The following is a 102,160-nucleotide window of genomic DNA, read 5'->3' on the forward strand; positions in this document are numbered from 1 at the left end:
CAACAATAACCAATATAATAATTCGTGTACTCGAATTCGCATTTACAGTTGTGATTATCATGTCAGTCCGCTAAGCCTTCTACCTTGCTATACCAATTTATTGCAAGTTATCGCTTTAGTTTTCAGCTGTTTAGGATAAGGAAAAGTCGCTTAGGTTTAGCAATTATCCCCTCACGATGCTCACTATATGGCTAGTGGATTATCGCTCGTATAATCGCGAGTTGAAATTGGGTCTGGTGGCTTAATTTCAAACGAGATCATATTGCAACAAGTAACTTATCAGCGAGGTCAAATTGGGACTCTAAGTTAGCTTTGAATAAAAACCTTCCTAAGGCAGATAAAACATTGTAGAGAACAAAAGATTGGAAACTATGTTTGGAAAGGGTGCGAAACAATAAGCGAAAATTGCGCTAATGGGTTCACCAAGCCATTAACCCAATCCTGTCAATTTATAGTAGAATAGCCAACTTAGTGATGAGGTACTGCGGCTGTATTAAAAGCGTTTAGTACCCTATGTTGTATCCTACACTTATTTCACGCTCCGTATGAACGACGTTATGGTGTGTGAGTTTGGCAAGGTGTTCAACATATGAGCTTTTAAAGTTAATTAATACAGGTGGTTATAATGGCAATACAGTGGTTCCCAGGGCATATGAATAAAGCGCGCAATGAGATCAAAGAGATCATGCCGCAGATGGATGTCATTATTGAAGTGCTGGATGCTCGTATTCCATACAGTAGCGAAAACCCGATGGTAGGGCAGTTACGTGGCGACAAGCCTGTTATCAAAATCATGAACAAAGCGGACCTTGCCGATCCTGAACTGACCAAGCAGTGGATGGAGTATTTTGAACGTGAGAGCGGTGTAAAAGCGCTGGCGTTTGGTCATGATAAGGCGAATGAAGTACAGCGTATTAATGCGCTTTGCAAAAAGCTTGCACCTCATAAAGTGGGTCAAGATAAGCAGCTAAAAGCCATGATCATGGGTATTCCAAATGTGGGTAAATCGACACTTATCAATACACTTGCTGGCAGAATTGTTGCAAAAACAGGTAATGAACCAGCGGTAACTAAAGCGCAACAGCGTATTAAGCTTGAAGACGGCATTATGCTTTACGATACGCCGGGTATGTTGTGGCCAAAGGTTGAGAACGAAAACTCGGGCTATCGTTTGGCGGCAACGGGTGCTATTCGCGATACTGCTATCAATTATGAAGAAGTGGCGAGTTACACCGCTGAATATCTGCTAGGTGCATATCCAGAGCTTTTAAAAGCACGTTACAAGCTCGACGAATTACCGGACTGTGATTGGACATTTATCGAGATGGCTGGCCGCAAGCGTGGTTGTGTAAAAGGTGGCAATCAGGTCGATACGCACAAGATGTCGGAGATTTTAATCAACGAGCTGCGTGATGCTGTTATCGGGCAGATCACGATGGAAACGCCGGAAATGCGTGAGTCGGAAGAAGAAATGGTTGCTGAGTTACGAGCACAAGCTGAGGCTAAAAAGGCTGCGCGTGAAGACGAAAAACGTCAACGCCGTGCAAGAGCGCGTAAGAATCGCCGCTAAGTAGCAAATTTTGTTTGGTTCCGACCTTGTTTAGCACGATAGAGCGCGGCATCGGCGCGCTTTATAAAACCATCTTCTGATTCATCAATATGGTATTGTGCAACGCCAATACTGACGGTCACTTTGACCTCACACTCCGCCTGCTTTAGTGCAACATGGATCTTCTCAGCAATCGCAATTCCTTGCTCTAACGTTGCTTTGGGTAGCAATACCATAAATTCTTCGCCCCCCCAGCGGCACAGCAAACCATTGTTTTCTATCTGGCGTTTACATACGTTTGAAAAGCATTGCAGCACTCTGTCGCCTACCACATGACCATGTTGATCGTTCACTTGTTTAAAGTGGTCAATGTCCATCATCAACATCACTACAGGGGTTGATTGGGTACGCGCTTTCGCTAAATGGTGCTGAAGCTGTGGCTCGAAGGCTTGACGATTAAAGGTATCGGTGAGTTTGTCGTACTTCGCCATTTTTTCTAAGCGTTTTTGATAATGATTAAACGTCAGCTGCGCCACGGCTAATATTAATAGGGTGACGAGGCTCCCTACCCATAAATTGGTTGTGAGGATGTCGCTTATTCCACTGGATTTATCTATTGTTTGCTCAACAATTAGGTACCAGCCTATAGAGTCCAAATAGCGCGAATGAACAAACTCGGCATGGTCGTCGGTTTCCAATCGAAATTGATATTCAGATTGATTGAGCAGCGCCGTTGCTTGGGTTGGAAAACGATCATGAATACTGGTGCCAGATAGAGTCTGATCGTTAAAAAATAATAGCCTGCCTTTGTGGTCAATAAAGTACAGTTTGCGCGCGTAACTGGCTTCGTATTGTTCAATTAAATTGTGTAAATCAGCCAATAAGATACCCACCCCAACAACGGCAATTACATCATTGTTTTGCTTTATTTTATGATTGACGTAAACAATGGCTTCGTTGTTGTCTCTTGGGTCTATATCAACATTGAGCGCATAGTCAGCATCGCTATGCAGGCTTTCTCGGTACCAGTCGTTTTGTTTGGCGCGGATGTCTAACTGCTGGGTGTTACCATCAAAGTGGTAATAAGTGAGGCTCTTGTCATCCACTAAAAAGCTCGTTTTTGCGCGATATAGTGCTCGAGTATCTTCTAAGTAGGTGAAAATAAGTGCAGGGTCTTGCTGTGAAGACGTTAGCCAACGTTTAATAAAGACGTTATTTGCCATTTGCTGAGACACAATGATTGGAGCTTGGAGCCGTTTTTGGATGTCTAAGTCAATAAGATGGCTGGTGAGTGGCAGAGCATCATCGCTCACTCCTTTATACAAAGATTGTTTAGCGTGCTCTATACTTATCCAGCTGGTGAAAATAAACCCTACCAACAATAGCAGGCTTAACAACATGTTATAAAGGTAGCGTCGAGCGTTCATATTATTGTTATTTTTGGAAAAATAGAATGATACGGATTCTAGTAAAAGAAAACGATTACACGACATTACAGCTGAACAAACACTGATCGAAAATGTAGGCATAAAAAAAGCCCTGAGCAGGGCTTTTTGATTCATATCTACCGTCACCGATATGAGCAATGTAGCAAGTAAAAAGTGGTTGCCAGTGATACACATCAAGGGGCGTTGTAGCATATCACCGACAACACGATTCAGGGTCGAATCAGCAAGAGCATGTCCTCTTGTTGATATTGATTATCAATTAGATTTGCCGTTAGGTCAACATCTTTTTGAAAATAATTCTCATTAATGTTTGTGTGGCTGATTTTCTAGCGAATACCGTAGTAGAAATAAATTTTGGGCATAAAAAAAGCCCTGAGCAGGGCTTTTTAAGTTCATATCTACCGTCACCGATATGAGCAATGTAGCAAGTAAATTGTGAGAATAAACTTAGTCAGGTTTAGGGGCGACTGAGTTAAGTTCATTCAAGCCATTAACGTTGGCCAGCCGTGTTTCAGGGTCGAGAAACAAACTAGAGTACTAATGCCAATCTCAATGTAGTGAGTACATCAGGTAGACAGGGCTTTACAACTATCAACCTTACTAACTGAGTTGGCGAAACAACACGTTGCCGTCTTGTTGATAGTGATTATCAGTTAGATTTGATAATGAGTCAATACTTTTTTGAAAATAATTCTCATTAATATTAGTGTGGCTGTTTTTCTAGTAAATACCGTAGTAAAAATAAATTTTGGGCATAAAAAAAGCCCTGAGCAGGGCTTTTTGATTTCATATCTACCGTCACCGATATGAGCAATGTAGCAAGTAAAAAGTGGAGTTAGCGTCTAAATACGAGGAGCAATGCAAGTGCCTGCTAACGTCCTAGGTAGTTGTGGATACCAGCCTCGTTTCGGGTCAAGAAACTATTGTGATAACAAGTTGAGCCGTCACTCTCGTCTTGTTGATATTGATTATCAATTAGATCTGCAAAGCTGTCAATGGTCTTTTTGAAAATAATTCTTATTTAGATCTAAGTGGTTGGAACTACGCCAAATTTAAATTTATTGAGTGCATTGTTTTATTCATGTGATGATTTTTGGTGTGTTGCATGTCTTATTTCTGCTTATTCTAGGTGCCAAAGTATTATTCTATATTGAGCTTTGTAGACTCACCGTTTCCAGAGCTTCAGAGAAAAGCTAGGTTAATTCATCATCCACATCTTAGGTTATTTGATTAACGCAGCAGTCATACTTTCGCTTCACTCGTTATTTATTTCCAGGCTACTCTGCATTTTGTGCATATTGCTCATGATTTTTATGCGCAAAACGCGTTTTACTCAACTTAATCAACTTATCTCCGCAATCTATGGTTAATTGAGGGTTAACAATAAGCTCGTACTTGATAGCAGGTTGTAGTCGCTAGTCACAATACGTTTAAGACAAATGAGTACAGAGCAATGAGAACAACAATAATGAAGCCAGTTGCTGCGATGTCATTAATTGCAGTAACTGCTTGCCCCGTTTTGGCACAACAAGATGAAGCACTAGCCAGCAAGGTTGCAAAGCTAGAAGCGCAATTAAATGAATTGCAGTCCAATAAATCACTGAACCTTGAGTTTGGCGGGCGTGTACAACTCGATTTTAACCATTTTAGTGGTGCATACAGCGCCGATAATGAGGGTAATGCCGCCAGCGACTTTTTTCCGCGTCGGATCCGCACCTATGTAGAGAGTGAGCAAGGCGACTGGGAACACAAGTTACTACTCGATTTTGCCGAAGGCGATGCCGAGATAGTCACAGTAAGAGTGCGCTATACCGGTTGGAACAACGGCCCGCGCTTTCAGTTTGGTAAATTAAGAGAAGATATCACCCTGAATGCGCTCACTAGCAGCAAACACATCAATACCATAGAGCGCGGTTCCATCGCTGATACGTTTTCTCCTTACTTTCGGTGGGGCGCATCAGCTTATCAATATTTTAAAGATTCCGGTTTTCGCTATGCGTTAGGGGTATATAAAAACGACGCATTTGGTGCATCTGGGCGTGACCAAGATGACCGTCTGGCACTTGCCTATTCGGGGCGTTTGACTTGGTCGCAACACACTCCCGGTAAAACCCTGCATTTAGGTGGTTGGGGTTCGTACCGTGATATGGGCGGTGCTACGCTGGGTAATCGCCTTGCTCGCGGTGAAGTACGCGAAGCCAAAGTGCGCCTTGTAGATTATGCTGCAGGCGGTGATGTAGTTGCCCTTGATAGCATGTCACAAGCCGGGTTAGAGCTCGCTTATCAACATAATGCCTTTATGCTTGAGGCCGAATATGCCACACGCAACTTAGATACCCTCGACCCTACTTCTGCTTTAGATGGGGGAGATATTTCGGGTTATCACTTGTCCTTGAGTTATTTCCTGACCGGTGAACACAAACAATATTCCGCAGGCTCTGCGGTATTTAAGCAGCCTAAAGGGGTAAAAAATGCGTGGGAGTTGGTTGCGCGTATTTCCAGTATTGATGCTGAAAACGCCAACCAAGGCACGCAAGTCGACGCCTACACACTGGGCGGTACCTATTACCATTCCAGCAGCTTAAAGTTCATGGCTAACCTTGTCTATGCGGATGTTTCAGGCGCTGGAAGTACTGCGTTGGTTGGTGACGAAGATTCAGGATTTGGCTTTGCTGCACGCTTGCAGTATCTATTTTAACGGGAGCAGGTTATGAAGTTTGCATTAAAGCATCTCAAGTTAGCAATGGCTGGCGTGGCGATGATGTCTACTCAGGTATTAGCGGATACCCACTTTTTAATTCCCGGTGGTCCAGGTGGTGGCTGGGATACCACGGCTCGAGCTGTGGGCGAGGCGTTAGTGAAATCAGGGCTTGAGTCCAATGCGTCGTTTCAGAATATGTCAGGCGGCGGTGGCGGCCGTGCTATTGCTTATTTGATTGAATCGGGCAATAAAAAAGGCGATATGTTGATGGTTAATTCAACGCCAATCGTGCTGCGTGCGTTGTCGGGTAAGATCCCCTACAGTTATCGTGATTTAACGCCCGTTGCCAGCGTAATTGCCGATTATGGTGCATTCGTGGTGCGTGATGATTCGCCTTTTAAGAGCTGGAAGGAGGTGATTGCTCGTCTAGAAGTAAACCCGGGCTCTGTGACAGTCGCGGGAGGTTCTGCTCGCGGCAGTATGGATCATCTTGTTGCAGCACAAGCAGTAAAAGCGGCAGGCGTTGACGGTCGCAAGCTGCGTTACATTCCTTACGATGCCGGTGGCAAAGCCAAGGCCGGTTTATTGTCTGGTGAGGTGAAGATGCTCTCGACCGGATTAAGTGAAGCGCTCGACATGGCAAAAAGTGGTCAGGCGCGCATTCTTGTTGTTACTGCGCCAGAGCCTATCGCGGACTATCCAGAGATCCCAACCCTGAAGTCTTTAGGCTATGACATGGAATTTGTTAACTGGCGTGGTTTTTTTGCGGCTCCGGATCTTCCTCAAGCAAAACTCGACGAATATACCGTGAGATTACAAAAGCTGGTGCAAAGCAAAGAATGGGAAGCAGTGCGTGCACGCAACGGTTGGTTGAATCTATTCAAGCCACAGCACGAGTTTATTGAGGCGCTAGAGGCACAAGAAGCGCAGCTGAAAGTGGTGATGGAAGAATTGGGTTTTGTTAGACGCTGATTAAATTAAATAGGTGGCTGCAGTGAGGTTACTGCACCACCTAAAAGTGGGTAATTCACTATGTTAAACCGAGAATTGTTAGGCCCAGTGCTGTTTTTAATTCTGTTTTCACTCTATGCGGTATCTGCTTGGCAAATCCCGATTATGCCTTTTGAAGAATACGAGGCGGTAAACTCAGCAACTTTGCCTAAGGTATACGCGCTGATTGGCATTGTTGTTTGTCTTTTGTCGATCGCCGCAACACTGTTTAAAGGCGTCCCTGCACCTGATACACATGAAGGAGCGGAGACTATCTCCAAGGCAACCATAGCCCAATGTGCAGCACTGATTGTATTGATGCTGATCTACAGCAGTGTACTTGAAGAACTCGGATTTATTGTCTCGACCATTTTGTTTTTAGGCTGTGGCTTTTTAATTATGGGTGAGCGACGTAAGCAAATTTTGTTATTGGCGTCGGTACCTGTGGTTATCGTATTTTGGGCCATTATGACGCAGCTACTTGGGATCTATCTGGTTCCAGGTGAGTTTTGGAGTTAAGCCATGTTAGACGGTATTTTAGTTGGCCTGTCCACGGCCTTTATGTGGCAAAACTTACTGTACGTAATTGTTGGTTGCTTTGTCGGTACTTTTATCGGCATGTTGCCCGGCTTAGGGCCAATCACGGCGATTGCGTTGATGATCCCTATCACTTACAACATCGGTGCCGACTCCGGTATGATCTTAATGGCGGGCGTATATTACGGCGCTATTTTTGGTGGCTCGACTTCCTCTATTTTGATTAACGCTCCCGGTGTAGCTGGGACTGTGGCATCGTCATTTGACGGCTATCCAATGGCAAAACAAGGACATGCGGGCAAAGCTTTGGCTATTGCCGCTTATGCTTCATTTACTGGCGGAACGATTGGTGCGTTGATGCTTATGATAGCCGCACCACTACTTGCAAAAGTGAGCTTAAGCTTTCAGTCTCCAGACTATGTGATGTTGATGTTTTTGGGCTTGACTGCGATTGCTGCTTTTTCTGCAAAAGGGCAATTTTTAAAAGCCATGATGATGACCGTATTTGGCTTGATGCTGTCGACGGTGGGAATAGACCCTTCATCTGGTACTGAGCGTTTTACCTTTGGTCAGGCAGACTTGCTAGACGGCGTAAGCTTTCTGTTGGTCGCAATGGCAACCTTTGCATTGTCTGAGGCGCTGATCAACGTGATCCGCCCTGAAAAAGCTAATCAAGGTTCGAATGATGATGACACTCCCGTTATTGGCTCAACAAAATTATCTGGCGCTGAAGTAAAAGAAATGGCGCCAGTTGTGGGGCGCTCTTCGATTTTAGGATTTATCATTGGCGTATTGCCGGGGGCTGGCGCAACGATTGCAAGTTTTATGGCTTATGCGACAGAGCGAAATTTGGCACCAAAAGCCATTCGTGAGCGTTTTGGGCGTGGTGAAATCCGCGGCTTAGCGGCACCTGAGTCGGCAAACAATGCTGCTTGTACTGGGTCGTTTGTACCCTTGTTAACGCTTGGGATCCCGGGGTCTGGCACCACTGCGATTATGTTAGGGGCGCTGATTGCCTATGGTATTCAGCCGGGTCCTACGTTAATGCAGGACAATCCTACGGTGTTTTGGTCGGTAATTGTAAGCATGTATTTTGGCAACATTGTGCTGCTGATTTTAAATTTGCCACTGATCCCTTATTTTGCAAAGGCTTTGACTCTGCCACGCTCAGTTCTCACGGTGATGATTTTATTCTTTAGCTTGATTGGCGTGTATCTGGTGTCATTTAATACCTTTGATTTGTTTATGATGGTAGGTTTTGCCTTGGTGGCGGTGGTGCTGAGATTATTGAGTTTCCCGATGGCACCTTTGCTCCTTGGGTTTATTCTCGGCGATATGATCGAACGCAATTACCGCCGCGCCATGATGATTTCGGATGGCTCTATTAGCTTTATTTGGGAGAGGCCACTAACTTTAGGCATATTTGCGCTTGCCATGTTAGTGTTGTTGATCCCATTAAAAGAGTACTTCCAGCAACGAAAAGTTGCGCAGTAACCCAGCAGTGAGGAAATACGTGTGTCGCAATCACAAAAATTAGCACGCAGACCAAAACGCTTAGAAACGCGACTGATCACTTGGGTTGTGGGCTTGTGTGTGATCCAAGCATGCTTATTTACCGCGCTGGTGTATCAGGTTATTACGCAAAGCTTACACCAGGAAGTGGGAGAAAAAGCCTTAGCTTTGGCTAAGGCGGTGGCGGTTCGTGAAGATGTTATGACGGCACTCATAGCAGATAGGGATAGCTCACAGAGCCAACGCCTCAATACTAATGTTGAGCTGCTGCGCCAGGCAACTGGCGCAGATTTTATCGTCATTGGTGACACCGAAACGCGACGTATCGCCCACCCAGATGAGCAAAAAATTGGTCGCACTATGGTCGGAAGGGATAGTCAAGCCGCACTGTCAGGAGAGAGTTATATCTCGACGGCACAGGGCAGTTTAGGTGAGTCTATTCGGGGAAAAGTGCCTGTGTATTCTCCCGCTGGTGAGGTGATTGGTTTAGTCTCGGTAGGCTTTTTAGTGCAATCCGTCGAGTCGTTGGTGTTGCAGCGCAGCATTGCCGTTTTTGTTGGAGCTGCAGCGGTGTTACTGCTCAGTGTCATTGCCGCAATTTGGATTGGTCGACGTGTCCGCCAAGCCATTTTTGGCCTGCAACCAGATGAAATCGGGCGCTTATTTGCAGAGCAAGAGGCCATACTGAATACCGTACGGACGGGGATTATTGCGCTTGACCCTGATGGCAGCGTGCGTCGTTTGAATCAACGTGCGTGCGAAATTCTCGAAAAGCCTCGCGGCTTGAGTAAGCAAGGTTTGCACCTGAGCGATCTGTTGCCAGAGCATAGCGACTTCTTGTTGCATAATCCCAATCGCCCTTTGGTTGGTTTCGAGCTATTTGTTGCTGACAAGCGTTTGGTGTTATCGCGGTTTGCGCTGCAAGTGCAAGGTCAACACGAAGGTATTTTACTGAGTATGCGACCCTCCGATGAACTAGAGTATGTGTCAAAGCAGCTCACTAAAGTACAGGCTTTTGCAGAGCTATTGAGAGTGCAAACGCATGACTATTCAAACAAGTTAAATACCATTGGTACGCTTATCCAAATGGCGCAATATGACAAAGCGATTGAGCTGATAGGTCAAGAAAGCCAAGGCTCACAAGCGCAAATTGAAAACCTCCTCACCTATATACAAGAGCCTGTGATCGCGGGCCTATTACTCGGTAAATACCATAAAGCGCGAGAGCACAATGTGGCACTCGAGGTGAGTTCCGACAGTGCGCTGTGCGCTATCCATCAAAAAGAGATGTTGGAACGAATAGTTTCAATATTGGGTAATCTCATCGATAATGCCATCGAAGCGGCAAGAACGACGGCACAGTTGCGGCCTGCCAAAGTGGTCGTAACAGTGGATGAAACGGTTCAGGATATTATCTTTGATGTTGAAGATAGCGGCACTGGACTGATTGGTAACGTCGAAGAGGCGTTTACGCCGCAGTTTAGTACTAAGTCCGGCGACCAACATGGTGTTGGCTTATATCTCGTAAAAACAAATCTTGATTCCTGCCACGGAACCTTAGAGGTTGGGGAGTCTGAATTACTTGGTGCAAGGATCACGGTCTTTATTCCCAAGCAAGTAAAAGAGCAATAACAATGACTTATTCTGTGGTGATTATCGAAGATGAAGTAGCTGTGGCACAATTATTAGCGCAATACCTTGTGACACCGGCAACACCAAGTAGCGCAAGGCAAGGGCAATACCGGGTAGTGGCCAGTAGCGACAATGTTTCTACCGCGACGGTACTGTTGAGTGCGATACAAGCCGACTTAATTTTATTGGATATTTATCTACCCGATGGTAACGGTCTTGAGTTTTTAAAGATGCTACGCGAGCAAGGCTGTAAAAGCGAAGTGATGCTGATCACCGCAGCTAAAGAAGTGGCGACGCTAGAAAAAGCGATCCGTCTGGGAGTCTGCGATTTTTTAGTCAAACCGCTGATCTTGGAACGGCTCGACCTCGCACTCGCTCGCTTTGAGGCGCGTCAGCAGTGTTTGGATGGTGCCAATGAAGTGACGCAATCTATGGTCGACACCTTATTTGGTAGTGAACAGGCGAGCGTACAAAGTACAGCTAGACTACCTAAAGGCGTTGACCCACTTACTTTGGAAAAAATTCGTACGGCATTTCAAAGTCAACCCAAGCAGGTGTTTACAGCAACTCAAATGGGAGAATTGGTGGGGGTGAGCCGCTCAACCGCTCGGCGCTATTTAGAGTTTTTGGTTAGTATAGAAGAAGTAAAAGCCGACCAAAGCTACGGTAGCATTGGCCGACCAGAGAGAAGCTATCATTTAAATTAAGGGTGTGCCTGTAGTGACTGCCATGGGATCACCGGCGCATCATTGCTGCTAGGGCGAGTGAATTCGCTGAGATAAGGTGTGGGTCCCGTGAAGAAACCGGTGTTACGTAAGTAAAAACGGTTTTGCTCTTCACCACCTTGATAATCCAAACGCGACCCTTTTCTGGCGGTGGCGTCATAAGTGAATTTAGCTTGATTTAACTCAACCCAGTTACCTTGGGTGTCACGCAAAAACTGGCGATTATAAAATGCCTTACGCTCAAACTGTCCAGCTTCGGGTAAAAAGTTTTCCAAAAAGCTATGCGGTCTTGCAACATAGGTATTGGTTTCAGGGCGGCTAAAGGCTGCGATCAGCTTCCATTGGCCGGTTTCCGGCGCATAAAAATAGCCGCGATATTCAGTATGGCCTTCATAAGTTGTACTGGGCTCGATATTGACTAAAAAGCGATATGTCGTATCTGGCTGCCAGTTATAACGTAAATAGCTTTGTCCTCCAGAACCTTCATTGCCAAATTCACCGACGTAAACGCCGTCGCCTTTAGCGAGTAATTTGATTTTAAGATTGTCAGGAATCGTGCTCGGATCATCCGTTTGATATGGGCTCCAAACCGAAAACAGCACGCGGCGCTCGCTGGGTGAGTTTACCTGAATACCAAAGTACCCTTCGCCAAAACCATTCGCCATAAAATACGAACCTTGTGGATCATAGCCAGATGGCACCGTCACTTCGTTGTAAAACCAGTTATAGTCCTTTTTGTCAGGTACGGTATAGGAAAGGTGTACCGAAGGGCCGCGACGACCCCAGTAAAAGTCTTCTTTGACATAGTTAGGTGCGGGGGTCATGGCCTCGCCATCGAGACTAAATCCGGTAATGGCGGGGAAGGTACTGTTTCGCCCTTTGGCTAATGTGTCACCGGCTATTTGGACGGCTTGATAGCCAACTTGCGTCACGATAAAGTCACCGACTTTAATCTTAGTCGGGCTTTGTCTATCGAGGTTAAGCGTCACTTGTTTGTTGTTATGTGTTACCAGTAATGTGCTTGGTGCACTTGGTTTCTCAAGGTGTAAATAGAGGGTATAGGTGCCAACGTTATTGGCATAAAAATAGTGATTAAACCTAAGCTGCTTATCTTGCCATGGGGCAATTCCGGCTTGAGTTATATATTGCCTGCTGGCGTCAATATCGTTGTTGACCCAAGCGTTGCCGTAACTGCTGATATAAGCCTCTTGTGCTGAGACAAATAGCGAGGCGCACAGCAGTATCGGTGTCATTATTGTATTCTTCATCTTAAGTTCCTTGAATGGGGCGCGTTGCCCCATGTTGATTAGAAAGAAGTGTTAATGCCTAAACTGATACTGCGGCCGTAACGGCTCAAGTGGCTCACTTGCTCTTGGGTTTTAATGTATGACCATTGACGCTCATTGGTGAGGTTGGTCACGTTTAGGTCAATTCGTGTCTTTGCCGTAAGATTATAGCTGGCACTGAAATCAAATTGACCGTAATCCGCTGCCCATTCTGGGCCGCCCCACGCATCTGGATACTTCAGGTAATCATCTCGCCAGTTGTAAGCGATACGCGCTTGGTAGTCATCCTTCTCATAATAGATAACCGCATTGTAAGAATGCTCAGACATACCAGCGAACGGTAGCTCGTCTTTTTCGGGGTCGTCGTATTTACTATCCGTAAATGTGTAGTTGATTTGCATACCTAGGCCGTCAAATGGTGCTGGTAGTAATTCCTCAAACGACTGTTGATAAGCAATTTCGAAACCTTTGATCTCTGCTCCGGCTTCTGAACGTGGAGATACTTGGGTAAATTCCGGACCGTCAACTTCAACGCCATCTTTTATGAATTTACCCACTTTTATCGTACCGATACGTCCTTGAGCGATAACCGATTTAATGTCTTTGTAATAGGTTGCAAAGGTGAGCGCACCATAATCAGAGAAGTACCACTCTAGTCCCAAATCAAGTTGGTCTGCTCTAAGTGGTTTGATCCCAGGGTTGGCAAGATTAAGCTCAAACTTACTGAAATTAATTGAGCTATATGGGGTTAGAAAATCGATGCTAGGTCTGGTGATAACTTTAGCCGCGCTGGTTCTAAATAACAGTGAGTCTGTTATTTCTAACTTAAAGTTCATGCTAGGCAGTACATCAGTGTAGTCATCTTCTACGTAAGAATCGGAGTAATAATCGGCAATATCCCCTTCTATACGATAGATAATGTCGCCATCTTCGTCTTCTTCTACGTTATATACCAGACTTGGGTAATCAAAAATGTAGCCATCAGAGGTGATCTCGGTTTTGATTGCTCTTACGCCTAGGTTTAAGTTGTAAGGCATTTCCGACAGCTCGCCGACTAGATTGGTCTCTAAATAAAGTGCAAACGTTGACTCAGAAAGCTCGTATGAATCTTTAGGGCTCTTGGAAGCTCTAATTTTTTCATCTGCGGCTTGGGCATTAATGGATTGATAAAAAGCATAGAGTTTGTCGTAGTCGAAGCTGGCCCACGGTGCAGGGTGCATGCCCGGCTCACCATCTAGGAAGTTATCAAAGTTGGCGGGTACAAGTACATCTGCGGGTAACCTAAATAAGTTAAGACCACCGAGCTTTTCTACGCTTGAGTTATCAAAGCTGTCGTAATCTGAGTTTTTAAAATAAGCCCCACCATTACTAAACATTGACGGATCATCTGATTTACTTACGTCTCTGCCTTTAGTTTGCTTTCCGTAATGAAAACCAAACTTGATGTCTTTGACAAATTCCCATTCAGGAATAAATGTCCCTTCAAGCCTTAACTCTTCAACATCGCTTATCACTTCCGTGCCATAGTTGTAGCTGTAGTGAGCTCCAAAGGGTTGATCGGCATTAAGTGCTGGTGACATGGTCACATCTGGCAGGAGATTGTCGCCTGTTTGATCTATAGTGATAGTATCAACGAAGCCACGTGCCACGATGTAGCGGTTGTCGCCATCATTGATCCGCTCGGCACGGGACTTAGACACGTCAAATTCAAGCGTTAGATCGCTGGTAGCATACCACTTGAAGTTAAGACCGGCCTGCCAAGTGTCGGTATTGCGAGGCTCAGAGACATTTAGTAGCTCAGCCATCGCGCCGTCAACTAACTCAATGTAGTTGACGTTGCCATCTTCATTGAATTTTAACTCACCTACTGCTGGGATCCCCGGCGTCCAAGGCTCATCATAGGTGACGAAAGAGATTTGATATTTTTCACCGTCGGTTTTGTAGCTTGAGTATAAGCTATCAAAGGTGACATCAATATCATTCGTTGGACGCCATTGTAAGGCGAGGCTTGCACCAATGCGCTCACGTTTATCTTGCCAGTTCGAGTAGCGTACATATCCTGGGATCATTGAGGGGTGTACTTTCTCGCCCTCATCTAGCTCGCCATTTCGGTTACTGTCAACTGGGACTCGCACGTCAGTATTTTCTTCTGGATCGTAAAACCCTTGTCCCTCATAGGAGTCTTCGCGTTGTGTCCGCTCGGAATAAACGGCGGTAAATAGGGCGCCAAAGGTATTGTCAAAAAAGGTATCACTAATGAGGAAGGAGGCTTGAGGGTTGGTATCGCCGGTACGTTCTTCGTAAATGGCTTTGGCACTTCCGGCGAGAGTAAAGCCATCCATATCTAACGGTCGGCGGGTTTTTATATTGATGACGGAACCAATCCCCCCCTCTTGCGTTTGTGCTTGCGGTGACTTATACACTTCTAATGCTTGAACCATCTCAGGCGCAATTAAATCGAAGTTAAAGTCACGGCTAGTGTGTTCAGACGCCATTCTACGACCATTGATGGTGGTAACGTTAAAGTCCCCGCCAAGACCCCGCACCGTGACGTTTTGTCCTTCACCTGCGTTACGGGTAATGGCGATACCCGTCATTCGTTGTAGCGCTTCAGCAAGGTTTTGATCTGGGAACTTACCAATGTCTTCGGCAACGATAGCATCCATTACGCCGACGGCGTTTTTCTTGAGAAAGAGTGACTCTTTGATACTCGAACGTACGCCACGTACTTCAATTTTCTCGACTTGTTGCTTGGCTTTATCTTGCTTGTCGGATCCGCTGTTTTGTTCTGTTTCCTGTGCGTGCGCGTATTGGGACAGGGCACAGCTCACGGCCAATCCCACAGCACACAGTTTTAGAGTGTGTTTCATCTTGTTGTCCTGTTGAGTGTTGTTATTATTGCGCCCGCTTTACAGGCGCTTATTCAGGCATTGTTAGTACTTGCTATAGATAGCGTATTTAACCTCTGGTTAGTTATGTGACAATGCCTAGTGGTGCTGCAGTGCGCCATGTGCCCCTGGTGAAATCCGGGAAGTCCTTGCTATTACTTCTGTCTGCAACTGAGTCCATTGAAAGAGGGAAGACCGCTGACCAAGCAGCTGCGTCGTAAACATCCTGATCTAGCGGCTCGCCATTACGAAGGCAGTAAATAATGCGCCAGAACATTAAGAAATCCATGCCACCATGGCCGCCGTTGCGCTCTGCTTCAGCCCCCATTTTTTGCCAAAGTGGATGGTCGTATTTACCGTACCAATCATTCATGTCGTAATCCCACTCGTGAAAGCTCTTACTCCCGCCGTTTTCAAGCGCGATGCGGTTGGGGAATCCTGCAAATACGCCGTTAGTACCTTGAATTAAATTATGGCGGGAGTAAGGGCGTGGGGTAGTGGTATCGTGCTGTACCATAATCGAACGGCCTTTGATGGTTTTAATGATGCTAGTGTTCATATCTCCAGCAATATAGTTCAGTTGGTTACGCTCATGATTTGCTGGGAACTCTCGTTTGGCATAGGCTGCACGACCAAGTGCTGGTGAACTCATGGAGGAGATATAGTCGAAGCGATCACCACGGTTGATATTCATATATTGAGAAACCGGGCCTAGACCATGGGTTGGGTAGAGGTTACCGTTACGTTTGGCATGCCAATGTGTGCGCCATGAGCCTGTTTTATGCTCAATTTCTTTCATTTGCCAACGAAGTTCATGGATATAAGCTGCTTCACCGTGCAGTAACTCACCGAATAGCCCTTGGCGAACCATGTTTAATACCATCAGCTCGTCGCGACCATAGCAAACGTTTTCCAGCATCATGCAGTTCTTTTGCGTGCGCTCTGCGGTATTTACCAATTGCCACGCTTCTTCTATGGTTACTGCTGCTGGCACTTCGACCAAAGCGTGTTTGCCACTTTCCATTGTGTCTACCGCCATAGNTGCCATTTCCAAGGCGTAGAGATGATCACAATATCAATGTCATCGCGCGCCAACATGCGGCGATAGTCCATATCACTCTTGCCGTAAGTCGCAGGTTTTGGTAAACCCTTGTCGACAACAATTTTAACGGCTCTATCGACGACTGCTTGGTGCGTATCGCAGATGGCCTTGATCTCGACACCGTCAAGATGGCAAAAGTGCTTTACCGCGCCAACACCACGTTGACCTACACCAATAAAGCCCACTCGCACGACATCCAGTTTCGGTACGACTAGACCTTGAACTGAATTTCCTTGTGGCTTTGGTGTAAGCGGCGTCTTATTATTGTTACTCGCGCAGCCAACCACTGCGCTTGTTGCTGCGATAGCAGCCATTGATTGAAGAAATCGCCGGCGGGTTNAATAACCTCTTAGTTGTTCACTCTTGTTGTTAAAAACGAAATGTTATTTTTTGGTTATTATTACGGCAGTTTTATTTTGAATGCAAGAAAAATATCTTTCATATTCTTTCGTTTGTGTTTCGGTTTATTTCTAAGTTAACTTTAAATCATTATAAAACAGATGTTTGCATTTGTTTTTGTTTAAAGTTAAAAAAATAAATTGAAAGCAAGTGAAAGCTGTGTAGACTAAATTTAACCAAAACGAAAGGAGGTGTCATGCTGAACACCATCGAAAGACGCCACGAAATCGTTCAACTCGTTGGTCAAACGGAACGAGTAGAAGTATCTGAGCTGGCAGAACAATTTGGTGTATCAACCGTGACGATCAGAAATGATCTCAATGCCTTACATGATAAAGGATTGTTGGTTCGCTCTCATGGCGGTGCCGTTGCGAGTTCTAGGTTAACCAAAGAGCTCACCATAACGGAAAAGCATGATCATCATCACCAAGTGAAAGTCGAGCTTGCAAAGTTAGTGGCGGGTCTTATAGGCAATGATGAGTCTATTATTCTGGATTCAGGTACCACCACTGAAGAGGTCGCGAAGCAACTTACCGAGCATCAACAGTTAGTGGTAATGACCAATGGGCTTAACGTGGCGCAAGCGCTCGTTGCAGCTGATGACGTTGAAGTGTTGATGACCGGTGGTTCACTGCGTAAAAAGTCACTGTCGTTTTATGGCAGCCATGCAGAAGATCAGCTAAAGCAATATCACTTTGACCGTCTGGTGCTCGGTGTTGATGGGTTCTCTGTTGATGTTGGTGTAACAACACACTTTGAACCGGAAGCTGCGCTTAACCGCGAGATGTGTAAGGTTGCAAAGCAAGTCATAGTGGTGACGGACTCCAGTAAATTCGATCGTAAAGGTGTACACCGTATTATCGCCTGCGAAGAAATTGACGTTTTGGTAACGGACAGTGGTATTCCAGCTGATGTTCATCAGCAATTGGTTGCCGCCGGAATTGAGGTACATTTAATAACGTCTTAAGAGGTGATCATATGCGGCGTTTTCAAGCCCTAATCGAAGCCAATAAATCAGGGAAAAACTCAGGCATTTATGCCATTTGCTCAGCTCACCCTTGGGTGCTAGAAGCGTCGATAAGATATGCCAAGCAGGAAAATACGCTGCTATTAATTGAGGCTACGGCCAATCAGGTTAACCAATTTGGCGGTTACACCGGGATGCGTCCCGCGGATTTTATTGCCAAAGTCGAAGAGATGGCCGACGAGCTCGGTTTTGATAAGCAGTTACTGATTTTTGGCGGTGATCATTTGGGACCAGTCTGTTGGACGAGTGAAAATAGCCAAGCCGCAATGGCCAAAGCGTGCGACTTAGTCGCTGAATACGTGAAGGCCGGTTTTAAGAAAATTCACTTAGATGCCAGCATGCCCTGTGCTGACGACCCTGACGTGTTAAGCGATGATATTGTAGCTAATCGCGCTGCTTTATTATGTCAAACAGCGGAAGCAGCCGCGATTGCGACGTTTGGTCGTAGTGATATTGTTTATGTGATTGGTACTGAAGTTCCTCCTCCAGGAGGCGCTGATGAGCAGATTGACAGTCTACAACCGACCAGCCAAGTTGCTGCGCAAGAAACCCTAGCTTGCCATCGTGAACTCTTTGCAAATAAAGGGTTAGTGGATGCTTGGCAACGCGTGGTTGCAATGGTGGTGCAGCCGGGTGTTGAGTTTGATAACACCCAAGTTTTTGACTACAAACCGAATGAAGCAAGCGCACTAAAAGATTTTATTCGTACCGTTGACCGTATTGCTTTCGAAGCGCATTCAACAGATTATCAAACTGCAGGCGCTTATCGGTCGTTGGTTGCTGATCACTTTGCCATTTTGAAAGTCGGGCCTGAATTGACCTTTGCGCTGCGCGAGGGATTATTCGCGCTTCACCATATTGAAAAGCAATTACTACCCTATGTTCATAGTCAGTTTGTTGAGGTGGTGGACGAGGTCATGCTGGCAGAGCCTACGAGTTGGCAGCGTTTTTATCACGGCGAATCACAGCAACTCCGTTTCTTGCGTCAATTTAGCTTTAGCGACCGTATTCGCTATTACTGGCATCAAGACGCGGTGCAAAAGGCGTTAGCAACTATGCTCGAAAACCTAGCGCAGCAGACTTTATCATTGCCGCTTATCAGCCAATATTTTCCGGAGCTATATCAACAAGTACGCCGTGGTGAAATAGAAAGGGACGCCAAAGCGTTAGTTATTGCCAAAATTCAACGTGTTGTGGCTCGCTATTCAAATGCGTGTTTTGCCATGGAGAAAGCGTCATGAACACTTTGCTAGGACACGAAATTGCGCAATTAAAAACACGAAATGCCTATTGGACAGCAAAAGAGATCACCCAGCAGCCACAGATGTGGCAAGAGACCGCCCAATTAGTCGCGAGCATAAAGCCTAGGCTTTTGGTGGAGTTAGCTCCTTTTCTAGATGACCCTGATACTCAGGTTATTTTGACAGGAGCGGGTACATCCGCTTATATCGGTGACGCCATCGCCACTCATCTTAATGCACACATGCGCCAAAGTGTGCGGGCAGTGAGCACAACTGATTTAGTTGCCGCACCAAGGCAATACCTAGCGACTAATAAACCTTGTTTATTAGTATCCTTTGCTCGCTCTGGTAATAGTCCAGAAAGTGTTGCGGCCGTAGAGCTGGTAACACAGCTGGTTAGTAACAGCCAGCACCTTTTTATCACCTGCAACCGTGATGGAAAGTTGCATCAAGCAGCGCAGCAGGCAAGCAATGCAACAAGTATATTGCTACCGGAACCTACGCTTGACCAAAGTTTTGCAATGACGAGTAGCTATTCGTCAATGATGGTTGCAGCGCTACAACTTTTCGCTGCGGATGACGGCTCCGTGGATAAGTTGATCAATGCAGCGCAAAGCATGTTAGCTGCCGTAGAGCAGCAAAATATTCGTGCATTTGCACAACAACCATTTGAGCGTTTGGTGTATCTAGGCTCTGGCTGTTTGTTGGGATTTGCAAAGGAAGCTGCGCTAAAAATGCTTGAGTTATCGGCAGGCCAAGTAATGAGCGTGAGCGAGTCACCGCTTGGGTTTCGTCATGGTCCAAAATCACTTATCAATAGCAAAACTGCCGTGGTATGTTTTATCTCAAGCGATGGTTATACCAATTTATACGATCAGGACTTAGTTGCTGAGCTGCAGCGTGATGGAGCAGCCATGACGGTACATTCACTTTGCCCTAAAGTGCCACCACTAGAAGACGTGTGGCAAGGATTACTGTATATGTTGTTTGCACAGCAGTTAAGTTTCTATAAAGCGCTGAATCTCGGTATTTCACCGGACAATCCTTGCCCGTCGGGGGAAGTGAATAGAGTCGTGCAGGGCGTAGTCATTCATCCATTTGGGAGTGAAGTATGATTTATGGAGTGGATGTTGGCGGGAGCAAAATTGAAATTGCGGTGTTTGATGAAAAGCTACAACGCTTAGAGTCTTGGCGTGTGGCGACACCAAAGCACAGTTATGAGGCGTTTTTGGCGCAAATCGTCACTTTGGTGCAGCAAGCCGATGACAAATATGGTTGTAAAGGACAGGTTGGTATTGGTATGCCGGGGATAGTAAATGCGCAGCAGCGCGTGCTATCAGCAAATGTCCCTTGCGCCAATGGTAAAGAAGTTAAGGCTGATCTCGTTGCAAAACTGGAACGGCCCATCGCGGTTGAAAATGACTGCCGTTGCTTTGCGTTATCAGAGGCCAGTCTTGGAGCCGGTAAGCAATATCAAAAGGTCTTTGGGGCAATAATAGGCACCGGTGCTGGAGGCGGGTTTTGCATTGATGGTGCGTTGTATAAAAGTGCCCAAGGGATCGCCGGTGAATATGGCCACCATCCGCTTTCTGCGGTGTTACAGCAAAAATATCACCTGCCTATTTTAGCGTGTGGCTGTGGGGTGNTGCAAGGGTGTTTAGAGCGCTATGTCGCAGGTCCAGGGCTTGCCGGTTTGTATCAACATTTCACTACGCGGAAGCGTTCCTCAGAACAAGTTATCACAGCGATGCGGGCTGGAGAAAGTGAAGCAATCCATGCGTTTAATTGCTATATGGATCTGTTGGGCTCGGCGTTTGCAAATTTAATCAAAGCATATGACCCTGAAGTTATCGTGCTTGGCGGTGGCATGTCGCTTATCGATGAACTTGTAGAGGCGCTCCCAAAAGCCATCGAACCTCATGTATTTTCAGCGGTGTCAGTACCAGATATTGTTAGAGCCAAGCATGGTGATGCAAGTGGTGCATTGGGCGCGGCCCTATTAGGGAGCAAAGTGCATGCTTGAACAGCTTCGTTATATTCGGCCCCGTCGTATCTATACCCCTACCAGCGTCTTTGAAGCGCACGTTGTGGTAATAAAAGGTGAGCGTTTTCACGCGATTATTCCAGCGGCGGAAGCGCCTGATAATACCGAATGTTATTCTAATTTAGATATGTGGCCTGGGTTAATTGATTTGCATATTCATGGCCGCGAGGGCTGTGATGTTATTGATGGCAAACTCTCCAGTATAGAAACTATTAGCACGTCGTTGCTCAAACATGGCGTCACTGGCTTTTTGGCTACCACGGTGACGACTACGTGGCCACAAACTATTGCAGCGATGAAGGTTATTGGAGCTGCCTATAAGCAAAAGATGCCGGGTGCTCAGGTGCTAGGCGGGTATAGTGAGGGCTTGTTTTTTAGCGAGAAACACAAAGGTGCCCATAACGAAGCTTTCTTTAAGCCGCTAGATGAAGCCTTAATTGATGAAATGATTAGCGCGGCTGATGGTGCGCTTAAAGCAGTGGCGCTTGCGCCAGAAAAGGCTAATGGCGTAAAGATGACACAGTACCTAAGTAAACATGGGGTGCGGGTGATGTTAGGTCATTGTGATGCGGATTTTGCGCAAACCAATGTCGCTTTGGCACATGGTGCCTGCGGCGGGGTCCACGTGTTTAACGGCATGCGCGGCATTCATCACCGTGAACCGGGCTGTGCTGGTGCGTTGTTACTTGATAGCCAAGCCTTGGTGGAAGTGATTGCCGACGGTATTCATTTGCACCCTGCGATTTTACAGTTGATCTACCGCCTAAAAGGTCAGCATAAGGTGGCCTTGATCAGTGATTGTATTAATGCTGGTGGCCTTAAAGATGGTGAATATCAATTGGGTGAAATGCCAGTTGTGGTCAAGGATGGCGTGGCGAAAACTCACAGCGGCAGTTTGGCCGGCAGTACACTAACACTTGAAAAAGCAGTGAAGAATTTAGCAGAATTGGCCAATATTCCGCTTCTAGAAGCCATCAATATGGCAAGTTTAGTACCCGCAACTTATTTAAATATGGACAATGAACTTGGTAGCATTGAAGTGGGTAAAATAGCGCATTTTTCTTTGCTAGATGATGCCTTCCAAGTCCAGCATGCCAACTTGTTCGGAAAGCAGATATTTTAAACAAAAACCCAAGCTCACCGCCCTGAAATTGACAAAATACAACGGAATTTTCTTAAATACAGCGGCCTAGCAGTAAGCGATACGGTAAAAATAGGTCACAAAGTTTCGCATTAGAAACTTTTTCGCGAATTGATTGCATTTTAGACGACTTCAAGGATGATGTTCGCTACAAGAGGTGATATACTCCCGCCGAATAATTTTTCTACTTTAAATAGAGTAAAACAATGGCAGATTTATCGAAATACAGAAACATTGGTATTTTCGCGCACGTTGATGCGGGTAAAACTACCACCACTGAGCGTATTCTAAAGCTTACTGGTAAAATCCACAAAACTGGTGAAGTACACGACGGTGAGTCAACAACTGACTTCATGGAGCAGGAAGCTGAGCGTGGTATTACAATCCAATCAGCGGCGGTAACTTGTGAGTGGAAAGGCCACCGTTTAAACGTTATCGATACTCCTGGACACGTTGACTTCACAGTAGAAGTATACCGTTCACTAAAAGTACTTGATGGTGGTATCGGTGTATTCTGTGGTTCTGGTGGTGTTGAACCACAATCAGAAACTAACTGGCGTTATGCGAACGAATCAGAAGTTGCTCGTTGTATCTTCGTAAACAAACTAGACCGTATGGGTGCAGACTTCTACCGCGTAGTTGATCAAGTTGAGAAAGTACTTGGTGCTAACCCACTAGTGATGACGCTTCCAATTGGTATCGAAGACCAATTCTGTGGTGTTGTAGACGTACTTGAGAAGAAAGCATACGTTTGGGATGACACAGGTCTTCCTGAAAACTACGAAGTACAAGACGTTCCTGCAGACATGGTAGACAAAGTTGAAGAATACCATGAAATGCTAGTTGAGTCTGCTGTTGAGCAAGACGACGACCTAATGGAAGCATATATGGAAGGTGAAGTACCTTCTATCGAACAAATCAAAGCGTGTATCCGTAAAGGTACTCGTGATCTTGCGTTCTTCCCAACTTTCTGTGGTTCAGCGTTCAAAAACAAAGGTATGCAACTTGTACTAGACGCTGTTGTAGATTACCTACCTTCTCCTACAGAAGTTGAGCCTCAGCCACTAACAGATCCTGAAACAGGTGAGCCTACTGGTGAAGTAGCAACTGTTGACGCTGATGCGCCACTTAAAGCGCTTGCGTTCAAAATCATGGACGACCGTTTCGGTGCGCTTACGTTCATCCGTATCTACGCTGGTCGCATGAAGAAAGGTGACACTATCCTTAACTCTGCAACTGGTAAAACAGAGCGTATCGGCCGTATGGTTGAGATGCAAGCGGACGAGCGTACTGAACTTACTGAAGCACAAGCGGGTGACATCATCGCTGTTGTTGGTATGAAGAACGTTCAAACAGGTCACACGCTATGTGATCCTAAGCACGAGTGTACACTTGAAGCGATGATCTTCCCTGATCCAGTAATCTCAATCGCTGTTGCACCTAAAGATAAAGGTGGTAACGAGAAGATGGGTATCGCGATTGGTAAGATGGTTGCAGAAGATCCTTCATTCCAAGTTGAGACTGATGAAGATTCAGGTGAAACTATCCTTAAAGGTATGGGTGAGCTTCACCTAGACATTAAGGTAGATATCCTTAAGCGTACATACGGTGTAGACCTAATCGTTGGTCAGCCTCAGGTTGCTTACCGTGAAACTATCACACAAGAAGTTGAAGATAGCTACACGCATAAGAAACAGTCTGGTGGTTCTGGTCAGTTCGGTAAGATTGACTACCGTATCAAGCCTGGTGAAGTTGGTTCTGGCTTTACGTTCAAGTCTACAGTTGTTGGTGGTAACGTTCCTAAGGAATTCTGGCCAGCAGTTGAGAAAGGCTTCAAGTCAATGATGGACGAAGGTGTACTAGCGGGCTTCCCAGTACTAGACGTTGAAGTTGAGCTATTCGACGGTGGTTTCCACGCAGTTGACTCGTCAGCAATCGCGTTCGAAATCGCTGCTAAAGGCGCATTCCGTCAGTCTATCCCTAAAGCGGGTGCACAACTTCTTGAGCCAATCATGAAAGTTGACGTGTTCACGCCAGAAGACAACGTAGGTGACGTAATCGGTGACCTTAACCGTCGTCGCGGTATGATCAAAGACCAAGAAGCTGGCGCAATGGGCGTTCGTATCAAGGGTGAAGTACCACTATCTGAAATGTTCGGATACATCGGTCACCTACGTACTATCACGTCTGGTCGTGGTCAGTTCTCAATGGAATTCTCACACTATGCACCATGTCCAGCAAACGTTGCTGACGCGGTAATCGCAGCTGAGAAAGAGAAAAAAGCAGCTAAGTAATTAACTACTTATTTTGCATAAAAAGGTCGCCTTTGGCGGCCTTTTTTATTTTTAAATTCAATGCGTTACTGCGTTAATGCCCTGTCTAAAAGTCGTCACGATTATTTCATGTTTTATTAATTTTAAAGTTCTTGCTTTAGGAACATTGGCACTTTATCATTAGCTTTTCTTCAATAAATTGGGTCACGTTATTGCGTCGAGGGCTCAAATTTGATTGTGGTTGGGTAAATAAAGGAGATACTCAATGAGAACCCTAGAGTTGGAAATAAACTGGCTTTTCTATGTTTTTACACTTGCGTTGATTTTGCTTAGCAACATAGTGCTTTCGATCCTAGACATTCCCCCTCTATTATTGCAATTAGTTACATTGATACCTTTGCTATTGATCCTAGCTACATTGGGATTATCACTAACCGGCAAACGTTTTTTACATATAGACAAAGCTGGGGTGAGTTATAACTTTTTTGATAAAACGCGCTATCTCCATGCAGAGCACATTCAAGCAATTAGGTTACGCTCTTGGAGTATTTTAAGTGTTCCTGAAGTACAGCTCGATGATGGCCGCGTCATTCGTTTCTTTAGTTGGAAGATGAATGCTGATGAGCTTGTAAAAGCAGAAAGCTTGATAAGATAAGTTGCAAGCAATGCAGGTGAAAATCTCACCTGCTCAAAATGATGACGCTTACTTCTCGTTTAGCCAAATAGCAGCTTGCTTTGCAAAGTAGGTCAAAATACCATCCGCGCCAGCACGCTTAAATGCGAGTAAAGACTCCAGTACCACAGGCTTCTCGGCCAACCAGCCATTATCAATCGCAGCTTTATGCATGGCATATTCACCACTGACTTGGTAAGCAAATGTTGGTACCCCAAACTCATCTTTAACACGTCTGACGACATCTAGATATGGCATACCCGGTTTTACCATCACCATATCTGCACCTTCTTGTAAGTCCAAGGCGACTTCACGTAGTGCTTCGTCAGAATTAGCAGGATCCATCTGGTAGGTTTTCTTGTCAGCTCCCTTAAGGTTGCCCGCAGAACCAATCGCGTCGCGGAAAGGGCCATAATAACTCGATGCATACTTGGCAGAGTAAGCCATTATACGAGTATGGATGAAACCGCATTCTTCAAGTGCTTCACGTACAGCGCCAATTCGGCCATCCATCATATCGGAAGGGGCGACAATATCAGCCCCCGCCTCTGCATGTGAAAGGGCTTGTTTGACTAGTACTTCCACGGTTTCTTCATTCATGACATAACCATCTTCATCTAAGATACCGTCTTGACCGTGGACTGTGAATGGGTCTAATGCAACATCGGTGATCACACCAAGCTCAGGACATGCCGCTTTAATAGCACGTACCGCTCTTTGTGCAATCCCTTCAGGGTTATATGCTTCCTCAGCTAGTAGTGATTTTTGCTCTGCCGGTGTTACTGGGAATAAGGCGATGGCAGGAATCCCTAGCTCTACTAGTTGCTTGGCTTCCTCAACTAATAGATCAATAGATAAACGCTCAATACCTGGCATTGATGGGATAGCTTCACGCTTAGATTCACCATCTAATACAAATACTGGATAGATTAAGTCATTAACCGTTAGCGTACTTTCGCTCATTAGACGTCTTGAAAAGTCATCGCGACGCATTCTGCGCATGCGAGTTAGGGGGAAAAGATCGAGTCCTGATTGAGCCACGTTAGTTCTCCTGATTGGGTTTGAAAGTAACAACACGATTACGACCTTGCTGTTTTGCTTGATACAAGGCTTTGTCCGCATTGTCAGTGTAAAGCTGTGGGTTATGTGGATCGCTAACCACTGCACTATAAACGCCTGCGCTGGTGGTCAACTTAAGCGTATCTTCACCAAATTTGATATTGAGATCTGCTGTAGCTACTCTCAGGCGTTCAGCTACTCCGACAGCACCTTCTTCTGGAGTGTTTGGAAGTAGCAGAATAAACTCTTCACCACCATAGCGGAACACTTCATCGTGTGGTCGCCGCAAATGTGATTTTATTAAGTTGGCAAATTCACAAATTGCTTGATCACCAGCCAAGTGGCCATATTTATCGTTAATTTTTTTGAAGTGATCGATATCAAAGATAACAAGGCTCAATACTGTCTGCTCTCGTCTTGAACGACGTGCTTCCATCTGTAAGCGTTTGTCGAAATAGCGCCGGTTCTTCACTTTTGTGAGTGGATCTTCCATGTTCATGCGCTCTAGCTCTTGATTTTTATCTTCAAGTTCCCTTAATGTGACTTGAAGCTCAAAAGTGCGTTCCTCAATGCTGGACTCTAAGTCGTACTGGGCCTGTTCTTGTAGTTTAAGCTTTTCTTTTAATAGGGCATCTTCAGCTTGAGTATGAGCTAGCCGTTGCTGTTGCTTGGCCAACTTTTCATCTCTTTGAAATATATATAAACGTATGAGCAGGTAACTCAGCAACGTGGCTTCAACGGCAAAAATACCAAAGTAACCCAAATGGTTCAAAAAGCTGCCGGACTGAACCCCCAACTCGACCGTAAATGGGTAGCTAATTACGATAAAGTGACAGAGCGCAATGGCGATTAAGATATTTCGACTCTTGTGGTTAACACGAGCGAGCGTATAGATAATCAATACAGAGACAATAAAGCTGATGCTAAGCGCTAGCAGGAGAGACTGAGAAACAGGTAAAAAAGCAACGAGCAGAAATAAGCACAATATCGCTAGAATAGCCTTTCTTTTCGTCAGCTGAGGGTGTGCAAGCAATGGCTTCCCTGAGCAATAACTCAAAGCGGGCAACAGCAGTGCACTGAGTAATAACGTCATCATGCCTTGACCATACTGTTGAAACCACTGCCAGGAAGAGTAAAAGTAGCGATAACCAAAGCCATAGATATGTGCATTGAAAAGCCATACTGTAGCGATAAACAAAGTGGCACATAAAAAGTAACCTTTTTTTGTAACACAATAGAGCGTGGCATTGGTTAAGGCGAGTGCTAGTACAAAGCCTGCTAAAATTCCAAAAATAAGATTAAATTTACCCTTAAATTGGAGGTATTCGTTCGGTTCCCAAATTGCAAGAGGAGCCGTGATAACCCCCTCATCACTGATCTGTAAGTATAAATGGCTTTGCGTTTGTGGCTGCAGCTCAAGCGGAACAACTAGAGATTCATACTTTAGTGGCCGCTTAATCAGTGGCAAGGCATCGCCCATATCTAAGCTGAATATTGGATGGTTCGGTCTGACATGATAGGCAGTTACTGCATCGATAAGATTATTGTTTATACTTACCAATACTGGTGTGAGTGAGTTTTTAGTATTGTGCAGTACTATTTTTAACCATAAGTACTTTGCTACAGGTCGAAGGCCTGTGGGGACTTGGGTGCTGCTATGCCACTCGACAGGAGCCGCAAGCAGTTCGTTTAGTGATGCATATTTACTCAGTGTGTAGCTTAGCTTTACTTGGTGTTCTACCTTAAATGACTGCGAAATAGTGACGGCAGAAAATACAGCAGAGCTGTATATTAATATAAGTAAAGATAACACAATGCGCATTACAGGCTTTACCTCACAAACAGCTGTTTAAAATTAGCCGAAGTCGTGTTTATTACTTCCGTGACAGGACATTGTTTTAGGTGTGCAATTTGTTCAGCTACATAAGGTAAATACATTGGCTCATTGCGGCGAGACTTAGGTTTTGGGCTAATTGTTCTAGGTAGTAGGTAGGGGGCGTCTGTTTCTAAAAGTAAACGGTCGAGGGGGATGTATTGGATAAGATCTTGTAGTGCTTGGCCTCTACGTTCATCGCAAACCCAACCTGTAATGCCTATCATTAATCCGTAATCTAAGTAATGTCGCAGTGCGGTACGGTCGCCAGTAAAACAGTGTAGCACTCCTTGAACTGTAACTTCTTGCAGCAGCGAAAATAGCACGTCGTGCGCATCTCTTTCATGTAGATACACTGGATAGTTAATAGCTTCTGCTAGCTGCAGTTGCGTCAAGCACACGTTTTGTTGTATTGGCCTTGGTGAAAAGTCGCGATTAAAGTCCAAGCCACATTCACCAACAGCAATAGCCTTGTTGCTACTTTTTAAAAGAGTGAGGAGGTCATCGTAGAGCGTGTCAGGTGCATCTTTGGCATCGTGTGGGTGGACACCTGCTGTACAATAAAGTTGGTATTGCTCAGCGAGTGAAATACTTTGCTCGCTGCTTGTTAAATCGCAGCCAATTGCTAGCATAGATTCTATGCCTGCTTCTTTGGCTCTAGTAATTACCTCGGCCAAGTCGGATGAAAATTGCGAGCTGGTGAGGTTTACACCAGCATCGATCATCTTGTCCATTAGTTAACTCGTTTAACTCGCGTTGTGCGGTTTGAACCCGCTTTTTTCATCAAAAATGAGCCGAAAGAAGCACGCTCAATAATTAATGTGTCGCCCTCGTTAGCAAAAAAGGTCTCTGATGAAACTTGTCGCCATACTTGGCCATTGTCTAGAGTGAAGACCATTTTATTACGGCCTTGGGTAGAGGTTTTAACGAGTTTAGCCGTAATCTCTTCGATTTCTTCGCTTGCTGCTTTAACTTTATACTCTAAGCCAAAACCACCTTCTTTTGACTCTATTTTTTCTGCGCTTCGCGCTTCACTTACCTTATTTTTACTTGTGATTGCTTTGCCAGACTGCGCTTCAGTGATTGGTTTATTTGCAATCACATTGTCATAGCACATGAGCCGCTTAAAATCATTCTCAATCAGGGTACAAGCTTGTAGAGCCTGTGTATTGATCGGCTTTGCAGCACAAAGAGAGGTAAAGCCAACTGCAAACAGTATCATGGTTTTTTTCATTCTTCTGACTCCTGTTGTTGTGGTTTAGTGCTATAAAATCTGGCTAGAATGAGCCCCAACTCAAACAAGAGTAGCATAGGTAGTGCCAATAAAGTTTGAGATAGAACATCAGGGGGGGTTAAAAACATTGCGATGACAAAAGCACCAACGACAACATAAGGCCGTTTCTCTTTTAAACTCGCAGGGGTTGTCATACCACTCCAACATATAAGCATAATGGCAACGGGAATTTCAAAGGCGATGCCAAAAGCAAAAAATAGCTTCAGGATAAAGCCAAGATAACTGCTAATATCTGGTGATAATGTCATCATCTCCGGTCCCACACTGGTAAAAAAACCGAGAATGATAGGCATGACAACAAAGTAACAAAAGGCAATCCCGCTATAAAATAGTAGTACACTGGAAAGTAATATCGGTATAAGCATCCGCTTTTCATGCTTATATAAGCCAGGTGCGATGAAGCCCCACACTTGATGTAAAATAAATGGTACTGCAGCGAATAACGACACGAATAATGTTAGTTTAAAGGGGGCAAAAAACGGTGCTGTAACATCTGTTGCGATCATTGTTGTATTGTTAGGCAAGCTATTTACTAGCGGCGCTGCAACAAACGCATAGATATCATTGGCGAAATACACCAAGGAAACAAAGATAACGAAAACGCTCATTAACGCTCTCATTAAGCGGTTTCTTAACTCAACAAGGTGAGCTATAAATCCACTCTGGGCTGATTCTGTCATGTAACTTGACTCGTACGAATATAATTCCAGTTAGATGTAAGTAAAAGGAGCGTCTTGGGTGTCTTATTACCCAAAGCTGGCCTTTAACTGAACTATCTAGCTGCTAGATTAATTAGTCTTTGTTTTTATTATTTTCGGTTGATTTATAAGAATGTCTGACTGATTCAGCCGCATCTTGTAACTCTTGAACGGATTGCTTAAGTTCGGGGGCCAAATCTTGCATTCCTTGTTGTTCCGCTTTCTTCAAATTATTATGTAGCTCGTGAACACGTAATTCTTCACTGACTTCAGCTTTGACTGAATTAGCGACAGACTTTACCGTTTTTGTCCATCTTGCTACGGTGCGGATTGCAACGGGAAGACGTTCGGGGCCAAGTACAATTAGGCCAACGATAAGAACGACCACTAACTCCCACATACCCATGTTGAATTACACCTTATCTTTTTCTTTCTCTGATACAGGTTGTGCTTGCTCAGTTGTTGTATTTTTTAACTTTTCTGGCTCAGAGTCGGTCGCAGCTTGCTCATCCGATACCGCCTTTTTAAAGCCTTTAACTGCACCACCCAAATCACTACCAATACCGCGTAGTTTTTTAGTTCCAAATAACAAAACAATGATGGCTAAAATAATAAGTAATTGCCAAATACTGATCCCACCGAATCCCATAGTAACTCCATTGATACTTACTGCTTATGAATAATGATTATACGCCTAGCGAGCAAAAAATCACCCTGTTTTACGCCATGCGCCAATAAATACTAGCACGGCAATAATCGCAAGTAGGCTACTTGCGACGGGCTTGTCAAAAATAAAGCTCAATCCCGATATTATTGCAAAACTGCTCGCAGCTAAGCCCAGCAATAAAGGCTTAGTCGCAGTATCTGCTTTTCGTGTGACAGTTGGAGGGGGGCGGCGCTTGAGATTTTGGTAAATCAAATCTGGCAGTTCAGGCATTTTTTCAGCCCAAAATGGTAAGTTTGCATATAGCTTTTTCGCCACCGCGAAAGGACCTACTTGCTCTTGTACCCAATGCTCTAAAAATGGTTTTGCTGTTTTCCACAGATCTAACTGCGGATAAAGCTGACGCCCTAGACCTTCTACATACAGCAGGGTTTTTTGCAATAATACTAGCTGTGGTTGCACTTCCATGTTGAAGCGCCTTGCCGTGTTAAACAAGTTCACTAGCACATGGCCAAAAGAGATTTCTGCAAGCGGCTTGTTAAAAATAGGTTCACATACAGTGCGAATGGCAAATTCAAACTCTTCTACGCAGGTATCTGCAGGAACCCAGCCAGAATCCACATGAAGCTGTGCCACCTGACGATAATCACGATTAAAAAAGGCGATAAAGTTTTCGGCCAAATACCTTTTATCTTCACGGTTTAAGGTGCCGACTATGCCGCAATCTATGCCAATGTACTTAGGGTTATGAGGGTTTTCACGAGCGACAAAAATATTGCCAGGATGCATATCTGCATGGAAAAAACTGTCACGGAAGACCTGTGTAAAAAAGACTTCTACGCCGCGCTCGGCCAGCAATTTCATATTGGTGCCTTGCGCTAGCAAGGCTTCGGTGTCTGAAACCGGAATACCGTAGATGCGTTCCATCACCAGCACGTTTTTACGTGAATAATCACTATAAACTTCAGGGATATATAGTGAATCAGAGTCTTCAAAATTACGTCTGAGTTGAATTGCGTTAGCGCCTTCTCGCATTAAGTCTAGCTCGTCGAGTAAGGTTTTTTTGTATTCCCTAACAACTTCCACTGGGCGCAGACGTTTTCCTTCGCTGAGTAAATTGACAACGATTTTAGCGAAACGCTCCATTAAAGAGAGATCGGCATGGATTTGTTTTTCGATATCGGGACGAATAACTTTGATCACGACATCTTTTAACTCATCTTTGTGTTGTAGCTTGGCAGCATGCACTTGCGCTATCGAGGCTGAAGCCAGTGGTTTTGATTCAAATTCAGCAAAGTATTCATGAATATCGTCGATTTCTAGTGCTTGCTCAATGAGCTTTTGTGCCATCGCGGGGTCAAATGGTTGAACTTGATCCTGCAAAAATGCAAGTTCTTCGGCAATATCTGGTGGTAGTAAATCTCGACGGGTCGAAAGCATCTGGCCGAACTTGATCCACACCGGCCCCAAAGTTTGTAGCGCCAGACGTAGGCGTGTGCCTACTGGTTTGTCTTTATGTTTGTTGCGCAACCAAAACAAACTCGCTCGAGCGAGTTTACCGTACCAAGGCTGCTTATGCGCAGGGACGATTTCGTCTAAACCATAGGTTAAAAATGTTTTGGTGATCTGATGCAAGCGAAGTAAAGACAACCTAATTTCCTTTGTTTTGCTGAAGTAATGCGCTGAGGCGTTGATTTAAGCTTTCGACTTGATTGTTTAGGGTTCTCACTTGTTGCTTAAACTGTTGAAATTCGAGCGGATGGGGTGCAACTTTCAACTCATCTTGAAATAACCCAGTTAGGGTTGCCTTGGCTACCTGCCCATCTTGCTTTGCGCGATGCGCTAACTTATGAAAAGCATCTACGGCAACTTGTGCGGGTGCATCACCGACATATTTGGCGAGGTGCTCCGCCCAATCAATATCAAGTGTTGCCAACGCACTACTATATAGTTGTGCTAGTGCCAAATCCCCTTCAAGATCGAGCTTATCTTGACGGATAAGCGCAGTAAGTTGGCTTGGATCTTTGAGCTCAAGCAAGGTTGGTAAATCGGCACTAATAGAACAATCGGCTTCGCCATCAAAAGGGCATAGAACGTGAATGTTAATACCTGTGTAAGTAATGGCTAAACAAGTATTTTGATCTCGAATATCAACACTGAGTACTTTGTGTTGGCCTTTACTTAGCACATGTTTTAGCTCAGGTGAGAGTTTAAGGCCTTTGTTTAAAGCCGTCTCAAGTACGGCGCCAAGTAATGAAGCTAACACAGCAACTCCTAGAATTTAAAGCCGCGATGAAGGGCGACGATGCCTCCGGTCATGTTTTGGTAGTCAGTTTGTTCAAAACCGGCTTCATCCATCATGGACTTTAGCGTTTCTTGATCTGGGTGCATGCGAATAGACTCTGCAAGGTAGCGATAAGACTCACTGTCATTTGCAACTAATTTGCCCATGGCTGGGAGTAGTGTAAATGAATACATATCATACAACTTTGCCAGCGCCTCGTTATCTGTCTTTGAAAATTCAAGTACCAGTAAACGTCCACCTGGTTTTAGCACTCTGTACATTGAGCGCAATGCTTTATCTTTATCAGTTACGTTGCGTAAACCAAAGGCAATAGTAATGACATCAAAAGTATTATCGTCAAAAGGCAGCATTTCTGCGTTCATTTGAACGTATTCAATATTGCCAACAAGTCCCGAGTCGCGTAATTTTTCGCGGCCGACTTTAAGCATTGAGTCGTTAATATCGCCTAAAACAACTTGTCCTTTATCACCAACTAATTCGCTAAATCTTGCGGTTAAATCACCTGTACCGCCAGCAAGATCAAGTACTTTGTGACCAGCGCGTACACCTGAGCAGGCAATAGTTTGACGCTTCCACAAGCGATGGATACCGAATGACATCAGATCATTCATGATGTCGTATTTTGTAGCTACAGAATGAAATACGTCTGCAACCATAGAGGCTTTTTCGTCAGTCTCGACTGTTTTGTATCCAAAGTGAGTGGTATTGTCTTGTGACTCTTTCATGTGGGTTCCATCATTACTCTGCAACTATGCTTGCTAGTGTACTTGATTGGTAGCCGTAGGTGCAATTTCTTATCCGTGTTGTGCTGTTGAAAATGCAAACAAAAAGAGGGTTTTGTGGATCAGTGACTAATATAACAGTGTTGGCCGAGAATTTGTGCCTTCTGTGCCGCATAAGCGGCGCGTTTTGCTAACACATCAAAGTCTTGCTCTGGTGCAAGTTGGGCTATCCCGAGCGCCAGAGACACATTGGGTAATGGAATTTTCCCTTTCGCGCTGACAAACTTTAATCGTTCAACACCTTTACGCACTTTTTCTGCGATAACACTCGCGGTATCAAAGTCTACATCGGCAAGGATAACCGTGAATTCTTTTTTACCTGTGCGACCAGGTAGGCCGCTTTCAACGACATAACGTTTGATATTATTGGCGATACGATTAAGCACAACCTCACCCACAACATCACCAAACCGCGTTGAAAACTCGTCAAGGTTATCAACTTGGATCGAAAGCGCACAGACGGATTTTTGCTGCGATTGCCATAGAGACACTTTTTGATGAAGATAGTGACGCTTATAAAGACCTGTTTGTGGGTCTAATAAGTGTTGTTTACGCAAGTCGAGTAGTAACTTTTGATTACGTTCATAATCTAAACGCGATTTTATTAACGCTTGTTTAAATTGTTTGTGCTGTTTTAGCAATTGCTCAGTTTGCTTGGTGAGTGTTGATAGTGCGCGCTTACTCTTTTGAATGTTGTGTTCATCTAAATTATGCACGCATTGACTGACTTGTTGGGCAAAGCGAATAACCTGCTTTTGTGAGTTTTCTGCATTGTCGTGTAATTCAGTTACTAAGGAGTCAACCCCCTCAAGTAATTCAGATTGTGTTTTTTGACCTTGATCTAAAAATTGGTAGTAGAGTTGTTCAATGAATACGCAGTCTATTTTTGTTTGCGCTTTGATGGCTTTGCTGATGGCACAGTCGAGATCTTTGTTCGCGGCGCTAATATGGGTATAAGCGACCTGATAATTTAAAGGCGTAGGCGGCAAATGATGTTGCTCTAAAAACAGGCACACCTGTGTCATTTTTTCTTGGGCAACAGCCATGGGATCATGGAACATCATTTCATTTACCACAACAATTAATTATCAAACGTTAATGAACTACCACCAATTCCTTCGGTGTAACTCTTGTCCTAATTGCACTAGACCTACATTAATCTGTCTCGTCCGAATTTAAAAGTAAAAAATTTGTCTTTGAAATAGAAAATTTACATTTTTTTGTTGAATTGCTGATTTTCTCATCAATTTTTACTAGGTTGAGTAAATTGTATTCGATCTGAGATATTCGTGATTCTATCGAATTAAGTTGCATCTGTTACGGGACTCTCCTACTTTGACTAGCAGAAAGTTCATTTCACCATAACAAAAGCTCAGAGCGACGGATAATTATTTCTTTTGGCTATTTTATCGCGAGCTGAGCAACAACAAAGTATCGAGGAAGTCAGCGTGTTATCACCAAAATTAAAGCTGTGGACTAAGCGTTCAAGCGTCGCCGTTTATTTAACCGTCGCCTTATCAGGTTGTGCTATTACCGGAAGTGACAATAACGCTGAGTTTACTCAAATAGCTGGCAGCGTTATGAAATTCAGAAGTGATAACAATGCCTATGGTCGCAGTGATACAAAAGCAGAGTTTCTGCTACCAAACCTCAGTGCAGAAAAGTTGGCGACCACAAATCAGCAGCGTCTACAGTTCTTGGCTCAGCTCGACAATATCGACACTTCAGCACTAAGTGAGGAAAATCAAATCAATCTCACTATTTTGCGTGCACAAGTGCAGAATAGCGTCGATGAATATCGTTTTCATAGTCACTATATGCCGCTCACCTCAGAATATGGTTTTCATTCCGGTCTGTCTTTTATGATCTCGAGTCATGATTTTAAAAAACGTGCTGGTTACGAGCTATATTTAGCACGTTTGCAGCAAGTTCCTCGTTATTTCAACCAAAATATCGACTGGATGAAAGAAGGTATGGCGATTGGTCTGACTCAGCCGAAAGCAGTGCTTGAAGGTTATGAAAGTTCTATCGAAGCTTATATCGTTGATGATGTGACAAAATCTGAGTTTTATGGCCCGTTTACACAAAACCAAGCGGGTTTACCTGATGCCGAATTTAAAGCACTGCAACAGCGTGCCAAAAAGATTATTCAAGGTGATGTGATCGCTGCATATCAAAATTACCTTAATTTCTTTGTCAATGAGTATCGTCCTGCGGCTAGAACTGAAATTGGAATTTCTTCGACACCAAATGGTGAGGCGTTTTATGCGAATCGAGCGAAATACTACACCACCACGAATATGACGCCAAAAGAGATCCACGAGCTTGGTCTTAAAGAAGTGGCTCGGATCCGTGCAGAAATGGAAAAAATCATTAAAAAAGTAGGCTTTAAGGGATCTTTTGCCGACTTTGTGCAGTTCTTAAGAACCGATCCACAGTTTTATGCTAAAACCCCCGAAGCGTTGCTTAAAGAAGCTGCATATATAGCAAAGAAGATGGATGCCCAGCTACCTAAGCTATTCCATACATTACCAAGAAAGCCATACGGTGTTGCTCCAGTGCCTGCGAGCATTGCACCGAAGTATACAACCGGGCGATACTCTGGTGCGCGTAGCGATACCGATGCTGGCTATTATTGGGTAAATACCTACGCGCTGGATAAGCGCCCGTTATATGTATTAGAAGCATTGACTCTACATGAAGCTGTGCCTGGACACCACTTACAGATCTCCCTTAATGCTGAGCTTGACTATCTACCGGAATATCGTCGTAACGAATATATTTCAGCTTTTGGTGAAGGGTGGGGGTTATATTCTGAATTTTTGGGTATCGAAGCGGGGTTCTATCAAGACCCTTACAGTGATTTTGGTCGTTTAACGTACGAGATGTGGCGAGCGGCTCGTTTGGTTGTAGACACCGGCATGCATATGTTTGGTTGGAGCCGTGAGCGAGCGATGAACTTTATGAAAGACAACACAGCCTTGTCGTTACACAACGTGAAAACGGAAACTGACCGTTATATTTCGTGGCCGGCTCAAGCACTGTCATACAAAATTGGTGAGCTAACCATTAAGCGCCTACGTCGCAAAGCGGAAAAAGCACTGGGCGATCAGTTTGATATCCGTGAATTCCACCACCAAATCTTACGTCATGGCTCTGTACCATTATTTGTGCTTGAAGACCAAATCGACAAATATATTGAAACCACGATGAATCAAGCGCGTAACTAATCGAGATTATCCATTTAATAAAAAAGCCCAAAGTAAAGACGTTGGGCTTTTTTAGTTTATGATTCTAAGCTGAGTTTAGTTTACAAAACTAATGATTAGCTGATACACATCATCAGTCGTTCGGCATGTATTGGCATTAATGATGAGCTGTTCACCTAAGTGTAGCGCTCGCTGTTGCACCGCTAAGCGTGCATCTTCATCTTCAATCGCATCTATGTCTGCAACATGTGCGAGACCAATGGTGCGGCGGATCAATTCACACCCACAATAACCAACCGCGTCTTGTAATACCTTAGTGAGGAAGTATTCCGCGTAGCCATCTGCTTGCAATGACAGGTCGCGTGTTTGTGTTTTTGCCAGTTCAAGCCAAGTTACATAGAAGTTAGATAGGGTGGTGGCGATACTATCGAGTAAATAGACTTGCATATTTCGACGTTTTGGCAGAGCGTTAATGCGAGCATGTTGGGCACAGTAGTTGAGCAATAAATTGCCGATAAATGAGCCTAAATCGAAGCCAATGGGGCCAAAAAAGCCAAACTCTGGATCGATTAGCTTAGTGTGCTCTGCGTCGACGAAAATACTGCCCGTATGGACATCACCGTGAAGTAAGCTTTCTGGTGCATTGAGAAATTGGGCTTTGAGTTTTGCCACTTCAGCTAATAACGTCTTATTTTTTCTCAGCATTTCCACAGATGATTGCAATGCAGCTGGAAAGTTGTTTCTTTCAGCATCGCGGTATGGGTCATCAAAGAACAAATCTTCTGTGATTGAGCATAGTTCTGGGTTAGTGAACTCGGTGACTAGGGCTTTCTTTTCACTCGGTGTTAAGTAAAAGCTTGAGTGGTAAAAGCTGGTTTTTGCTAGATAATTTGCGACGTCTTTGCTGAGTCTTGCAAAGGTGTTCGCTTGGTTTAATTCACCGCGCAAAATGCGTAGATCACCAAGATCTTCCAACACAGTTACCGCAAGCGCTGTATTGTGGTGCAGCACTTTTGCTGTGGTATCTGGGCAGATCTCACCATGGCGTTGTAACACACTAGCTTCAATTCTGGCTCTGTCTAATGTCAGTGGCCAGCTCTCACCAACACATCGAGCGTAAGGCAAAGCTTGCTTGACGATGATGCTATTTTCTTGCGTATCTTGCACGCGGAAAACCAAATTCAGATTGCCATCACCAAACTCATAACAAGATAAGGTTGCATCTTTATCAAAGAAGCTTCCTAAATTAGTAATGTAATCAATAACTTTTTCTGCATCAAATGCAATGTAGCTCGACATGTTTCTGCACCTTGTGGATATTTGCTATTAGCATTCTATATTTTTAAATGTTTAGATGTCTATACTTCTTTAGATCTTGATGTAAAATATCATTAGTACACTTTGAAAGAGCGGGATGTCATGAAAACCCTAATTGCACGTAGTCTTAAATTCGAATCGGGCGTGGTACAGGTATTGGATCAATACTTACTGCCACATCAACAGGTGTGGCATGAATGCCGCGACGTTGCGACGATGAGCGAGCTAATTCTGACACTTAAGGTTCGCGGCGCTCCGCTTATTGGTTTAGCGGCAAGTTTGTTAATTGGTTATCTTGCCGAACAGGGAGAAGGTAAAGACACAATTACCCGTTCAATAGATGAACTTGAAGCCACGCGCCCTACTGCGGTGAATTTAATGCACTGCATGGCGAGATTACGTGAAGCGTTACACGTGAATGATTGGCAACAACAAGTGATCACAACCGCTGAACAATTATTTGAAGAAGACACTGCGCTATGCGACCGTATGGCAAACATAGGTGCGGAGCTTGTGAATGCGGGAGACAATATTCTTACTCACTGTAATACTGGCGCGCTGGCAACAGCAGGTGTAGGCACCGCACTTGGCGTAATTCATCATGCTGCAAAACAACATGGTGATATTCATGTTTGGGTTGATGAGACTAGGCCACTGTTACAAGGTGGTAGGCTTACCGCGTTTGAGCTAGACGCATGGCAAATCCCATACACGCTAATCTGTGACAATATGGCTGCGAGTTTAATGGCGGCGGGTAAAGTCGATAAAATCTTTGTGGGGGCAGATAGGATTGCGGCAAACGGTGATTTTGCGAATAAAGTCGGCACTTATAATCTCGCGGTGTTAGCCCATTTCCATAATATTCCTTTTTATGTGGTTGCCCCGATCACAACATTAGATAGCAGCTGTCCAAATGGCGCAGCCATTCCAATTGAACAACGCGCCAAAAGCGAAGTAACAGGTGTCAGTGGTAGTTTTGGTGATTGCCAATGGGCACCCAACAATGCTGAAGTATACAACCCAGCATTCGATGTTACACCAGCGAGTTTGATCACCGGATGGGTGTTAGATACGGGGTTGTTTACGGGTGATGAGGTTGCCCTAGGTGTATTTTCACAAAGTTAAACATTTGTAATTACTTTAACTACTCGTAAATCCAAAATCTTGTTAAAATGTACCCATTTTGTGCTTCTATATAAATGGAGAAAGTAAAACAGGATGAAGAAGTTTATTGCTTTGATGTTGCTGCCCTTAGCCGCTAAGGCATTCGCTAAACAGGAAATACCACTAGAGTCGTTTAGTAAAGGTAGTGAGTTTTCTGATGTAAAGATATCACCTAACGGAGAATATCTTAGCTTTATCACAAAAAGGGAAGGTAAAAACACATTAGGTTTTTTACAACTTGATAAATTCAAATTCATTCACGCCGTGCGATTCAATGACAATGCTCAAATTGGCCGCTATGAATGGGTGAATGATGACCGTGTAGTATTAGAAAAGGAATATATTAGAGGCTGGAAAGATCACCCTGAGTTTCATGGTGAGTTATTCGGCGTAAATGTAGATGGAAGCCGTGGTAAGTATTTGGTGGGTTACCAAGGTGAGGGACAAACGGGGTCTCGTTTGCGCAAAGCTACCCCGTTGTATGGTACATCTTATATTCTTGACCCTTTGGTCAATGACGAAAACAAGATGTTGATTGTGACCTATCCTTGGACTGGCTCAAAAGAACCTACTACACGAGTTTATGAGGTTAACGTTCATACTGGTGTCAGGCGCAAAGTGACAAATTCTCCAAGAAAAATGGGGCGCTTTTTGACTGATCACCAAGGAGGCGTTCGCGCCGTTGCGTCTGAGGATGATGATGGCAATTCATTAGTGTTCATCCGTGAAGAAGCAGACTCAGAATGGGCAGCGCTCACATTAGAAAACAACTTAGATGATTTCTGGATGCATGGATTCGATAAAACTGGAACGTCAGTTTATCTTTCAGCATCTACGGCTGGTGAGCCTATGGCCTTCTATAAATTAGGCTTAGAAAGCAAAAAACTCACTCATGTTTTTCAAGATAAAGAGGTTGATCCAACAAAAGTATGGATAGATCCGATTGATAAATCCCCTTTCGCTATTGAACTAGACCCCGGATATCCTACCTATGCATTTATTGATGAAAGTGCTGATTGGAGTCAACGCCTAAAGTCTCTGATAGCCTCAATCCCTGGAAATCAAATACGTATTGTAAGCAGCACAAGAGATGGTGGACAAGTTGTTGTATTCGCAAGCAGCGATACCAACCCTGGGGACTATTACCTTTATGATAGTAAAGCCAACAAGATGAGATATCTTGCGTCTGCAAGAGGCTGGATTAAACCAAATCAAATGTCTACAGTCGAGCCTGTTAAATTCACAAGCCGTGATGGACTCACTATTCATGGATATCTAACAACACCAATAAACGCAGAAAAGAAAAACCTTCCTCTGATTGTTATGCCTCATGGTGGACCTCATGGGCCAAGAGATTATTGGCAGTTTGACCCTGAGGTACAAATGCTAGCGAGCAGAGGAATGGCCGTATTACAAGTTAACTTCCGAGGCTCTGGTGGTTATGGAGATGCATTTGAAGTACTTGGCTACCAAAAGTGGGGCAAGGAAATTCAATATGACATCATCGATGGAACCCGTGACTTAATCTCCAAAGGTATCGTCGATAAAAAGCGGATCTGTATTATGGGGGCAAGTTTTGGCGGTTATTCTGCATTGCAAAGCGCAATATTAGAACCCGACTTATTCCAATGCGCAGTCGGTGTTGTAGGTGTATACGATTTACCACTGATGTTTGAAGAAGGTGATGTTGCTCAGCGTAGCTCAGGGGTCGCATATTTAGAACGTGTACTTGGTACCGATGAGAAACAGTTAAAGGCATTTTCTCCAAGCTATAATGTCGATAAGCTTAAGGTTCCTGTCCTTATCGTACATGGTGGTGAGGACCAAAGAGCGCCAATTGAACAAGCGGAATCTTTAATTGATGCGCTGAAAAAGGCTGATAAGTCTTATCAGTATTACTTACTTGAAGATGAAGGGCATGGTTTCTATAAACCTGAACATCGTCTGAAATACTTTAAGAAAGTGCTCGCGTTCTTAGAAAAGCCTATGCAGTTATAGTTTTTAAATACAACAATAGCCAGTAATTGATGCTGGCTATTTTACTTCATTACAAACACCTTCAATATTACAAATACCTTCAATATTACAAATACCTTCAATACTTCCTGACTCAAACAGAGCAAGTCGGCCATCAAGTTCTGTTGCCGTTAAATTTTTATCTAAAGCTCAGCAATTGACTCGTATTGTCGTGACCAAGCGTATAAAACGCTATACCAACGCTCTTATCGCTACCTAGCATTTCACTCTTTGTAGCTCGAAAAACTAAAAAAATAATTCCATTATGTTTCTAATTCATTGATTTTAATGCTAATAAAAATAAATAAATTCATGATGACTCGATAAGCGACTTAAATTTCTTTGGCTTGTAATCTTGTCGCCAACAACAGGGAACACTGAACGCTTCTAGCTTTGTTCCATACGAGATAAACGCCAAATTATAAAATAAATGTAAGGATTTTTTATGCTTTTAAACAAAGTTGCAATCGCAGTCATCATGGCCGCAACATTGAACGGTTGTAGTCAATTTCAATCTTCTGATGCATCAAAGTACGCTGGTGCAACATTAGTGGAACAAAAAAACATTGAGGGCGGTGATATTGGGATTGCTTATCAAAAGTTTGAACTCGATAACGGTTTGACAGTTATTCTTCATGAAGATCATTCAGACCCATTAGTTCATGTAGATGTAACTTACCATGTTGGATCTGCACGTGAAGAAATGGGCAAATCAGGATTTGCACATTTATTTGAGCATATGATGTTCCAAGGATCAAAGCATGTAGCTGACGAAGAGCACTTTAAAATAGTGACGGAAGCAGGTGGTAAGTTAAATGCAACAACCAGTACAGACAGAACAAATTACTTCCAAACAGTGCCAGTGAATCAATTGGAGAAGATGCTTTGGTTAGAAGCGGACCGTATGGGATTCTTTGCTCAAGGTATTACTCAAGAAAAGTTTGAGATACAACGCGCCGCGGTAAAAAATGAGCGCATGATGCGATACGACAACGTCCCTTATGGGCAAGCTTTAGAAAAGCTGCACCAAGCGCTATATGACTATGGTCACCCCTATTCATGGATGCCGATTGGCTATATGTCTGATTTAAATCGTGCGAATTCAAATGATTTGAAAGCTTTTTTTAAACGTTGGTATGGGCCTAATAATGCGACGTTGACTATTGGTGGTGCTGTAACTCCAGATGAGGTTTTACCACTTGTACAGAAGTACTTTGGCTCTATTCCAAAGGGGGAAGCGATTTCGGATGTGGCAAAGCAACCCGGTACATTAGCTGAGTCTCGTTATGTCTCGTATGAAGATAATGTATCACTGCCGATGCTTAGAAAAGTCTACCCAACGGTTTATATGGGGCATAAAGACGAAGCTGCATTAGATGCGATTGGTTATTTTGCTGGGCAAGGTGAAAGCTCAGTGTTATATCGCGAATTGGTTGATACACAAAAAGCGGTAGCGGCATTTGCATGGCATCAATGCTTTGAACTATCTTGTCAAATGGCTTTTGGTGCACTTCCTCATCCGGTGAGTGGCGAGACACTGACTAGCTTAGATAAGCGCATTGATGAGTTAGTTGCAGATTATATTCAAAATAAAATTACCCAAGAAGATGTTGATCTTTTTATCACTAAAAGAGAAGCAGAGATTGTGAGAGCGCTGCAGAGCGTGGAGGGTAAAGTTTCTATGCTGGCTAAATTTGAGACTTTCCATGAGAATCCAGGTTTCCTAACTCAACAGCTTAAAAATGTTAAGACATTGAAAGTTGGAGATATAAAACGTGTATTTGAGCAATATATTGCTAATAAAACGAATGTTGTATTGAGTGTTGTACCAAAAGGAAAGCCAGAACTTATCGCGCAGCAAGACAACTATACGCCGAAATTTTATGAGCCTAAAGGAACTGAGGAAGTACGAGACGAAGTACAGCTTCCTTCGATTACTGATAGTTTTGACCGCAGCATTAAACCGCAGGCAGGTGTTGCAAAAGCAATTACATTGCCAGACTTATGGCAAGTTAAAACTGATAATGGCATAGACGTATTAGGAGCGTTTGATACCGAAACGCCAACCACAACATTGTTACTTCAGATCCCTGCTGGTCGTTTATATGACCCTGAAAATAAAGCAGGGGTCGCACTTTTAACGGTGGAAATGTTGGGTCAAGCTACAACACAGAGTACGCCGTCAGAGCTAGCGCAGCAATTGGCAAAGTTAGGTGCTGAGATCGCATTCGAAGCGAAGTCTGAGTATATTGAGATTAAGCTATCCACATTAAGTAAGAACTTAACCGCGACACTAGATATCTTGTCAGAAAAGTTGTTACAACCAAAGTTTTCGGAGTCGGACTTCGCGCGAGTTAAAAGCATGGTTTCAGAATATAGTAAATCTGAACGCGATAGCGCAAAATTTCTGGCAGATAGCGCATTATCTCAGGTGATGTATCAAGAAGGAAACTACAGTAAACCTTGGTTGCCGTCTCAAGCAGAGCTTGCAACTATTGAACTTGCAGATGTTAAATCATTTTATGCGCAGCAGATACGTCCACAAGGTAGTAAATTATCAATTGTATCCGATGTTGCACAGTCGAAATTGATGTCGGCATTAACTAGTGCGTTATCACAGTGGCAAGGAAAAGGTGAGCTGGACATGGCGCTTCCTAAATTTGCTCCCCTCGATAGTAATATCGTGTATTTGGTACATAAAGAGAATGCACCTCAGGTCCAGATCCGTGTTGCACGTCATGCCGCTGCGGAAGATTTAGCTGCGGAGCACTTTAAAAGTCAAATCATGAACTTTGCCTTCTCCGGCAGCTTTAACAGTCGAGTGAATCAAAATCTGCGTGAAAGCAAAGGATATACATATGGTATCGGAGGACACTTCTCTGGATATGGTGATGCCGGTCAGTTTGTCCTCGCTTCAGGCATTAATGCAGCAAACGTTGCTGATGCGCTGACAGAAATCCAACAAGAGCTTAGCAAGATTAGTGAGCACGGATTAACTGATGAAGAAATTCAATTCACAAGAAATTCGATCGCGCAAAGAGATGCGCTGAAATACGAAACACCAGCGGCAAAATTAAACTTCTTTGCGATGATGCATGCCCATAATGTTGATGCCGATATTGTTGATGTCCGAGCTAAAATAATTGAAACAGTTGGCAAAAAAGAGCTTAATCAGCTGGCGAGCAAGTACTTTACTCCAGCCGAGATGACTTATGTTGTAGTTGGTGACACCAACACGCTAAGCAAGCAGCTTGAGGGTAAAGGCTTCACTGTAAAGCAACTGACTATTCAGTAGGTTAGTATAATAGAAAGGATCCCAACCGTGGCGAGCTTATGGAGCTCGCCATTTTTCGTTATAAGCCTATCGGTCGGTAAGCTTTACCTGTTTAGCGGTGATATAACTTTATCTCATTGTGATATCTCGTGAGGTAAGAAATCAGTAACTTGTCAGCATGAGCATCGAGGTAGTAAATGCTAGATTCGGCATTCACGCTAGCTTTGATATCTAAGATAGTCGTTATTTGTTGGTTTGCGTCAAGCTTATATACGTATTGTCGATTATAAAGGTAGATTGCACCATTTGCGGCGGTGATCGTTGGTCTTACTTTTACATTATCGATGCGTGTTGCAAGTTCGGCTCCATTAATCAAAGGGGTTACCTGATTAGTTTCTGTATTCAGTAATGAAATATCCCTGTTACTGGATAAGGTAACTAGATGATTGTCGTCGTACCAATCAATACTCACGATATCGTCAACCGTAATGGCTTTGCTATTTTTGTCATTCAGAAAAGTAACCTCAATAATTTTGTCATCAGTTACCTTGTGAGCCCGCAGTTGCGCAACCTTATTTCCGCCAAGCCGAGTACCACCATTCTGTTCGTTATCGGGTAGAGTTATTAGCACATCAAGAGACTTCCAATCTCTCACTTCAGTTTGTTTGTTGGCGACATGTTTGACGAGAATCTGGCGATTGTTTGGATCTGAGTCGATGATGGAGTAGCCCGAGCTTAATGCTGCTATGGGCGAATATCGATGGCGTGAGTCGATATGCATGACCCCGTAAGATTCAACATTTTTGAAAATGGAATCATTGTAGGCGAATTCATTATCTCCAAGGTAAGCCATGATCACTTCGTAAATATTTGGTTTGGCAAAGAGAGTTGATTTACCCGTATTAAGATCGATGACATAACTGTCATGGTCGTAGCCGTAGGTCGTCATGAGCAATTGGTTTTCTGACATTGGCAAAATGTACGAGGTGGGCTCGACCGCAACTTTTACGGCGGGCAGCTCCGTTAAATTTTGCATGGAATAGCGTTTGATCTCACTGGTGTTGTGATCAAACCACAGCACACTTTTTTGCTTGGCATTCCAGTTCGCAGCCCATAGCAAATGCGGGAACTCTGCCAATTTTAGGGTCTTTTGACCTGTTGAAGTGGTCACTAGTAGCTCGACTTTATCACCGATATTACGAGTAAAAATCAGCTGGTGCGATTCAGGGATAATTGCTAGTAGATGATCACCAAACCCATGATTACTTGGTGTTGTTACCCTGGTTTCTTTTTTCTTTTCAATATCATAACTATAAATTGCGCCTAGGTTTGGTACATCTAAATAGCCCCTGCGGCTATATATTAGGCGGTCTTTTCCAAAATCAAACAGTGCGCTAATTAGACCGCCAGAACAGTCAAAGAGTAACTGATCATGAGCGCCTGTTTTTAGAGATAACTGGTGGCGGCGGTATTCGCAGATAGGGTTTTCCCCCTCAGTTTCGGAGTGATGTAAGTAATAAATCCATGTACTGTCAGCCGACCAACCTAAAATGCTACTACCGCTCGGCAAGCTGAGTGCTCTTTCATGTTGGGTGGTAAGATCCATTAGTCTTACCTCTCCTAAAGCCCCAACTTCATTGGTGTCGGCTTTAAAATTATAGGCTAGGTAGCGTTGATCCGGTGAGTTATACAGTTTGCCATGATGGCCTCGATACCAAGAGAGTATTTGGTTATGAAAAACCTCAGCGGATGGTTGTGGTTGAGTCGTATTTTCCGCCTGAAAAGTTTGTTTTGTTGCAAAATATAGTGCGCTGATCAAAGTGATGAGTACAATTAAGGTGCCACAGAATATTCGCACTCGGTAAGACTTGCTCGCTTCACTGGTTATTGCGGTGTCAGATATTTCACCAGGTAACTCAATCGGTTCAGGGGCTGGTATCGCAAAGCTGTAGCCTTTGCGATAATGGGTTTTTATCGTTGGCTGAGGTTGCAGGTCACAAGCTAACTGTTTCCTTAGCTCGAAAATGACTCGGTTAATTGTATTGTCGTCGACAAAATTTAGTTGCCAAACATGCTCAGCAAGTTCCTGCCGCGTTATGATCCGCTCTTGGTTATTAATAAGGTACATCAGTGTTTTAAACAGTAGAGGCTCAAGTTCTTTGCGCTCGTGTTTGTTGTTGATGGTTTGTGTTGCCGTATTAAGTTGCCAACATCCTATATCAATATACTTTGAGTGTGTTGCTTCAAGAACCATGAAAATACCAAATTAGTAATCAGAAAGGCGGATATACAAATTTCGATATTATCAAAGATTTCAAAATAATATTCAGCTGTTATTACTTATATCCTTAGAAATTAACAGTTTTCTGTTATTACATGGTCACAAAATCTTCATTTTATTTTTGGGGACAAGCTGTACTACTATGGGGATTTTGAAGTAAGGAAAGCCGCTAATGAAGGGATGGTTCATTATTGGTGTGGTTGTACTGGCCTTATGCAGTTGCCACTCTATTCAGCCGCAAAAAACCTATATCCATATAGTTGCAAGTTGCCCCCCTCAGGTGTTTGAACAATTGTTTATCGATGCGACAGATAGCTTAGTTATATCGCCCTCTGAGGCCGAAATTCCAGAGGGCATGCACACAAATACTTTGCTTTTTTCACCGCTAACAATGTCGTGGGATGTGGTGGATAAACTTTTGATTGAGTTGGATAACGCTGGATTTAAGTTTCAAGCAGATTTTTTCGGTAAATATAATCACGCTTATCGTGATAACCATATCGGTGTGTATTTTGTTGAAGGTTGCGAGCCTAACATGAGTAAGCAAGTACTCACAGCGCTTCGTTAGCACTGTGAGTATTTAGACTTGTATTAATCAAGTAATGGAAACTGCTTTGCAATTTCAGAGTCCGTGCTTTTTGCAACCCAACCCTCTTGATTATTGAATAGGCGAATGGCGGTAAATTCTGGATCGCTACCCATATCGAACCAATGAGGCGTATTTTCTGGTACTGAGATTAGGTCACCTTGCTGACATAAAACTTGGTAAACCTTATCGTTTAAGTGTAAGCAGAATAGCCCTTGTCCTTTAACAAAAAAACGTACTTCATCTTCGCTATGAGTATGTTCAAAAAGAAATTTTTGTCGCAACTCCGAGGCACTAGGGTTGCCCTTTGCGAGTGAAATCACGTCGACAGTTTGATAACCACCTTGCGTCTTTATTCTTTCAATATCGCTCTGGTAGGCATTAATAATGTCATCTTGTGACATTTCAGCTGTGATATCGGTGTTAGCCTGCCATTGTTCAAAGCGTACGCCTTGCTCAGCGAGCAAAGATGCGATGATATTTGCGTCTTGCTCTTGTTGTAAAGCTTGGCTTGGATTCTGTACCTGATATATAGTCAGTTGACTCATGAAAATACCCCTTCATCAAAATGGTCAAAGCTTGATATCACTGGATGTTCAGGTGAGGTTGCTTGTGCATCTCTAAACAGCTGTAATGTGTGCATGCCGGCGGCTTTTGCTGCGTCTAGCTCGGCAACGATATCGCTTAAAAAGAGGATTTGCTCCGCTTCGTAAGGTAGGGCTGCAATAATATTCTGATACGCCGAAATTTCCTGCTTGGCACCCACTTTAGTATCAAAGTAGTCACTAAATAGCGGGCGAATATCACCATAGTCTGAGTGCGCAAACAGTAGCTGCTGCGCTTTCACTGAGCCCGACGAATACACGTAGAGGTCGCGGCCGCTCGCTTTTTGTTGTGTTAAAAACTGGTAGGCATCTTCATACAAATGTCCGGTAAAATCGCCATTTGTGTAGCCAAACTGCCAAACGAGACCCTGCAGCTGTTTTAATGGCGTGATTTTTTTATCCGCGGCGATCCACTCAAGTAGCGAGGCAATCACGGTATCAATGTCTGCATCAGCATTATCCAATTCTGCTCTGACGGCACTAATTTGCCCGGCAACGGCGGCGTCATGCTGATGGTCGCGAATAAACTGCGGTAAATGCGCAGCGGCATACGGGAATAGTATCTCTTTAACAAATGAGATACGGGTAATTGTCCCTTCAATATCTGTTAAAATGGCTTTGATCATTGGTGCCCCTCCAATTTGATGCGTTCTAATTCGCAGGCAAATAAAAACTCTAAGCCCTCAATATGACGACGAGTTTCTTGCACTGTACGGCCCACTGCGTATAACCCGTGACCTCGGATCAATACACCATGTATAACCGGTGTAATTTGATGAGATTGCGCCACGTGCTGTGCTAGTCGTTCTATATCCTGATCGTTATCAAAAATGGCAATGGATAAGGTTTCTTCATGCGATTGAATGCCAGACAGTGACTTTTGCATTTCATAACCACTGATCTGAAATTGACCGCCTTGAATAAATCGCGATAACACAGTCGCAGCAACGGAATGCGTGTGTAATATACACTGTGCACCCACGCATAATTCATATAGTTTTAGGTGCAATGCGGTTTCGGCTGAAGGCTTGCCACTACCAGCAATGATGGTGCCGGTGGCGTCTAATTCCAGAAATTGCTCTGGTGTTAATTTACCTTTATCAAAGCCGCTGGCCGTGACAACAAAGCCAGAGTCTGTTTTGATAGAGAAATTACCACCAGTCGCGGGAACCCAGCCTTGCTGAGCAACCCAAGCTCCTGCGTCGATAAGCGCGAGTTTTGCGGCTTGTGTGTGCATAGTTAACACCTATAAATTAAATGCGTTTGGACGGCTATACATCTATTTTGAGCAATGATAGCATCCACTCACGATTAGCACCATAAGAAAGAGAGTGTTGCAGTGAAAAGTAAGTTACCTCAGGTTGGAATTAGTATATTTAGCCAAATGACGGCATTAGCGAACGAGCATGGTGCGATCAACTTATCGCAAGGCTTTCCGGAGTTTGATGCGCCTGATTATCTCAAATCACAACTGAGCCACTATGTTGGCGAAGGTCAAAACCAGTATTCGCCTTCTGCCGGCGTACCGAGCTTGCAAGCACAAGTTGCGGCATTAATTGAACGTCGTTATCAGGTGAGTGTTTCAGGACAAGAACAGATCACGGTGACCTCGGGTGCAACGGAAGCACTCTTCGTGGCAATTCAGGCAATAGTATCTGAAGGGGACGAAGTTATTGTATTCGATCCGGCTTATGACTCCTATGAGCCTGCAATTGAACTTGCTGGCGGAAAAGCCGTACATATTGCATTGACTGCGCCGCATTACCAAATTGATTGGCAGCAAGTCGCAGCGAGTATCAACCCAAATACCCGTGCTATTATCATCAATACACCGCATAATCCGTCAGCTAAAACGCTGAAGCCGTCAGATTTAGAGCAGCTAAAACAGCTGCTAAATCAGCATGACTTGTTATTGATCAGTGATGAAGTATACGAGCATATTACCTTTGATGGTTTGCCCCATCTGAGCGTATTAACTGATCCAGCATTGTTTGAGCGTGCGTTTGTGATCTCTAGCTTTGGTAAAACCTTTCATAGTACTGGCTGGAAAATGGGTTACTGTGTGGCACCAAAGCAAATGACTGTTGAGTTTAGAAAGATCCATCAGTATGTAACGTTCTCAAGCTTCACTCCGGCACAACTTGCATTGACAGATATGCTTGCTGAACATCCTGAGCACGTTGATGAACTGAGTGGATTTTATCAACAAAAACGCGATGTACTGGTTAAGGCTTTAGCGTCAAGCCGATTTACGCTATTACCAACTGAAGGGACTTATTTTTTGCTTTTGGATTACAGTGAAATTTCTGATCTTGATGATGTTGTCTTTTGTCGCTATCTGGCGGAAGAGGTTGGAGTGGCGGCAGTGCCACTCAGCGTTTTTTACCAACAAGCACCTGAAGACAAGGTCATTCGATTGTGCTTTGCTAAGGAAAACCAGACATTAGAAGAGGCTGCAAAACGCTTATGTCAACTTTAACTGTTACCCTTGTTCAAACGGATATCCAGTGGCTTTCACCTGAGGCCAACTTTACCCATATTGAACGTTTGCTAGAAAATGTCGAGCCAAGCGATTTAATTTTGCTACCAGAAACATTTGCGACCGGCTTCGCCGTAAAAGAGCTGGGTGTTGAGCGTTATGCTGATGCAGCCATCGAGTTTTTACAGCAATGTGCTCAGCACTTTCAAGCTGTTGTTGCGGGCAGCATACTGGTTTCGCAAGGAGATAAAAAGGCCAACCGTATGGTGTGGTGCCAGCCGGATGGAAAGATACTTCATTATGACAAAAGACACTTATTCTGTTTGGGTAATGAGGGGGATTTTGTGGTTGCTGGTGAGCACCGTGAAGTCTTCGAATTAAAAGGCATAAAATTCTTACCGCAGATCTGCTATGACTTACGTTTCCCAGTATTTCAGCGTAATCAGAATGATTATGAGGTTATGATTAATATTGCAAACTGGCCAGCGGCACGCCGAAATCATTGGGATACTTTACTGGCTGCTCGTGCAATCGAGAATCAGTGCTTTGTGCTCGCAGTAAATCGCGTAGGTGAAGACGGGTATGGCACTGCGCATAATGGTGGTACTAAAGCGATTGACTTCAATGGTAATAGCCTTGTTTCGGCAGTAGATGAACAAGCAGAGGTTATTACCGTAAAGCTAAAACTGAGCGACTTGCAGCAGTATAAAGCTAAATTTCCAGCTCATCTCGATGCGGATAAATTTACGCTGGTATAATACACATTGATACATGTATAAAATGCCCAACTAAAAGGCTTAGTTGGGCATGATCTAACTATCAAAGCTCAACAGGCCCTAAGATGCATTATATTGATGCACAAGCAATTCACCTTCTCTGTCAGTGGCGCTGTAATCATTTTTTGATAAACGGAAATAGCTCAACTGGGTGCGCATTTCATGGGCTTGCTCAGCCATTTGTCTCGCTGCTGCCATTGTTTCTTCAGTAATTGCAGAGTTTTCTTGAATAAGATCCGTTAGCCTTTGCACCACCAAATCCACTTCTTTAATGGCTTGTTGCTGCATTGAAGTCGATTCATTGATTTTAATGATGTTGTTACTGACATCACTTACGGCACCAACGATTTGTTGCAATTTTTCACCAGAATTATTGGCAAGTTCAGTCCCTTGTTCTACCTTCTGGTTACTATTAGAGATAATTTCTTTAATTTGCTTTGCAGAAGCCGCGCTACGCCCTGCCAGCTCTCGCACTTCGTTTGCAACGACTGCAAAGCCGCGGCCGTTTTCTCCCGCCCGTGCCGCTTCAACCGCGGCATTTAGGGCCAATAGGTTGGTTTGAAACGCAAGTCCATCAATCACCGATACAATCTCATTAATGTCTTTACTGGCTTTGTTCACCTCAATTATCGCAGCTACGGTTTGGGTAGATAAACTACCTCCTTCTTTGGCTATGTTTTCTGCGTTTGTTGCCAGCCCTACGGCATCACCAGATTGGTTTGAAACCTTAGTGAGTTCATCTAGCATATTGCCGGTGCTGGCACTGGCTTCTTCTAAGTTTGCTGCTTGCTCTTCTGTACGTTGGCTGATTTCGGTGTTACTCGCCGCTATTTCACCGGCACTTTGAGCAACATAGTTTGCTGCGGCTTGGATCCCTTCGATTACACTGGTGAGTTTTTTAATTGTGGTATTGGTGTCATTTTGCAAAGACTTAAACACGCCAAAATATTCACCATTTACTTGGTTACTTAAGTCACCTTGAGCAACATTGGCCAACACGCTGCTCACTTCGGAGATTGCCCCAGAGACCTGTAAGGTCGATTCATTTACATTCACTTTAAGCTGTTGCAGCTGACCTTGTAGTGGCAACTCTATTTTTTGACTAAAGTCTCCTTCGGCCATGGCACCCATTACGCTGCCGAGTTCTTCAATGACTTGATTGAGGTTCTCGACCGAACGGTTGATATCACCTTTGAGATTATCGAGTTGGCCAGACATCGCAGATTGAATGGTGCGGTCAAATCGACCATGGCTAATAGCCATCATCACCGTAGAGATTTCCGAGATAGCAACATCAACGGCGGTCACAGAAGCATTGATATTATCTTTAAGTTGCGCGAGCTGACCCGTTGCTGCAACGTCCACTTGTTGTTTGAAGTCGCCGTTGCTGACGCCAGACATTACAGTGCCTATTTCTTTCATTACTCTGTCTAGGTTTGCCATGCTGGAGTTGATATCTTGTTTTAAGGTATCTAATTGGCCTGCGAGTGGAGCATCAAGTTGCGCAGAAAAGTCACCTTGGCGCAGTGCAGACATAATCGTACTGATACCGTCAATCGCACCACTAAGGCTGCGTACGGAATTATTTACCGAATCCTTGAGCTGCGCTAGTTTTCCTTTTGCGGGTACGGTTACTTGTTCCTTAAAGTTACCTTGCTCAATATTGGTCATCACATGAACAATACCGTTCATAGTCGAGTTAATCGATGCTAAAGAATCGTTAATATTATTTTTGAGCTTGTCTAAATCGCCAGACATAGGGGCATTAAGTTTTGTATCGAAGCGACCATTTGCCATATCAATGGAAATTTCATTCAGCTCAGAAATAGCTCGACTTAACGTATTGGCACAGTGGTTAGTGGCTGCTTTTAAGGTTTCTAGCTCGCCCCGACACGGTACTTTGATGCGGTCGTCAAACTTGCCCGAGGCCATTTGATTCATGACGCGATTCGCCTCTGTGATAGAAAGCTGCAAGGCATCCAGTAGTGAATTAAATGCCTGTGCACTGTTGCCGATTTCATCGTGGCTACGAATGGGCGCTCGTAATGAAAAGTTGCCTTCCTGTTCAACTGATTTCATGGTTTCTACCAACTCGTGAACAGGTTTAGTAAGCGTTTTTGAGAACCAATAAGCGACGATCAGTACTAACACTATGGTGACCGCTAAAATAATCATTAGGTACTGAGAAAGTGAGGTGACGGAAGCAAACGCTTCCGCTTCGTCAATTTCGGCAAGCAGTGCCCAGCGGGTATTAAAAACTTCCACTGGTGTATAGGCAGATAGCACGGCCTCGCCGTTATAGTCCTCAATAACCTGTTGTCCAGATTGATTATTTAATGCTTGAGAGACAGCAAATGTGGCTACTTTACCGCGTTCAGGGTATCGAAATGAATTCACCACGGAATGATGTTGTGGATCTAAGAAAGAGTCAGAACGCATCAGACCCTCAGGGCCGACTAGGTAGGTTTCACCACTTTCTCCTAAGCCTTCTCGCTCGGTCATAATGGTATTAATGGCATCAATAGATAGCTGCGCAGCAACAATTGCAACAGTTTGACCATTCACCACAATAGGTTTGGCGATAAAACTAGCGGGTGCATTATAGGAGGGGAGGTATTGTTTGTAGTCTGCGAAAGCGCTGATTGTTGGATCCGCTGAGTCCTTCAGTTCTTGATAAAGAGAAGCTAGATTACTATTGGCATAAGGACCCGTTTCTAGTGAGGTAGCAAAATCAACCTCTTTAAATACAGAATAGACAATATTTCCATTACTTGGGTCAATGATAAAGATATCGTAAAACTCATAAATGTCGGCGATGTTAAGCATATATGGATGGTAACTGCGGTGAGCAAGGTCATAACTATCTAAGTGACCGGTTTCAATAAATTTGTATTTTTCGCCAACTGGGTAGGGGTTGCTGGCTAAGTAGCGGGCTTGCAGCGCAAGCCCAGACTCTGAAATGTTACCAATTAGCCTTGCTGTGCTCGTATCTTCGGGGTTTTCTTGATTGAATTTAGGTACGAACACTTCATCATAAAATCGAGATAATTTGGCATAGTTAATATCGGCCTGAGCGCTAGGAAAGCTGGTAATAAACTCTTGTGCAATCACAGGAAGTAATGGGTTTGCTGTAAAGGCATTGAGTTTATTCTCAACAGTCTTAAAGTAGCGATTAACCGCGCTTTTTTTGATCTCACTAACGGCACCAAGTTGTGAATATACTTGCGCTGTCATGGCATTCGATGCGGTATTAAGTGCGATGGAAATAATTACTATCAATGGCACGAGCGCGACGATTAGAAATGCAAAAATCAGCTTTTTAGTTAAATTAAGAGAGTTAAAAAATTGCGAAAACCCGGACATAACCTAATTCCCTGTTGCTATGGAAGTACCTATAACAGCATAGAACAGTATTGATTAAGATCTAGACAAAAAATAAAAAACCCGGCTATCTAGATAGCCAGGCTTGTAAACTTAACGTTTCACGCTTCAATCGTGCTACGTCGTATTAGTGTTTCCAATGATAGGTATGGGCCTTTTCTTCCATGTACTCAGCAGTTGCTGGGTGCATTTGGGTTTGCGCGCCATTTTCAAAGAAGAAAGGCTGACGTTTATTGTCATAGTTGCCGATTTCATTCATGGTTGCCGCATCGTAGACACGGCCATTGATCACGGTGTACGCAACTTTCTCTGAATCACGGATGTTAGACAGCACATCACCATCTATGATGGCAAGATCGGCGAGTTTTCCTTGCTCTATCGTACCAAGGTCACGGTCCATACCTAAATATCTAGCACCGTCGATTGTACCGCTGCGAAGCGCCTGCCAAGGTGTAAAGCCGCCTTGTGCCATAGACCATAATTCCCAATGTGCAGCTAGACCTTCACGCTGGCCGTGAGCACCAATGTGTACAGTCACACCCTTATCGCGAAGCTGTTTTGCGGTTTTGGCGACATTGATATGGTTATAGTGACGTTCTGGTGCTTTGCTTGGACGAATTGATCTTGGTTTTACCACATACTCAGGAACGAAGCTCATTAAGCGCTCGTTTTCCCACACATTAGTGTGTTGATACCAGTATTCTTCGCCAGAGATGCCGCCATAGGCAACAACAAAAGTCGGCGTAAAGCCAACGTTTGTTTGTCCCCACATTTGTTCGATATCAGAGTAAATATTCGGGATCGGTAGGGCATGTTCAACACCGGTATGACCATCGACTATCATGTTCATGTTGTGTTGGAATTTTGAACCACCTTCAGGCACAACCATGATTTCCATGTTCTTCGCCGCTTCCAATACTTGCTGACGTGTCTCACGGCGAGGGTGGTTGTAACTCTTCACTGAAATAGCGCCAGCGTCTTTTAGGCGTTTAACGTGGAACTCTGCGTCTTCAAGGTTACTGATTGGTGTTTTATAACCTGGCGCGTGGCCAGCATATAAAATACGTCCAACAGAATAGGTACGTGGCGCGACCGTTAAACCCGTTCTTTGTAGTTCTGCCATAGAAAATACCTCGGCAGAGTTATTTGATGGATCATGGATAGTCGTTACACCAAAGCTAAGATTAGAATACTGATTCCAGTTTTGCTGTGGCTGTAGGTTATAGCTACCGTAACTGCCATGTGCGTGGGCATCAATAAGGCCTGGGATCACGGTTTTACCGCTAATATCCATTACTTTAGCTGTGCTAGGAACATCTAGCTCACCTTGCTTACCGACTGCAACGATGCGATTCTCTTTGATTAGGATCACACCATTGTCGATGATTTCTTGTTCGTTCTCAGCGTTACGCATAGTCACTACTTTACCGCCGACTAACGCAATCATACCTTCAGGCTTATCTGCTTTTTGCTCAAAACTCAAGTCGATACCTTCAGCGGTTAGCTCGTCGGTGTTGTCAGATGCACCATCGACGAAAGCGAAAGTATCAGTCAGTTTGCGCTGATAAAGTGTGGGACCAAATGCCCAAGTTAGCGCGCTGCTGTCTGCTTTCCAATTTAGGAAATCACCAGAGTACTTTGACACCTGCTTAACTGGGAAAGCTTTCTCACCCTTGTTAATGGATAAGGTTTTACCTGTACTGGTAAAAGGTGCAACAAACGTATTGAAATGCTCGATAAATGCAACATATTGGCCATTTGGAGAGACCTTAAAGTCAAAGACGTAATCACCTTTGAAGTGGCTACGTTCTTCTTGACCATTGAGGTTAACACTTTTTAGTTCGCGATGTGTTTCATCACTCATGGTGGAGAAGTAAATGCGCTCAGAGTCGGCTCCAAAGTGCGGATTGTCGCCGCGTTTAATGATGCGTTTTGCTTCACCGCCGTTGGCATTAACTAGATAAATCCCTGGATGCATTGACCAGTCACCGCTTAGCAAGTAGCCACCAGTTACCTTTTTAAATAGCACGTTTTTGCCATTTGGTGAAAAGCTAGGTGAGATATAGTGACCAGGTTCTTGGGTGATCACTTTACCTTTACCACCGTTTGCAGACACAACACGTATTGCGCCTAAGTCTTTATCACTCCAAGTTGTGTAAACGATAGACTTACCATCGCGAGAGTAGCTTGGGTAGAACTCAAAGTGGTCAGTTTGCTTAGTGAGGCGTTTTACTTTGCCTGACGCAATGTCTTTTACGTAAAGGTAGCCAAGCGCTTGGAATAGTGCAGTTTCACCATCAGGAGAAATTTGCGACCAGCGCGCAAGTTTGACTTTAAAAGTGTCAGGCGCGACATCTACTGCAAAGCGTAGCGCCGGTGTGATTTGTTTTTCAGCGACAACGCGAGTAGGGATGACGTTGACCTCGTGCGATGCGATATTGACGCGGTTGAATACCCCTTTCGCCCAAAAAACGAGGGATTTACCATCCGGCGTGTAAGCAAAAGAAGGTGTGTTACCATGTGCGCCATTGGCTTCTTGTAAATCGCGATCAAGGCCGGCATAAACACGAGTTTCGACGCCAGAGTGTAAATCTTTAATATATAAGGAACCGATCATTTCGTTGCCGTTATCTTCGCGTTTAACAAACGCAATAGATTTACCATCAGGACTGACGGTCGGACGAATAGCACCGCCAGCACCACGGATCACTGTCTCTTCTTCACCGGTTGCTAAATCCCAACTACGAATTTCGAATACAGCGTCGAGCGAGTTTTTGTTGTATTCCCAGCGCACGCCAGAGGTCGCATCAACTGAGTAATAGATTTTCTTGCCATCGTGAGAAAAAGCGGGCTCTGCAACGTTCTTTTGCGATTTTGCACCATGTAGACGCTCGCGAACCAACACGCCTTTACCGCCGCTGATGTGATACATACGAATAGAGCCACCTGGAATGGTACGCCCCGTTACTTGACCTTGCTTAACTGCAATGTATTGACCATCAGGCGACCATGCAGGGTTGTGAACAATATTATTCACTTCTTTTGATACCTGACGCAGGTTTTTGCCATCTACGTCCATCACCCACAGGTTATCGCCACCTGCGCGATCGGAGATAAATGCGATGTGCTTGCCATCAGGCGAAAACTTAGGTTGAATGTTCCAGCCCATGTCGGATGTTAAGGCTGTTGCTTTACCACCGCCAATTGGCATGATGTAAAGGTCGCCAAGCATATCAAAGACGATGTTTTTACCATCAGGGCTAACATCTAAGTTACTCCATGTGGTTTCGTTGGTATCGATGGTGATGGTTTGCTTTTCACCTGGCGGGTTGAGCACATCCCAGCCTTTGGTTGATTTTTCTTCTGTTTGCGTGGCTGTAACGGCATCATCAGCGATGGCTGGCTGAGCCAAACCAATCACAGCAGCACCAATAGCAATGGCTAATGGTGATTTAAAAAATGACATAGATGTTCCCTTAATTTTATAGTTATTGCCCAAGGCGAGCGGTTTGCCTCGGTTAAATTAGCGTTAATGTAAATGCTCACTAAGCATGAACAAGTTTTATTATGATGTCGAATAACATGCGTTTAATGGCGCTTAACCTATCGCCTCTTTACGAACAAAGTGGAGATATGCTGCGAGACTCTCTTGCCATAGCGTCATGGCTTCTGTGAGTTCATCGTGACAAGATTTGCCATCTAATAAGCGGCGCTCTGCTTTTTTCAAGTTTGAGCCATAGCGATTAAATCCGAGTTGTAAGGCGGTGCTGGCTTGACGATGAAGCTGTCTGATACATTGATCTTCGTCTTGCTCTAATAACTGCTGAATATGGATGAGTTTATTGCGGGCAGACAATACAAACTCGTTGTAAATCGAAGAGACTTCATCTTCACTAAATCCAGACTTTAGGGCGTTTACAGCCGTTTCATCGTATAGGATATCGGGCAACTCAACGCTGACATTGGCTTTTTTGGGAGACTGAGACTCGCTAAGCGCTTGGCGTAATTTTTCTTGTTTTATCGGTTTGCCAACAATATCGCGAATGCCGAGTGCTAAGTATTCTTTAACCTCATCAGGACTGAGGCTGGCAGTAAAGGCTAGAAAAGGGGTTCGTTTGTTTTTATGCTCACAATTTTGTAGCTGCTTTAATACTTCTTGCCCGGAAAGATCGGGTAAGTTCATGTCTAACAACACTACATCGAAATGGTGCTGTATTAGCATCTCGATGGCGCTTTTACCATTGGTTGCCAATTTAACCTTATGCTCATCTTCTGCCATAAACTCAATAGCGATTTTTTGGTTGAGATCTAGGTCTTCTACCAACAGTACTTTTAGACCGGTGATACAGTTATCGTGCTGCGGGCGCTGCTCCACTAAGCTCAGTTCACCAATGTTTAGCAGTAAATCAAAACTAAATGTACTGCCTTTGTTAAGCTCACTTTGAATATCAAGTTGTGAATTCAGACGGTTGAGTAGGCGACTGGTGATGGCAAGACCAAGGCCTGTGCCACCCTTAACTTTACCTGCACTGCTTTGTACGTACGGCTCGGTCAGCTTATTAATATCTTCACTATCAATACCTGGCCCTGAGTCCGTGATACTAAAGCGCACTTTATGCTCAATTTGTTGATCTTTTAAAATCTCAACTTTGAGTTTTACTTCCCCTTTATCAGTGAACTTAATGGCATTACCAACGAGGTTGATAAGAATTTGTCTCAGCTTTTGTTGGTCAAAGTAATAGCACACCTGATCGGGCAGCTCGTACACCAATTCAAAGTGCAGCTTCTTTTGCTCTGCAAGCGGACTTAGCAATAAGCAAAGGTTCTGTAGCCAACTTCTAAGCTCAACGTCCTCTTCGTACAAGGCTTCATCACTTTGCTCCAAACTGGCGTAGTCTAGCACTTTATCAATCAGTAAGTTTAGTGATTCAGCAGAGTTTACGATGGCCTCACAGTAGGCCTTGTTGCGACTATCCCTGGTGCGTCCCAGTACGAGCTGGGCGCTGCCCAAGATACCGTTAAGCGGAGTTCGTATCTCATGACTGATCGTTGATAAAAACATACCGCGCAGCTCTAGGTCCTGTTGTGCCTTCAATGCTAATTTATTAAGGTTTTGTTCTCTTTGCTCGTTACATAACAGCGCCATGCCTGTTGCATAAAAAATGGGTGCAAGGACACCATTGAAGAAAACAGTGATGGTAAACCAGTTTTCTTTGAAAAGCGTGAAATGCGTTACTTCTCCCATTAATAGGGTTCTGCCGGTAAATATCACCAATATAATAAGTAAAATGGTGATATAGACGATGCTGCCGTTAGGGTACTTATTTCGTGCAAAGCGGCTAAAGAAATAGAGTAGCAGCGTAGCTTCTGCTAAATGCTGTAAGTCCGAGATAAGGATCCTATCTCTCAAATTTGGAGAGAAAATACTGCTGTACATCAACAAAATGAAAAGCCCAGCAGTAACGCCGAGAAACACTTTAAAGGATGGATCTTTAACCCCTAAAAATTGCCTTATCGCCATGCAGTGGATGATGGAAGCCGCGAACAGCAAGGTATTAGCAATGGGAATAGTTTCCCAGTTTTCAAAATAGCCGTGTAATGCAAAGGAAGAAATCGCACAGAGCAAAACCAGAGGGTAAAAAATATAGAGCAGCGTTCCGGGTGTGCTTTTATTCGCTCGCCACGTTAAAAAGGTAAGGAGCGACATCATTGCTGTCATGACGAGACTGGTTAGGTAGAGGGTTTTTGGGTCGAGCATGTACCTAAGGCTGCTTTCAGTTGCGAAAAAACCTAGCATAGAGGTATTCGCTAGGGCAGTAAAGCTCGTAAGAAACAGAAGCCTCGATATCGCGATGTCAGCGGTGTCTTTCCCCCGCTGACTTGCGTCAGCAGGTTAAAGACATCTGAAGCTTAGCGAATTTCGTCAGGAATATTCTGCTGAGCCCACGAAAGGAGTTCGATACGGTTGCGGCATTTGGTTTTACGAAATGCACTGTACAGATGGGTTTTCACCGTATGTGGACTGATATTTAGCTCTTCAGCGATCTCTTTGTTTTTTGCACCTTTACTCATTAGCGCGATAATTGCTTTTTCTCGCTTAGTGAGTTTAACAGGTTCGATATCACCTTCGGTTAGTTTATGTAATGCATCTTTATTAAATTGCAGCATGCGATTTAACACATTACACATCACGTCACGGCGATACCACAGTTGATCTTCAAGCAACAAACGGATCCCTTTCATTAGCACGTCGGCGTTGTCTGTCGTGTAAAATACACCACGAATACCGCTTAGCAGCGCACGATTGGCAAGCTCCGGGTTTTCATCTAAGTTGAATAGCACGATATCGCATTTGACTTTGAGGTTGACTAGTTGTTCTTTTAATTGACCCCAAGAATCGTTTACTGCGGTTTCGATGAAAAGTAATCGAGTGCCTTCAGGCACATCTGAGATATCAGTTCCAGTCGTAACATCCAACCCTTGGGTTTTTAACAAAGGTTGTAACACATTGATACCAATGGTGTTAACCGGTTCTTTATCTAATAACAAAAAAGCACTACTGCTCATTTTTGGACACACTCTAATTTTTCCGATTTCTCAATGCTAACATGGGATTCAGACCTTTTGTATTAGAATTTTTAGTACAAGATAGAGAAACCCGCTATATAACAAAGTGAAATAATAAATCGAAATTATGTACAGAATATGTATTGAAATGTAATTTGTTGAAATAAGTAAGCTTTTAACAATTTTTGTTAATAACTTACTTATTTACATTGCTTAACAGAGAATAATCTAAAGTGGTACTTTTTTCGTATTTTGGTAAGGCGGCCAGCCCATTTCTTTTCCTGCTAATACATGTAGGTGAAGGTGGTAGACAGTTTGACCACCATGATCATTACAGTTCATCACTACACGATAACCATCTTCTGCAAAGCCGTGCTCTTTCGCTAATTTGGCTGCAACAACATACAAATGACCAACAAGATGAGCATTTTCTTCCGTTACGTCGTTGATGGTCGCAATTGCTGTTTTAGGAATAACCAAGACGTGAAATGGCGCTTGTGGATTAATGTCTCTAAACGCGAGTGCTTGTTCATCTTCGTAAACGATGTCTGCTGGGATCTCTCGATTAATAATTTTGGTAAAAATAGTTTCTGAACTCATGGTCCTTCCTTATCTGCATATTGAATTGCTCTAGCATAGCTAACTCTCAAGGAGACTCAATAGATTTGATGTGTTATCCCGCTGCGCATCAATTAAAAGGGTAGAGATATACGCAGGTATGCAGTAATCTCATCAAGGTATAATGATTTGGTACTCACGAAGGAGTGAATAGATGCGCTTAAAATATACGCTTGCGACCGCTGTTTTACTGTTGTCACCGCTTTCACAGGCTGCGTTGCTAAGTTTTCCTGAGGAAATTATTCCCTTGCAAGTTGATGATAAAACCATTGAACACTCATTCTTCTCCAAAGTGCGAGAGTTGGACTTAGCAAAAGGGGAGTATGCGGTCAAAATGCGTTACACCGACTTGTATGAAGTGGGCTATGACGACCACGAAACCATAGAGTCGAAGCCATTTTGGGCAAAAGTAAGTATCGATCAAGATGGCGAGTATCAGGTTGAATTTAATCGACCTGACAATGTGGTTGCGGCAAAGGCATTTGCAGATCAGCCGTTGATTATGTTGCAAGCACCCAATGAATCGTTAGCGACAACATTGGTGGTGACACAAGAAAGACCAAGAGTAACGACAGCGATAGCAAGTGAGCCATCAACACCCACTGCACCACGTTATTCAACGCCAAGCACTGCCACAAGAGCTGTAACGCCAGCGGCGCCTAAATCAGCACACCCAGATGTGGTTGGCATGTTGGACTATTGGTGGCAACAGGCAACCCCTGAACAAAAGCGGTTGTTTTTGGAAAAAATAAAGGGCAATTAAGCCCTTTATCAATGCGTTGTTAGGTTTTGTTTCATCGTTATAATTTTGCTACGGCAAAAGTTCTTATGGTCAAGCAACCATGACGTGGGTGAATCATCTAAGATTACTTCGGGAGTTAATATAACAAACTCTTTGTGGTGGGAGTTTTCTACCATATTAAGAACGGCTTTGCTCTCCCCTTGCAATGCTTCGATATACATACGACTTTTAAACGTTTCTAAGCGTTCGAATTTGGAGAAAAACGCATAAACTGCAGCGCGCGTATCGGAAATGTCATAGTCGATGAGGTCTTGACATATCTTGATGGATTCTTCTGCTATCTTTTTCTCAGTCAATGAGACTTTTTCAGAGAGCCTAATCAGTTCCTCAGTTTTAGAAATGTTTGGGTTGACGATGAGTTGCTTTGCTAATTTATATGTGATTTTGGCGTGATTAGGGCTCATCTGATCCACTGAAGTTATATGGCCTGAATTGAATATGCGCTCTTCTTTGGTTGGCGCTGGGCTTTCCACTTGAGGTTTGCTGTGAGCGGCTGGCGTGATCAAGGCAAACGAAAATATGAATGTTCTTAGTCCTATCTGCATATTAAATCTCCTTTTTTAAATTAGAAGATAAATATAGCTTTGCGGAGCAAGGAAATAAAATTATTGAGGAGCAAAATATGCTCCTCGGCAGTGCGTTACTTTTCGAAAGCACGCTTCATAAAGTTAGGTGTTGCTAATGCTCCTTTATGAATACCTGTGTTGTAGTGATGAAAACAAGAAAAACAGCAAGAAAAACAAGTGACACCTATCATTATTAACACCAAAGCTGAGGAGGTGAAGTAAAAATGTATGAAAGCACTTCCATTGCAAATTAGTGGTGGATGTCAGCGATTTACATTTTTTTTGCTTATACAGAAAAGATAATGCATTTAACGCTGTCGCTTGTGTTTTAGGCGACACATTACGTTTAAGCACAAGGTAGTCGAGATATTCGACAACCTTGTTATCGTCCATTGAAGCTGGGTTACGCTTATCATGAAAACGAATATAGGAAGAAATCCACTTAAGATATGTATCAACGATTCTGAGCGAATATTGCTTAGTCAGCATCAACTCGGCGATGTGATTTAGAAATGGTGAACGAGTTCCCATTGAGCTAGTCCTAACTTGGCTGTATTTATATACAGTGTTATTGTGTTTCTTCTATAGTCAACACTGGGTCGTTTTTATCCTTTTTATAGTTTCTATAATGATTAAAAATATATCTGTAGCAACAAGTTAGTTATTGTGATAAAGCTGGTACAATGAGAATAATGACCCATGACTCGGTAGAAAAACGACCCATTGGGTCGATATTAAATTGTTATACGATTAGGAGAGAATTTTGGGAAATATACCAGTGTCCACTCAGTGGACTTTGGACGCAGCAGGTGAGACAGGAAGAAGCTCTGTTGAATCTGTTTATATGATAGTTTGTCCCGCAACTAGCTCAAAAGGCTCGGGTTTCTTAATCGAAGGCGGTTTAATAGTCACAAATGAGCACGTAGTATCCAATTGTAATGCTCATCAGATAACAGCAGTATCAGCTTTTGGTGAGCAGATCACTATCGCTCGAGTGTGGATTGATAAAGCTAGAGACCTAGCAATCTTAAAACCTTCAAAGCATTTAGCTGGCGGTTTAGAGTTAGCTACTTCCACAGAACTGTCAGTTGGAGAGTCAGTGGTTACTTGGGGTTACCCACTGGGGTATAACGGACCCGCTCCTTTGTTGTCTGTGGGATATTTAGCAGGCTTTCAGAACTATCAGTTGCCTAGAGGCAATAAGAAGCATCTTGTTGTTAACGGGGCACTTAATTCTGGAAACTCAGGTGGGGCTCTTTTCAGGGCATCTGATAATAAGGTAATCGGTATCGTTGTAAGCAAGCATGCTCCAATTAGCCAATATCACCAAAATGCCATAGACGTCCTAGCTGAAAACTCTAGCGGTGTGTGTTTCACCTACACTGATGAACATGGGAATCAAAAAGATTTTGTTGAGTCTCAAATTGTCGCAGATTTACTGGTTCATATGAGAAGCTTAACTCAAGTGATGATTGGTGAAGCCATCGCGGTCGAAGAATTAGCTGCATTGCTTAGTGAAATAGATACATCGGAAGTCGATTCGAAGTCTTTACCTTCAAGAAATGCCCCTTGTATTTGTGGTAGCGGTCAAAGGTACAAAAACTGCTGTGGAAAAATCGTATAACAAAGCGTTTAAGACAGATTCCCAACGCTTGGCACTTTTGCTTCTACTTCAAATTTAGTGTTTATGGCACAATGCTTTAGGTTGGGTGGAGGCGTTGTTCACCCCTTAATTGGGCGTTATATGCCCATCAGGTTTTGGAGTGTTGAATGGATATAGATGAAAATAAAATAGATGAAGCAGCTTTAGCTTTATTACATCTCACCTTGCATGATTATGGCCGAGCTTGGAAACAAATTGACTGGGAAGTTATGAATAGGCTTCATGAAAAAGGTCTAATTTGTGATCCGGTTGGTAAGGCAAAGTCAGTGCAATTGACCGATGAAGGTATTAAGCAATCAGAAGAGTTATTCAAAAAGCTTTTTTCAAAATAGAAGCTATTGGTCATATAACAAAGCAAATTAAAAGCTCGGAAAAAAACAGCTGGCTTTGTTCGTGCCCGACACATTTTAGCCAACTAATTTTTGCCGTTTATTTGCGGCGCTAGCCCATAGAAATTTTTATGCGAAATTCGTCTAATCTAGCCGGCGACCGAAAACGCTTTTGTCCAAAAACGAGCTAGAGCGAACGTCTGTAGTTCGCTCATAACTTCAGGGTAGGTGAAATATCAACCTAATTATCAAGGCTGTAGGATCAGATATGAGCCTCTACACTTTAACAATTAAGTTTATGTTTTGATTCGACCTACTTTTCGAAAGCACGCTTCATAAAGTTAGGTGTCGCTAATGCTCCTTTATGAATACCTGTGTTGTAGTACTCAGTATCAAATGTCGCGTTATCAACGTCTTGCTCGCGGAATCCGGCAAACTTTTCATCTTTACGCGCCATTGTTGCTGACCACAGGCCGCTTGGGTAGATTGGCTGTGGGAAAGGCAGGGTTTGCAGATCAACAAAACCTATTTCCAACATTGCATCGCGCATTTCTAGTAGTAATGGCATGTGCATCAGTGGTGATTCACTTTGCTGGATCATGATGCCACCAGTGCGAAGCGCTGCTAAACAGCTCTTGTAGAATGCGTGGTTGAATAAACCTTCACCAGGGCCAACAGGATCGGTGCCATCAACGATGATAACGTCGATAGACTCTGCTTCGGCTTCACGCATATATTTGATGCCATCATCAAACATCACAGTTGCGCGAGGATCGTTATTAGACTCACAAAGCTCAGGGAAGTATTTCAAAGACATTTGCGTCACAACTTCGTCGATATCAATCTGAGTTACTTTTTCAACGCCAGGGTGCTTTAGTACTTCACGCAAGGTGCCACAGTCGCCGCCGCCAATGATCACAACATTTTTAGGTGCAGGGTGCGAGAATAGCGCCGGGTGACTCATCATTTCGTGATAGAAAAAGTTTTCACGCGTGCTCACCATAGTGCAACCGTCAATGATCATCAAGTTACCAAAATCCGTCGTTTCAAACATTTCTACTTTTTGAAATGGTGATTGGATTTCGTCTAATTTTTTGTTGACTCTAAGTGAAAAAGCGCTGCCATCGCGGTCGCTAATTTCTGTAAACCAACGGTTTGCTTCTAAGTTTGCCATGATTGTGTTCACACTTGATAAAAATTGAGGCAATTTTGCCAGTGCTTGCGTCTTTGCTCAATCAATTTTAGTCAATATTTTGTACTTTGCCTCATATTAGTCCTAATCAAGCATGGCCGATTTATAAGGTTTGTAAGCTAATGAAAACGCAACTTTAGGTCGCATTGACTTGCCTCGCGTATTAGAATGAAGCTTTATAAAGAATTAATTGAGAGCAGCAATGACTTGGGGTCTGCAAACAGCACGTTCTATCTATAACGTTACTCACTGGAGTGACGGCTATTTTGATATCAATGAACAGGGCCAGTTAGTGGCGTTTCCTGATGGTGATCGCACTAAGCCACCAATTCTTCTTCCAGAGTTAACTGAGCAATTTAAAGCACAGGGACTAACTTTGCCGGTTTTGGTGCGTTTTACCGACATTTTAAAACATCGTGTCGATACCTTGACTCAAGCATTTACTGCTGCACGAACTCAACGTGATTACCAAGGCCAGTACACTTGTGTTTACCCAATAAAAGTGAATCAGCAGCGCTCGGTTGTCAGTAAGTTATTGGCTCACCCAAGCGGTCTTGTTGGTCTTGAAGCTGGTTCTAAGCCTGAGTTGATGGCAATTTTGGGTGTGGCACACCAACCTATCACCATTGTCTGTAACGGTTACAAAGACAGTGAGTTCTTGCGCTTAGCTTGCATCGGTCAAGCGATGGGTCATCAAGTAAACATAGTCGTTGAAAAGCTCTCTGAACTGGATACCTTATTACAAGAAATCGACGATTTAGGCATTGAACCGTCGATTGGTATTCGTATTCGTCTTAATTCAGTTGGTAAAGGCAAGTGGCAAAATACTGGTGGTGAAAAAGGTAAGTTTGGTCTTACTGCCAGTCAAGTGCTGCAAGCGGTTGAGTTACTTAAGTCGCATAATCGTTTGCACTTAATGCAGTTGGTACACTTCCATATCGGCTCGCAAGTTGCCAATATTCGTGATATTCAACGTGCGCTTAAAGAGTGTGCGCGTCACTATGCTGAGCTATATCAACTAGGAGTTCCGCTGCGTATCGTTGATGTTGGCGGTGGCCTCGGAGTGGACTACGAAGGCTCAGGTTCTCGTAGTTCATGTTCAATGAATTATACAGTGGCGGAATACGCGAAGAATGTGGTGCATGCTTTTCATGATATAGCGGAGCTCAATAGCATTCCGCACCCGGATATTATTACTGAATCTGGCCGAGCATTAACTGCCCATCACGCGATGCTTATCACGGATGTGATCGACGTAGAAAAAGCGCCAAATCAAGTCGAACCGGTGCAACCACAAGATACCAGCCCATTGGTGTTGCAAGAGTTATGGCATTCGTTGTCACAATTAACCCCTCGCATGGCCTTAGAAACTTATCATGACGCTATGCACTTGTTCAGCGATGCACACGACCAATACGTGCATGGTTTGATCAGCATGCAAGAGTGGGCGCAGCTTGAACAGCTTTACTTCACGACACTTCATAAAGTGCGTGAGTGCTTAAATGAGAATGCGAGAGCACACCGAGAAGTACTAGACGACCTCAATGAAAAGCTAGCTGATAAACTGTTTGTAAACTTCTCGTTGTTCCAATCACTGCCGGATATTTGGGGTATTGACCAGCTATTTCCGGTGATGCCTATCGACAAGCTCAATCAGCCGTTGACGCAAAGAGCGATTATTCAGGACATTACCTGTGATTCTGATGGTCAAATCAACAGTTATGTTGAGGGCGCGGGTATCGAGTCAAGTTTACCCATTCCTGAGTATGTGCCGGGAGAGCAATATCACGTTGCGATGTTCTTGGTGGGAGCCTATCAAGAAATATTGGGTGATTTACATAACTTATTTGGTGACACAGATTCAGTACACGTTGAGCTTTGTGATGAGGGTTATAAACTCACTAATGCCATCAAGGGCGACAGTGTTGAAGATGTACTGCGCTTTGTTCATTATGACAAAGCGGTGTTATCTGAGAACTACGCACAGCAGGTCGCGGCGTTGTCGTTGCCAGAGTCAATTAAAGCTCAGTATTTACAAGAGTTAAACGCCGGACTTGAAGGTTATACTTACTTCGAAGATTGATTTCTAGATAGTGAAATGGAATAAATTATAGCCGACCAACTGGTCGGCTTAATTGTGTGTGATTTTCAAGGTATGATACAGCTCTGCCGTAAAACACGATGAGGGAATGAATGTCGTTTATTCGTAAAGTGATCAGCATCTTGCTGTACGCCGTTAACACTATATTTTGGTTTATACCGATCTTTATTTGTGGCTTGATTAAGCTACTGCCCATCCCACCGGTGCAAAAAGCCATGAGCTATATTGCTAAAGCGTGCGCAAGTAACTGGGTCGCGTGTAATTCAGTGAGCCAAAACCTCATTGCGCCGTATACGCTCAATGTTAGCGGATTGGATGAGCTAAAACGCAAAGACTGGTACTTGGTTATTGCCAATCACCAAAGTTGGGTGGATATCTTAGTGTTGCAGCGAGTGCTCCATGGCAAAATCCCGTTTTTGAATTTCTTTTTGAAAAAAGAGCTGCTTTACGTACCCGTGCTAGGTCTTGCTTGGTGGGCGCTAGATTTTCCTTTTATGACGCGAACCAGCAAGTCGCAATTAAAGAAAAACCCTAAATTGCGTGGTAAAGACATAGAAACGACGCGAAAAGCATGCGAAAAGTTTAAAACAATGCCAGTGAGTATTGTAAACTTCGTTGAGGGTACGCGTTACACCGAGTCCAAGCATAGTAAGCAGAAAAGCCCATTCACACACCTGCTTAAACCAAAAGCGGGAGGCATCGCGTTTGTGATGCAAGCCATGGGTGAGCAAATCAGCAAAGTGGTGAATGTCACCATCCATTATCCCGGTGGTGTACCAACTTTTGCAGACTTTATCGCTGGTAAAGTGAAGTCAGTAGATGTTCAGGTGGAAGTAATGCCGGTCAGTGCAAACTTGGTCGGCGACTACACGAATGATCCCGAATTTAGAGTGCGTTTCCAATCCGAATTAAACGCCTTGTGGCAAGCCAAAGACGCACAACTTGTGGAGCTTGCCGATAAAAAGTAGTAGAAGGATGTGGTGATGTTAAAACAAATACTACCTAAGTGGTTTCTCGGGCTATCGGCCAGTGTGTGGCTGCTGGTGAATACCTTTGTGTGTGGTTTATTGGTGCTATTGTTTGGCATCATAAAATTGCTTGTGCCAGTTAAGTTTATCTCTACAGCGCTGCACTTTTTTTACGGTATGTGGTGCAAAGGCAATTACCTTGGTTTGCGCATCGCGTGCGACAAAATACAAGTGAGCTTGCCAAAAGAATTACACGCTCAAGGATGGTATTTATTAATTTCCAATCATCTTAGCTGGCTTGATATCGTTGTGCTTAGCGCCATGGAGGTACTACCTGCACCTAAATTTTTCCTAAAAGATGAATTAAAGTACGTGCCTTTCATTGGTACTGGTGCATGGGCTATGGGCATGCCATTTATGAAACGTGCGAGTAAAGCGCAGATCGCCAAAAACCCTAAGCTTAAAGGGATGGATGTAGAGCGTACCAAAGCCAGTTGTCGCAATTTTCGTGATCATCCCACAACGGTAATTAATTTTGTGGAAGGTACTCGTCATACTAAAGCCAAACATGCGCATCAAAATAGTCCGTTTAAGCATCTGCTCAAACCAAAGGCGGGTGGTGTAGCGTTTGCCCTAGAAGTGCTATCTGAGCAACTTGACGGCATGCTCAACGCGACTTTGGCTTATGAGTTAGAGGGTGAACATATTTGCCGTGCATTTACGCTTGGACGCTTGGATGCAATTGATGTAAAAATAGACTATATCGCGATGGAGAAAGTGCCACTTGGTAATTATCAAGCCGATAAAGCTTATCGTGTACAGTTTCAATCTTTTATGAATGAAGTTTGGCAACGCAAAGATTGCCAACTCGAAGCGCATTGGCTGCATTCGACTGAGCCAAATGACACGCTCAATGAGGAGCTAAAACAGCTATGAAGTTTGATCACCTTCATGATGTCGTTCAACCGTGGTTAAAAGAGTTACCGCAAGGTACTGTGATCAGTGCTTTATTCACCAATGGTGTCGCGGTTGTTGGGTTATTGTTTTTATATTGGGTGATCCGCCGCCTAGTACTGCCTAATGTAGAAAACCTCGCGCGCCATATTTCGCCGCGTAAAATAGGCCACCTTGCCCCTCAGTTAAGTAAATTTAGCGGTCGCTTTGCCTTTGTATTGTGTTTACTGGTCTTTTCCGCCTACCACGAGCGTTTATTTGTCGCGCCTGCTTGGGTATTTGTAGTGATGGAAACACTGGTGTACGTTATGTTGGTGGTGGCATCTGGGTTTTTATTTAGCAGTTTAGTCAATTTAGGTAATGGCGTTTATAACCTCTTTCCATTCGCCAAAGAAGTGCCGATCCAAGGGATTATTCAAGTAATTAAGCTACTGATATTTATAGTTTGTTCTATATTGGTGGTCAGTATCTTGGTGGATAAATCACCGACCTATATTCTTTCCGGTTTTGGTGCGATTGCGGCAGTCATTATTTTGGTATTTAAAGATACGATCTTGGGATTGGTTGCGAGTATTCAAATAGCAGCCAATCGACTGGTAACTACTGGCGACTGGATCCAAGTTGACGCATTTGGTGCAGACGGCGAGGNTGATCTGGGTTTAAATACCGTTAGGGTACGTAACTGGGATAACACCGTCACCACCATACCAACTTATATGTTGATCTCTGATTCATTTAAAAACTGGCGTGCCATGCAAGAGTCAGCAGGACGCCGCATCAAACGCGCCATCCATATTGATTTTACTAGCATTGAGCCGTTGCCTGAGCAAAAGCGAGCGTCGCTAACCGAGCAATATCCACTGCTGGAAAAGCTTGACGATGTACCCAGTGATATCACCAATTTAGGCTTATTTAGACGCTATGCAGAGGCCTACTTGAAGCAGCATGATGCCATCAATCAAGATTGTTTATGTATGGTCAGGGAGCTTGCCCCCACGCAACATGGTTTGCCTCTAGAGTTTTACTGTTTTAGTCGCGATAAACGCTGGGTGTTTTATGAGCATCTACAAGCCGATATTTTGGACTACATGCTAAGCGTAATGCCAGCATTTGGATTACGTCCATATCAAAGTGTGAGTGATTACTTTGGCGCACACCGCGTGAAAGTACGCGCCGGTAGCAAACCTGACGCAACTTCAGAATAATCATCAAGGCCACTCAAACGTGGCCTACACACTTCCAGCGATAACCCCAAAAACCATAAAGGCGATAAGCAGCTGCCATATCGCGGGCTTTAGCCATTTTAGTGCTGCAAAGCCTAATACCACCGCGGTGATATCGAGCAAACTATGCACCGCAGAAAGCGAAATTGGTTGATAAAGCGCAGCGGCTAAAATTCCCACCACACCGGCATTTAAGGCCGCGCTAATGCTTGCGAACCTTGGCAATGCAATAAGTGATTGCCACTGTTGGTTAAACGCCCACATTAACAGTAGGCCCGGCAAGAAAATAGCGAGCGTCGCAATCGCTGCGCCCAAAATGGGATGCATATTGTCGACAACGGTGCCTAAAAAGCTTGCGATGGTAAACATCGGCCCTGGAATGGCTTGCGCGGCAGCATAAGCCGTTAAGAAGGTTTCTTGCGCGACTCCCTCAACATTGGTTTGTAGTAGCGGCAGCACGACATGACCGCCGCCAAAAACTAAAGCACCTGCTTGATAAAACTCGGCAAATAGTTGATTTGGTAGCGCGGCAAAGGTTAACGCAAATAGGCCAATAAATAGCGCAAATACAGACCAGTTGATTTGGCTTTTTGATTGACTCGGTTTACTTGGCGCATTGCTGAATGAGTAAAAGCAACCCGCGATGACAAGCGTCATAAGCACACCCAATTGCGCGCTTAAGTTCGGCAGCATCAACAGCGTGAATGTGGCGAAAAATGCGACGAATTTGAGTGCCGTGGTTTTACAAAAACTTTTCGCCATACTCAGTACCGCATCGGTAACGATAACAACAGCAAACAATTTCAACCCATCAATGACATTCAACGCAGTGCCCGAAAGCTGCTCAGCGGTTAATGCCAACATGATCATGAGCAAAAAAGACGGTAGCGTAAAACCTACAAAGGCGGCGATCCCTCCTAGTATTCCTGCTTTTTCTAAACCAATCGCGAATCCGACTTGGCTGGACCCCGGCCCTGGCAGTATTTGTGACAGACTGATCATACTGGCATAGCGCTCGTTACTCAGCCATTTTAAGTTATCGACAAAGTGTTTCTTAAAGAACCCTAGGTGGGCTGCAGGTCCCCCAAAGCTCGTACATCCTAATAAAAAAAACTGATAAAAAATTGTCAGAAACATAACGTACCTTGTGATATTGTTAACCTTATATCTTCACACTTTTATATGACATATTTATGACTTTTGGTGTTGGCGCACCTTAGTTGGATAAGTATTATGCGAATGACTCTTTTATCGCCGTGTTTACTTTTTTTGTTGGCGAACTTCTCTTGTTTTGCTCAGCAAATCAATGTCGCTGTTGATCACGCGCCACCTTATAGCATCATTGAAGACAGTGGTGAAATGCAAGGTTTAATCTTAGATATATTGGCAACGGTGCAGGCTCAGGCTGGCGTTGATTATCAAATAAATGCTGTTCCCTGTCCTTTCTCACGCTGTATGCGGATGATAGCGCAAGGTGAGGTAGACGTCATGGGTGGCTTGATCCGTACACCTCAACGAGAAAAGTTAATCGACTTTGTAGAACCCGCCTACATGGCGCTGACATCTTCGTTTGTGTTCTATGCTAAGCAAGACAGCGATATTCGGGTGGAACAATATACGGATCTTTATACCAAGCGGATTGCGGTGATGCGTGGCGGCGTTTTTTACCCTCGCTTTGATGAAGACCGTCAACTCAATAAAGTCCCTGTATTTAGTGAGCAAGTGGCGTTTGATTTATTGCTTAAAGGACGTGTTGACCTAGTGATCGCAGTGGAAGACACCGCTGAGGTGGCGATGGAAGTGCTTGGTCAGCCCATTGAAAAGCTAAAAAAAGTCTCCTATCATCACGCTCAGCCGATTTATGGCCATATGGCGATGAGCAAACGGTTCAGCGGCACCGAGCTTGCGCAAATCATTCGTTTAACGATGAAGCAATTGGCTAAGAGAAAGCAGCTTGATGCTGTGGTTGCAAAATATAAACTGCCACCAGTTTCTGAGCATATAAGCGACTTAGTCCCTGCTCATCCTTAAAAAAACCAACAAGGCTTCAGCCAGAGTTAATTGTTTATTGCAACAATATAGACAATCAAGTTGAAATGAACTCAGGTGGGAAGATGATTGCAAGAAATATGTTAATTGGTGCAGCTGTTGTGGTTGCTTTGTCTGGATGTGAAATGAATAACACAGGTAAAGGTGCGGCGATTGGTGCTGCAACCGGTGCGGTGTTAGGTAAAGCTACAGGTAACCACAAAGATAAGCGTCTTGCCATTGGTGCTGCGGTTGGGGCAATTGCAGGTGCCGCGATTGGTAACTATATGGACAAGCAGGAAGCCGCTTTTAACCAAGAGCTTGCTGGTACGGGTGTTGAGGTTGTTCGTGAAGGCGATCAAATGCGCTTAGTGTTGCCATCAAACATAACCTTTGCGACAGGTAAGTCAGCTATCAGCCCTGGTTTTTACAATACACTTCAAGGCATTGCACGCGTGATGCAGCAGTACGATAAGACATTCTTAACCATTGTCGGACATACAGACTCCAGTGGCTCAGCGAGCTTCAATCAGACTTTGTCTGAACAGCGCGCAAATAGCGTAAAGCAGTATTTATTATCACAGCAAGTACTACCTGCGCGTTTGTACGCGGAGGGCATGGGTGAGTCTCAGCCAATTGCGAGCAATGATACCGAGCAAGGTAAGGCACAAAACCGCCGAGTAGAAATAAAAATTATTCCAAACCGCGCATAAGAAAAGTGCAAGGAGTGCTGCACAGCACTCCTTTTTATAAGGTGTCACACACCACTTCAGCTTTGCAGGTAATTACGCTGACATTGGTGTAACCGATACGAGTTAGTTGCTCTGCGGCAAAAATAGCACGGCCACCAGCGGCACAGTGTAAATAAATTGGTCTGTCTGCGTCTTTTTCCAGCTCTGGAAGCTTAAATTCTAGCAATCCTCTTGGGATATTTACCGTGCCGTTGGCTGCCTTTTGACTGTGTTCAGCCGGCTCTCTCACGTCGATAACCAGACCATTGTTTTGTGCAATCTCTGATTTTGCTTGTACCGCGTCAATGCAGCGTTGATTAGGCTTGACTGTCTTTAATACATCTTGGGCAGATATCAGCATATATAGCTCCTTATTGGGTTATCGGTTTCATTATGACTCACCTTTCCTGAATGCCAAGTTTCTTCAATATAACGATCATGGGCACCAGTTTGTAAAAGCAGACTGCACTAAATTGACACAAATAAACACACTAAACCAAACCCAATGTGGGTTGACAAAATGTGTGAGCAGTAAAGAAATGGCAAACATAACACCAGCGATTAATCTAAATAACCTGAGCTGCGGATAATTAATGCCTTTCTAGCAGCCAGTTTTAGCGCTAACTGCGTTGAATTCACTTCCAATAGCCAGCTATTGGTGCGTAAATTCGCCTTGCCTACAGGATGTAGGTACCTTAGCGAGAGCAGGACGCGGAAGCGGTGCTTTCCCTAAAACTCTCTGGCTAGACAAGGAAAAAACTAAGTTTGCTTTAGAAACAATGAATTAGCCATTTCTTATCCAAACCTCAGGTTAACGAGGATGTAAGGTCATAATGAGTGTCATCTTTAATATTAGACATCTCTAATATTAGACATTGCTAATATTAGACATTGCTAATATTAGACATTGCTAATATTTGTGTCTATACTTTAAGCGCATTTATTTTTTGGGAGTCAACATGGATCTTCAGCAAATGGCGCAAAATGCCGAACAAGCAGAAGCCTTGTTAAAGCTTATGGCGAATAAAAATCGCTTGATGATTTTGTGTGCATTGCAAAAGCAAGAGCTCAGTGTTAGCCAGCTTAATGAAATGGTGCCGTTAGCGCAGTCTGCCTTATCACAACATTTAGCCAGCATGAGAAAGGCACAAATCGTGGCGACTAGGCGTGAGGGGGCGACGATCTATTATCATGTTAAAGATAGCCGAGTCGCTGTACTACTCGAGAGTTTATATCAGCTGTTCTGCGCCTCAAGTGCAGAGTAACTAGGAACGACTGAGATGCAAAAGTTAGATGGTGTCATTCGGTATGCTCTACAAGGCAGTTTGCCAACGATTATCTTCTTGTGCGCAGTGGTACTTGGATTATTTGCATTGCAAATGACACCACGAGAGGAAGAACCACAAATAGTGGTGCCTATGCTGGATATTCATGTGTCGGTACCAAATACCGCCTCACCAGAAGTGGCACGATTGGTCACCACTCCACTTGAAAAGTTACTGCTACAAATTCCAGGCGTTGAACACGTCTATTCTACGACCCAAACCAGCGGTACGGTTGTTACTTTAAGATTTCATGTGGGTGAAGACAGAGAGAAAGCCATTCTCAACACCTACACTAAGCTGTATGCCAACCAGCATACTATGCCGGGCATTGTCACTCAGTGGCAGATCCGTCCGGTAGAAGTCGATGACGTTCCGATTCTTATGCTCGGACTGACAAGTTCCAAGCCGCAACTATATGATGACTACGCGCTAACGCGTTTTGCACAAGAGCTAGCTATCCAGTTACAGAGCATTGCAGATACCAGCGAGGTTTCAGTTATTACCGGGCGCACGAGAGCACTTAGGGTTGAGTTGAACTTAGCTGCGCTTGCTGCACATCAAACAACACCAATGGATGTTTTAGGTGCTATCCAAAGTAGTAATCTAGTGACACGAGTCGGGCAAGTGACGGCAGGTAGTAACACGATTGCCTTTGAATCTGGAGATGTCCTTCGTAATAAGTTGGCACTTGAAGGTCTCACGGTGAATGTAATTAATGGCCGTGCCATTGTTTTAAAAGAAGTTGCTCGGGTTATTGATGGTCCTAGTGAGCCCGATAGCTATCAGTGGTTAGCAAGCAGCGACAGCCAGGCTGATGCACCAATAGTGACGATTGGCGTGGCGAAGCAAAAGGGAAGTAATGCGGTAACGGTTGCAGAGCAAAGTTTAGCGCTTGTGGCCCAGCTACAACAGGAGCTCCTTCCTGCTGAGGTATCGGTAAAAGTATTAAGAAACTATGGCGAGACGGCCAATGACAAAGTCAATAATCTTACCTCTAGCTTGGCCTTTGCGGTATTTACCGTTGTGATATTTGTCGGCGTATTTTTAGGTTGGCGGCCTGCCATCGTTGTTGGTCTTGCAGTGCCAATTTGCTATGGCATTACACTTGGGTTGGACTTTGCGTTTGGTTACACCATTAATCGGGTCACCTTGTTTGCGCTTATTTTGTCGCTGGGATTGTTAGTCGATGACCCAATCACTGGGATTGATAATATTAGTCGCTTTATTCATCGCGGCGCGGCGGCTGACACAGATCATAACATTGTCGCTGCTATGGTCGAGATCAAATCTGCGCTTTTGATGTCAACGTTAACTATCATCATGGCGTTTATTCCATTGGCGTTTATTACTGGCATGATGGGCCCATATATGGCACCCATGGCATTTAACGTCCCTGTTAGTGTCATTGCCTCGACGTTAGTGGCTTTTTTAGTAACGCCTTGGCTATCTAAAAAGCTACTCAAAGCGGATTCAAAAACAAGTGAAGTCGCGCCTCAAGACTCGTACTACAGCAAAATCATGCTGCCAATTTTACAAAACCCCCGCAAAGCCAAGTGGTTATTATGGGGCGTGTTAGGGTTATTTGTTGCGAGTGTGAGCCTCCCTATTTTTAGAGCCGTACCACTGAAATTGCTGCCGTTTGACAATAAAAGTGAAATCCAAGTACTGATAGATATGCCTGAGGGAACCAGCCTTGAGCAAACGGCCGCAATGGCGAGGCAAGTACAGCAAATCGTTTGGTCAGAAGCTGAAGTGACCGACATCGCCGCTTTTGTCGGTAAGCCTTCCAGTATGGATTTTAATGGTATGGTGCGAGGCTATTATCGTCGTAGTGGTACTCATCTTGCCGAACTTAGAGTCTTACTGGTGGATAAGCGTGAACGCGAACATCAATCTCACGCCATCGTCATGCGACTGCGTGAAAAGCTTCAGCCTTTTAACCAAACTTTGACGCAAGTAAAAGTGGTGGAAGTGCCGCCGGGACCTCCGGTATTAAGTACACTCGTTGCTGAGGTTTATGCAGATCCGTTTGTTGCTCGTGAAACGCAAGAGCAAGCAGCCCAGAGGTTAGCACATCGTTTAAGGCAGGAGCCACATGTGGTTGAGGTTGACACCTCAATGGCTTCGCCAACATGGCTAAAGCGGTTTGTGGTTGATAAACAAAAGGCTGCGTTATCAGGTGTGGCCACAGAGGATATTAATCAATCTTTAGTGGTTGCAAGCAGCGGCATGTCAGCAGGCTTTTTATATACTCAAGGTGAGGTCGCAACGGTGCCCATCGAGTTAGGTGTGAGTTACGCGCAGCGTAATCAATGGCAAAACGTATTAGCGATGCAAGTTCGTGGTCGTCAGGAGTTGGCTAAAACCACTCAAGAATACGGCTTAGAGCAGGCTGCGAGACCCCTTGTGGCGATTGGTGAACTGGGCGAATTAACATCTATTCCTACGGCTCCCGTGATCCTTCGAAAAGACCTACAAGAGGTGATTTATGTGTTTGCGGAGCTAAATGGCCGCACGCCAGCTGAGGTGATTGCCGATGTGGTTGCGGATGAAAACCAACAGATAACACCGAGCAATTGGGCATCTCGCACCTTTTTACACAGTGGCGGAGGAGTCACTTGGTCAATGTTTGAGGGAACCCATTATACCTTTAAAGGCGAAGGTGAATGGCGCATTACCATAGATGTGTTTAGAGATATGGGGATCGCATTTGCATTTGCACTGGTGGCGATATTTATCATCCTGCGGGTACAAACGGCATCTAGTAGCTTATCACTTATCATTATGTCGGCTATTCCCCTCACTATGATAGGGATTATGCCGGGTTTTTGGTTACTCAACCAGTTTGGTGAGCGTGTGGTTGCAGGTGCGCCTGAGCCCGTGTTATTTACAGCGACCGCGATGATAGGGATGATAGCGCTGGCCGGAATAGTGGTGAGAAATTCCCTGATTTTGGTGGAGTTTATTAATCAGTCTCGAGCGGCTGGTATGGCACTTATCGATGCATTGATTGCGGCGGGAAGTGTAAGAATGCGACCGGTATTACTTACAGCAGGTACGACGTTATTAGGCAATTTAGTGATTATCTTAGATCCCGTTTTTAGTGGCCTCGCCCTTGCTATTATTTTCGGGATCATTGCTTCAACGTTATTTTCACTGTTGGTCGTGCCTATCGTTTACTATTTAGTATTCAAATCATCATCGACACCTAATCAACCCCTTAATACCTCATCAGTTCAGGAGTCTTCTCATGTCTCGTAATAAAATCTTTATTCCTGTTCTTGCTATTTTTTGCCTATTATTGATGGTCGTATGGCTCGCTGGTGGATTCCAAAATAAGCTAGCTCCGGGCAATAAGTCCGAACTTCCCGCCTATCAAGGAACACGTTATACAGTACAAAAGTCGCTGATTGCGATGATTGAACAAGTTCCCGCGAGTGTGGTCGCAAAAGAAAATACGTTAGTGTCCAGTCGGTTATTGGCGGAGCTTAAAACGCTTAACGTCAGAGCCGGTGATAAAGTCACTGCGGGACAGCTGATAGCAACACTCGATGATGCAGAGCTTAAAGCAGAGCTGCAAAGAGTGGCAGCGCAGCAAGCGGCAAATTCAGCCAAGCTAGAGCAAGCAACTAAGCAGTTAGTACGCAATAAATCTCTTAATGAAAAAGGGCTTATCGCGATTAACCAAGTGGATGAGTGGCAAGCCACTGTGAACGAGTTACAAGCGCAAGATAAGGCATTGCAAGAAGCGTATCGTAGCGCTGAAGTCGCGCTGGGTTATACGCAAATCACAGCCCCTATTTCGGGTAAAGTGGTGGCGCGCTTACAAGAGCCGGGCAGCATGGTTAGCCCCGGTGGCGCCATTATTTCGTTATTCAACCCATTACAATTGCAGATTGAAGCGCCAATTCGCGAGAGCCAAGTTAAGCATATTCAGCTAGGAAGCGAGATTAAGGTACGCATACCTGCGCTAGATATAAGCCAAACCGCGCGAGTGTCGGAAATGGTGCCAATTGCCGACAGCCAAGCGCGCAGCTTTATTATTAAACTGGATATGCCTTTGCTGCAAAATGTGGTGCCTGGCATGTACGCGCTGGTTAAACTTGTGCTTGGCGAGCAGGCGGTTATCCAAATTCCAACTAATATGATCAGCAAGTATGGTCAATTGGCGATGGTTGAGGTAATAGAAAGTGGCCAGCTTCACAAACGCTACCTCAGGTTGGGCGAAGAGACAGGTAATAAAACGATTGTTATTAGTGGCCTAAACGAAGGTGATCAGCTAGCTGTGCAGCGATAGTTAGCTGATCCGAACTTTTAAATAAACGAAGCGATTTCGGCGAGTGATTTTTTCACTGTTGCGTGCTCTGGAATAGTTGCATCATCACTTGGATAACCCGCAATCAATAACATATAAGGACGTTCGTTATCTTTATCTCTGCCGCACAACTCGCTTAAAAAGCTCATAGGTTTAGGTGTATGGGTCAGTGTGGCAAGTCCTGCATTATGCAGAGCTTGGATAAGAAACCCAGTAGCGATCCCAACCGATTCATGGACATAGTAGTTGGTATTTTTGTCTTCCGCGTGGATCCCACCTTTTTTCTGACTAAAAATAGCGATAAGCCAAGGTGCATGTTCTAAGTAGGGTTTTTGTGCATCTGTGCCCAAAGGCTTTAGCGCGTCCAGCCACTCATCTCCCGCACGGCCTTGGTAAAACGAACGCTCGAGGTCTTCGGCTGCAGCTCGGATTTGTTTTTTCTTTTCTGCGCTGCCAATCGCCACGAAATGCCATGGCTGGTGATTTGCACCACTAGGGGCAGTGCCAGCTGCTTTGATACAAGTTTCGATGATTTCTTGCGGTACTGGGCGGTCGCTAAAAGCACGGATGCTATGACGTCTCTTACTGTTCTCCAAGAATGCTTCCGCACGACTTAGCATTTCCTCGTGAGGGTATTCAATAAAATCCGTCAATGGGTGGTTGGCGTGATCTTGCATTTAAAAATTCCTTACCTGTTGTTCATTATCGTTGTAATAGTTAGTCTTTCAGTGTTTAGTTTTATTTGCAATTGACAATATCATGTTAACGGTGGGGCTGTGGGTAATTTTCTTTACAGCTGATATTATAAGTCGTTTAAATTATGGAGTTTCAGAGGGAATAATGTATAGGCATCAGTGGCAAAATAAGCAATTTACCAATCTACCAACGGGAAAAGTTGTTTGTATCGGTAGAAACTATGTAGAGCACGCCAAAGAACTAGATAACCCCATTCCAAGCAGTCCGCTGTTGTTTATCAAACCCGCGACGAGCTTGGTTGCATTTGACAACGAAGTGACATTGAATGCTGCGCTGGGTGAACATCATTATGAGGCCGAACTCGCACTGTTGATCGGCTCGAAAATTGATGCTGGTACCTCAGCACCACTAATGCATATTGCAGGGATAGGACTGGCACTCGATCTCACTCTACGAGACTTACAAAGTGAGCTAAAAGCCCAAGGGCACCCTTGGGAGCGGGCCAAAGCCTATGATAATAGCTGCCCAATAACGCCTTTTGTTCCGTGCGATGAAAACACCTTTGCTAAAAATATCGAATATCGTTTTTGGCAAAATGGTGAGCTGAAACAGCATGGCGATTCTAGCCTAATGATTTTTCCAATAACTGAGCTGCTAAAAGAAGTTTCTCGTTACTTTACGCTTCAGCCTGGAGATATTGTGCTGACAGGCACACCCAAAGGGGTTGGCAGTCTGGCTCAAGGCGATAAATTGAAATTACGAATGGAGCAGCATCCTGCTTGGCATAGTGAAGTTATCTTGAAGTAAGTAGCTACAGGCGCTGCGTCTGTTGATAGAGCTGAGTGATAAAGCTTGTAAAGGGATTTGAATTTTTAGTTGAATTGCCGTCTTCTCAGCTTTTGCATATGACAAAAAGTCGCTACCATGGGGCATCAAACCAACCAAGGAATCATCATGAAAATCAAACCTCTGGGCACGCCCTTTTCGGTAACTGCTTGCAAAGTATTACTCTGCGGTGGTGGCGAGTTAGGAAAAGAAGTCGTTATCGAATTTAAGCGCTTAGGTGCAGAAGTGATTGTCTTGGATCGCTACGACAATGCGCCAGCGATGCAAGTGGCAGATCGCAGCTATACCTTGTCTATGTTGAATGGTGAAAAACTCAAAGCGATTATTGAACAAGAGCAACCTGATTATATCGTGCCGGAAATCGAAGCCATTGCGACGGATAAGCTGGTGGAATTAGAGTCTGAAGGTTACACGGTTGTGCCAACCGCCAAAGCGACTCAACTGACCATGAACCGAGAAGGGATCCGCCGTCTTGCCGCTGAAACGCTTGGGCTTGCCACTTCACCCTATCAATTCGTTGACACCTTGGCAGACTTTAATGCTGCTGTCGCGCGCATTGGCATGCCATGTGTAGTTAAGCCTATCATGAGCTCGTCGGGTAAAGGGCAAAGCGTGATTAGAAGCGCCGAAGATATGGAAGCCGCTTGGCACTACGCACAAGAGGGCGGTCGCGCAGGTCAAGGCAGAGTGATTGTGGAAGGTTTTGTTGATTTTGATTACGAAATTACGCTTTTGACGATACGCCACATTGATGGCACAAGTTTTTGTGAGCCAATTGGGCATGTGCAACAAGACGGTGATTATCAGCAAAGCTGGCAGCCGCAGCAGATGTCTGAGTTGGCACTAGAGCGCAGCAAAGCCATGGCTGAAAAAGTCACGGCAGCACTGGGCGGTCGGGGTCTGTTTGGCGTTGAACTCTTTATTAAGGGTGATGAAGTGTACTTCAGCGAAGTGTCACCAAGGCCGCATGATACCGGCATGGTTACGCTTATCTCGCAAGACTTAAGTGAGTTTGCACTGCATGCACGCGCGATTTTAGGCTTGCCTATTCCCACCATTCACTTCCATGGACCATCGGCATCTAGCGTGATCCTTGTCGAAGGTCAGTCAACACAATTACAGTTCAACAATCTTGCACAAGCGCTTGCTGAGCCACTAACGGATATTCGTTTGTTTGGTAAACCAGAGGTGAGTGGCAAGCGCAGAATGGGTGTGGCGCTAGCGCGTTCAGACTCGGCTGAAAGTGCTGTCGAGAAAGCCAAGCAAGTGGTTGCAAAAGTAGGAATTACGTTATGAACGCAAACACCCGCGTACTTGAGCCATTAGTATTGGGGTTTTGGCGGCTGTTAGATTGGCAAGTTACGCCGCAAGAAAATTTACGCTTTTTAAAGCAAGCGATTGAGCTTGGAATACGCGATACTGATCATGCTGATATTTACGGTGAATATCAGTGTGAGGCGGAGTTTGGTAAAGCCTTAGCGCTTGAGCCTAGCATTCGAGAGCACATTCGGATCATCACCAAATGTGGCATTAAGCCCGCACTTCCGAGCTTGGGATTAGCGGGAAAGGCAAACCATTATGATTCAAGCAAGGCGCATATCATTGCCCAAGCGCAGCAGTCACTAAAGCACTTCGGCACGGATAGGTTAGATGTGCTGTTGATCCATCGTCCGGATTATCTGATGGATGCCGATGAAGTTGCCGATGCGTTTAATATCCTTAAACAAAACGGCGATGTACTGCATTTTGGGGTCTCGAACTTTACACCCAGCCAGCTTGCCTTATTGCAATCGAGGCTCGATTTCGCTTTAGTGACCAACCAAATTGAGTTTTCACCTTATGAGATGAAAGCGCTTGACGATGGCACGCTTGATCAGTGCCAGCAACTAGGTATGAACCCTATGCTGTGGTCGCCGCTGGCAGGGGGCAGAATATTCTCTAGCGAAGACGAAAAAGCCAAACGCCTGCGAGCGGTGCTAAAGCAAGTGGGTGAAGAGGTTGGTAGCACTGAAATTGATCAAGTTATCTACGCATGGCTTGCCATGCATCCATCAAAACCCGCCACTGTGCTTGGAACGGGAAATATCACTCGAGTTGCCAGCGCGTTTGCTTCACAGTCACTTAGCATGAGTCGCGAGCAGTGGTATCGCATTTGGACAGCGTCTACTGGGCATAGCGTACCATAAAACGTTACATACGTGGATTGAAGCCAATTTACGCGACAGCCTTATAAATTCAGCCACAAAAAAGGGCCTTTCGGCCCTACGTGTTGCAGCAAGTAAAAAATAAGGTGATGCGGTTGTCACAGGACCGCTCACCTTTGGTCATCACAGATTAAAATCTAATCCATAACTTACGTAAGCTTTAATATCGTCGCTACTGTCTAAGTCGGTTTTTACTAATCCAAAGGTAAAGCCTTGCGTAGATAAGCTCACTCCGTAATCCATATAAGCGTCGTCTTCTCCTGTCCACTCAAGCACTGTGTCTCCGCTGGAGCGACCAATATGTAGAGTTAATTCACTGTCTTTAAAAATGGGGAAGCTGGCCGACACTTCGGCATATAGCATGTCTTCTTCTGTGGTTGAGTCGCTTTGCGCTGTGGCTAGGTGGCTGAGTTTAAAAGTAAAGTATTGCCAGCCAAGCGCAGCGTAAATCTCGCCAAAATCAATATCTCCACTGGCATCGGGATAGGCGTAGTGGATATAACCGAAATCAAAACTCATGCCCTTGATTTCGCCAGCGTAACCCGCGTACAGATCCATTTCGTAACTGGCGGAGTCGCCAAAGTCGATGTTAGAGACCCAAGTGCCCGCATAAAACCCCGACTCATTGCTATAATCCAAGCCGCCAGACACTGCTGCGCCATCATCAGTCTGGGTGATACCACGCCAGTAATAATTTGAGCTTGCCGCAATATTCGCTGTCACTTCCGCCTGAACAGAGACACAAAAGCACGCAGTCAGGCCGCCGAGTAGCATAAGTAAAGGTTTGTTTTTCATTCTGTTTTCCCCATTGAACGCAGAGTTATTATTCGGTTGTTGTCATTGCATTTTCTGCAAAGAGTAAGTGCAAGGGGGAGGCCAATGTCAGGAAATGGCGGAGAATTTATTTTATGTTATTAAAAATATTGGAATTTAATTTCTGTGTTTCGAAAGTAGGGCAGAGTGATTTGCATAAATGTTGCACATGGCTGGTGCAAAGTACCATAGCTTGCACAGTATTAATGCAAGCTATAGATTGCGCTAGCCGTTATTGAAGTTTAGGTTAGTTATCCAAAGATGGTGCGCATTAGGCTGATGGTTTCATCAACACTGCGGCCTTTTTCTACTTCAGCGACTATCGAGTCACGTTTGGCGCGAATATGCTCTGGAATAGACTCATCCGCAAGGGCGCGGTCGACTAACACTTCTGCAGATTCTTTACCGCGGCGTACGGTCTTTTTGCCACCACTGGTGCCGCTGCGCTTAGGCTTATGCAGTAGCTTAAAGTAATTGGAGTTAGTGGCGGTGTCTTTATCCGCGTAATAAAACAGGCATGGTAGCAGCGCTTTAATTTCAGCAAGTTGTGTTTCAAATTCATCAACAGGTGCAGCCATCATATACCATGGCATTGCTTTAATGGTGCTGACGACATCGGTCCAGTAACGCTCAAAATCGCGATTGTTAAGTTTAGCAACACCAAGTGCTTGGCACAAAGCGTCAAGCTTGCTCGAGGTTATTGGAGTGAACACATCAGGGCGACGCATTGCTAATAGGCGAGTAGCTGGCGCAAGCGTTGGCTTTTCCTCGCTGCCAGCAAAAGCGCTTAAATACCCTACCATAAATGACTGATAATGTTCGAGCGTCACGTCACCTTCTGCCGGGATTGCGGCTAGCGCTTCATCAAAAGCACCCGGAAGGTCATCTAATAACTGGTGAAAGCCTTTTGCACTTTTGGTGGAGGCAAACCACTCCACGTCAAACTGATACACGCTGGTATCTAAATTTGCAGCATGCTTACCGCTAAAGGCGAGGCGATCTTCTTTGATCATGTCTTTAAGTGGAGTGCTGCGCATTGGTTTAAGGTATTCAATCAGTTTTAATTGCTCATCTAGTGCAATCACTTCTTTGTGACTGGCAATAAATGCAGCCACCATAGGCCAAGGCGCAATGCGTAACGTTTTGAGTTGTAAAAAGCTAATCGCTGCGATGAGCAGATCTTGTAGCTTTTTCACTGTGGGTAATTGATGGTCATCCAGTAAATCAAAATTGATACGATTTTTCGCCACATCAAGCAGTTCATAACACCAACCAAGAAAATCTTCAGGGTGATTTTCCACCTTAACCGCCATCAGATTAAGGCTGATCTCCGTGGCCTGTTTGAGGATATTTTGATAAATCTGACTTTCTTGTTCGCCCAAGGCCATGTTTGACGGTGATATGAGCAGTTTCTTCATGCGGGTTAGATACTCCAAGTTTGATTAATAAACCAACCAGTAAAATATAGCTAATGACGCTAAAAACTGGCAAGGGCGAGGATCATACCGATTAGTCAAAAGGTTGCAATCGCTCAGTACAAATTATTTGCCTTTATTCATGGTATATTCGACTACAGCCGTTATCATAAAGAGAACCAAGCCTTACGAAGGAAAAGCAATGAACCGGCTAGTTAAAANCGCCATTGTCGCGCTTATTATTATTCTTGTTATCGCAGCCCCGTTTTTAATCCCTAAACAGGCAATTATTGACCAAGTCACGTCACAGGTTGAGTCAGTGACAGGTAGAAAACTGTCGATCGATGGCGACTCTGACATCGGTATTTTCCCAACGTTGCACATTGAGCTAAACCAAGTGCGATTTGCCAACATGGCAACGGGCAGTCGCCCAGATATGTTTGCCATGGAGCAACTTGCCGTCCATATTCCGTGGTTAAGTGCGCTGTCTGGTGAAGCTAAGCTTGAGCGCTTTGTGATCAATAATCCTAAAATTATTCTAGAAACCGACAAACAAGGTAATGCTAACTGGCAGTTGCTACCCACCAGTGCAGAAAACACGACAACGGCGCAAACCAGCTCAAAAGGTAATATGCAGTTACCAGAAGGCTTAGATGTTAGCCTTGGCGAAGTGGCGATTTATGGTGGCTCGGTGACTTATCTTGACGGTGTGACAGGCGCTGAATATCAGGTAACTGATTTAGACATTAGCGTGATGCTATCGTCACTGTACCAACCATTAGAAGTCGACGGCAAGCTGACTTTTCAAGGTCAAACTTTTAACCTAGTTACTACACTCGATAATCCAGCAAAGGCGATCGAAGGTGAAACCTTTAATGTTGAACAACAAGTAAAATCAGCGCTGTTCAACCTTGACTATAAAGGTGAAATTGCAGAGCAAGGTAAAACCATTCGCGGTCAATTAGCCTTGTCTGGCGACTCGGTAAAAGCGCTAGCTAAGTGGCAGGGCGTTGATCTAAAAGCCAAAGAAAATGCGTTCAATGACTTTGGCCTAAACGCTAAAATGACGACGCAAGGGCAAGTTTTTACTCTCAATGCCTTAGAAGCGACCTTGGACGAATTGGTAATAAAGGGTCAAAGTAAAGTCACTCTCTCTGGTAAGCCTGATATTACCGCGAGCGTTGACCTTGGCATGTTAGATCTTAATCCTTATTTGCCAGAACCTGTGGAAAAGCCACAAACGCAACCTGAGCCCGAAGGCGCACCAGCACAGCCTATCGTGTGGGATGACACTGCAATTGATTTGTCAGTACTTAATAGCCTCAGTGCGAATGTGAAGATCACCTCAACAGGGCTACGTGCGAGAGAAATTAAGCTTGGCGAAAACCAAATCAGCTTAGTACTTAACTCAGGTAAGGCGACACTGAGCCTAGATAAATTCCAAGCCTATGAAGGTCAGGGTAAAGGTAAGGTTGTTGTAAATGCGGCAACAAAACCTTATGCCATCAGTACTGACTTTGCGTTAACGGCAATTAATGCCGAGCCACTACTGACTGATGCCATTGGCTTTGACAAAGTATTGGGCAAAGGTAGTCTTAATTGGACGTTAAACACACAAGGCGTTAGTCAAAAGCAATTTGTGAATGCTCTAGGTGGTAAATTAGGTTTTGAGTTCAAAGATGGTGGCGTAAAAGGCGCAAACCTTGCTGAGATGATCCGTAAGGGCAAAGAGATGCTCAAAGGTGACTTCTCTTCGGTATCGCAAGGACTCAATGCTAATTTCGACCCAGATCAAAAAACCGACTTCTCAGCCATGACTGGCACCTTTGTCTTTACCAAAGGCGTAGGTCAAAACGATGACTTCTCGTTGGCAAGCCCGTTGCTACGAGTGACAGGCAAGGGCACCGTTGATTTACCACAAACTTTAGTTGATTATCGTGTGGTGACTGGAATTGTTGATACCATTGAAGGGCAAGCCAGCAGCGATGACAGTACCGGTTTTAAAATTCCAGTGCGGATCAAAGGTCCATTCCACAAAGTTGAAACTAACCTAGACCTAAAAGAAGCGGCCAAAGACAAAGCCAAAGACAAGGTTAAGGATAAGGTAAAAGACAAACTTAAAGGTTTGTTTGGTGGATAGATCTTTATGACGCTTCAATAAACAGCTCATCTGTTTGTTTTAAATCAATTTCAGCTTAACAAGGGCTTGCCGATGGTAGCCCTTGTTCTATATTTATCGCGAGTGAATTATCTATATGCAGTTATAGTGAGCTTATGATGACTTATGCCTATAAGTTGTAACCAGCTGTAATAGAATTACTGCTATTCATGTGCTTAGATAGATGCGAATAGCTCTATAAACAAACGAAGGATAAAAGAATGAGTACACCTATTTTACTCGAATACACGGTGACGCCAAAAACTGAGGGTAACTGGATATTTTCAAATGACGATAAACCAGTTAAACTTAAATTAGCTCAGGGTGAAAGCGCTGTTCTAACTTATAAGCTCGTTACTGATGAAGCCGGCTGGAGCTTTGCTGAAAACGGTACTTTTTTTACCGAAGCGCAAGACAATTTCAATTATAACCTTATAAGCACATTAAAAGATGAGTTTACGGTTGAGGTGAAGATTGAAGCATTGAATGTTGCGAATACGCTAAGTGAAGATGATATCAAAGCGCTTTCAGCTAATCCTGATGCGAGGGTTGTTACACTCGTAGAGAATAACAACTCGAATATTGAGTTCAGACTTGTTGCTCAATGCAATTCCGCAAATGGTGTCGTGCGTTATTTCTCTCAAGATCCAAGGGTGATAATTGACAACCCAGATGGTCCAGGTTAATTCGTAATTTGCACTTGGCACAGATAGGTAAAATGTTCTGTGCCAATTCTTAATTCAAGTGATGGTGAGTGACATAATGTCCTGAACCATGACAGGCGATAAAAAGACGGGCTCCAGCCTAAATCAATGCTTTTTTTCAGTGAAGCCATCGCGGAATACTTTTCTTCTATTAGTGTTTGAATTAACGATTTTACGTAAAAAGCCTCGGCTGAATCGGGATACTCAGCCAAATATTCATCAATTGCTATTAATGCCTCTTGGTTCCGACCTAGGTGTGCCAAAGCTTGAATGCGCACGACTTCAACTTGGCTTGCTGGATCACTGGCTAAAATTTGCAGATACACTTCACTGGCTTTCGCCTTCTCACCCATTAGTGAGTATATGTCTGCGTAGTTAAGTAAGATTTCTACATTGCTGGGCGCCAACTGAGAGGCTCGTTCAGCAAACTCTAGTGCCCCTTCTAAATCACCTAATAGCATCAATACAATGGCATAATTATTAAAGGTAGCCGTACTTGTATATGAGCGCTCAACTAGAGCTTGATAAGATTTTTCTGCGTCATGGAGCTTACCAAGTAGAAGAGAGATATCGGCAATGGCCTTCAGTGTTTTCAGGTTATCAGGGCCGTAATGGCTGGCTGCTCGTAAGTAAGGCAAGGCCTCTCCATACTGGCCAAGCTTCATGTTGAACAGAGCTGCATTACGGATGACTTTTAAGGTCGGTCTAAGTTCATAGGCAAGCTCAGTGTGATGAAGTGCCGAAGTGTAATCGTTTATTAAATGATAGTAGATGCTGATCAGAGCGTGCTTTTGATACTCGTCCTTGGCTGAATTCTGAATTGCTAAAAAGGTTCCTTTGGCGCGGATTTTGTCTTTTGCAAACGCATAAAAATCGAGATAGGAACCTTGAATAATTGTACTTGCTTTTAATCTCTTGGGGGCTTGCTGTAATACTTGTTCCCAGTTTAGAAGTATTTGATCATTTGAACTATCTTCATACAACTGAGTCGCGAGTTCAGAGTAAAGTGAATACAGCGGCAGGAAGTCCGGCGCAGTATCAATCAGCGTTGTTAACTCTTTTAATATCGCAGCGCGGTCCGCCTCTTTTACTAAACTAGCATCATGCAGTGTGGCGTAGCTATTCAGTAATGTTTTATTGCTTGTGGCTAAATCAGTTGAGCCTCCGGTTAATGAACTGAGGGCCGAGGCTGTAATAGCAAAAACACGGCTGTAGTTTTCACTCGAGGTCATTGTTCGCGCACTATTAATTAAGGCTCCATTAGACGCATCAACTAAGTCGATAACGATGTCACAGCTTTGAATATTACAGTCTAGTTTTATCGTAATAAGCTCATTACTATTTAACGCTCGCCCCAATGCCTTTAATGGTGCTTCAACACCAATAAATTTTTGTGTTTGCTCTACTTCACTGTCTGAAATGAAGACGTAATCACTGTTACTTAAAAAATGTTGTTTAAGTGCGTCGTTAATTGCTAACTCGATGTTTTGTTGATGCGCTTCAAGTAGTTGAAAAGAGTTAGTGAATTTTATCGGTAGCGCTGCAATATAAACCTTGGGTTTGGTTTCCTGCCAATACCAGTATCCACCAACGGCTAAGCACACTAAAAAGGTGAAAAGTGCTGCAATACCTAGTTGCTTTTTACGTGCTTTGGCTTTCTCTCTGGCTCTATCTCGTAGCTCTATTTGTTCAAGTGACACTGTCGCTTCGCTGTTATCGTAGCTAAAGGCGTGTAAAATTTGCTTTAGCTGCTGACTGACTTCATTCGCGCTGCTTGGACGAGCGTTTTTGTCGTATTGCAATAAGCGATCAATAAGCTGTGCCAGCGCAGGGGGAATATCTAAAATACGTTTAGCACTGGCTTTTAACGGCTGGAACTTGATCTGTTCAGCAATAGACTTGTCACTGCCATCGTCAGCTTGTTCGAAATAAGGATGATGTCCTGCTAACAATTGATAAGCTATTAGCCCAAATGAGAATAAGTCACTGCGACTGTCTAGCGTTTCATCACGCAGTTGCTCTGGTGACATTGCTGTGAGACTACCGTAACTGGTATGTGGGCGAGAGGCTTGGTTGTCTTCTAATTGTGAAATACCAAAGTCGGCAATTTTGGCTATGCTCTGTTCATTCACCAGTATATTGCCAGGTTTTAAGTCTAAATGAAGAATGTTCTGGCCATGAGCTGAGGCTAGGCCATCGGCAACATGGCTTAGTAGCTCTACTTTTTGCTCGGTAGTTAATACGTGTGTTTTTGTGTAGTGCTGTAAAGTTGCACCTTGCACATATTCCATTTCCAAAGCCATTTGACCATCGCTTTCAAAGACATCATAAATTTGTACTATGTTTGGATGGTTAAAACGCGCTAACAGGCGGGCTTCGTTGAGTGCATCTGATTGCGTGTGCTGAGTTAGTGACATCACCTTTACCGCCACTCGGCGGCCTAATTTTTTGTCGGTAGCAAGGTACACTTTGCTCATTCCGCCTTCGGCGAGCAAGATCACGTCCTGATAGTATTCTTCTAACTTCAACACAGCGCTGTCTTTCTCTTTTATTATTGGGGTTAGTGTATCGCTAAAAATACTAAATTAGTACCATTTGCGTTGGGCTTAGTCGCAAATAACAAGTTGAAAATTTAACACTTTGTCATACTCACAGCCGCATGTAGGTTATAAGGATAAACAACAATAAGGAAAAGCAAATGGCAAAGTTATCTTCTAATTTAGTTTCTCACTTCAGTTTGGCCGCCTTAATGGCAAGCGCTCTGCTCGTGAATACGTCTAGTATAGCGGCAGATAACAAACAAACCTTTAGTTACCCCAATAACGCTCGTAACGCAATAAGCCTTACGTTTGATGATGCAAGACCAAGTCAAGTTGATGTGGGAGTGCCGCTACTCAATCGCCACAAGGTGAAAGGCACATTTTATGTTATGCCACCACAGGTGAAGGAAAAGCTCGCATTGTGGCAAGCCGCTGTGAAGCAGGGGCATGAAATAGGTAATCACACCAGTGAACACTTATGTACGGGTAACTTTGCCTGGCTAAGGGAAAAGAATAAAGGACTCGAACAGGTTGATTTGGCCTACATAGAACGCGATGTAGTAAGCACTACAAAATATATTGAAAAGCATTTAGGCGTAACCCCCAGAAGCTTTGCATATCCTTGTGGTAATACCTTTGTTGGTCGCGGCGCTGAAGTAAAAAGTTATGTGCCTGTGATTGCGAAGCATTTTGACAGTGGCCGCACGTGGTTAGATGAAACCGCTAACAACCCAACTTATACTGACTTTGCGCAGCTCACAGGAGTGAGAATGGACGGTGTTAGTTTTGAAGAGCTAAAAGGGTTACTGGAGCACCTTAGGGCAAATAACAGTTGGATAATTCTTGCTGGACATGAAGTGGGCGAAAAAGGCATGTACACCGTAGATACCAAAACGCTAGATCAGCTTATTCCTTACTTACAGGACCCTAAAAACGGTTATTGGTTAGACACCGTAAGCAATGTGGGTGATTACATCAAAAGTAAAAGAGAGCCGTAGGTCGAGATTTATCTCGACTTGACGGTTTCTAAAATTCTCTCGTCGCTCTATATGGTTGCTTGCTCAAAGCTTGAGCTTGTTTGTGAGAAAAGGATGAGAAATTCTTGTTCACAGCCTACTAAGCGATATGCCTAAACAGTAATCGAAATAAAATTTCCGCTGTAAACTTTGCTTAATATTTGCGCAAGTGGTTGAATTCTCGATTGCTTGCCGCCATATCCTCAAACTGTAATCGGTACGTCATGTTAACGCGTTAAATTAATTAAAAATTGAACTATCTTTGATGCGACATTGCTGATACAATTGCCCGCCCTTGAAAGACATAATCACAGTTTTTTGAGTGGAATTTAACCTAAATGCCTTGATTTTGAACGAAATCTAGGCGAGTTGTAACTACACCGGAGGTCATTAAGATGATCCAAATGCAAACTCAGCTGGACGTTGCTGATAACAGCGGCGCTCGCAAAGTGCAGTGTATAAAAGTCCTTGGTGGTTCGCACCGTCGCTACGCAGCGGTTGGCGACATCATTAAAGTTTCTGTTAAAGAAGCGATTCCTCGCGGCAAAGTGAAGAAAGGTGATGTTAAAAACGCAGTAGTAGTGCGTACTAAAAAAGGCGTACGTCGTCCAGACGGCTCTTTAATCCGTTTCGATAGCAATGCGGCTGTTATCTTAAATGATAACTTACAGCCTATTGGTACTCGTATCTTCGGCCCTGTGACTCGTGAACTTCGTACTGAAAAGTTCATGAAGATCGTTTCACTAGCACCAGAAGTACTATAAGGAGTCGATCATGGCAGCAAAAATCCGTCGTGATGACGAAGTAATCGTACTAGCCGGTAAAGACAAAGGTAAGCGCGGTAAAGTGCTTTCAGTTGTTACTGAAACTGGCCGAGTATTTGTTGAAGGCGTTAACATCATCAAGAAACACCAGAAGCCTGTACCACAACTACAGCAAGCTGGCGGTGTTGTTGAGAAAGAAGCGTCAGTCGACGTATCAAACGTAGCGATTTTCAATGCCGAAACTGGCAAAGCGGATCGTGTAGGTTTTAGATTTGAAGACGGTAAAAAAGTCCGTTTCTTCAAGTCTACCGGTAAAACTATTTAATAGTTGGAGTAGACGATGGCGAAACTGCATGAAGTGTACAAAGACAAAGTGGTAAAAGAGCTTCAAGAGAAGTTCGGTTACAGCTCTGTCATGCAAGTCCCTCAGATCGAAAAGATCACACTTAACATGGGTGTGGGCGAAGCCCTAGCTGACAAGAAAATTCTAGAAAACGCAGTAGCAGACCTAGAATCAATCTCTGGTCAGAAGCCTCTAGTGACTAAAGCACGCAAATCAGTTGCTGGCTTTAAGATCCGTGAAGGTTACCCAATTGGCTGTAAAGTAACCCTACGCGGCGAGCGTATGTGGGATTTCCTAGAGCGTTTAGTCTCTATCGCGATGCCACGTATTCGTGACTTCCGCGGTGTTAGCGCAAAGTCTTTTGACGGTCGCGGTAACTACTCTATGGGCGTACGTGAACAAATCATCTTCCCAGAAATTGATTATGATAAAGTAGACCGCGTTCGCGGTATGGATATCACAATCACTACTTCTGCGAAAACAGATGACGAAGGCCGTGCGTTGTTAGAAGCGTTCAACTTCCCATTCAAAAAGTAAGGGTAGGGTTATGGCAAAGAATTCAATGAAAGCACGTGACGTAAAACGTGCTAAATTAGTTGCTCAGTATGCTGAAAAGCGTGCTGCGTTAAAAGCTATCATCAGCGATGTTAATGCATCTGATGATGAGCGTTGGGATGCAGTGTTAAAGCTACAGTCTTTACCACGCGATTCTAGCCCTTCACGTCAACGTAATCGTTGTAACATCACGGGCCGCCCTCATGGTTATCTTCGCAAGTTCGGCTTAAGCCGTATCAAAGTTCGCGAAGCAGCGATGCGCGGTGAAATTCCTGGCCTTAAAAAGGCTAGCTGGTAATAGAATCACGGGAGTAAGACATGAGCTTGCAAGATCCAATTGCGGATTTGTTCACACGTATCCGTAACGGTCAGTCTGCGAAGAAGGTATCTGTTTCAATGCCAACTTCAAAGCTGAAAGTAGCTGTAGCTAAGGTACTTAAAGACGAAGGTTATATCACTGACTTCGCAGTATCTGGTGACGTAAAAGCAGAATTGACTATCGAACTTAAGTACTTCGAAGGCAAAGCTGTAATCGAAAACATCCAGCGTGTTAGCCGCCCTGGTTTACGTATCTATAAGAGACGTGACGAATTACCTAAGGTAATGGGTGGTCTAGGTATCGCTATCGTATCAACTTCTAAAGGCCTGATGACAGACCGCGCTGCGCGTACCGCTGGCGTTGGTGGTGAAATCATTGGCTTTGTAGCTTAATCGGAGGGGAACTATGTCTCGTATAGCGAAGGCTCCAATCAATGTTCCTGCCGGTGTTGAAGTTACAATTAACGGCCAGGACATCAAAGTTAAAGGCAAGAACGGTGAATTAACTCGCACAATCAACGATGCGGTTGAAGTTTCACTAAACGACAACGTTATCACTACAGCTCCTCGTGAAGTTGCTAATGCTTGGGCTCAAGCTGGTACTGCACGCGCGCTAATCAACAACATGATTGTTGGTGTTAACGATGGTTATGAGAAGAAACTACAGCTAGTAGGTGTTGGTTACCGTGCGGCAGTTAAGGGTAATTCATTAGATTTAACCCTTGGCTTTTCTCACCCAGTGAACTTCGAGATCCCAACAGGTATCACTATCGAAGCTCCAAGCCAGACTGAAATTGTTGTTAAAGGCGCAGACAAGCAGTTAGTTGGTCAAACAGCTGCTAACATCCGCTCATACCGTGAACCAGAGCCTTATAAAGGTAAAGGTGTACGTTATGCTGATGAGCACGTGCGTCGTAAAGAGGCTAAGAAGAAGTAAGGTAAGACGATGGATAAGAAAACAGCTCGTCTACGTCGTGCTAAGCGCACTCGTAGAAATATTATCGAACAAGGCACAACACGTCTTGTTATCCACCGCACGCCACGTCACATTTACGCTCAAGTAATCAATGCTGAGGGTAATGTACTGGCTGCTGCTTCTACTGTTGAAAAAGCAATTGTTGAAACAGTTAAAGGCACAGGCAACATCGAAGCGGCTCAAGCAGTTGGTAAAGCAATCGCTGAGCGCGTAGCTGACAAAGGCGTTGAAAAAATCGCTTTTGATCGCAGTGGCTTTAAATATCACGGCCGTGTGAAGGCGCTAGCTGATGCTGCGCGCGAAGCCGGTCTGCAATTCTAGGAGTAGACAATGGCTAACGTAGAAGCAAAAGCACAACAGCCTGAATTGGCTGAAAAGCTAATCGCGGTAAACCGTGTGTCTAAAGTGGTTAAAGGTGGTCGTATCTTTAGCTTCACTGCACTAACAGTAGTTGGTGATGGCGCTGGTAAAGTAGGTTTTGGTTATGGTAAAGCACGTGAAGTTCCTGCTGCTATTCAAAAAGCAATGGAAAAAGCACGTCGCAACATGATCACTGTTGAACTAAAAGGTAACACGCTACAGCACCCAATCAAGGGTCGCCACGCGGGTTCTAAAGTATACATGCAGCCAGCATCTGAAGGTACAGGTATCATCGCAGGTGGTGCGATGCGTGCAGTACTAGAAGTAACTGGTGTACAGAACGTACTATCTAAAGCATACGGTTCAACTAACCCGATCAACATCGTTCGCGCAACTATCGCAGCGCTAGAGAATATGAATTCTCCAGAAGGTATTGCTGCGAAGCGTGGTCTTAGCGTTGACGAAATCTTGGGGTAAGACACCATGGCAAACACAGTAAAAGTAACTCAAGTACGTAGCTCAATCGGTCGTTTACCGAAGCATAAAGCTACATTACGTGGCCTTGGTTTACGTCGTATCAATCACACTGTTGAGCTAGAAGATACGCCAGCAGTTCGCGGTATGATCAACCAAGTTTCTTACATGGTTAAGGTTGAGGGGTAATTCGATGAACTTGAATACACTTTCACCTGCTGCAGGTTCAAAAACAGCTGGTAAGCGTGTTGGCCGTGGTATCGGCTCTGGTCTTGGTAAGACTGGTGGTCGTGGTCATAAAGGTCAAAAGTCACGCTCTGGCGGTAAAGTACGCGTTGGTTTCGAAGGCGGTCAAATGCCTATGCAACGTCGTCTACCTAAGTTTGGTTTCACTTCACGCAAGTCTCTTGTGTCTAAAGAAGTGAATCTATTCGAAATCGCTAAAGTTGAAGGCGATGTGGTAGATCTAAACGCGTTACAGGCAGCTGGTATCGTTAAAAAGAACATCCAGTTCGTAAAAGTTGTAAAATCTGGCGAAGTTTCACGCGCTGTTACTGTTAAAGGCATGAAAGTGTCTAAAGGTGCACGCGAAGCTATCGAAGCTGCCGGAGGCAAGGTAGAAGACTAAGGAAGTACGCTATGGCTAAACCAGGTCAAGATATGCAAAGTGCACAAAGTGGGCTTGCGGAACTGAAGCGCCGATTACTATTCGTATTGGGTGCTATCATTATTTACCGTCTGGGCTCTTTTGTGCCAATCCCTGGGATTGACGCCGCTGTACTTGCCGAATTCTTCGAGCAACAAAAGGGCACCATTGTTGAGATGTTCAACATGTTTAGCGGTGGTGCGCTTGAGCGTGCATCGGTATTGGCGCTAGGTATTATGCCGTACATCTCGGCTTCGATTATTATGCAGCTATTAACGCACATACACCCTGCGATGATAGAGCTTAAGAAAGAAGGTGAGCAAGGGCGTAAGAAAATCAGCCAGTATACGCGTTATGGTACGCTTGTGCTTGCTACATTCCAATCGATAGGTATCGCTACTGGTCTACCTAATATGATGGAAGGCTTAGTTGTGAATCCAGGCTTCGGCTTTTATTTCACAGCGGTAGTGAGCTTAGTCACAGGAACGATGTTCCTTATGTGGTTGGGCGAACAAATCACTGAGCGTGGTATCGGTAACGGTATTTCAGTTCTAATATTTGTTGGTATTGTAGCTAACCTGCCGTCTGCAATTGGTTCGACAGCAGAAATGGCGCGCCAAGGTGATCTGCATATTTTAGCATTGTTATTGATTGCGGTAATCGTATTCGCTGTAACTTATCTGGTTGTGTTCTTCGAGCGTGGTCAACGTCGTATCGTTGTAAACTATGCGAAGCGTCAACAAGGTCGTCAGGTATTTGCTGCTCAAAGCACGCACTTACCACTAAAAGTTAACATGGCGGGTGTTATTCCACCAATCTTTGCTAGCAGTATCATTTTGTTCCCTGGTACAATAGCAAGCTGGTTTGGCCAAGGTGAAGGTCCGGTCGCTGATGTGCTACAAGCTATCTCAGCAGTATTGACTCCAGGTCAACCACTGTATGCGATGGTATTAGCTGCGGCTATCATCTTCTTCTGCTTCTTCTACACTGCGTTGGTGTTTAACCCGCGTGAGACAGCAGATAACCTGAAAAAATCTGGCGCTTTTATTCCAGGCATTCGTCCAGGTGAGCAGACATCTAAATACATTGATAAAGTGATGACACGCCTGACATTGGCAGGTGCTTTGTATATAACCTTTATCTGTCTGGTGCCCGAGTTTATGACTATGGCATGGCAAACGCCATTCTACTTCGGCGGTACATCGATTCTGATTATCGTTGTTGTCATCATGGACTTTATGGCACAAGTACAGACTCATATGATGTCACATCAATATGATTCTGTGCTGAAAAAAGCGAACCTTAAAGGCTACGGCCGTTAAGGTCAGTTTACGGAGTTGAGTAATGAAAGTACGTGCTTCCGTTAAGAAAATTTGCCGTAACTGCAAAGTAATCAAGCGTGCAGGTGTTGTACGTGTGATCTGCAGTGAGCCAAAGCACAAGCAAAGGCAAGGCTAAGCAAATTAAGTCGTGCAGGCTGAGTAACTTTACTTAGCCTGTTTCTTTGGTAAAACTTGAATGTCGGTTGGGTATCCTATACGGGCTTTCCAGCAAGATGATAATCAAGTTTATTTATAGGAGATATGTTAGTGGCCCGTATCGCAGGCATTAACGTTCCTGATCATAAGCATGCTGTTATCGGTTTAACAAGCATCTATGGTGTAGGTAAAACTCGCGCTAAGGCGATCTTAGCTGCGACAGGTATCGCTGAAACTACTAAAATCGGCGAGTTAAATGACGAAACACTTGACATCCTTCGTGAAGAAGTTGGCAAGTACACTGTTGAAGGTGATCTTCGTCGTGAAGTTACACTAAACATCAAGCGTCTTATGGACCTTGGCTGTTTCCGTGGCTTACGTCACCGTCGTTCGCTACCACTACGTGGTCAGCGTACTAAGACTAACGCGCGTACTCGTAAGGGTCCTCGCAAGCCTATCAAGAAATAAGGTGGGGTAAGTTATGGCAAAAGCACCAATTCGTCGTAAAAAGGTCAAAAAGCAGGTTGTTGACGGCATGGCTCACGTTCATGCATCTTTCAACAACACGATTGTGACCATCACTGACCGTCAAGGCAATGCTCTTTCTTGGGCGACTGCGGGTGGTTCAGGTTTCCGTGGTTCTCGTAAGTCTACTCCATTCGCTGCACAGGTTGCTGCGGAGCGTGCAGGTGTTGCTGCACAAGAGTACGGTCTTAAGAACCTAGAAGTATTCATCAAAGGTCCAGGTCCAGGCCGTGAGTCTGCTGTTCGTGCATTGAATGCTGCTGGTTACCGTATCACTAACATCACTGACGTGACGCCAATTCCACACAATGGTTGTCGTCCACCGAAGAAACGTCGCGTATAACAATAGGTTAGGAGAAAGAACATGGCAAGATATTTGGGCCCTAAGCTCAAGCTGAGTCGTCGTGAAGGTACTGACCTGTTCCTTAAAAGCGGCGTAAGAGCAATTGACTCTAAGTGTAAACTAGAAACAGCACCTGGTCAGCACGGCGCGCGTAAAGGTCGTCTATCTGATTACGGTTTACAGCTACGTGAAAAGCAAAAAGTTCGTCGTATCTACGGTGTACTAGAAAAGCAATTCCGTAACTACTACAAAGAAGCTGCTCGCCTTAAAGGTAACACAGGTGAAAACTTGTTACAGCTTCTAGAGCAACGTCTAGACAATGTTGTATATCGCATGGGTTTTGCAAGCACACGTGCTGAAGCACGTCAGCTAGTAAGCCACAAAGCGATTATGGTTAATGGTCGTGTTGTTAATATCCCTTCTTTCGTAGTTACTCCTGAAGATGTAGTAGTAATTCGCGAGAAGTCTAAAAAGCAAGCGCGTATCATCGCTGCTCTAGAGTTGGCTGAGCAACGTGAAAAGCCAACTTGGATTGAAGTTGACGGTAAGAAAATGGAAGGCACTTTCAAGCGTCTACCAGAGCGTTCTGATCTGTCTGCGGACATTAACGAACAACTAATCGTCGAACTTTACTCGAAGTAAAGTTAAGAGTTAAGAGAGGATAAAATGCAGGGTTCTGTAACCGAATTCCTAAAACCAAGATTAGTCGATATCGACGCTGTAAGCTCAACGCGTTCTAAAGTAGTTTTAGAGCCTCTAGAGCGTGGTTTTGGCCACACACTAGGTAATGCTCTACGTCGTATACTTCTTTCATCTATGCCTGGTTGTGCTGTGACAGAAGTTGAAATTGACGGTGTATTGCACGAGTACAGCGCGAAAGAAGGCGTACAAGAAGACATCATTGAAATTCTGTTAAACCTTAAAGGTCTAGCGGTATCTCTAGAAGGTAAAGATGAAGTTTTCCTTACCCTGGCTAAGTCTGGTGTAGGCCCTGTGACTGCGGCTGATATCCAGCACGACGGAGATGTGACTATCGCCAACCCTGAGCATGTCATTTGTCACTTAACTGCTGACAATAGCGAAATCAGCATGCGCATTCGTGTTGAGCGTGGTCGCGGTTATGTACCGGCGTCTAGTCGTTTATCCTCTGATGACGATGAGCGTCCAATCGGCCGTTTGTTGCTAGATGCATCATTCAGCCCGGTTGAGCGTATTGCGTACTCGGTTGAGTCAGCTCGTGTTGAGCAGCGTACAGACTTAGATAAACTAATCATCGATATGGAAACGAACGGCACTTTAGATCCTGAAGAAGCGATCCGCCGTGCGTCAACTATCCTTGCTGAGCAGTTAGATGCATTCGTAGACCTACGTGATGTTTCTGAGCCAGAAGAGAAAGAAGAGAAGCCGGAGTTCGATCCGATTCTACTTCGTCCAGTTGATGACTTAGAACTAACTGTACGTTCTGCAAACTGTCTGAAAGCCGAGCAAATTCAATATATCGGTGACTTAGTACAGCGTACTGAAGTTGAGCTTCTGAAAACACCAAACCTTGGTAAGAAGTCTCTAACTGAAATTAAAGACGTGCTAGCTTCACGTGGTCTATCTCTAGGTATGCGCCTAGAAAACTGGCCGCCTGCAAGTCTAGCTGAGTAATCTAAGTTACTATATTAGTTTAGTTAGAAGGATAGGGTCATGCGCCATCGTAAGAGTGGTCGTCAATTAAACCGTAACAGCAGCCATCGCAAAGCGATGTTTAGCAACATGGCTGGTTCTTTGGTGAAGCACGAAATCATCAAAACTACTTTGCCTAAAGCAAAAGAGCTGCGCCGTGTAATTGAACCTTTAATCACACTGGCTAAGACTGACAGTGTAGCAAACCGTCGTTTAGCGTTTGCTCGCACGCGTGATAAAGAAGTAGTTGGTAAATTGTTCACTGAGATTGGTCCACGTTTCGCGGATCGTCCAGGTGGTTACACTCGTATTCTTAAGTGTGGCTTCCGTACTGGTGACAATGCGCCAATGGCTTACATTGAACTACTAGATCGTCCAGCGACAGAAGAAGTTCAAGAAGACGCGCAGTCTGCAGAGTAATTAGTCTTTTTAAAGACACAAAAAAGCCGAGCATAGCTCGGCTTTTTCTTTTTATATCCCTTAAGACTTTTGCGCCTGTTTATAATAACTAAACGCTCTCTCATATCTTTTGGTCACTATTCTTATTAGCTTCATTTATAAAATTAGCAATTGAAGAACCTGCAACTGCTAACTCATACATTACCGACAATGTATTCTGCTCTAATCAACATAAAAATTGAACCTGGTCCAGTTGATAAAATAAAAGAGGGCTTACAGCTATTCATCTTCTACAACAGTAGTTTTTAGGAGTTATCTCAATTCCCTCAGCCTAAACTGAATAGATTCAGTTTAGGCCGGTTTGTTTTATAGGTAGTGTTTACCAAGTCCATACTAAAAAGTGCTATCTATAGTAGACACACCTCTCTTACATATTTGTAGATTCGAAAATTGTGTTAATTAAACTAGAAAAGTCGCCTTTAGAACGTCTAATATGCCTTATTAACGTTTTAAAAATGAACGTTTCGGCTTTTTTTTGCTCGAACAAACGTTTTTTCGCAATTTTCTTTAAAAAAAGGGTTGCACTAAAATCGGATCGCCCTA

89 protein-coding genes and 2 pseudogenes are annotated in these 102,160 nt (G+C 44.1%); 56 read left to right on the forward strand and 35 right to left on the reverse strand.

Features of this window, described 5'->3' with window-relative positions:
- Window positions 1-625: 625 nt before the first annotated feature.
- Complete coding sequence (gene ylqF / locus CKO50_RS14880) at window positions 626-1,570, forward strand: ribosome biogenesis GTPase YlqF (RefSeq protein ID WP_039493363.1); 945 nt, start codon at window positions 626-628, stop codon at window positions 1,568-1,570.
- Here the strand turns inward: ylqF and CKO50_RS14885 are convergent.
- A complete protein-coding gene (locus tag CKO50_RS14885; RefSeq protein WP_095728798.1) occupies window positions 1,567-2,976 on the reverse strand; it encodes a sensor domain-containing diguanylate cyclase in 1,410 nt (469 codons plus the stop codon). The two genes, ylqF and CKO50_RS14885, sit on opposite strands and share 4 nt — an antisense overlap.
- A 1,489-nt stretch (window positions 2,977-4,465) precedes the next feature.
- On the opposite strand from CKO50_RS14885, the gene CKO50_RS14890 reads away from it, so the two are divergent.
- Genes CKO50_RS14890 through CKO50_RS14915 form a run of 6 tightly spaced genes read left to right on the forward strand, consistent with a single transcriptional unit; the run spans window position 4,466 to window position 11,076 of the window.
- Window positions 4,466-5,695: an OprO/OprP family phosphate-selective porin gene (locus tag CKO50_RS14890; protein ID WP_095728799.1), complete on the forward strand. Its 1,230-nt coding sequence runs from the start codon at window positions 4,466-4,468 to the stop codon at window positions 5,693-5,695.
- A 12-nt stretch (window positions 5,696-5,707) separates the two neighbouring features.
- The gene (locus tag CKO50_RS14895) at window positions 5,708-6,670 is read left to right on the forward strand and encodes a tripartite tricarboxylate transporter substrate binding protein (protein WP_095728800.1); all 963 of its coding nucleotides are present in this window, start codon (window positions 5,708-5,710) and stop codon (window positions 6,668-6,670) included.
- A gap of 60 nt (window positions 6,671-6,730) precedes the next feature.
- On the forward strand, window positions 6,731-7,207 hold the full coding sequence (locus tag CKO50_RS14900) for a tripartite tricarboxylate transporter TctB family protein (RefSeq protein ID WP_095728801.1): 477 nt from the start codon (window positions 6,731-6,733) through the stop codon (window positions 7,205-7,207).
- A gap of 3 nt (window positions 7,208-7,210) precedes the next feature.
- Complete coding sequence (locus tag CKO50_RS14905; RefSeq protein WP_010606897.1) at window positions 7,211-8,719, forward strand: tripartite tricarboxylate transporter permease; 1,509 nt, start codon at window positions 7,211-7,213, stop codon at window positions 8,717-8,719.
- Between the two features lie 21 nt (window positions 8,720-8,740).
- Window positions 8,741-10,369, forward strand: a complete 1,629-nt coding sequence (locus CKO50_RS14910) for a sensor histidine kinase (RefSeq protein ID WP_095728802.1) — start codon at window positions 8,741-8,743, stop codon at window positions 10,367-10,369.
- Window positions 10,370-10,371: 2 nt separating this feature from the next.
- Window positions 10,372-11,076 (forward strand): response regulator, encoded by a 705-nt coding sequence (locus tag CKO50_RS14915; RefSeq protein ID WP_069021687.1) that lies wholly within the window; start codon window positions 10,372-10,374, stop codon window positions 11,074-11,076.
- Here CKO50_RS14915 and CKO50_RS14920 read toward each other — a convergent pair.
- The 3 genes and pseudogenes from CKO50_RS14920 to CKO50_RS14930 form a co-directional block, all read right to left on the reverse strand.
- Entirely contained in the window at window positions 11,073-12,362 is a 1,290-nt protein-coding gene (locus tag CKO50_RS14920; protein WP_095728803.1) for a DUF3472 domain-containing protein, read from the reverse strand. The two genes, CKO50_RS14915 and CKO50_RS14920, sit on opposite strands and share 4 nt — an antisense overlap.
- 38 nt (window positions 12,363-12,400) lie before the next feature.
- A complete protein-coding gene (locus CKO50_RS14925; RefSeq protein WP_095728804.1) occupies window positions 12,401-15,250 on the reverse strand; it encodes a TonB-dependent receptor in 2,850 nt (949 codons plus the stop codon).
- Between the two features lie 103 nt (window positions 15,251-15,353).
- Window positions 15,354-16,684, reverse strand: a pseudogene (locus CKO50_RS14930) (Gfo/Idh/MocA family protein).
- Window positions 16,685-16,965: 281 nt separating this feature from the next.
- Between CKO50_RS14930 and agaR the strand changes: the two are divergent.
- From agaR to CKO50_RS14965, 7 genes are all read left to right on the forward strand, one after another.
- Window positions 16,966-17,736 (forward strand): transcriptional repressor AgaR, encoded by a 771-nt coding sequence (agaR, locus tag CKO50_RS14935; protein WP_095728805.1) that lies wholly within the window; start codon window positions 16,966-16,968, stop codon window positions 17,734-17,736.
- Between the two features lie 11 nt (window positions 17,737-17,747).
- Window positions 17,748-19,037, forward strand: a complete 1,290-nt coding sequence (locus CKO50_RS14940) for a D-tagatose-bisphosphate aldolase, class II, non-catalytic subunit (RefSeq protein WP_095728806.1) — start codon at window positions 17,748-17,750, stop codon at window positions 19,035-19,037.
- Window positions 19,034-20,152, forward strand: coding sequence for an SIS domain-containing protein (locus CKO50_RS14945; RefSeq protein ID WP_095728807.1), 1,119 nt, complete (start codon window positions 19,034-19,036; stop codon window positions 20,150-20,152). The genes CKO50_RS14940 and CKO50_RS14945 overlap by 4 nt, the downstream gene beginning before the upstream one ends.
- On the forward strand, window positions 20,149-21,060 hold the full coding sequence (locus CKO50_RS14950) for an ROK family protein (RefSeq protein ID WP_095728808.1): 912 nt from the start codon (window positions 20,149-20,151) through the stop codon (window positions 21,058-21,060). The genes CKO50_RS14945 and CKO50_RS14950 overlap by 4 nt, the downstream gene beginning before the upstream one ends.
- On the forward strand, window positions 21,053-22,204 hold the full coding sequence (gene nagA / locus CKO50_RS14955) for an N-acetylglucosamine-6-phosphate deacetylase (RefSeq protein ID WP_095728809.1): 1,152 nt from the start codon (window positions 21,053-21,055) through the stop codon (window positions 22,202-22,204). The genes CKO50_RS14950 and nagA overlap by 8 nt, the downstream gene beginning before the upstream one ends.
- Before the next feature lie 224 nt (window positions 22,205-22,428).
- Window positions 22,429-24,516, forward strand: a complete 2,088-nt coding sequence (fusA, locus tag CKO50_RS14960) for an elongation factor G (RefSeq protein ID WP_095728810.1) — start codon at window positions 22,429-22,431, stop codon at window positions 24,514-24,516.
- A 244-nt stretch (window positions 24,517-24,760) separates the two neighbouring features.
- The gene (locus tag CKO50_RS14965; protein WP_095728811.1) at window positions 24,761-25,150 is read left to right on the forward strand and encodes a hypothetical protein; all 390 of its coding nucleotides are present in this window, start codon (window positions 24,761-24,763) and stop codon (window positions 25,148-25,150) included.
- A 48-nt stretch (window positions 25,151-25,198) separates the two neighbouring features.
- Here CKO50_RS14965 and hemB read toward each other — a convergent pair whose 3' ends face one another.
- The 11 genes from hemB to CKO50_RS15020 all read right to left on the reverse strand — a co-directional run bounded on the left by hemB (window position 25,199) and on the right by CKO50_RS15020 (window position 34,907).
- Complete coding sequence (gene hemB / locus CKO50_RS14970; protein ID WP_095728812.1) at window positions 25,199-26,209, reverse strand: porphobilinogen synthase; 1,011 nt, start codon at window positions 26,207-26,209, stop codon at window positions 25,199-25,201.
- A gap of 1 nt (window position 26,210) precedes the next feature.
- Entirely contained in the window at window positions 26,211-28,049 is a 1,839-nt protein-coding gene (locus CKO50_RS14975; protein WP_095728813.1) for a diguanylate cyclase, read from the reverse strand.
- An 8-nt stretch (window positions 28,050-28,057) separates the two neighbouring features.
- Entirely contained in the window at window positions 28,058-28,834 is a 777-nt protein-coding gene (locus CKO50_RS14980) for a TatD family hydrolase (protein ID WP_095728814.1), read from the reverse strand.
- Entirely contained in the window at window positions 28,834-29,334 is a 501-nt protein-coding gene (locus CKO50_RS14985; RefSeq protein ID WP_095728815.1) for a hypothetical protein, read from the reverse strand. The genes CKO50_RS14980 and CKO50_RS14985 overlap by 1 nt, the downstream gene beginning before the upstream one ends.
- Window positions 29,331-30,074: a twin-arginine translocase subunit TatC gene (tatC, locus tag CKO50_RS14990; RefSeq protein ID WP_095728816.1), complete on the reverse strand. Its 744-nt coding sequence runs from the start codon at window positions 30,072-30,074 to the stop codon at window positions 29,331-29,333. Before tatC ends, CKO50_RS14985 begins: the two co-directional genes overlap by 4 nt.
- A 112-nt stretch (window positions 30,075-30,186) precedes the next feature.
- Window positions 30,187-30,498, reverse strand: a complete 312-nt coding sequence (tatB, locus tag CKO50_RS14995) for a Sec-independent protein translocase protein TatB (RefSeq protein ID WP_095728817.1) — start codon at window positions 30,496-30,498, stop codon at window positions 30,187-30,189.
- Between the two features lie 6 nt (window positions 30,499-30,504).
- Entirely contained in the window at window positions 30,505-30,741 is a 237-nt protein-coding gene (tatA, locus tag CKO50_RS15000) for a Sec-independent protein translocase subunit TatA (RefSeq protein WP_095728818.1), read from the reverse strand.
- Between the two features lie 60 nt (window positions 30,742-30,801).
- Window positions 30,802-32,406: a ubiquinone biosynthesis regulatory protein kinase UbiB gene (gene ubiB / locus CKO50_RS15005; RefSeq protein WP_095728819.1), complete on the reverse strand. Its 1,605-nt coding sequence runs from the start codon at window positions 32,404-32,406 to the stop codon at window positions 30,802-30,804.
- Between the two features lies 1 nt (window position 32,407).
- Window positions 32,408-33,022, reverse strand: coding sequence for an SCP2 domain-containing protein (locus CKO50_RS15010; RefSeq protein WP_095728820.1), 615 nt, complete (start codon window positions 33,020-33,022; stop codon window positions 32,408-32,410).
- Between the two features lie 8 nt (window positions 33,023-33,030).
- On the reverse strand, window positions 33,031-33,786 hold the full coding sequence (gene ubiE / locus CKO50_RS15015) for a bifunctional demethylmenaquinone methyltransferase/2-methoxy-6-polyprenyl-1,4-benzoquinol methylase UbiE (protein ID WP_095728821.1): 756 nt from the start codon (window positions 33,784-33,786) through the stop codon (window positions 33,031-33,033).
- A 119-nt stretch (window positions 33,787-33,905) separates the two neighbouring features.
- Window positions 33,906-34,907, reverse strand: coding sequence for a diguanylate cyclase (locus CKO50_RS15020; protein ID WP_095728822.1), 1,002 nt, complete (start codon window positions 34,905-34,907; stop codon window positions 33,906-33,908).
- Window positions 34,908-35,291: 384 nt separating this feature from the next.
- Here CKO50_RS15020 and CKO50_RS15025 point away from each other — a divergent pair, with 384 nt between their 5' ends.
- The gene (locus CKO50_RS15025) at window positions 35,292-37,073 is read left to right on the forward strand and encodes a DUF885 family protein (RefSeq protein ID WP_095728823.1); all 1,782 of its coding nucleotides are present in this window, start codon (window positions 35,292-35,294) and stop codon (window positions 37,071-37,073) included.
- Between the two features lie 75 nt (window positions 37,074-37,148).
- Here the strand turns inward: CKO50_RS15025 and mtnK are convergent, their stop codons facing one another.
- The gene (gene mtnK / locus CKO50_RS15030; protein WP_095728824.1) at window positions 37,149-38,351 is read right to left on the reverse strand and encodes an S-methyl-5-thioribose kinase; all 1,203 of its coding nucleotides are present in this window, start codon (window positions 38,349-38,351) and stop codon (window positions 37,149-37,151) included.
- Window positions 38,352-38,471: 120 nt separating this feature from the next.
- Between mtnK and mtnA the strand changes: the two genes are divergently transcribed.
- The 3 genes from mtnA to CKO50_RS15045 all read left to right on the forward strand — a co-directional run bounded on the left by mtnA (window position 38,472) and on the right by CKO50_RS15045 (window position 44,844).
- Entirely contained in the window at window positions 38,472-39,494 is a 1,023-nt protein-coding gene (gene mtnA, locus CKO50_RS15035) for an S-methyl-5-thioribose-1-phosphate isomerase (RefSeq protein WP_095728825.1), read from the forward strand.
- Between the two features lie 93 nt (window positions 39,495-39,587).
- On the forward strand, window positions 39,588-41,531 hold the full coding sequence (locus CKO50_RS15040) for a S9 family peptidase (RefSeq protein WP_095728826.1): 1,944 nt from the start codon (window positions 39,588-39,590) through the stop codon (window positions 41,529-41,531).
- A 463-nt stretch (window positions 41,532-41,994) separates the two neighbouring features.
- Window positions 41,995-44,844, forward strand: coding sequence for a pitrilysin family protein (locus CKO50_RS15045; RefSeq protein ID WP_095728827.1), 2,850 nt, complete (start codon window positions 41,995-41,997; stop codon window positions 44,842-44,844).
- Between the two features lie 91 nt (window positions 44,845-44,935).
- Here the strand turns inward: CKO50_RS15045 and CKO50_RS15050 are convergent, their stop codons facing one another.
- Entirely contained in the window at window positions 44,936-47,077 is a 2,142-nt protein-coding gene (locus CKO50_RS15050) for a winged helix-turn-helix domain-containing protein (RefSeq protein WP_095728828.1), read from the reverse strand.
- A gap of 199 nt (window positions 47,078-47,276) precedes the next feature.
- On the opposite strand from CKO50_RS15050, the gene CKO50_RS15055 reads away from it, so the two are divergent.
- Window positions 47,277-47,672 carry a hypothetical protein gene (locus CKO50_RS15055; RefSeq protein ID WP_095728829.1) on the forward strand — a complete coding sequence of 132 codons (396 nt, stop codon included), beginning with the start codon at window positions 47,277-47,279 and terminating at the stop codon, window positions 47,670-47,672.
- Window positions 47,673-47,695: 23 nt separating this feature from the next.
- Here the strand turns inward: CKO50_RS15055 and CKO50_RS15060 are convergent, their stop codons facing one another.
- The 3 genes from CKO50_RS15060 to CKO50_RS15070 are packed head-to-tail and all read right to left on the reverse strand — an operon-like array spanning window position 47,696 to window position 49,532.
- Window positions 47,696-48,238 carry an acireductone dioxygenase gene (locus CKO50_RS15060; protein ID WP_095728830.1) on the reverse strand — a complete coding sequence of 181 codons (543 nt, stop codon included), beginning with the start codon at window positions 48,236-48,238 and terminating at the stop codon, window positions 47,696-47,698.
- The gene (mtnC, locus tag CKO50_RS15065; protein ID WP_095728831.1) at window positions 48,235-48,921 is read right to left on the reverse strand and encodes an acireductone synthase; all 687 of its coding nucleotides are present in this window, start codon (window positions 48,919-48,921) and stop codon (window positions 48,235-48,237) included. The genes CKO50_RS15060 and mtnC overlap by 4 nt, the downstream gene beginning before the upstream one ends.
- Window positions 48,918-49,532 (reverse strand): methylthioribulose 1-phosphate dehydratase, encoded by a 615-nt coding sequence (locus tag CKO50_RS15070; RefSeq protein ID WP_095728832.1) that lies wholly within the window; start codon window positions 49,530-49,532, stop codon window positions 48,918-48,920. Before CKO50_RS15070 ends, mtnC begins: the two co-directional genes overlap by 4 nt.
- A 102-nt stretch (window positions 49,533-49,634) precedes the next feature.
- Here CKO50_RS15070 and CKO50_RS15075 point away from each other — a divergent pair, with 102 nt between their 5' ends.
- A complete protein-coding gene (locus CKO50_RS15075; protein WP_095728833.1) occupies window positions 49,635-50,774 on the forward strand; it encodes a methionine aminotransferase in 1,140 nt (379 codons plus the stop codon).
- Window positions 50,762-51,532 carry an amidohydrolase gene (locus CKO50_RS15080; protein WP_095728834.1) on the forward strand — a complete coding sequence of 257 codons (771 nt, stop codon included), beginning with the start codon at window positions 50,762-50,764 and terminating at the stop codon, window positions 51,530-51,532. The genes CKO50_RS15075 and CKO50_RS15080 overlap by 13 nt, the downstream gene beginning before the upstream one ends.
- A 78-nt stretch (window positions 51,533-51,610) precedes the next feature.
- Here the strand turns inward: CKO50_RS15080 and CKO50_RS25025 are convergent, their stop codons facing one another.
- From CKO50_RS25025 to CKO50_RS15105, 5 genes are all read right to left on the reverse strand, one after another.
- Window positions 51,611-54,913 (reverse strand): methyl-accepting chemotaxis protein, encoded by a 3,303-nt coding sequence (locus CKO50_RS25025; protein WP_095728835.1) that lies wholly within the window; start codon window positions 54,911-54,913, stop codon window positions 51,611-51,613.
- Window positions 54,914-55,058: 145 nt separating this feature from the next.
- Complete coding sequence (locus CKO50_RS15090; RefSeq protein WP_095728836.1) at window positions 55,059-58,397, reverse strand: amidohydrolase family protein; 3,339 nt, start codon at window positions 58,395-58,397, stop codon at window positions 55,059-55,061.
- 132 nt (window positions 58,398-58,529) lie between these two features.
- The gene (locus CKO50_RS15095; RefSeq protein WP_095728837.1) at window positions 58,530-60,689 is read right to left on the reverse strand and encodes an ATP-binding protein; all 2,160 of its coding nucleotides are present in this window, start codon (window positions 60,687-60,689) and stop codon (window positions 58,530-58,532) included.
- 152 nt (window positions 60,690-60,841) lie between these two features.
- Window positions 60,842-61,498 (reverse strand): helix-turn-helix transcriptional regulator, encoded by a 657-nt coding sequence (locus CKO50_RS15100; protein WP_095728838.1) that lies wholly within the window; start codon window positions 61,496-61,498, stop codon window positions 60,842-60,844.
- Between the two features lie 228 nt (window positions 61,499-61,726).
- Window positions 61,727-62,098, reverse strand: coding sequence for a histidine triad nucleotide-binding protein (locus tag CKO50_RS15105; protein ID WP_095728839.1), 372 nt, complete (start codon window positions 62,096-62,098; stop codon window positions 61,727-61,729).
- 172 nt (window positions 62,099-62,270) lie between these two features.
- On the opposite strand from CKO50_RS15105, the gene CKO50_RS15110 reads away from it, so the two are divergent.
- Window positions 62,271-62,879 carry a DUF2057 domain-containing protein gene (locus CKO50_RS15110; RefSeq protein ID WP_095728840.1) on the forward strand — a complete coding sequence of 203 codons (609 nt, stop codon included), beginning with the start codon at window positions 62,271-62,273 and terminating at the stop codon, window positions 62,877-62,879.
- A gap of 8 nt (window positions 62,880-62,887) precedes the next feature.
- Here the strand turns inward: CKO50_RS15110 and CKO50_RS15115 are convergent, their stop codons facing one another.
- Window positions 62,888-63,463, reverse strand: a complete 576-nt coding sequence (locus tag CKO50_RS15115; RefSeq protein WP_095728841.1) for a hypothetical protein — start codon at window positions 63,461-63,463, stop codon at window positions 62,888-62,890.
- Between the two features lie 144 nt (window positions 63,464-63,607).
- Window positions 63,608-64,015 (reverse strand): site-specific integrase, encoded by a 408-nt coding sequence (locus CKO50_RS15120; RefSeq protein WP_095728842.1) that lies wholly within the window; start codon window positions 64,013-64,015, stop codon window positions 63,608-63,610.
- Between the two features lie 232 nt (window positions 64,016-64,247).
- Here CKO50_RS15120 and CKO50_RS15125 point away from each other — a divergent pair, with 232 nt between their 5' ends.
- The gene (locus CKO50_RS15125; protein ID WP_095728843.1) at window positions 64,248-65,108 is read left to right on the forward strand and encodes a trypsin-like peptidase domain-containing protein; all 861 of its coding nucleotides are present in this window, start codon (window positions 64,248-64,250) and stop codon (window positions 65,106-65,108) included.
- A 146-nt stretch (window positions 65,109-65,254) separates the two neighbouring features.
- A complete protein-coding gene (locus tag CKO50_RS15130) occupies window positions 65,255-65,479 on the forward strand; it encodes a DUF6429 family protein (RefSeq protein WP_095728844.1) in 225 nt (74 codons plus the stop codon).
- A 310-nt stretch (window positions 65,480-65,789) separates the two neighbouring features.
- Here the strand turns inward: CKO50_RS15130 and speE are convergent, their stop codons facing one another.
- Window positions 65,790-66,650, reverse strand: a complete 861-nt coding sequence (gene speE / locus CKO50_RS15135; RefSeq protein ID WP_095728845.1) for a polyamine aminopropyltransferase — start codon at window positions 66,648-66,650, stop codon at window positions 65,790-65,792.
- A 220-nt stretch (window positions 66,651-66,870) separates the two neighbouring features.
- Between speE and speA the strand changes: the two genes are divergently transcribed.
- The 4 genes from speA (at window position 66,871) to CKO50_RS15155 (ending at window position 71,896) form a co-directional block, all read left to right on the forward strand.
- Window positions 66,871-68,751 carry a biosynthetic arginine decarboxylase gene (gene speA / locus CKO50_RS15140; RefSeq protein WP_095728846.1) on the forward strand — a complete coding sequence of 627 codons (1,881 nt, stop codon included), beginning with the start codon at window positions 66,871-66,873 and terminating at the stop codon, window positions 68,749-68,751.
- Between the two features lie 110 nt (window positions 68,752-68,861).
- A complete protein-coding gene (locus tag CKO50_RS15145) occupies window positions 68,862-69,737 on the forward strand; it encodes an acyltransferase (RefSeq protein ID WP_095728847.1) in 876 nt (291 codons plus the stop codon).
- A 15-nt stretch (window positions 69,738-69,752) separates the two neighbouring features.
- A complete protein-coding gene (locus CKO50_RS15150) occupies window positions 69,753-70,673 on the forward strand; it encodes an acetyltransferase (protein WP_017218365.1) in 921 nt (306 codons plus the stop codon).
- Complete coding sequence (locus CKO50_RS15155) at window positions 70,670-71,896, forward strand: mechanosensitive ion channel family protein (RefSeq protein ID WP_095728848.1); 1,227 nt, start codon at window positions 70,670-70,672, stop codon at window positions 71,894-71,896. The genes CKO50_RS15150 and CKO50_RS15155 overlap by 4 nt, the downstream gene beginning before the upstream one ends.
- Window positions 71,897-71,920: 24 nt before the next feature.
- On the opposite strand, the gene chrA is transcribed toward CKO50_RS15155, so the two are convergent.
- Window positions 71,921-73,051, reverse strand: coding sequence for a chromate efflux transporter (chrA, locus tag CKO50_RS15160; RefSeq protein ID WP_095728849.1), 1,131 nt, complete (start codon window positions 73,049-73,051; stop codon window positions 71,921-71,923).
- A gap of 96 nt (window positions 73,052-73,147) precedes the next feature.
- On the opposite strand from chrA, the gene CKO50_RS15165 reads away from it, so the two are divergent.
- Together CKO50_RS15165 and CKO50_RS15170 are read left to right on the forward strand one after the other, a co-directional pair.
- Window positions 73,148-73,945, forward strand: a complete 798-nt coding sequence (locus tag CKO50_RS15165) for an ABC transporter substrate-binding protein (protein ID WP_095728850.1) — start codon at window positions 73,148-73,150, stop codon at window positions 73,943-73,945.
- Window positions 73,946-74,028: 83 nt separating this feature from the next.
- Window positions 74,029-74,655: an OmpA family protein gene (locus tag CKO50_RS15170; RefSeq protein ID WP_095728851.1), complete on the forward strand. Its 627-nt coding sequence runs from the start codon at window positions 74,029-74,031 to the stop codon at window positions 74,653-74,655.
- Window positions 74,656-74,689: 34 nt separating this feature from the next.
- On the opposite strand, the gene CKO50_RS15175 is transcribed toward CKO50_RS15170, so the two are convergent.
- Together CKO50_RS15175 and CKO50_RS15180 are read right to left on the reverse strand one after the other, a co-directional pair.
- On the reverse strand, window positions 74,690-75,034 hold the full coding sequence (locus tag CKO50_RS15175) for a rhodanese-like domain-containing protein (protein WP_010606829.1): 345 nt from the start codon (window positions 75,032-75,034) through the stop codon (window positions 74,690-74,692).
- Between the two features lie 37 nt (window positions 75,035-75,071).
- Window positions 75,072-75,223, reverse strand: a pseudogene (locus tag CKO50_RS15180) (YgaP-like transmembrane domain).
- 409 nt (window positions 75,224-75,632) lie between these two features.
- Between CKO50_RS15180 and CKO50_RS15185 the strand changes: the two are divergent.
- Genes CKO50_RS15185 through CKO50_RS15195 form a run of 3 tightly spaced genes read left to right on the forward strand, consistent with a single transcriptional unit; the run spans window position 75,633 to window position 80,295 of the window.
- Window positions 75,633-75,938, forward strand: a complete 306-nt coding sequence (locus CKO50_RS15185; RefSeq protein WP_017218369.1) for a helix-turn-helix transcriptional regulator — start codon at window positions 75,633-75,635, stop codon at window positions 75,936-75,938.
- A gap of 15 nt (window positions 75,939-75,953) precedes the next feature.
- The gene (locus CKO50_RS15190) at window positions 75,954-79,259 is read left to right on the forward strand and encodes an efflux RND transporter permease subunit (RefSeq protein ID WP_095728852.1); all 3,306 of its coding nucleotides are present in this window, start codon (window positions 75,954-75,956) and stop codon (window positions 79,257-79,259) included.
- A complete protein-coding gene (locus tag CKO50_RS15195; RefSeq protein ID WP_095728853.1) occupies window positions 79,249-80,295 on the forward strand; it encodes an efflux RND transporter periplasmic adaptor subunit in 1,047 nt (348 codons plus the stop codon). Before CKO50_RS15190 ends, CKO50_RS15195 begins: the two co-directional genes overlap by 11 nt.
- 17 nt (window positions 80,296-80,312) lie before the next feature.
- Here CKO50_RS15195 and CKO50_RS15200 read toward each other — a convergent pair whose 3' ends face one another.
- A complete protein-coding gene (locus CKO50_RS15200; protein ID WP_010606824.1) occupies window positions 80,313-80,990 on the reverse strand; it encodes a nitroreductase family protein in 678 nt (225 codons plus the stop codon).
- A 163-nt stretch (window positions 80,991-81,153) separates the two neighbouring features.
- Here CKO50_RS15200 and CKO50_RS15205 point away from each other — a divergent pair, with 163 nt between their 5' ends.
- The 3 genes from CKO50_RS15205 to CKO50_RS15215 all read left to right on the forward strand — a co-directional run bounded on the left by CKO50_RS15205 (window position 81,154) and on the right by CKO50_RS15215 (window position 84,041).
- A complete protein-coding gene (locus CKO50_RS15205; protein WP_095728854.1) occupies window positions 81,154-81,816 on the forward strand; it encodes a fumarylacetoacetate hydrolase family protein in 663 nt (220 codons plus the stop codon).
- Between the two features lie 147 nt (window positions 81,817-81,963).
- Complete coding sequence (gene purT / locus CKO50_RS15210) at window positions 81,964-83,151, forward strand: formate-dependent phosphoribosylglycinamide formyltransferase (RefSeq protein WP_095728855.1); 1,188 nt, start codon at window positions 81,964-81,966, stop codon at window positions 83,149-83,151.
- A complete protein-coding gene (locus CKO50_RS15215; RefSeq protein WP_095728856.1) occupies window positions 83,148-84,041 on the forward strand; it encodes an aldo/keto reductase family oxidoreductase in 894 nt (297 codons plus the stop codon). Before purT ends, CKO50_RS15215 begins: the two co-directional genes overlap by 4 nt.
- Window positions 84,042-84,182: 141 nt before the next feature.
- On the opposite strand, the gene CKO50_RS15220 is transcribed toward CKO50_RS15215, so the two are convergent.
- Together CKO50_RS15220 and CKO50_RS15225 are read right to left on the reverse strand one after the other, a co-directional pair.
- Entirely contained in the window at window positions 84,183-84,854 is a 672-nt protein-coding gene (locus CKO50_RS15220) for a TorF family putative porin (RefSeq protein ID WP_095728857.1), read from the reverse strand.
- A 269-nt stretch (window positions 84,855-85,123) separates the two neighbouring features.
- On the reverse strand, window positions 85,124-86,290 hold the full coding sequence (locus CKO50_RS15225) for a hypothetical protein (RefSeq protein ID WP_176474682.1): 1,167 nt from the start codon (window positions 86,288-86,290) through the stop codon (window positions 85,124-85,126).
- Window positions 86,291-86,489: 199 nt separating this feature from the next.
- Here CKO50_RS15225 and CKO50_RS15230 point away from each other — a divergent pair, with 199 nt between their 5' ends.
- Both CKO50_RS15230 and CKO50_RS15235 read left to right on the forward strand, forming a co-directional pair.
- Window positions 86,490-88,427 (forward strand): AsmA family protein, encoded by a 1,938-nt coding sequence (locus CKO50_RS15230; protein ID WP_095728858.1) that lies wholly within the window; start codon window positions 86,490-86,492, stop codon window positions 88,425-88,427.
- 239 nt (window positions 88,428-88,666) lie between these two features.
- Window positions 88,667-89,131, forward strand: coding sequence for a hypothetical protein (locus CKO50_RS15235; protein ID WP_095728859.1), 465 nt, complete (start codon window positions 88,667-88,669; stop codon window positions 89,129-89,131).
- On the opposite strand, the gene CKO50_RS15240 is transcribed toward CKO50_RS15235, so the two are convergent.
- Window positions 89,128-91,680: a serine/threonine-protein kinase gene (locus CKO50_RS15240; RefSeq protein ID WP_095728860.1), complete on the reverse strand. Its 2,553-nt coding sequence runs from the start codon at window positions 91,678-91,680 to the stop codon at window positions 89,128-89,130. The two genes, CKO50_RS15235 and CKO50_RS15240, sit on opposite strands and share 4 nt — an antisense overlap.
- Before the next feature lie 167 nt (window positions 91,681-91,847).
- Here CKO50_RS15240 and CKO50_RS15245 point away from each other — a divergent pair, with 167 nt between their 5' ends.
- The 18 genes from CKO50_RS15245 (at window position 91,848) to rplQ (ending at window position 101,578) form a co-directional block, all read left to right on the forward strand.
- A complete protein-coding gene (locus CKO50_RS15245) occupies window positions 91,848-92,687 on the forward strand; it encodes a polysaccharide deacetylase family protein (RefSeq protein ID WP_095728861.1) in 840 nt (279 codons plus the stop codon).
- A 413-nt stretch (window positions 92,688-93,100) separates the two neighbouring features.
- Window positions 93,101-93,469, forward strand: coding sequence for a 50S ribosomal protein L14 (gene rplN / locus CKO50_RS15250; RefSeq protein ID WP_010378257.1), 369 nt, complete (start codon window positions 93,101-93,103; stop codon window positions 93,467-93,469).
- A gap of 10 nt (window positions 93,470-93,479) precedes the next feature.
- On the forward strand, window positions 93,480-93,794 hold the full coding sequence (gene rplX, locus CKO50_RS15255; RefSeq protein ID WP_010378260.1) for a 50S ribosomal protein L24: 315 nt from the start codon (window positions 93,480-93,482) through the stop codon (window positions 93,792-93,794).
- A 15-nt stretch (window positions 93,795-93,809) separates the two neighbouring features.
- Window positions 93,810-94,349: a 50S ribosomal protein L5 gene (rplE, locus tag CKO50_RS15260; RefSeq protein WP_010378262.1), complete on the forward strand. Its 540-nt coding sequence runs from the start codon at window positions 93,810-93,812 to the stop codon at window positions 94,347-94,349.
- A 10-nt stretch (window positions 94,350-94,359) separates the two neighbouring features.
- Window positions 94,360-94,665, forward strand: coding sequence for a 30S ribosomal protein S14 (gene rpsN / locus CKO50_RS15265; RefSeq protein ID WP_095728862.1), 306 nt, complete (start codon window positions 94,360-94,362; stop codon window positions 94,663-94,665).
- A 20-nt stretch (window positions 94,666-94,685) separates the two neighbouring features.
- Complete coding sequence (gene rpsH / locus CKO50_RS15270) at window positions 94,686-95,078, forward strand: 30S ribosomal protein S8 (protein ID WP_010378266.1); 393 nt, start codon at window positions 94,686-94,688, stop codon at window positions 95,076-95,078.
- Window positions 95,079-95,091: 13 nt separating this feature from the next.
- The gene (gene rplF, locus CKO50_RS15275) at window positions 95,092-95,622 is read left to right on the forward strand and encodes a 50S ribosomal protein L6 (RefSeq protein WP_010378268.1); all 531 of its coding nucleotides are present in this window, start codon (window positions 95,092-95,094) and stop codon (window positions 95,620-95,622) included.
- 9 nt (window positions 95,623-95,631) lie between these two features.
- Complete coding sequence (gene rplR / locus CKO50_RS15280) at window positions 95,632-95,982, forward strand: 50S ribosomal protein L18 (RefSeq protein ID WP_010378271.1); 351 nt, start codon at window positions 95,632-95,634, stop codon at window positions 95,980-95,982.
- Window positions 95,983-95,991: 9 nt separating this feature from the next.
- On the forward strand, window positions 95,992-96,498 hold the full coding sequence (gene rpsE, locus CKO50_RS15285) for a 30S ribosomal protein S5 (RefSeq protein WP_010606806.1): 507 nt from the start codon (window positions 95,992-95,994) through the stop codon (window positions 96,496-96,498).
- 6 nt (window positions 96,499-96,504) lie between these two features.
- Window positions 96,505-96,684 (forward strand): 50S ribosomal protein L30, encoded by a 180-nt coding sequence (rpmD, locus tag CKO50_RS15290; protein WP_010378276.1) that lies wholly within the window; start codon window positions 96,505-96,507, stop codon window positions 96,682-96,684.
- A 4-nt stretch (window positions 96,685-96,688) separates the two neighbouring features.
- Entirely contained in the window at window positions 96,689-97,123 is a 435-nt protein-coding gene (rplO, locus tag CKO50_RS15295; protein WP_095728863.1) for a 50S ribosomal protein L15, read from the forward strand.
- An 11-nt stretch (window positions 97,124-97,134) separates the two neighbouring features.
- Window positions 97,135-98,463 (forward strand): preprotein translocase subunit SecY, encoded by a 1,329-nt coding sequence (secY, locus tag CKO50_RS15300; RefSeq protein WP_010606805.1) that lies wholly within the window; start codon window positions 97,135-97,137, stop codon window positions 98,461-98,463.
- A gap of 22 nt (window positions 98,464-98,485) precedes the next feature.
- On the forward strand, window positions 98,486-98,599 hold the full coding sequence (rpmJ, locus tag CKO50_RS15305; RefSeq protein ID WP_002959476.1) for a 50S ribosomal protein L36: 114 nt from the start codon (window positions 98,486-98,488) through the stop codon (window positions 98,597-98,599).
- A gap of 131 nt (window positions 98,600-98,730) precedes the next feature.
- On the forward strand, window positions 98,731-99,087 hold the full coding sequence (rpsM, locus tag CKO50_RS15310) for a 30S ribosomal protein S13 (protein ID WP_010378282.1): 357 nt from the start codon (window positions 98,731-98,733) through the stop codon (window positions 99,085-99,087).
- Between the two features lie 13 nt (window positions 99,088-99,100).
- Entirely contained in the window at window positions 99,101-99,487 is a 387-nt protein-coding gene (rpsK, locus tag CKO50_RS15315; RefSeq protein ID WP_010378285.1) for a 30S ribosomal protein S11, read from the forward strand.
- Window positions 99,488-99,508: 21 nt separating this feature from the next.
- Entirely contained in the window at window positions 99,509-100,129 is a 621-nt protein-coding gene (rpsD, locus tag CKO50_RS15320) for a 30S ribosomal protein S4 (protein ID WP_017218390.1), read from the forward strand.
- A 24-nt stretch (window positions 100,130-100,153) separates the two neighbouring features.
- Window positions 100,154-101,140 (forward strand): DNA-directed RNA polymerase subunit alpha, encoded by a 987-nt coding sequence (gene rpoA, locus CKO50_RS15325; RefSeq protein ID WP_088532005.1) that lies wholly within the window; start codon window positions 100,154-100,156, stop codon window positions 101,138-101,140.
- Window positions 101,141-101,179: 39 nt separating this feature from the next.
- The gene (rplQ, locus tag CKO50_RS15330; RefSeq protein ID WP_039493510.1) at window positions 101,180-101,578 is read left to right on the forward strand and encodes a 50S ribosomal protein L17; all 399 of its coding nucleotides are present in this window, start codon (window positions 101,180-101,182) and stop codon (window positions 101,576-101,578) included.
- The last annotated feature ends 582 nt before the right edge of the window (window positions 101,579-102,160 follow it).

This window comes from Pseudoalteromonas sp. HM-SA03, assembly GCF_002289345.1.
In the GTDB taxonomy this organism is placed as follows: domain Bacteria; phylum Pseudomonadota; class Gammaproteobacteria; order Enterobacterales; family Alteromonadaceae; genus Pseudoalteromonas.

Excerpts from the sequence above, each read along its gene's own strand:
- CKO50_RS15145 (WP_095728847.1), top strand. The coding sequence starts at position 68,862 with ATGTCGTTTATTCGTAAAGTGATCAGCATCTTGCTGTACGCCGTTAAC.
- CKO50_RS14985 (WP_095728815.1), bottom strand. The coding sequence starts at position 29,334 with ATGAAAAAAACCATGATACTGTTTGCAGTTGGCTTTACCTCTCTTTGT.
- rplR (WP_010378271.1), top strand. The coding sequence starts at position 95,632 with ATGGATAAGAAAACAGCTCGTCTACGTCGTGCTAAGCGCACTCGTAGA.
- CKO50_RS15020 (WP_095728822.1), bottom strand. The coding sequence starts at position 34,907 with ATGATGTTCCATGATCCCATGGCTGTTGCCCAAGAAAAAATGACACAG.
- tatB (WP_095728817.1), bottom strand. The coding sequence starts at position 30,498 with ATGGGTATGTGGGAGTTAGTGGTCGTTCTTATCGTTGGCCTAATTGTA.
- CKO50_RS15195 (WP_095728853.1), top strand. The coding sequence starts at position 79,249 with ATGTCTCGTAATAAAATCTTTATTCCTGTTCTTGCTATTTTTTGCCTA.
- rpsD (WP_017218390.1), top strand. The coding sequence starts at position 99,509 with ATGGCAAGATATTTGGGCCCTAAGCTCAAGCTGAGTCGTCGTGAAGGT.
- CKO50_RS15070 (WP_095728832.1), bottom strand. The coding sequence starts at position 49,532 with ATGCACACACAAGCCGCAAAACTCGCGCTTATCGACGCAGGAGCTTGG.
- rpoA (WP_088532005.1), top strand. The coding sequence starts at position 100,154 with ATGCAGGGTTCTGTAACCGAATTCCTAAAACCAAGATTAGTCGATATC.
- rplN (WP_010378257.1), top strand. The coding sequence starts at position 93,101 with ATGATCCAAATGCAAACTCAGCTGGACGTTGCTGATAACAGCGGCGCT.
- CKO50_RS15045 (WP_095728827.1), top strand. The coding sequence starts at position 41,995 with ATGCTTTTAAACAAAGTTGCAATCGCAGTCATCATGGCCGCAACATTG.
- CKO50_RS14895 (WP_095728800.1), top strand. The coding sequence starts at position 5,708 with ATGAAGTTTGCATTAAAGCATCTCAAGTTAGCAATGGCTGGCGTGGCG.
- CKO50_RS14900 (WP_095728801.1), top strand. The coding sequence starts at position 6,731 with ATGTTAAACCGAGAATTGTTAGGCCCAGTGCTGTTTTTAATTCTGTTT.
- CKO50_RS25025 (WP_095728835.1), bottom strand. The coding sequence starts at position 54,913 with ATGTCCGGGTTTTCGCAATTTTTTAACTCTCTTAATTTAACTAAAAAG.
- chrA (WP_095728849.1), bottom strand. The coding sequence starts at position 73,051 with ATGTTTCTGACAATTTTTTATCAGTTTTTTTTATTAGGATGTACGAGC.
- CKO50_RS15040 (WP_095728826.1), top strand. The coding sequence starts at position 39,588 with ATGAAGAAGTTTATTGCTTTGATGTTGCTGCCCTTAGCCGCTAAGGCA.
- CKO50_RS14940 (WP_095728806.1), top strand. The coding sequence starts at position 17,748 with ATGCGGCGTTTTCAAGCCCTAATCGAAGCCAATAAATCAGGGAAAAAC.
- tatA (WP_095728818.1), bottom strand. The coding sequence starts at position 30,741 with ATGGGATTCGGTGGGATCAGTATTTGGCAATTACTTATTATTTTAGCC.
- speE (WP_095728845.1), bottom strand. The coding sequence starts at position 66,650 with ATGGCAAACTTAGAAGCAAACCGTTGGTTTACAGAAATTAGCGACCGC.
- CKO50_RS15105 (WP_095728839.1), bottom strand. The coding sequence starts at position 62,098 with ATGAGTTCAGAAACTATTTTTACCAAAATTATTAATCGAGAGATCCCA.
- mtnC (WP_095728831.1), bottom strand. The coding sequence starts at position 48,921 with ATGATCAAAGCCATTTTAACAGATATTGAAGGGACAATTACCCGTATC.
- CKO50_RS15060 (WP_095728830.1), bottom strand. The coding sequence starts at position 48,238 with ATGAGTCAACTGACTATATATCAGGTACAGAATCCAAGCCAAGCTTTA.
- nagA (WP_095728809.1), top strand. The coding sequence starts at position 21,053 with ATGCTTGAACAGCTTCGTTATATTCGGCCCCGTCGTATCTATACCCCT.
- CKO50_RS14945 (WP_095728807.1), top strand. The coding sequence starts at position 19,034 with ATGAACACTTTGCTAGGACACGAAATTGCGCAATTAAAAACACGAAAT.
- CKO50_RS15130 (WP_095728844.1), top strand. The coding sequence starts at position 65,255 with ATGGATATAGATGAAAATAAAATAGATGAAGCAGCTTTAGCTTTATTA.
- rpsN (WP_095728862.1), top strand. The coding sequence starts at position 94,360 with ATGGCAAAGAATTCAATGAAAGCACGTGACGTAAAACGTGCTAAATTA.
- CKO50_RS15110 (WP_095728840.1), top strand. The coding sequence starts at position 62,271 with ATGCGCTTAAAATATACGCTTGCGACCGCTGTTTTACTGTTGTCACCG.
- purT (WP_095728855.1), top strand. The coding sequence starts at position 81,964 with ATGAAAATCAAACCTCTGGGCACGCCCTTTTCGGTAACTGCTTGCAAA.
- rpmJ (WP_002959476.1), top strand. The coding sequence starts at position 98,486 with ATGAAAGTACGTGCTTCCGTTAAGAAAATTTGCCGTAACTGCAAAGTA.
- CKO50_RS14890 (WP_095728799.1), top strand. The coding sequence starts at position 4,466 with ATGAAGCCAGTTGCTGCGATGTCATTAATTGCAGTAACTGCTTGCCCC.
- CKO50_RS15245 (WP_095728861.1), top strand. The coding sequence starts at position 91,848 with ATGGCAAAGTTATCTTCTAATTTAGTTTCTCACTTCAGTTTGGCCGCC.
- rplX (WP_010378260.1), top strand. The coding sequence starts at position 93,480 with ATGGCAGCAAAAATCCGTCGTGATGACGAAGTAATCGTACTAGCCGGT.
- CKO50_RS15215 (WP_095728856.1), top strand. The coding sequence starts at position 83,148 with ATGAACGCAAACACCCGCGTACTTGAGCCATTAGTATTGGGGTTTTGG.
- CKO50_RS15095 (WP_095728837.1), bottom strand. The coding sequence starts at position 60,689 with ATGCTCGACCCAAAAACCCTCTACCTAACCAGTCTCGTCATGACAGCA.
- CKO50_RS15150 (WP_017218365.1), top strand. The coding sequence starts at position 69,753 with ATGTTAAAACAAATACTACCTAAGTGGTTTCTCGGGCTATCGGCCAGT.
- mtnA (WP_095728825.1), top strand. The coding sequence starts at position 38,472 with ATGAAAACCCTAATTGCACGTAGTCTTAAATTCGAATCGGGCGTGGTA.
- CKO50_RS15080 (WP_095728834.1), top strand. The coding sequence starts at position 50,762 with ATGTCAACTTTAACTGTTACCCTTGTTCAAACGGATATCCAGTGGCTT.
- CKO50_RS15055 (WP_095728829.1), top strand. The coding sequence starts at position 47,277 with ATGAAGGGATGGTTCATTATTGGTGTGGTTGTACTGGCCTTATGCAGT.
- CKO50_RS15165 (WP_095728850.1), top strand. The coding sequence starts at position 73,148 with ATGCGAATGACTCTTTTATCGCCGTGTTTACTTTTTTTGTTGGCGAAC.
- CKO50_RS15175 (WP_010606829.1), bottom strand. The coding sequence starts at position 75,034 with ATGCTGATATCTGCCCAAGATGTATTAAAGACAGTCAAGCCTAATCAA.
- CKO50_RS14920 (WP_095728803.1), bottom strand. The coding sequence starts at position 12,362 with ATGAAGAATACAATAATGACACCGATACTGCTGTGCGCCTCGCTATTT.
- agaR (WP_095728805.1), top strand. The coding sequence starts at position 16,966 with ATGCTGAACACCATCGAAAGACGCCACGAAATCGTTCAACTCGTTGGT.
- tatC (WP_095728816.1), bottom strand. The coding sequence starts at position 30,074 with ATGACAGAATCAGCCCAGAGTGGATTTATAGCTCACCTTGTTGAGTTA.
- CKO50_RS15205 (WP_095728854.1), top strand. The coding sequence starts at position 81,154 with ATGTATAGGCATCAGTGGCAAAATAAGCAATTTACCAATCTACCAACG.
- rplF (WP_010378268.1), top strand. The coding sequence starts at position 95,092 with ATGTCTCGTATAGCGAAGGCTCCAATCAATGTTCCTGCCGGTGTTGAA.
- ylqF (WP_039493363.1), top strand. The coding sequence starts at position 626 with ATGGCAATACAGTGGTTCCCAGGGCATATGAATAAAGCGCGCAATGAG.
- CKO50_RS15090 (WP_095728836.1), bottom strand. The coding sequence starts at position 58,397 with ATGTCATTTTTTAAATCACCATTAGCCATTGCTATTGGTGCTGCTGTG.
- ubiE (WP_095728821.1), bottom strand. The coding sequence starts at position 33,786 with ATGAAAGAGTCACAAGACAATACCACTCACTTTGGATACAAAACAGTC.
- CKO50_RS15050 (WP_095728828.1), bottom strand. The coding sequence starts at position 47,077 with ATGGTTCTTGAAGCAACACACTCAAAGTATATTGATATAGGATGTTGG.
- CKO50_RS15190 (WP_095728852.1), top strand. The coding sequence starts at position 75,954 with ATGCAAAAGTTAGATGGTGTCATTCGGTATGCTCTACAAGGCAGTTTG.
- speA (WP_095728846.1), top strand. The coding sequence starts at position 66,871 with ATGACTTGGGGTCTGCAAACAGCACGTTCTATCTATAACGTTACTCAC.
- CKO50_RS15100 (WP_095728838.1), bottom strand. The coding sequence starts at position 61,498 with ATGAGCAGTAGTGCTTTTTTGTTATTAGATAAAGAACCGGTTAACACC.
- mtnK (WP_095728824.1), bottom strand. The coding sequence starts at position 38,351 with ATGTCGAGCTACATTGCATTTGATGCAGAAAAAGTTATTGATTACATT.
- CKO50_RS15235 (WP_095728859.1), top strand. The coding sequence starts at position 88,667 with ATGAGTACACCTATTTTACTCGAATACACGGTGACGCCAAAAACTGAG.
- CKO50_RS14965 (WP_095728811.1), top strand. The coding sequence starts at position 24,761 with ATGAGAACCCTAGAGTTGGAAATAAACTGGCTTTTCTATGTTTTTACA.
- CKO50_RS15225 (WP_176474682.1), bottom strand. The coding sequence starts at position 86,290 with ATGAAGAAACTGCTCATATCACCGTCAAACATGGCCTTGGGCGAACAA.
- CKO50_RS15115 (WP_095728841.1), bottom strand. The coding sequence starts at position 63,463 with ATGCAGATAGGACTAAGAACATTCATATTTTCGTTTGCCTTGATCACG.
- rpsE (WP_010606806.1), top strand. The coding sequence starts at position 95,992 with ATGGCTAACGTAGAAGCAAAAGCACAACAGCCTGAATTGGCTGAAAAG.
- CKO50_RS14980 (WP_095728814.1), bottom strand. The coding sequence starts at position 28,834 with ATGGACAAGATGATCGATGCTGGTGTAAACCTCACCAGCTCGCAATTT.
- secY (WP_010606805.1), top strand. The coding sequence starts at position 97,135 with ATGGCTAAACCAGGTCAAGATATGCAAAGTGCACAAAGTGGGCTTGCG.
- rplO (WP_095728863.1), top strand. The coding sequence starts at position 96,689 with ATGAACTTGAATACACTTTCACCTGCTGCAGGTTCAAAAACAGCTGGT.
- CKO50_RS15120 (WP_095728842.1), bottom strand. The coding sequence starts at position 64,015 with ATGGGAACTCGTTCACCATTTCTAAATCACATCGCCGAGTTGATGCTG.
- rpsH (WP_010378266.1), top strand. The coding sequence starts at position 94,686 with ATGAGCTTGCAAGATCCAATTGCGGATTTGTTCACACGTATCCGTAAC.
- CKO50_RS14885 (WP_095728798.1), bottom strand. The coding sequence starts at position 2,976 with ATGAACGCTCGACGCTACCTTTATAACATGTTGTTAAGCCTGCTATTG.
- CKO50_RS15200 (WP_010606824.1), bottom strand. The coding sequence starts at position 80,990 with ATGCAAGATCACGCCAACCACCCATTGACGGATTTTATTGAATACCCT.
- CKO50_RS14975 (WP_095728813.1), bottom strand. The coding sequence starts at position 28,049 with ATGCGCATTGTGTTATCTTTACTTATATTAATATACAGCTCTGCTGTA.
- CKO50_RS14915 (WP_069021687.1), top strand. The coding sequence starts at position 10,372 with ATGACTTATTCTGTGGTGATTATCGAAGATGAAGTAGCTGTGGCACAA.
- rpsK (WP_010378285.1), top strand. The coding sequence starts at position 99,101 with ATGGCAAAAGCACCAATTCGTCGTAAAAAGGTCAAAAAGCAGGTTGTT.
- CKO50_RS14905 (WP_010606897.1), top strand. The coding sequence starts at position 7,211 with ATGTTAGACGGTATTTTAGTTGGCCTGTCCACGGCCTTTATGTGGCAA.
- rplE (WP_010378262.1), top strand. The coding sequence starts at position 93,810 with ATGGCGAAACTGCATGAAGTGTACAAAGACAAAGTGGTAAAAGAGCTT.
- fusA (WP_095728810.1), top strand. The coding sequence starts at position 22,429 with ATGGCAGATTTATCGAAATACAGAAACATTGGTATTTTCGCGCACGTT.
- CKO50_RS15185 (WP_017218369.1), top strand. The coding sequence starts at position 75,633 with ATGGATCTTCAGCAAATGGCGCAAAATGCCGAACAAGCAGAAGCCTTG.
- CKO50_RS15170 (WP_095728851.1), top strand. The coding sequence starts at position 74,029 with ATGATTGCAAGAAATATGTTAATTGGTGCAGCTGTTGTGGTTGCTTTG.
- CKO50_RS14925 (WP_095728804.1), bottom strand. The coding sequence starts at position 15,250 with ATGAAACACACTCTAAAACTGTGTGCTGTGGGATTGGCCGTGAGCTGT.
- CKO50_RS15220 (WP_095728857.1), bottom strand. The coding sequence starts at position 84,854 with ATGAAAAACAAACCTTTACTTATGCTACTCGGCGGCCTGACTGCGTGC.
- rplQ (WP_039493510.1), top strand. The coding sequence starts at position 101,180 with ATGCGCCATCGTAAGAGTGGTCGTCAATTAAACCGTAACAGCAGCCAT.
- rpmD (WP_010378276.1), top strand. The coding sequence starts at position 96,505 with ATGGCAAACACAGTAAAAGTAACTCAAGTACGTAGCTCAATCGGTCGT.